Origin of the sequence: Dactylosporangium sp. NPDC050688 (assembly GCF_040654515.1) — a bacterium.
In the GTDB taxonomy this organism is placed as follows: Bacteria; Actinomycetota; Actinomycetes; order Mycobacteriales; family Micromonosporaceae; genus Dactylosporangium.
Genome location: NZ_JBFAIC010000010.1, coordinates 2,030 through 113,798, shown reverse-complemented (window position 1 = coordinate 113,798; position 111,769 = coordinate 2,030). Strand labels below are relative to the sequence as shown.

General features: G+C 73.9%; 114 protein-coding genes and 1 pseudogene (1 of these 115 only partly in view). 56 read left to right on the top strand and 59 right to left on the bottom strand.

What is annotated here, in order from left to right; all coding sequences use genetic code 11:
• The 3 genes from AB0H83_RS12670 to AB0H83_RS12660 form a co-directional block, all read left to right on the top strand.
• Positions 1-1,070, top strand: partial view of an FAD-dependent oxidoreductase gene (locus AB0H83_RS12670; protein WP_360091415.1) — the 3' portion only. 175 nt of this gene lie to the left of the window's left edge; the window shows 1,070 of its 1,245 coding nt (coding positions 176-1,245); its start codon lies off the left edge, out of view; it ends in the stop codon at positions 1,068-1,070.
• A gap of 105 nt (positions 1,071-1,175) precedes the next feature.
• Positions 1,176-1,331 (top strand): hypothetical protein, encoded by a 156-nt coding sequence (locus AB0H83_RS12665; RefSeq protein WP_360091412.1) that lies wholly within the window; start codon positions 1,176-1,178, stop codon positions 1,329-1,331.
• Between the two features lie 152 nt (positions 1,332-1,483).
• The gene (locus AB0H83_RS12660; protein WP_360091409.1) at positions 1,484-1,690 is read left to right on the top strand and encodes a S1 RNA-binding domain-containing protein; all 207 of its coding nucleotides are present in this window, start codon (positions 1,484-1,486) and stop codon (positions 1,688-1,690) included.
• A gap of 45 nt (positions 1,691-1,735) precedes the next feature.
• Here the strand turns inward: AB0H83_RS12660 and AB0H83_RS12655 are convergent, their stop codons facing one another.
• A complete protein-coding gene (locus AB0H83_RS12655; RefSeq protein ID WP_360091406.1) occupies positions 1,736-2,482 on the bottom strand; it encodes a hypothetical protein in 747 nt (248 codons plus the stop codon).
• 43 nt (positions 2,483-2,525) lie between these two features.
• On the opposite strand from AB0H83_RS12655, the gene AB0H83_RS12650 reads away from it, so the two are divergent.
• Positions 2,526-3,062: a winged helix-turn-helix domain-containing protein gene (locus AB0H83_RS12650; protein WP_360091403.1), complete on the top strand. Its 537-nt coding sequence runs from the start codon at positions 2,526-2,528 to the stop codon at positions 3,060-3,062.
• Positions 3,063-3,205: 143 nt separating this feature from the next.
• On the opposite strand, the gene AB0H83_RS12645 is transcribed toward AB0H83_RS12650, so the two are convergent.
• The 3 genes from AB0H83_RS12645 to AB0H83_RS12635 all read right to left on the bottom strand — a co-directional run bounded on the left by AB0H83_RS12645 (position 3,206) and on the right by AB0H83_RS12635 (position 5,556).
• The gene (locus AB0H83_RS12645; RefSeq protein ID WP_360091400.1) at positions 3,206-3,865 is read right to left on the bottom strand and encodes an HAD family hydrolase; all 660 of its coding nucleotides are present in this window, start codon (positions 3,863-3,865) and stop codon (positions 3,206-3,208) included.
• A gap of 69 nt (positions 3,866-3,934) precedes the next feature.
• Positions 3,935-4,237 carry an MTH1187 family thiamine-binding protein gene (locus AB0H83_RS12640; RefSeq protein ID WP_360091397.1) on the bottom strand — a complete coding sequence of 101 codons (303 nt, stop codon included), beginning with the start codon at positions 4,235-4,237 and terminating at the stop codon, positions 3,935-3,937.
• Positions 4,238-4,263: 26 nt separating this feature from the next.
• The gene (locus AB0H83_RS12635; protein WP_360091394.1) at positions 4,264-5,556 is read right to left on the bottom strand and encodes a M20/M25/M40 family metallo-hydrolase; all 1,293 of its coding nucleotides are present in this window, start codon (positions 5,554-5,556) and stop codon (positions 4,264-4,266) included.
• A gap of 23 nt (positions 5,557-5,579) precedes the next feature.
• Between AB0H83_RS12635 and AB0H83_RS12630 the strand changes: the two genes are divergently transcribed.
• From AB0H83_RS12630 to AB0H83_RS12615, 4 genes are all read left to right on the top strand, one after another.
• Positions 5,580-6,008, top strand: coding sequence for a zinc-binding dehydrogenase (locus tag AB0H83_RS12630; RefSeq protein ID WP_360091391.1), 429 nt, complete (start codon positions 5,580-5,582; stop codon positions 6,006-6,008).
• Positions 6,009-6,359: 351 nt separating this feature from the next.
• Complete coding sequence (locus AB0H83_RS12625) at positions 6,360-6,785, top strand: MarR family transcriptional regulator (RefSeq protein WP_360091388.1); 426 nt, start codon at positions 6,360-6,362, stop codon at positions 6,783-6,785.
• The gene (locus AB0H83_RS12620) at positions 6,782-8,005 is read left to right on the top strand and encodes an epoxide hydrolase (RefSeq protein ID WP_360091385.1); all 1,224 of its coding nucleotides are present in this window, start codon (positions 6,782-6,784) and stop codon (positions 8,003-8,005) included. The genes AB0H83_RS12625 and AB0H83_RS12620 overlap by 4 nt, the downstream gene beginning before the upstream one ends.
• Positions 8,006-8,052: 47 nt before the next feature.
• A complete protein-coding gene (locus tag AB0H83_RS12615) occupies positions 8,053-8,805 on the top strand; it encodes an SDR family NAD(P)-dependent oxidoreductase (protein WP_360091382.1) in 753 nt (250 codons plus the stop codon).
• On the opposite strand, the gene AB0H83_RS12610 is transcribed toward AB0H83_RS12615, so the two are convergent.
• From AB0H83_RS12610 to AB0H83_RS12600, 3 genes are all read right to left on the bottom strand, one after another.
• On the bottom strand, positions 8,795-9,640 hold the full coding sequence (locus AB0H83_RS12610; protein ID WP_360091379.1) for a DUF6745 domain-containing protein: 846 nt from the start codon (positions 9,638-9,640) through the stop codon (positions 8,795-8,797). The two genes, AB0H83_RS12615 and AB0H83_RS12610, sit on opposite strands and share 11 nt — an antisense overlap.
• An 89-nt stretch (positions 9,641-9,729) precedes the next feature.
• Positions 9,730-10,140 carry a GNAT family N-acetyltransferase gene (locus tag AB0H83_RS12605; protein WP_360091376.1) on the bottom strand — a complete coding sequence of 137 codons (411 nt, stop codon included), beginning with the start codon at positions 10,138-10,140 and terminating at the stop codon, positions 9,730-9,732.
• Between the two features lie 74 nt (positions 10,141-10,214).
• The gene (locus AB0H83_RS12600) at positions 10,215-11,345 is read right to left on the bottom strand and encodes a serine hydrolase domain-containing protein (RefSeq protein ID WP_360091373.1); all 1,131 of its coding nucleotides are present in this window, start codon (positions 11,343-11,345) and stop codon (positions 10,215-10,217) included.
• Between the two features lie 22 nt (positions 11,346-11,367).
• Here AB0H83_RS12600 and AB0H83_RS12595 point away from each other — a divergent pair, with 22 nt between their 5' ends.
• The 5 genes from AB0H83_RS12595 (at position 11,368) to AB0H83_RS12575 (ending at position 15,329) form a co-directional block, all read left to right on the top strand.
• A complete protein-coding gene (locus tag AB0H83_RS12595) occupies positions 11,368-12,642 on the top strand; it encodes a hypothetical protein (RefSeq protein ID WP_360091370.1) in 1,275 nt (424 codons plus the stop codon).
• Positions 12,643-12,651: 9 nt separating this feature from the next.
• A complete protein-coding gene (locus tag AB0H83_RS12590) occupies positions 12,652-13,560 on the top strand; it encodes an MBL fold metallo-hydrolase (protein WP_360091367.1) in 909 nt (302 codons plus the stop codon).
• A 68-nt stretch (positions 13,561-13,628) separates the two neighbouring features.
• Positions 13,629-14,225 (top strand): DedA family protein, encoded by a 597-nt coding sequence (locus AB0H83_RS12585; protein ID WP_360091364.1) that lies wholly within the window; start codon positions 13,629-13,631, stop codon positions 14,223-14,225.
• A 100-nt stretch (positions 14,226-14,325) separates the two neighbouring features.
• The gene (gene trxA, locus AB0H83_RS12580) at positions 14,326-14,748 is read left to right on the top strand and encodes a thioredoxin (protein WP_360091361.1); all 423 of its coding nucleotides are present in this window, start codon (positions 14,326-14,328) and stop codon (positions 14,746-14,748) included.
• Between the two features lie 119 nt (positions 14,749-14,867).
• Complete coding sequence (locus tag AB0H83_RS12575; protein ID WP_360091358.1) at positions 14,868-15,329, top strand: flagellar basal body-associated FliL family protein; 462 nt, start codon at positions 14,868-14,870, stop codon at positions 15,327-15,329.
• 89 nt (positions 15,330-15,418) lie between these two features.
• Here the strand turns inward: AB0H83_RS12575 and AB0H83_RS12570 are convergent, their stop codons facing one another.
• Positions 15,419-15,865, bottom strand: coding sequence for a GNAT family N-acetyltransferase (locus tag AB0H83_RS12570; protein WP_360091355.1), 447 nt, complete (start codon positions 15,863-15,865; stop codon positions 15,419-15,421).
• An 81-nt stretch (positions 15,866-15,946) separates the two neighbouring features.
• Entirely contained in the window at positions 15,947-16,222 is a 276-nt protein-coding gene (locus tag AB0H83_RS12565) for a GlsB/YeaQ/YmgE family stress response membrane protein (RefSeq protein WP_360091352.1), read from the bottom strand.
• 186 nt (positions 16,223-16,408) lie between these two features.
• On the opposite strand from AB0H83_RS12565, the gene AB0H83_RS12560 reads away from it, so the two are divergent.
• Positions 16,409-17,593, top strand: a complete 1,185-nt coding sequence (locus tag AB0H83_RS12560) for a hypothetical protein (RefSeq protein WP_360091349.1) — start codon at positions 16,409-16,411, stop codon at positions 17,591-17,593.
• Positions 17,594-17,667: 74 nt separating this feature from the next.
• Positions 17,668-17,811 (top strand): hypothetical protein, encoded by a 144-nt coding sequence (locus AB0H83_RS12555; protein ID WP_360091346.1) that lies wholly within the window; start codon positions 17,668-17,670, stop codon positions 17,809-17,811.
• Between the two features lies 1 nt (position 17,812).
• Here AB0H83_RS12555 and AB0H83_RS12550 read toward each other — a convergent pair whose 3' ends face one another.
• Positions 17,813-18,715 (bottom strand): MBL fold metallo-hydrolase, encoded by a 903-nt coding sequence (locus AB0H83_RS12550; protein WP_360091343.1) that lies wholly within the window; start codon positions 18,713-18,715, stop codon positions 17,813-17,815.
• Positions 18,716-18,783: 68 nt separating this feature from the next.
• On the opposite strand from AB0H83_RS12550, the gene AB0H83_RS12545 reads away from it, so the two are divergent.
• Positions 18,784-19,395: a DUF1707 domain-containing protein gene (locus AB0H83_RS12545; protein ID WP_360091340.1), complete on the top strand. Its 612-nt coding sequence runs from the start codon at positions 18,784-18,786 to the stop codon at positions 19,393-19,395.
• 54 nt (positions 19,396-19,449) lie between these two features.
• Here AB0H83_RS12545 and pepN read toward each other — a convergent pair whose 3' ends face one another.
• The 8 genes from pepN to AB0H83_RS12505 all read right to left on the bottom strand — a co-directional run bounded on the left by pepN (position 19,450) and on the right by AB0H83_RS12505 (position 28,378).
• A complete protein-coding gene (gene pepN / locus AB0H83_RS12540) occupies positions 19,450-21,888 on the bottom strand; it encodes an aminopeptidase N (RefSeq protein ID WP_360091337.1) in 2,439 nt (812 codons plus the stop codon).
• A gap of 132 nt (positions 21,889-22,020) precedes the next feature.
• A complete protein-coding gene (locus AB0H83_RS12535) occupies positions 22,021-22,632 on the bottom strand; it encodes a pyridoxamine 5'-phosphate oxidase family protein (RefSeq protein WP_360091334.1) in 612 nt (203 codons plus the stop codon).
• Positions 22,633-22,718: 86 nt separating this feature from the next.
• Positions 22,719-24,239, bottom strand: a complete 1,521-nt coding sequence (locus AB0H83_RS12530) for an RtcB family protein (RefSeq protein WP_360091331.1) — start codon at positions 24,237-24,239, stop codon at positions 22,719-22,721.
• 104 nt (positions 24,240-24,343) lie between these two features.
• A complete protein-coding gene (locus tag AB0H83_RS12525) occupies positions 24,344-24,949 on the bottom strand; it encodes a response regulator transcription factor (protein ID WP_360091328.1) in 606 nt (201 codons plus the stop codon).
• 34 nt (positions 24,950-24,983) lie between these two features.
• Complete coding sequence (locus AB0H83_RS12520) at positions 24,984-26,180, bottom strand: histidine kinase (RefSeq protein ID WP_360091325.1); 1,197 nt, start codon at positions 26,178-26,180, stop codon at positions 24,984-24,986.
• Positions 26,181-26,184: 4 nt separating this feature from the next.
• Positions 26,185-26,940, bottom strand: a complete 756-nt coding sequence (locus AB0H83_RS12515; RefSeq protein WP_360091322.1) for an ABC transporter permease — start codon at positions 26,938-26,940, stop codon at positions 26,185-26,187.
• Positions 26,937-27,917, bottom strand: a complete 981-nt coding sequence (locus tag AB0H83_RS12510; protein ID WP_360091319.1) for an ABC transporter ATP-binding protein — start codon at positions 27,915-27,917, stop codon at positions 26,937-26,939. Before AB0H83_RS12510 ends, AB0H83_RS12515 begins: the two co-directional genes overlap by 4 nt.
• On the bottom strand, positions 27,914-28,378 hold the full coding sequence (locus AB0H83_RS12505; protein WP_360091316.1) for a hypothetical protein: 465 nt from the start codon (positions 28,376-28,378) through the stop codon (positions 27,914-27,916). The genes AB0H83_RS12510 and AB0H83_RS12505 overlap by 4 nt, the downstream gene beginning before the upstream one ends.
• 323 nt (positions 28,379-28,701) lie before the next feature.
• Between AB0H83_RS12505 and AB0H83_RS12500 the strand changes: the two genes are divergently transcribed.
• Positions 28,702-30,924 carry an EAL domain-containing protein gene (locus AB0H83_RS12500; protein WP_360091313.1) on the top strand — a complete coding sequence of 741 codons (2,223 nt, stop codon included), beginning with the start codon at positions 28,702-28,704 and terminating at the stop codon, positions 30,922-30,924.
• On the opposite strand, the gene AB0H83_RS12495 is transcribed toward AB0H83_RS12500, so the two are convergent.
• The gene (locus AB0H83_RS12495) at positions 30,925-32,241 is read right to left on the bottom strand and encodes a chitosanase (RefSeq protein WP_360091310.1); all 1,317 of its coding nucleotides are present in this window, start codon (positions 32,239-32,241) and stop codon (positions 30,925-30,927) included.
• A 136-nt stretch (positions 32,242-32,377) separates the two neighbouring features.
• Between AB0H83_RS12495 and AB0H83_RS12490 the strand changes: the two genes are divergently transcribed.
• From AB0H83_RS12490 to AB0H83_RS12475, 4 genes are all read left to right on the top strand, one after another.
• Positions 32,378-32,746 carry a metalloregulator ArsR/SmtB family transcription factor gene (locus AB0H83_RS12490; RefSeq protein WP_360091307.1) on the top strand — a complete coding sequence of 123 codons (369 nt, stop codon included), beginning with the start codon at positions 32,378-32,380 and terminating at the stop codon, positions 32,744-32,746.
• Complete coding sequence (locus AB0H83_RS12485; RefSeq protein ID WP_360091304.1) at positions 32,743-33,234, top strand: SRPBCC family protein; 492 nt, start codon at positions 32,743-32,745, stop codon at positions 33,232-33,234. Before AB0H83_RS12490 ends, AB0H83_RS12485 begins: the two co-directional genes overlap by 4 nt.
• Positions 33,235-33,314: 80 nt before the next feature.
• On the top strand, positions 33,315-33,929 hold the full coding sequence (locus AB0H83_RS12480) for an RNA polymerase sigma factor (RefSeq protein ID WP_360091301.1): 615 nt from the start codon (positions 33,315-33,317) through the stop codon (positions 33,927-33,929).
• Complete coding sequence (locus tag AB0H83_RS12475) at positions 33,929-34,930, top strand: hypothetical protein (RefSeq protein ID WP_360091298.1); 1,002 nt, start codon at positions 33,929-33,931, stop codon at positions 34,928-34,930. The genes AB0H83_RS12480 and AB0H83_RS12475 overlap by 1 nt, the downstream gene beginning before the upstream one ends.
• Before the next feature lie 51 nt (positions 34,931-34,981).
• Here AB0H83_RS12475 and AB0H83_RS12470 read toward each other — a convergent pair whose 3' ends face one another.
• The 8 genes from AB0H83_RS12470 to AB0H83_RS12435 form a co-directional block, all read right to left on the bottom strand.
• Complete coding sequence (locus AB0H83_RS12470) at positions 34,982-37,066, bottom strand: glycoside hydrolase family 2 TIM barrel-domain containing protein (RefSeq protein WP_360091295.1); 2,085 nt, start codon at positions 37,064-37,066, stop codon at positions 34,982-34,984.
• Between the two features lie 102 nt (positions 37,067-37,168).
• Complete coding sequence (locus tag AB0H83_RS12465; RefSeq protein ID WP_360091693.1) at positions 37,169-38,503, bottom strand: mannitol dehydrogenase family protein; 1,335 nt, start codon at positions 38,501-38,503, stop codon at positions 37,169-37,171.
• Complete coding sequence (gene manD, locus AB0H83_RS12460; RefSeq protein ID WP_360091292.1) at positions 38,500-39,708, bottom strand: D-mannonate dehydratase ManD; 1,209 nt, start codon at positions 39,706-39,708, stop codon at positions 38,500-38,502. The genes AB0H83_RS12465 and manD overlap by 4 nt, the downstream gene beginning before the upstream one ends.
• Complete coding sequence (locus AB0H83_RS12455; RefSeq protein WP_360091289.1) at positions 39,705-40,523, bottom strand: ABC transporter permease subunit; 819 nt, start codon at positions 40,521-40,523, stop codon at positions 39,705-39,707. The genes manD and AB0H83_RS12455 overlap by 4 nt, the downstream gene beginning before the upstream one ends.
• Positions 40,520-41,413 carry an ABC transporter permease subunit gene (locus AB0H83_RS12450; protein WP_360091286.1) on the bottom strand — a complete coding sequence of 298 codons (894 nt, stop codon included), beginning with the start codon at positions 41,411-41,413 and terminating at the stop codon, positions 40,520-40,522. Before AB0H83_RS12450 ends, AB0H83_RS12455 begins: the two co-directional genes overlap by 4 nt.
• Positions 41,413-42,483 carry an ABC transporter ATP-binding protein gene (locus AB0H83_RS12445; RefSeq protein ID WP_360091283.1) on the bottom strand — a complete coding sequence of 357 codons (1,071 nt, stop codon included), beginning with the start codon at positions 42,481-42,483 and terminating at the stop codon, positions 41,413-41,415. The genes AB0H83_RS12450 and AB0H83_RS12445 overlap by 1 nt, the downstream gene beginning before the upstream one ends.
• The gene (locus tag AB0H83_RS12440; protein ID WP_360091280.1) at positions 42,480-43,685 is read right to left on the bottom strand and encodes an extracellular solute-binding protein; all 1,206 of its coding nucleotides are present in this window, start codon (positions 43,683-43,685) and stop codon (positions 42,480-42,482) included. Before AB0H83_RS12440 ends, AB0H83_RS12445 begins: the two co-directional genes overlap by 4 nt.
• Positions 43,686-43,707: 22 nt before the next feature.
• Positions 43,708-44,697: a LacI family DNA-binding transcriptional regulator gene (locus tag AB0H83_RS12435; RefSeq protein ID WP_360091278.1), complete on the bottom strand. Its 990-nt coding sequence runs from the start codon at positions 44,695-44,697 to the stop codon at positions 43,708-43,710.
• 158 nt (positions 44,698-44,855) lie between these two features.
• Between AB0H83_RS12435 and uxaC the strand changes: the two genes are divergently transcribed.
• Complete coding sequence (uxaC, locus tag AB0H83_RS12430) at positions 44,856-46,262, top strand: glucuronate isomerase (RefSeq protein ID WP_360091275.1); 1,407 nt, start codon at positions 44,856-44,858, stop codon at positions 46,260-46,262.
• Between the two features lie 27 nt (positions 46,263-46,289).
• Here uxaC and AB0H83_RS12425 read toward each other — a convergent pair whose 3' ends face one another.
• The 5 genes from AB0H83_RS12425 to AB0H83_RS12405 form a co-directional block, all read right to left on the bottom strand.
• Positions 46,290-47,402 carry a VWA domain-containing protein gene (locus AB0H83_RS12425; RefSeq protein WP_360091272.1) on the bottom strand — a complete coding sequence of 371 codons (1,113 nt, stop codon included), beginning with the start codon at positions 47,400-47,402 and terminating at the stop codon, positions 46,290-46,292.
• Positions 47,402-48,364, bottom strand: a complete 963-nt coding sequence (locus AB0H83_RS12420; RefSeq protein WP_360091269.1) for a VWA domain-containing protein — start codon at positions 48,362-48,364, stop codon at positions 47,402-47,404. Before AB0H83_RS12420 ends, AB0H83_RS12425 begins: the two co-directional genes overlap by 1 nt.
• Positions 48,365-48,538: 174 nt before the next feature.
• Positions 48,539-49,456: a DUF58 domain-containing protein gene (locus tag AB0H83_RS12415; RefSeq protein ID WP_360091266.1), complete on the bottom strand. Its 918-nt coding sequence runs from the start codon at positions 49,454-49,456 to the stop codon at positions 48,539-48,541.
• A 2-nt stretch (positions 49,457-49,458) separates the two neighbouring features.
• Positions 49,459-50,451: a MoxR family ATPase gene (locus AB0H83_RS12410; RefSeq protein ID WP_360091263.1), complete on the bottom strand. Its 993-nt coding sequence runs from the start codon at positions 50,449-50,451 to the stop codon at positions 49,459-49,461.
• 29 nt (positions 50,452-50,480) lie between these two features.
• Positions 50,481-51,377 (bottom strand): trypsin-like peptidase domain-containing protein, encoded by an 897-nt coding sequence (locus tag AB0H83_RS12405; RefSeq protein ID WP_360091260.1) that lies wholly within the window; start codon positions 51,375-51,377, stop codon positions 50,481-50,483.
• Between the two features lie 132 nt (positions 51,378-51,509).
• Between AB0H83_RS12405 and AB0H83_RS12400 the strand changes: the two genes are divergently transcribed.
• From AB0H83_RS12400 to AB0H83_RS12385, 4 genes are all read left to right on the top strand, one after another.
• Positions 51,510-51,857, top strand: coding sequence for a YciI family protein (locus tag AB0H83_RS12400; RefSeq protein WP_360091257.1), 348 nt, complete (start codon positions 51,510-51,512; stop codon positions 51,855-51,857).
• Positions 51,858-51,864: 7 nt separating this feature from the next.
• Positions 51,865-53,094, top strand: coding sequence for a sigma-70 family RNA polymerase sigma factor (locus AB0H83_RS12395; protein ID WP_360091254.1), 1,230 nt, complete (start codon positions 51,865-51,867; stop codon positions 53,092-53,094).
• A 138-nt stretch (positions 53,095-53,232) separates the two neighbouring features.
• A complete protein-coding gene (locus AB0H83_RS12390) occupies positions 53,233-53,772 on the top strand; it encodes an AAA family ATPase (protein WP_360091251.1) in 540 nt (179 codons plus the stop codon).
• Positions 53,773-53,914: 142 nt separating this feature from the next.
• Complete coding sequence (locus AB0H83_RS12385) at positions 53,915-54,418, top strand: hypothetical protein (protein ID WP_360091248.1); 504 nt, start codon at positions 53,915-53,917, stop codon at positions 54,416-54,418.
• A gap of 1 nt (position 54,419) precedes the next feature.
• On the opposite strand, the gene AB0H83_RS12380 is transcribed toward AB0H83_RS12385, so the two are convergent.
• The 3 genes from AB0H83_RS12380 to AB0H83_RS12370 all read right to left on the bottom strand — a co-directional run bounded on the left by AB0H83_RS12380 (position 54,420) and on the right by AB0H83_RS12370 (position 55,705).
• Positions 54,420-54,653, bottom strand: coding sequence for a hypothetical protein (locus tag AB0H83_RS12380; protein ID WP_360091245.1), 234 nt, complete (start codon positions 54,651-54,653; stop codon positions 54,420-54,422).
• Positions 54,654-54,740: 87 nt separating this feature from the next.
• Entirely contained in the window at positions 54,741-55,400 is a 660-nt protein-coding gene (locus AB0H83_RS12375; RefSeq protein ID WP_360091242.1) for a glycerophosphodiester phosphodiesterase, read from the bottom strand.
• A gap of 32 nt (positions 55,401-55,432) precedes the next feature.
• Complete coding sequence (locus tag AB0H83_RS12370; RefSeq protein WP_360091239.1) at positions 55,433-55,705, bottom strand: PH domain-containing protein; 273 nt, start codon at positions 55,703-55,705, stop codon at positions 55,433-55,435.
• 119 nt (positions 55,706-55,824) lie between these two features.
• Here AB0H83_RS12370 and AB0H83_RS12365 point away from each other — a divergent pair, with 119 nt between their 5' ends.
• Complete coding sequence (locus AB0H83_RS12365) at positions 55,825-56,169, top strand: hypothetical protein (protein WP_360091236.1); 345 nt, start codon at positions 55,825-55,827, stop codon at positions 56,167-56,169.
• Between the two features lie 15 nt (positions 56,170-56,184).
• Here AB0H83_RS12365 and AB0H83_RS12360 read toward each other — a convergent pair whose 3' ends face one another.
• The gene (locus AB0H83_RS12360; RefSeq protein WP_360091233.1) at positions 56,185-56,892 is read right to left on the bottom strand and encodes an ElyC/SanA/YdcF family protein; all 708 of its coding nucleotides are present in this window, start codon (positions 56,890-56,892) and stop codon (positions 56,185-56,187) included.
• 221 nt (positions 56,893-57,113) lie between these two features.
• Here AB0H83_RS12360 and AB0H83_RS12355 point away from each other — a divergent pair, with 221 nt between their 5' ends.
• Genes AB0H83_RS12355 through AB0H83_RS12345 form a run of 3 tightly spaced genes read left to right on the top strand, consistent with a single transcriptional unit; the run spans position 57,114 to position 60,204 of the window.
• Positions 57,114-57,929 carry a polyphosphate polymerase domain-containing protein gene (locus AB0H83_RS12355; RefSeq protein ID WP_360091230.1) on the top strand — a complete coding sequence of 272 codons (816 nt, stop codon included), beginning with the start codon at positions 57,114-57,116 and terminating at the stop codon, positions 57,927-57,929.
• 5 nt (positions 57,930-57,934) lie between these two features.
• A complete protein-coding gene (locus tag AB0H83_RS12350; protein WP_360091227.1) occupies positions 57,935-58,612 on the top strand; it encodes a DUF4956 domain-containing protein in 678 nt (225 codons plus the stop codon).
• Entirely contained in the window at positions 58,612-60,204 is a 1,593-nt protein-coding gene (locus tag AB0H83_RS12345; protein ID WP_360091224.1) for a CotH kinase family protein, read from the top strand. The genes AB0H83_RS12350 and AB0H83_RS12345 overlap by 1 nt, the downstream gene beginning before the upstream one ends.
• Before the next feature lie 52 nt (positions 60,205-60,256).
• Here the strand turns inward: AB0H83_RS12345 and AB0H83_RS12340 are convergent, their stop codons facing one another.
• The 6 genes from AB0H83_RS12340 to AB0H83_RS12315 form a co-directional block, all read right to left on the bottom strand.
• On the bottom strand, positions 60,257-60,844 hold the full coding sequence (locus AB0H83_RS12340; RefSeq protein WP_360091221.1) for a DUF4328 domain-containing protein: 588 nt from the start codon (positions 60,842-60,844) through the stop codon (positions 60,257-60,259).
• A 96-nt stretch (positions 60,845-60,940) separates the two neighbouring features.
• On the bottom strand, positions 60,941-62,350 hold the full coding sequence (locus AB0H83_RS12335; RefSeq protein ID WP_360091218.1) for an MFS transporter: 1,410 nt from the start codon (positions 62,348-62,350) through the stop codon (positions 60,941-60,943).
• Positions 62,347-63,711, bottom strand: coding sequence for an IS607 family element RNA-guided endonuclease TnpB (gene tnpB / locus AB0H83_RS12330; RefSeq protein WP_360091215.1), 1,365 nt, complete (start codon positions 63,709-63,711; stop codon positions 62,347-62,349). Before tnpB ends, AB0H83_RS12335 begins: the two co-directional genes overlap by 4 nt.
• Before the next feature lie 274 nt (positions 63,712-63,985).
• Positions 63,986-64,414 (bottom strand): hypothetical protein, encoded by a 429-nt coding sequence (locus AB0H83_RS12325; RefSeq protein WP_360091212.1) that lies wholly within the window; start codon positions 64,412-64,414, stop codon positions 63,986-63,988.
• Between the two features lie 10 nt (positions 64,415-64,424).
• Positions 64,425-65,588: a hypothetical protein gene (locus AB0H83_RS12320; RefSeq protein WP_360091209.1), complete on the bottom strand. Its 1,164-nt coding sequence runs from the start codon at positions 65,586-65,588 to the stop codon at positions 64,425-64,427.
• A gap of 90 nt (positions 65,589-65,678) precedes the next feature.
• Entirely contained in the window at positions 65,679-66,698 is a 1,020-nt protein-coding gene (locus AB0H83_RS12315) for a hypothetical protein (protein WP_360091206.1), read from the bottom strand.
• A gap of 128 nt (positions 66,699-66,826) precedes the next feature.
• On the opposite strand from AB0H83_RS12315, the gene AB0H83_RS12310 reads away from it, so the two are divergent.
• The gene (locus AB0H83_RS12310; RefSeq protein ID WP_360091203.1) at positions 66,827-67,123 is read left to right on the top strand and encodes a MarR family winged helix-turn-helix transcriptional regulator; all 297 of its coding nucleotides are present in this window, start codon (positions 66,827-66,829) and stop codon (positions 67,121-67,123) included.
• An 86-nt stretch (positions 67,124-67,209) separates the two neighbouring features.
• Here AB0H83_RS12310 and AB0H83_RS12305 read toward each other — a convergent pair whose 3' ends face one another.
• The 3 genes from AB0H83_RS12305 to AB0H83_RS12295 all read right to left on the bottom strand — a co-directional run bounded on the left by AB0H83_RS12305 (position 67,210) and on the right by AB0H83_RS12295 (position 69,711).
• Entirely contained in the window at positions 67,210-67,785 is a 576-nt protein-coding gene (locus AB0H83_RS12305; RefSeq protein WP_360091200.1) for a hypothetical protein, read from the bottom strand.
• Between the two features lie 64 nt (positions 67,786-67,849).
• The gene (locus AB0H83_RS12300) at positions 67,850-68,509 is read right to left on the bottom strand and encodes a response regulator transcription factor (RefSeq protein ID WP_360091197.1); all 660 of its coding nucleotides are present in this window, start codon (positions 68,507-68,509) and stop codon (positions 67,850-67,852) included.
• A 35-nt stretch (positions 68,510-68,544) separates the two neighbouring features.
• On the bottom strand, positions 68,545-69,711 hold the full coding sequence (locus AB0H83_RS12295; RefSeq protein ID WP_360091194.1) for a sensor histidine kinase: 1,167 nt from the start codon (positions 69,709-69,711) through the stop codon (positions 68,545-68,547).
• A 179-nt stretch (positions 69,712-69,890) separates the two neighbouring features.
• On the opposite strand from AB0H83_RS12295, the gene AB0H83_RS12290 reads away from it, so the two are divergent.
• Both AB0H83_RS12290 and AB0H83_RS12285 read left to right on the top strand, forming a co-directional pair.
• Positions 69,891-70,658: an ABC transporter ATP-binding protein gene (locus AB0H83_RS12290; protein WP_360091191.1), complete on the top strand. Its 768-nt coding sequence runs from the start codon at positions 69,891-69,893 to the stop codon at positions 70,656-70,658.
• Positions 70,652-73,201, top strand: coding sequence for an FtsX-like permease family protein (locus AB0H83_RS12285; RefSeq protein WP_360091188.1), 2,550 nt, complete (start codon positions 70,652-70,654; stop codon positions 73,199-73,201). Before AB0H83_RS12290 ends, AB0H83_RS12285 begins: the two co-directional genes overlap by 7 nt.
• A gap of 86 nt (positions 73,202-73,287) precedes the next feature.
• Here the strand turns inward: AB0H83_RS12285 and AB0H83_RS12280 are convergent, their stop codons facing one another.
• Positions 73,288-73,719 carry an HAD-IA family hydrolase gene (locus tag AB0H83_RS12280; RefSeq protein ID WP_360091185.1) on the bottom strand — a complete coding sequence of 144 codons (432 nt, stop codon included), beginning with the start codon at positions 73,717-73,719 and terminating at the stop codon, positions 73,288-73,290.
• Between AB0H83_RS12280 and AB0H83_RS12275 the strand changes: the two genes are divergently transcribed.
• The 4 genes from AB0H83_RS12275 to AB0H83_RS12260 all read left to right on the top strand — a co-directional run bounded on the left by AB0H83_RS12275 (position 73,682) and on the right by AB0H83_RS12260 (position 77,408).
• Entirely contained in the window at positions 73,682-74,620 is a 939-nt protein-coding gene (locus AB0H83_RS12275) for an ROK family protein (protein ID WP_360091182.1), read from the top strand. The two genes, AB0H83_RS12280 and AB0H83_RS12275, sit on opposite strands and share 38 nt — an antisense overlap.
• A gap of 123 nt (positions 74,621-74,743) precedes the next feature.
• On the top strand, positions 74,744-75,088 hold the full coding sequence (locus AB0H83_RS12270) for a winged helix-turn-helix domain-containing protein (RefSeq protein ID WP_360091179.1): 345 nt from the start codon (positions 74,744-74,746) through the stop codon (positions 75,086-75,088).
• Positions 75,088-75,369 (top strand): hypothetical protein, encoded by a 282-nt coding sequence (locus AB0H83_RS12265; RefSeq protein ID WP_360091176.1) that lies wholly within the window; start codon positions 75,088-75,090, stop codon positions 75,367-75,369. The genes AB0H83_RS12270 and AB0H83_RS12265 overlap by 1 nt, the downstream gene beginning before the upstream one ends.
• A complete protein-coding gene (locus AB0H83_RS12260; protein ID WP_360091173.1) occupies positions 75,366-77,408 on the top strand; it encodes an MMPL family transporter in 2,043 nt (680 codons plus the stop codon). The genes AB0H83_RS12265 and AB0H83_RS12260 overlap by 4 nt, the downstream gene beginning before the upstream one ends.
• 93 nt (positions 77,409-77,501) lie before the next feature.
• Here the strand turns inward: AB0H83_RS12260 and AB0H83_RS12255 are convergent, their stop codons facing one another.
• Positions 77,502-78,080, bottom strand: coding sequence for a TetR/AcrR family transcriptional regulator (locus AB0H83_RS12255; protein WP_360091170.1), 579 nt, complete (start codon positions 78,078-78,080; stop codon positions 77,502-77,504).
• Positions 78,081-78,101: 21 nt separating this feature from the next.
• Between AB0H83_RS12255 and AB0H83_RS12250 the strand changes: the two genes are divergently transcribed.
• The 6 genes from AB0H83_RS12250 to AB0H83_RS12225 all read left to right on the top strand — a co-directional run bounded on the left by AB0H83_RS12250 (position 78,102) and on the right by AB0H83_RS12225 (position 83,092).
• Positions 78,102-78,602 (top strand): DUF2306 domain-containing protein, encoded by a 501-nt coding sequence (locus AB0H83_RS12250; RefSeq protein ID WP_360091167.1) that lies wholly within the window; start codon positions 78,102-78,104, stop codon positions 78,600-78,602.
• A 624-nt stretch (positions 78,603-79,226) separates the two neighbouring features.
• Positions 79,227-80,261: a hypothetical protein gene (locus tag AB0H83_RS12245; protein ID WP_360091164.1), complete on the top strand. Its 1,035-nt coding sequence runs from the start codon at positions 79,227-79,229 to the stop codon at positions 80,259-80,261.
• A gap of 4 nt (positions 80,262-80,265) precedes the next feature.
• Positions 80,266-81,099 carry an alpha/beta hydrolase gene (locus AB0H83_RS12240; protein WP_360091161.1) on the top strand — a complete coding sequence of 278 codons (834 nt, stop codon included), beginning with the start codon at positions 80,266-80,268 and terminating at the stop codon, positions 81,097-81,099.
• Entirely contained in the window at positions 81,096-82,052 is a 957-nt protein-coding gene (locus AB0H83_RS12235; RefSeq protein WP_360091158.1) for a hypothetical protein, read from the top strand. The genes AB0H83_RS12240 and AB0H83_RS12235 overlap by 4 nt, the downstream gene beginning before the upstream one ends.
• The gene (locus AB0H83_RS12230) at positions 82,049-82,189 is read left to right on the top strand and encodes a hypothetical protein (RefSeq protein WP_360091155.1); all 141 of its coding nucleotides are present in this window, start codon (positions 82,049-82,051) and stop codon (positions 82,187-82,189) included. Before AB0H83_RS12235 ends, AB0H83_RS12230 begins: the two co-directional genes overlap by 4 nt.
• A 48-nt stretch (positions 82,190-82,237) precedes the next feature.
• Positions 82,238-83,092 (top strand): DMT family transporter, encoded by an 855-nt coding sequence (locus AB0H83_RS12225; protein WP_360091152.1) that lies wholly within the window; start codon positions 82,238-82,240, stop codon positions 83,090-83,092.
• Between the two features lie 50 nt (positions 83,093-83,142).
• Here the strand turns inward: AB0H83_RS12225 and AB0H83_RS12220 are convergent, their stop codons facing one another.
• The 4 genes from AB0H83_RS12220 to AB0H83_RS12205 form a co-directional block, all read right to left on the bottom strand.
• The gene (locus tag AB0H83_RS12220) at positions 83,143-83,733 is read right to left on the bottom strand and encodes a hypothetical protein (RefSeq protein WP_360091149.1); all 591 of its coding nucleotides are present in this window, start codon (positions 83,731-83,733) and stop codon (positions 83,143-83,145) included.
• 138 nt (positions 83,734-83,871) lie between these two features.
• Positions 83,872-85,158 carry an MFS transporter gene (locus AB0H83_RS12215; RefSeq protein WP_360091146.1) on the bottom strand — a complete coding sequence of 429 codons (1,287 nt, stop codon included), beginning with the start codon at positions 85,156-85,158 and terminating at the stop codon, positions 83,872-83,874.
• A 30-nt stretch (positions 85,159-85,188) separates the two neighbouring features.
• Positions 85,189-85,836, bottom strand: a complete 648-nt coding sequence (locus tag AB0H83_RS12210; RefSeq protein ID WP_360091143.1) for a hypothetical protein — start codon at positions 85,834-85,836, stop codon at positions 85,189-85,191.
• A gap of 143 nt (positions 85,837-85,979) precedes the next feature.
• Positions 85,980-86,726 (bottom strand): DUF2071 domain-containing protein, encoded by a 747-nt coding sequence (locus AB0H83_RS12205; protein ID WP_360091140.1) that lies wholly within the window; start codon positions 86,724-86,726, stop codon positions 85,980-85,982.
• Positions 86,727-86,813: 87 nt separating this feature from the next.
• Between AB0H83_RS12205 and AB0H83_RS12200 the strand changes: the two genes are divergently transcribed.
• On the top strand, positions 86,814-87,260 hold the full coding sequence (locus tag AB0H83_RS12200; RefSeq protein ID WP_360091137.1) for a GntR family transcriptional regulator: 447 nt from the start codon (positions 86,814-86,816) through the stop codon (positions 87,258-87,260).
• A 15-nt stretch (positions 87,261-87,275) separates the two neighbouring features.
• Here AB0H83_RS12200 and AB0H83_RS12195 read toward each other — a convergent pair whose 3' ends face one another.
• Complete coding sequence (locus tag AB0H83_RS12195) at positions 87,276-88,457, bottom strand: zinc-dependent alcohol dehydrogenase (RefSeq protein ID WP_360091134.1); 1,182 nt, start codon at positions 88,455-88,457, stop codon at positions 87,276-87,278.
• A gap of 402 nt (positions 88,458-88,859) precedes the next feature.
• Between AB0H83_RS12195 and AB0H83_RS12190 the strand changes: the two genes are divergently transcribed.
• A complete protein-coding gene (locus AB0H83_RS12190; protein WP_360091131.1) occupies positions 88,860-91,988 on the top strand; it encodes a GH92 family glycosyl hydrolase in 3,129 nt (1,042 codons plus the stop codon).
• 101 nt (positions 91,989-92,089) lie between these two features.
• Here AB0H83_RS12190 and AB0H83_RS12185 read toward each other — a convergent pair whose 3' ends face one another.
• Positions 92,090-92,647 (bottom strand): helix-turn-helix domain-containing protein, encoded by a 558-nt coding sequence (locus AB0H83_RS12185; protein ID WP_360091128.1) that lies wholly within the window; start codon positions 92,645-92,647, stop codon positions 92,090-92,092.
• A 94-nt stretch (positions 92,648-92,741) separates the two neighbouring features.
• On the opposite strand from AB0H83_RS12185, the gene AB0H83_RS12180 reads away from it, so the two are divergent.
• Positions 92,742-93,647, top strand: coding sequence for an NmrA/HSCARG family protein (locus tag AB0H83_RS12180; RefSeq protein ID WP_360091125.1), 906 nt, complete (start codon positions 92,742-92,744; stop codon positions 93,645-93,647).
• 106 nt (positions 93,648-93,753) lie between these two features.
• On the opposite strand, the gene AB0H83_RS12175 is transcribed toward AB0H83_RS12180, so the two are convergent.
• Complete coding sequence (locus AB0H83_RS12175; protein WP_360091122.1) at positions 93,754-94,977, bottom strand: cytochrome P450; 1,224 nt, start codon at positions 94,975-94,977, stop codon at positions 93,754-93,756.
• A gap of 85 nt (positions 94,978-95,062) precedes the next feature.
• Positions 95,063-98,302, bottom strand: a complete 3,240-nt coding sequence (locus tag AB0H83_RS12170) for a BTAD domain-containing putative transcriptional regulator (RefSeq protein ID WP_360091690.1) — start codon at positions 98,300-98,302, stop codon at positions 95,063-95,065.
• A gap of 129 nt (positions 98,303-98,431) precedes the next feature.
• Between AB0H83_RS12170 and AB0H83_RS12165 the strand changes: the two genes are divergently transcribed.
• Both AB0H83_RS12165 and gntF read left to right on the top strand, forming a co-directional pair.
• On the top strand, positions 98,432-99,997 hold the full coding sequence (locus AB0H83_RS12165) for an AMP-binding protein (RefSeq protein ID WP_360091119.1): 1,566 nt from the start codon (positions 98,432-98,434) through the stop codon (positions 99,995-99,997).
• Positions 99,994-101,238: a guanitoxin biosynthesis pre-guanitoxin forming N-methyltransferase GntF gene (gene gntF, locus AB0H83_RS12160; RefSeq protein WP_360091116.1), complete on the top strand. Its 1,245-nt coding sequence runs from the start codon at positions 99,994-99,996 to the stop codon at positions 101,236-101,238. Before AB0H83_RS12165 ends, gntF begins: the two co-directional genes overlap by 4 nt.
• 151 nt (positions 101,239-101,389) lie before the next feature.
• Here gntF and fabG read toward each other — a convergent pair whose 3' ends face one another.
• Positions 101,390-102,151, bottom strand: coding sequence for a 3-oxoacyl-ACP reductase FabG (gene fabG / locus AB0H83_RS12155; protein WP_360091113.1), 762 nt, complete (start codon positions 102,149-102,151; stop codon positions 101,390-101,392).
• A 96-nt stretch (positions 102,152-102,247) separates the two neighbouring features.
• Between fabG and AB0H83_RS12150 the strand changes: the two genes are divergently transcribed.
• Positions 102,248-102,805, top strand: a complete 558-nt coding sequence (locus tag AB0H83_RS12150; RefSeq protein WP_360091110.1) for a hypothetical protein — start codon at positions 102,248-102,250, stop codon at positions 102,803-102,805.
• Positions 102,806-102,813: 8 nt separating this feature from the next.
• Here AB0H83_RS12150 and AB0H83_RS12145 read toward each other — a convergent pair whose 3' ends face one another.
• On the bottom strand, positions 102,814-103,341 hold the full coding sequence (locus AB0H83_RS12145; protein ID WP_360091107.1) for an Hsp70 family protein: 528 nt from the start codon (positions 103,339-103,341) through the stop codon (positions 102,814-102,816).
• Positions 103,335-103,880, bottom strand: coding sequence for a hypothetical protein (locus AB0H83_RS12140; RefSeq protein ID WP_360091104.1), 546 nt, complete (start codon positions 103,878-103,880; stop codon positions 103,335-103,337). Before AB0H83_RS12140 ends, AB0H83_RS12145 begins: the two co-directional genes overlap by 7 nt.
• Before the next feature lie 134 nt (positions 103,881-104,014).
• Between AB0H83_RS12140 and AB0H83_RS12135 the strand changes: the two genes are divergently transcribed.
• The 6 genes from AB0H83_RS12135 (at position 104,015) to AB0H83_RS12110 (ending at position 110,350) form a co-directional block, all read left to right on the top strand.
• On the top strand, positions 104,015-104,671 hold the full coding sequence (locus tag AB0H83_RS12135) for a hypothetical protein (RefSeq protein ID WP_360091101.1): 657 nt from the start codon (positions 104,015-104,017) through the stop codon (positions 104,669-104,671).
• Positions 104,668-105,681, top strand: coding sequence for a hypothetical protein (locus AB0H83_RS12130; protein WP_360091098.1), 1,014 nt, complete (start codon positions 104,668-104,670; stop codon positions 105,679-105,681). Before AB0H83_RS12135 ends, AB0H83_RS12130 begins: the two co-directional genes overlap by 4 nt.
• 85 nt (positions 105,682-105,766) lie before the next feature.
• Positions 105,767-106,576 (top strand): hypothetical protein, encoded by an 810-nt coding sequence (locus AB0H83_RS12125; RefSeq protein ID WP_360091095.1) that lies wholly within the window; start codon positions 105,767-105,769, stop codon positions 106,574-106,576.
• A 10-nt stretch (positions 106,577-106,586) separates the two neighbouring features.
• Entirely contained in the window at positions 106,587-107,099 is a 513-nt protein-coding gene (locus AB0H83_RS12120; RefSeq protein ID WP_360091092.1) for a hypothetical protein, read from the top strand.
• 96 nt (positions 107,100-107,195) lie between these two features.
• On the top strand, positions 107,196-108,923 hold the full coding sequence (locus AB0H83_RS12115) for an asparagine synthase C-terminal domain-containing protein (RefSeq protein ID WP_360091089.1): 1,728 nt from the start codon (positions 107,196-107,198) through the stop codon (positions 108,921-108,923).
• A gap of 77 nt (positions 108,924-109,000) precedes the next feature.
• The gene (locus tag AB0H83_RS12110) at positions 109,001-110,350 is read left to right on the top strand and encodes an aldehyde dehydrogenase family protein (RefSeq protein WP_360091086.1); all 1,350 of its coding nucleotides are present in this window, start codon (positions 109,001-109,003) and stop codon (positions 110,348-110,350) included.
• Here AB0H83_RS12110 and AB0H83_RS12105 read toward each other — a convergent pair.
• Positions 110,331-111,173, bottom strand: a complete 843-nt coding sequence (locus AB0H83_RS12105) for a class I SAM-dependent methyltransferase (protein WP_360091083.1) — start codon at positions 111,171-111,173, stop codon at positions 110,331-110,333. The genes AB0H83_RS12110 and AB0H83_RS12105 overlap by 20 nt on opposite strands.
• A 36-nt stretch (positions 111,174-111,209) precedes the next feature.
• Between AB0H83_RS12105 and AB0H83_RS12100 the strand changes: the two are divergent.
• Positions 111,210-111,623: pseudogene (locus AB0H83_RS12100) on the top strand (helix-turn-helix transcriptional regulator); the annotation flags it as partial.
• Positions 111,624-111,769 lie beyond the last annotated feature (146 nt).

Below are 111,769 nucleotides of genomic sequence, written 5' to 3'. Positions count from 1 at the left end.
GGTTCGTCTCCGGTCCCGGGTACGCCCGCCGCCTGACCGCCGCCGCCCGCGCCGCCGGAGCCCGTCTGGAGACCGGGGCGATGGTCACCGGCTGGGCCTGCGAACGGTCGCTCGAGGTCACCTCGCCCCGCGGGCGGCGGGTCGTCCACGCCGGCGCGGTCGTGCTCGCCACCGGCGCCCGCGAACGGCCCCGCCCGGCCCGGCACATCCCCGGCGACCGGCCCGACGGCGTGTACACCACCGGGCAGCTGCAGCAGCTCGTCCACCTGCACCACCGCGACGTGGGCCGCCGGGCGGTCGTCGTCGGCGCCGAGCTGGTCAGCTGGTCGGCGGTGCGCACGCTGCGCGCCGCCGGCTGCCGGCCGGTGCTGATGACGACCGCGGACGCGCACGCGACGCTGCGGCGGGCGGGGCGGGTCGCGTTCGGCGTGCCGGTGCTGACCGGCACCCGGGTCGCCGCCGTCAACGGTCACGGGCGGGTCACCTCCGTCGACCTCGAGGACCTGCGCACCGGGCGGCGGCACCGGGTGCCGTGCGACACGGTCGTGCTCACCGGCGACTGGATCCCCGAGCACGAGCTGGCCCGCACGGGCGGGCTCGACCTGGACGCCGGCACCCGCGGCCCGCGCGTCGACACGGCCCTGGCGACCAGCCGCCCAGGCGTGTTCGCGGCCGGCAACCTGCTGCATCCCGTGGACACCGCGGACGCCGCCGCCCTCGACGGCCGGCACGTCGCCGGCGCGGTCCTCGCGTACCTCGCCGGCGGGGCGGCCGGTGGGGCGGACGGCGGGGCGGGCGGGGTCGAGCTGCGGTGCGCGGCGCCGCTGCGCTGGATCGCGCCGCAGCTGATCCGGCCGGGCGGTCCGGCACCGGTGCGCGGGCGGCTGCAGCTGTGGTGCGCCACCTACCGCGCCTTCCCGCGCGTCGTCGCGGTGCAGGACGGCCGCCGCGTCGGCGCCGCCCGCCTGCCGTGGCCGGCCGCGCCGGGCCGGGTGTTCCGGGTGCCGTTCACGCTCGTGGCGGGCGCCGACCCGGCGGGCGGCCCGGTGACCGTGACGCTGGACCGGTAGCCGCGGCCGGCTCAGGCCCCGGGCGCGGGGAGCCGGCCGGGTGCGGTCGGGGGTGTCGCCGCGGCCGAGGGTTCACGGCCGCGGCGCGCCTGCCGATGGTGGCGCGTGTCCCCGATCGCATGCCGCCTGTGCGTCGCCCTCGCCGTGCTGTCAGCGCCCGCGGCGGGGCTGACCGCGGGCCGCCCGCTCGGCGACACCGTCTACTTCGCCGCGACGCACCTCGGCCGGGGCCGCTGGGTCCTTGCCGGCCAGCCGGCGTGACGGTTAGGGTCCTGACGTGACTGCCGGGTCGGCCGTGTGCCGTGCACAGACAAGGCGTCCGGCAGTTCGTTGAGCTGCCGGCGGGCCCGTGGCCCGCCCCTCCTTCCGCACCGCCCGCATGAGCGGAGCCTGCCGAGGAAGGAGGTGATCGCATGTCCCGCTTCGAAGACTTCAGCATCGGCGACGTCGTCGTCGGTGAGGTGTCCGGCGTGGTGCCGTTCGGCACGTTCGTCCGGTTCGCCGACGGTGTCGACGGGCTGCTGCCCGGGGTGACCGGCCTGCAGCTCGGCGCCGCGGTGACGGTCCGCGTCCTGGACAAGGACAGCGAGCGCCGGCGCGCCAGCCTGGCCCTCGCCTGATCGACGGCGGGCACCCGGACCACTGCTCCGGGTGCCCGCCCCTGGTCACCGCGCCACGGCACCCGCGGCCTCCAGTACGGGCCGGCGGCGGGGAGCGACCCGGGCCACGAACAATGCGAGGGACACCAGCAGCGACCCGATCGCCAGGATGCCCATCGCGGTGCCCGGCGCCACGTACTGCGCGACCAGCCCGCCGAGCGTCGCGCCGACCGCCTGCATGGCGAGCAGCCCCGAGCCGAACAGCCCGAGCGCCTGGCCGTGCAGCGGCTCCGGCGTCGTGGCCAGCAGCCGGTCCTGCAGCAGCAGCGTCGCGCCGTACCCGATCGACGCCACCCCGGCCACAGCGGCCGCGACCGGCAGCGGCGGCTCGAGGAAGAACAGCAGGTACGGCGCGGCGAGCAGCCACCGCAGCGGGCCGCTGAGCCGGAACCGCAGCCGCGGCGGCACGAACCGGCCGGCGATCGCGTCACCGGCGAGCATGCCGATCGCGGCGGTCACGAACAGCACGCTGGCCGCGGCCGGCGAGTACGGCACGAACAGCGCCTCGCAGCCGACGATGAGCCCGTTCGGCACCCACATCGCGAGGTACACGCCCGGCTGCCACACCTGCCGGTTGCCGCGCCAGGTCGCCCGCACCGACGGGCGGTCCGACGCGCGCGGCGCCCTTTTGGTTAGCCCGAACCGGGCCACGAGCGCCGACAGCACCTGCAGCGCCGCCCCGACGAGCAGCGCCCCGCGCGGCGACACGGCCACGACGAGCGCGCCGCCGACGGCGAAACCGCCGATCTGCATCGCGCCGACCGCCGACCTCGTCGACTGGGTCTGGTCCCACCTGGTGCGCCCCGGCTGGCCGCGGCTGCGCCGGGTCTTCGAGGCCGACATCGTCTCGCGCACCGACCGGCTCAGCACCGGCGGCTGGGCCGCGGTCCTGGACGGCATGCGCCCCGGCATGCGCTGGCTCGGCGACGGCCGGCTGCAGATCAACACGTACGACTACGCCCCGCTGGACATCACCGGCGCCGAGCTGCTGTTCATCCCCACGACCGCCGCGCGCGGCTGGGTCGGCTGGGAGGAGCCGCCCAGGTCGTACTCCATCATCTACCCGTGCACGGGCTGGCTCGCCTCGACCGGCGGCACCGCACCACCCGACGCCCTCGCCCGCCTGCTCGGCCCGCTGCGGGCCACCATCCTGACCCTGCTCGCCACGCCGCTCAGCACGACGCAGCTGGTCGCGCTGACCGGCGCCGGCCTCGGCTCGGTCGGCGGCCACCTGCGGGTCCTGCTCGACGCGGGGCTCATCGCCCGCCGCCGCTCGGGCCGCTCGGTGCTGTACTACCACACACCCACCGGCGAGGCCGTCTGCGGCGGCTAGCACGCTGATCACGGACGTTCACGGCCGCGGCCGGCTCACTGGTGATCTTGCCCGCTTGATCGAAGTCGCGCCGTGGTCGTCCAGGCGGCCGGGGCGCGACTTCGGTCACCGCGGTGGTCCGGCTGACGCGACGACGAGCCCGGTCACGTGGGGCTGTGCTCGAGGTCGCGCAGGGCCTGGATGACCGGCCCCGGCCAGGTGGGATCGGTGTCCTTGTGCTCGACGGTGCGCACCACCCGCATGCCGACCGCCGCGGCGCCGGCCAGCTCGCCGTCCGCGCCGTCGCCGACGTACACGCAGTCGCCCGGGGCGGCGCCGAGCGCCTCGGCCGCGGCGAGGTAGATGCGCGGATCCGGCTTGCCCACGCCGATGACGCTGGAGAACACCGCGACGTCGAACCGCGACGCCAGCCGGCACGCCAGCCACGCCTCGGCCGCCTCCGCGGTCGCGTTGCTCACCAGCGCGAGCCGCGCGCCACCGGCCCGCAACGCGTCCAGCGCCTCGATCGTCCCCGGCGCCACCTGGTCCAGGACGCGACGGGCCTGGGCCCGCCGGTGCGCGGCGGCGCGCGCGACGGCCTCGTCGGAGGGGACCACGCCCAGCCGGCCGGTCAGAATCCTGATCGTCTCCTCGACGCTCCAGTGCTTGAGCCGTTCGTCCCAGGTGTCGCGGTACGCCCGCCGAAACGCGTCCGGATCGACCCCCACCATCCCGGCCATCTCACCGACGACCCGGTCCCGCTCGCCGTCGGCACCGTCGACCAGCGTGTGGAACAGGTCGAAGACCAGGAACCTCGGCGGCATGCCTGGCACGCTAACAGCCGCCGCCGGCGGACGAGGACGGCGCCTACCGCGGCTTCGGGGAGTGAGCGGTCAGTCAGCGAGGTAGCGCTCGACGCTGGTGACCTTCGCGTCCAGGGCGCCGGTGACGCCGTCGCGCCAGTCGATCTTGATGAGGGTGGAGGTGCGGGGGGACTTGGCGTGCACGGCCTCGACGGCGGCGCGGACGACGGCCATCGCCTCGTCCCAGGTTTCGCCCTCGACGGTGGTAAACATGGCGTCGGTGCGGTTGGGCAGGCCGGAGGCCCGCACGACCCGCACCGCCTCGGCGACCAGGGCACCGACCTCCGGGCCCTCGCCGATCGGGGTGACACTGAATGCGACCAGCACCGACATGCGAGCCACCCTACCCACGAACCGGGTCAGCACACGCGCAGGAAGCGGTCCAGGACGCGGGTGCCGAAGAGCAGCCCGTCGACGGGGACGCGCTCGTCGACGCCGTGGAACAGGGCGGTGTAGTCGAGGTCCGGGGGCAGGCGCAGCGGGGCGAAGCCGAGGTGGCGGATGCCGAGGTGCTGGAAGGCCTTCGCGTCGGTGCCGGCCGACAGCATGTACGGCAGCAGCCGCGCGTCTGGATCCTCGGCGGTGATGGCGGCGGTCATCGCGTCCACGAGGGTGCCGTCGAAGCTGGTGCTGACCGAGGGCATGCTCTTCCACTCGCGGCTGACGGACGGCCCGACGACGGCGTCGACCTCGCGCAGGAACGCCTCCTCGCGGCCGGGCAGCAGCCGGCAGTCGAAGATGGCGGAGGCGGTCGACGGGACCACGTTGTCCTTGTACCCGGCCGAGAACATGGTGACGTTCGCGGTGTCGCGCAGGGTCGCGCCGATCATGCGGGCGACGGCGCCGAGGCGGCCGAGGACGGCGGCCGGGTCGTCCTCGTCGAAGGTGACGCCGGTGAGGTCGCTGACGCCGGCCAGGAAGTCGCGCACCGGCGGGGTGAGCACGAGCGGGAACTCGTGCGCGTCGAGCCGGGCGACTGCGGCGGCGAGCTTGGCCACGGCGTTGTCGGTGTGCAGCAGCGAGCCGTGCCCGGCCGTGCCGCGGGTGGACAGCCGCAGCCAGCCGACGCCCTTCTCGGCGGTCTCGACGAGGTACGCGCGCACCCCGTCGCGGACGGTGAGGGAGAAGCCGCCGACCTCGCTGATCGCCTCGGTGACCCCGTCGAACAGCTCGGGCCGGTGCCGGACCAGCCAGCCTGCGCCGTTGACCCCGCCGGCCTCCTCGTCGGCGAGGTACGCGAACACCAGGTCCCGCGGCGGGACGACCCCGTCGCGGCGGAACCGGCGGGCGACGGCGAGGCTCATCGCGGCCAGGTGCTTCATGTCGACGGCGCCGCGGCCCCACACGTAGCCGCCGGAGACCTCGCCGGAGAACGGGTGCACCGACCACTCCGACGTCTCGGCGGGCACGACGTCGAGGTGGCTGTGCACCATGAGCGCGCCGCGTGACGGGTCGGCGCCGGCGAGGCGGGCGATGACGTTGCCGCGGCCGGGCGCGCCCGACTCGACGTACGTGGTCTCGTAGCCGGCCTCCTCCAGCCGGGCCGCGACGTACTCGGCGGCGAGCCGCTCGCCGCGGGTGCCGGACGGCTCGCCGGTGTTGGTGGTGTCGATCCGGATCAGTTCACTCGCCAGGGTCACGACCTCGTCCACGCCGGAGACGGTAGCTGGCCGGCATGGGCACGTTTTCCGGCATGCCTGCTGTCGCTATCCAGTGCGGCGGTATCTGCCGGGGGCGATCCCGTACTGGCGTCGACTACACGGCCACGCCCCTTGCCGATGCGCTCGACCGGCCGGTCGACGCGATCCTCAACTTCGTCGTGGTCAGCGCGCGGCACGCCGCGTCGCTGATGTCGCTGGTGCGGCCAGGCGGTGTTGTCGTGTCCGCCACCGTTGCGGTAGAGCAACCTGCCGGGTCCCCTGTGACGGCAGTGCACTTCGTGGCCCGCAACGACACCAGCCAGCTCGCCGCCCTGGTCAAGCTCGTCGACGCCGGCGCCGTCCGGGTCGACATCGCCGCGTCGCGTCCGCTCATCGACCTGGCCCCGGTGCACCGCGATGCCGAGTCCGGCCGCATCCGCGGCAAGACGATCCTGGTTCCGTAAGGGAGTTTCCCGTCCGGCGAGCGCACCGGGTGGAGCACACGTGGTCCGGCGATGGCTGGTCCGGTACCGCCTGGACCTGGCCGCGGTGCAGGCTGGCGTACTGGCCGAGCACGGCGGCCGCGGCGCACACCCAGAACACGACGTCCCAGTGCTGGAACAGCGCCACCATGGCGGCGCCGAACAGCACCGGCGGGACCAGCGTCAGGGCGCGGTCCACGGCCTTCGCGCCGCGGACCGCGCCACCTGCCCACCACCGCGCCATCCCCACGAATCATACCGACACGATAGGCAAAAGGAGCGATCCGAAATTGCATTGATTTTTTATATAGATCCTCGATACAGTCGGCCCTTGTGCAGAGAGCTCAGGTCGATGCGCTGACGACGCTCATCGAGGACTTCAACACCCTGTTCATCCGGCTGCCGATGGTGCAGCGACTCGGGTTCAGCGCCCTGTCCGTCGTGCACACCCTGTCGCGGCGCGGGCCGATGCGGCTCACCGCGCTGACCACGACCGAGCAGCTCACCCAGCCCGCCATCACCAGCCTCGTGCAGCGGCTCGAGGAGGACGGCCTCGTGCAGCGACGCCCCGACCCCAGCGACGGCCGGGCGGTCCTGGTGTCGCTCACCGCCGCCGGCGCCGACGTCGTGCGGTCCCGGCACGCCAACCGGGTGGACCGGCTCGCCGAGCTGATCGCCGGGCTGGACGCCGGCGAGCAGGCCACGATCGCCGCGGCCATGCCGGCGCTGGCCCGCATCACCGAGCTGGGGGCGGCATGAACACCATCCCGCTGGAGCAGCAGCCGATCCACGTGCCCGACGAGGTCCTCGACGACCTCAGAGCCCGGCTGGAGGCGACCCGCTGGCCCCGCGACACCGGCAACGACGACGGCTTCTACGGCGTGCCGCCCGCGCAGCTGCGGGCCCTCGTGGAGCACTGGGCGCACCGGTACGACTGGCGCGCGGCCGAACGCGCCATCAACGCCTACGAGCACTACCGCGCCGACGTCGGCGGGGTGCCCGTGCACTTCATGCGCCGGCCCGGCGCCGGGCCCTCACCCACCCCGCTGATCCTGTCGCACGGCTGGCCGTGGACGTTCTGGCACTGGTCGAAGGTCGTCGACGCGCTCGCCGACCCGGCCGCGCACGGCGGCGACCCCGCCGACGCGTTCGACGTCATCGTGCCGTCGCTGCCCGGCTTCGGGTTCTCCACCCCGCTGCCCGCGCACCCCGACATGAACTTCTGGAAGATCGCCGACGTCTTCCACGAGCTGATGACCGGCGTGCTGGGCCACGACCGGTACGCCGCGGCCGGCTGCGACGTCGGCGCGCTCATCACCGGCCAGCTCGGGCACAAGTACGCCCGGCACCTGCACGGCATCCACATCGGCTCGGCGCAGAAGCTGACCATGTTCAACGGTGACCGGGCCTGGGACCTGTCCGGCGGCAACCCCCTGCCAGACGACCTGCCACCGCACCTCCGCGCGCGGATCGTGGCCCTGGAGCGGCGCTTCGCCGTGCACCTCGCCGCGCACGTGCTGGACCCCGAGACGCTCGGCTACGGGCTGAGCGACTCCCCCGCCGGCATGCTCGCCTGGGTGCTGCGCCGCTGGACCACCTGGTCGGACAGCCACGGCGACGTCGAGACCGTCTTCAGCAAGGACGAGCTGCTCACCCACGCCACCATCATCTGGGCGGGCACGTCGATCACGAGCTCGATCAGGACGTACGCCAACAACAACCGCTACCCCTGGCAACCCTCCCACGACCGCCGGCCCGTCGTGGAGGCCCCGACCGGCATCACCTTCGTCGGCCACGAGAACCCACCCGGCGTCACCACCGGCGAGCAGCGGATCCAGCACTTCCTGGCCAGTGACCGCGCCGAGTGGTACCACCACGTGAACATCACCGCCCACGAGCACGGCGGCCACTTCATCCCGTGGGAGCTGCCCGGCGAATGGGTCGACGACCTGCGCCGCACGTTCCGCGGCCGCCGGTAGGCCCCAACGGCGCCCGGAGCCGGGCGGGGGCCCTCTACGATGCTGGCATGGCACGGGTACTGGTGACGGGTTCGACCGACGGGATCGGGCTGGAGACCGCGGCGCAGCTGCTGCGGCTGGGGCACGACGTGGTGCTGCACGCGCGGGACGAGGCGCGGGCGGCCGCGGCGGGGCTGCCGGGGGTGCCCGTGGTGGTCGGGGACCTGGCCTCCCTCGCCGAGACCAAGGCCCTGGCCGAGGGCGCCGGCGCGTTCGACGTGGTGGTCCACAACGCGGGCATCGGCGGGCAGGACGAGCGGCGGGTCACCGTCGACGGGCTGGAGCGCACGTTCCAGGTCAACACGCTCGCGCCGTACGTGCTGACGGCCCTCATGCCGCGCCCGGCCCGGCTGGTCTACCTGACCTCCGGGCTGGAGTCGGTCGGGGTGGCCGACCTGGCCGACCTGCAGTACGAGCGCAAACCGTGGCACGGCATGCAGGCGTACAGCGACTCGAAGCTGCTCGACGTGGCGCTCGCGTTCGCGGTGGCCCGGCGGTGGCCGCAGGTGCGCAGCAACGCCGTCGACCCCGGCTGGATCCGCACCAAGCTGGGCGGCCCCAACGCCACCGACGACCTGCCGGAGGGCGCCGAGACGCAGGTGTGGCTGGCGACCGCCGACGACCCGGCGGCGGCGGTCACCGGCCGCTACTTCAAGCGCCGCACCGACCTGAAGGCCAACCCGGCCGCGTACGACCGGGCGGTCCAGGACGGGCTGCTCGCCGCGTGCGAGGCGCTGTCCGGGGTGCGGATCACCACGTGACGGTGGTCCCGTCGCGGTAGCCGACCCGGCGGGCACCGACCAGCGCCGGCCGCTCGACGAGCACGCACACGTCCTCGCCCGGCCACCACCAGCCGGCGGCGCGGGCGAGCGCGGCCCAGCCGTCGAGCTCGTCGGCGTCCCGCGGCCCGTACCGGGCCAGGCCCAGCTTGCGGATGATGTCGTACAGGCCGATCCAGGTGGCGTCCTGCTGGCCGTACCAGCACACCGGCAACGTGCCCTGGGGGCCGATGGCGGACCTGACGGGCCAGGTCAGGCCGGCCGCGATCGGGGTGTGCAGCGACTGGCGCAGCACCTCCCGCAGCGGCACCCCGGCCTCGATCGCCCGCTCCGGCGGCAGGACCGGCCACGGCTTGTGCCGGTCCTCCTTCTCGGGCGGCTTCGCCGCGACGGTCAGGTCGGGGTGGGCGGCCGCGTCGTCGAGGGCGCCGCGCAGCCGGGCGAGCGCGGTCGCGATGTCGCCGGCGACCGGCGGGGTCCCCCGCGGGCGCCTGGCCAGCACCCAGGACTGCAGGTCGCGGTGTGTGGGCATGCCGGTGAGCAGCGGCAACGCCTGCCGCGGCGACTGCACCCAGCGGAACACGGGTGCCCGCCGGCGCAGCCGGTGGTAGACGCCGGCGATGAGCTGCTCGGTGCCGGCCCGGTCGACGGGCCCGGTGGAGAGTCCCACGGCGAGCCACTCGTCGCGGATCGGCTCCGCGCGATGCCACAGCTCGATGAGGCGTGCCGTCGGACGGACGGCGGGGGGACGGTTGCCCGGACGTTCGGGCGAGCGGAACACAGGGGCAGCGGCGGTGCGCCGCGCCGTGGCGGTCAACGCGCGAGGGCGGACGCGCCCTTCCGGTGAGTACGGATCATGTCGACCATTCTGCGGGCCGCCGCCCGCCGGCCGCAACCCCGTTCCGCTCAGCGCAGCCGCACGAGCCCCGCGCCGGTGCCGGTGAAGCCGCACGACGACAGGTAGAACTCGCGCAGGTGGTCCTCGAAGTCTACGTGCAGCCACTCGCAGCCGCCGGCCCGCGCGCCCTCGACGGCCGCGGCGACGAGACCCGTACCGACGCCGCGGCGCCGCGCCGAGGACGCCACGACGGTGTCGAGCACGAACGCGTGCGTGGCGCCGTCCCACGCGACGTTCACGAACCCGGCGAGCGTGCCGCCGTCGCGGGCGCAGACCCAGCCGAGGCTGTGCCGGTTGACCCGCGCCCACCAGCCGCCCGCGGCGGCCGGTGGGTGGCCGAACCCCTCCGCGTGCAGCGCCTCCACCTCGGCGTCGTCGAACGCGCCCCGCCACGTGTAGCCCACCCCGGTCACCGGCACGGACGGCAGCGTACCCGCCGCCGGGGTGCCTGGACTCCGTCCGCCCGCCGCCCGTCACCCGGCGGCGGCCGCGCTCAGCGGTGCACCGCCACGCGGTGGAACTCCTGCAGGGTCCCGTCGAACAGCACGTCGGACACCTGGGTCAGCAGCACCCGCACGGTGCCGTCCGCCGGGCTGTTGCGCCAGCTGGTGCCGTAGCCACCGTCCCAGCCGTACGTGCCGTCGTCCTGCACCGTCATGCCGTAGCCCCAGCCGTGGCCGCCGAGCAGCATGGCGCCGCCCTCGGCCTGCTCCGGGGTGAGCCGGTCGGTGGTCATCGCCCGCACCGCCCGCTCCGGCAGCAGCGACCCTCCACCGTGGAGCAGGAACCGCCCGAACGCCACCACGTCGTCCACAGTGGACATCAGCCCGGCGGCGCCGTCGGGGAACGCGGGCTCGCGGCTCCAGTCCTGCGCCGTCGCCACGTCCGTCTGCCGCTGGCCGCCGAAGTAGAGCGCCGGCAGCCGCTCGGCCCGCGCCGCCGTGGTCGAGAAGCCGGTGGAGGTCATGCCGAGCGGGTCGAACAGCCGCCGCCGCAGCACCTCGCCGAGCGCCGCGCCGGCCGCGCGCGCCACCAGCACCCCGAGGATGAGGCCGCCGGTGTTGTACGCCCACCGCTCGCCGGGCTGGAACAGCAGCGGCAGCGTGCCGAACCGGCGCATCCACCCGTCCACGCCGTGCGGGGTGCGGGGGTCGGGGCGGCCCAGGGTCAGCCGCAGCGCCTCGGCGGCCCGCACCACCGGGTACGGCGGGTTGACCGGCGGGTCCGCGGCCGGGTCCAGCAGCAGCCCGTGCCCCATCCGGTAGGTGAGCACGTCCTCGACGGTGATCGCCCGCCGCGCCGGCACCGTGTCGTCCAGCTCCGCGTCCAGCCGCCGCAGCACCCGTGGCGCGGCGAGCTCCGGCAGCAGCCGGTCGACGGGCTCGTCGAGGGCCAGCAGCCCGTCCTCGACCAGCATCATGGCGACCGCGGCGACCATCGGCTTCGTCATCGACGTCAGCCGGAACGGGGTGTCACGGCGCATCGGCGGGGCGCCGTCGCCGAACGCCGCCGCGCCCAGCACCTCGACGCGGACCGGTCCACCGGCGCCGGCGACCGCCGCGACCAGGCCCGGCACCTTGCCCCCGTCGACCAGCGCGGTCAGGCTCCGGTTCAGCTCATCCATAGGATCACCTTATGGTGGTCCGGTGGAGACGTCCCTGACCGCAGCGGTCGACGCGTTGCGCCGGTCCGGCCTGGAGCCCGTCGTCCGCCAGGCGCCGCGCCAGTGGTCGGCGAGCCCGGTGGAGCCGGGCGCCTGGGTGCGGATGCCGGGCGACGAGGCGTACGCGGTCGTGACCGTCGCCGACATCCGCCCCGGCGACCGGGTCGGCGACTGGGAGCCGGTGCAGGCGCTGCCGGATCCGACCGCGGTCCTCGGGTTCGCCGCCGCGTTCTACGAGCGCCGCCCGGACGCCGACACGCAGTCGCTGGAGCACGGCGACCCGGTCGCGGTGCCGTCCGGGCAGTTCCACTCGGTGTTCCCCGAGGACGTCGTCGCCGCGGTCGAGGACTGGGCGCAGTGGGAGACGACGTGGTCGGTCATCCCGGCGGGCGAGCCCGAGGGGCGCCGCCGCGCCCGGCTGCAGCGCCTGGCGACGTCGAAACTGGCCGGCGAGGCGGTGCCCGTCGACGTCGCCCTGGACCCGGCGCTGCTGGCGCTGCTGTCCGACCGGCAGGCCGAGGACCTCGACGAGACCATCGCCGGGCTGTTCCTGCCCGGGATCCGCTGGTGGTTCCCCCGGGACCGGACCGGTGGCCGGCTCGCCGGCCGGGTGCAGGTGCTGCTGCGCGAGGTCGTGCCGCCGGCGACCACGGCCGGCAAGGGCATCTGGCTCGTGGTCGGCACCGCCCCCGGCGGCGGGCTGCGGGCCGGGCTGGCCAGGGTGGCGGGCAAGTCCGCCTACCACCGCTGGGACCGGATGCCGCAGTACTGGCAGTCCCCCGCCGGCAGCGTCGAGGAGCTCTGGGGCATCGACGGGCGCCACCCCGCGGGCGTCGTCGCCGCCGCCGTCGACGCGCTGGTCACCGGCCGGGCCCTGGACGCCCTGGAGCTGTGCGGGGTGACCACCGACCGGGCCACCGCGCGAGTGCTGCAGGGGCTGCCGGAGAGCTTCCGGCTGCGGGAATGGACCGACAAGTGGACCACCAACGCGACCGGCCTCATGGCCAACGCGGCGCCATGGCGGTGGGCCGCGGCGCCGCCCGGCGGCCGGCGCCGCCTGGAGACGCTCGGCGGCTTCGGCGCCAGCCGCCGCCCCGGGCTGTTCCTCGGCGCCGCCGGCGACACGCCGCACCTGACGTTCGCGCAGAGCGGCAGCCCGGTCGTGGCCCCGCGCGTCGAGTGGGAGCGCGACCTGGACTACGACCTGGTCGGCCTGGGCCTCATCACCCCCGGCCAGATCCCGGTGCGCCGGCGGTAGGCTGCTGGCATGTCGTTGCACGAGGTCGTGCCCGGGGTGCACGCGTGGGTCCAGCCGGACGGCACGTGGTGGCTCAACAACGCCGGGGTCGTCACCGACGGCGGCCAGGTCCTCCTCGTCGACACCTGCGCCACCGAGACCCGGACCCGGCGGTTCCTCGCCGCAGTCGAGCAGGCGACCGGCGGCGGCACCGTCCGGCTCGCCGTCAACACCCACCAGCACGGCGACCACAGCTACGGCAACAGCCTCCTGCCGGCCGCCACCGTCATCGTCGGCCACGAGCACATGCGCGAAGGGCTGCGCGTCGACCCGGTGATCGACGGCTGTCCCCCGCTCTGGCAGCCCGTCCCCGACTGGGGCGCGGTCACCCGCCGGCTGCCCGACGTCACCGTCCGGGACCGGCTCACCATCCACATCGGACAGCGCCGGGTCGACGTCATGCACCCCGGCGGCCCCGCCCACACCACCGGCGACCTCGTCGCGTGGCTGCCGCAGGAGCGCGTCCTCTTCGCCGGCGACCTCGTCTTCAACGGCCTCACCCCGCTGGTCTTCATGGGCTCCGTCGCCGGCGCCGCGGCCGCCCTGGACTGGCTCGCCGCGTTCGAGCCGGCGCACCTCGTGCCGGGGCACGGCCCGCTGCTCACCGCCGCCGAGATCACCCCGGTGTTCGACGGGATCCGGCGGTACCTGCGACTGGTGCGCGACACCGCCGAGGCAGGGCTGCGGGCCGGGCTGACCCCGCTGGAGGCCGCCCGCGCGTGCGACCTCGGTGAGTTCGCCGGCTGGGCCGACGCGGAGCGGATCGTGCCCAACCTGCACCGGGCGTATGCGGACGCCCTCGGCACCGACGTCGACGTGGTCGCCGCCCTCACCGACGCGGTCACCTGGCGCGGCGCCCCCATGGCCACCAAGGTCTGACCGGCGCGGCGGCCAGGCTCGGATTGCTTGCGCTGCCGGGGTGAGCCGGTGGCGGTATCATGGCGATGATGACGGACTGGATCTTCGACGTCATCGACACGCTCGGGCCCATCGGGGTGGGGCTGCTCATCGCGCTCGAGACGCTGGTGCCGCCGATCCCGTCGGAGCTGATCCTGCCGCTGGCGGGGTTCCGGTCGCGCGCCGGGGCGATGCACCCGGTGCTCGTGTGGTGCTGCGCGACCGCCGGCGCCGTGGCCGGGTCGCTGGTGCTCTACTGGGTGGGGGCGCGGCTCGGGTACGAGCGCCTGCACCGGCTCGCAGGGCGGCGCTGGTTCCTGCTCACCGGCCAGCGCGACCTGGAGCGGGGGCGGCGGCTCTTCCAGCGGCACGGCTCGTGGTTCGTGGCGCTGTCGCGGTGCGTGCCGATCCTGCGCAGCCTGGTGTCGATCCCGGCCGGGATCGAGCGGATGCGGCTGCCGAAGTTCATGCTGCTGACCACCGCCGGCTCCGGGGTGTGGAACGCGCTGTTCATCGGCGCCGGCTGGATGCTCGCCGAGCGGTGGCAGCACGTCGAGCGCTACAGCGGGCCCGCCGGCACGGCGGTCGGGGTGCTGCTGGGCGCCGGCCTGGTGGTCCTCGCCGTACGCAAGCTGCGCTCCGCCTGACCGCTCCGCCCGACCGTTCCGTCCGGCCTCGGTGTCACCCGGGAATTTCGCGGGTACGGGCGTTGTCGACACCAGTGACGACGAGCATGAGGAGCGACAGGTGGCGAGCAACATCGTGGCGTGCCCGGCGTGCGGCAAGCGCAACCGCGTCCCGGCCGCGGCGACGGGGACCCCGGTGTGCGGCAGCTGCGGCGCCCGGGTGCCGTGGATCGTCGACGCCGGGGACGACACGTTCGCCGAGGTCGCCGAGCGGTCCGGCACGCCCGTGCTGGTCGACCTGTGGGCGCCGTGGTGCGGCCCGTGCCGGGCGGTGAGCCCCGCCCTCGAGCAGGTCGCGACCCAGCTCGCCGGGCAGGTCAAGCTGGTGAAGGTCGACGTGGACACCGCGCCGGGCCTGTCGCGCCGGTTCGACGTGCGGGCCGTGCCGACGCTGATGATCATCAAGGACGGCAAGGTCGTCGCCCGTCAGGCCGGTGCCGCGCCGGCCGCGACGCTGCGCCGCTGGGTCGAGCAGTCGCTCTGACCAGCACCGCCCCGGCTCCGTGGCGCTACCGCACCGCACCTGCCCGCAACTCACGTGTCGGGCGAACGGTCCGATGTCAGTGAACGTCGGAGGTCAGCGCAGCGGGCACAAAGGGGAACATGATGGCGAAGGACGACAAGGACAAGGCGGCCGAGGAGGCCCCGAAGGGCGCCAGGAAGAAGCTGGTCATGATCCTTGCGATCGTCCTCGTCGCGCTCGCCGGCGGCGGCGCCGGTGGGTACTTCATGTTCGCGCCGAAGCCGGCCGAGGCCGAGGAGAAGCTGGTCGCGGGGATCGTCGTGCCGCTGGACGCGGTCACGATCAACCTGGCCGACGGGCACTACCTGAAGCTGAAGATGACGCTGCAGGCGACCGACAAGGCCGCCGAGGCCCCGGACGGCAGCAAGGCGCTGGACGCCGCGATCAGCCTCTTCAGCAACATGGACGCCAAGGAACTGCTGACCAACGAGGGCCGCGAGAAGTACAAGCAGCAGCTCAAGGAGAAGGTCGTCGAGGCCTACACCGTCGACAAGGAGAAGGAGATCATGGACGTGTACTACACCACGTTCGTGATCCAGTAGCGCGCTGCGCCGCTCCGACGTGGTGGCATTGCGACCGGTGGGGCCCGTGATGATCACGGCCCCACCGTCGTGTCTCGGTCAGGGCCCGGTCAGGCGGCCTCGCGACGCAGGGTGAGGTAGGCGACCGCGCCCGGCTCGGGCACGTACCGGTCGACCTCGACGAAGCCGCGGGCCTTGGCGAAGCGGACCCCGCCCTCGTTCGCCTCCCACACGACCGTCTCGACGGCGGGCACGCCGTGGCGGGCGGCCTGGGCCATCGCGCGGCCATACAGGGCGGCACCGATCCCCCGGCCGCGCCACCGCGGCAGCACCCGGACGATCACCGTGGCCGCCGTGGCGTCGCCCTCCGGCGGGCGGACGGTGGTGCAGCCGACGAGGTCGCCGCCGTCGTACACGACCTCCAGCAGGTACCTGCCGAGGCGTTCGCGGGCCTCGTCCAGCGACATCGCGGCGTCGGGCACGACGGTGTTGTGCACGAAGCGCCAGTCCTCGAGCGTGGCGTCGTCCTCAGGGGTGGTGATGCGCAGACCCGGCACAGCCCCGGACCATACCGGCCCGCGCACGACAACGGCGCCCGACCTGCAACGGTCGGGCGCCGTTCGTCCGTTTTATGGTGGTTACAGCGCGCGGCGACGGCCGGAGACGCCGGCGACCAGCGCCACACCGGCGGCGGCAAGCAGCACCTGGACGAGCAGCTCGCCCCAGTCGACGCCCGGCGTGTCGGTGGCGATGCCGATGGCGTTGGCCAGGACGGTGCCCAGCAGCGCGGCGACGACACCGATGGCCATGGTGACCCAGATCGACATGCCCTGCCGGCCCGGGACCACGAGCCGCCCGAGCGCACCCACGATCAGACCGACGATCAGCGCGGTGATGATCCCAGTGACGGTCATTGCTCCTCCTGATCTCGACGTTGCGGCCTGGTCCAGTGATGCCCGTGGGTTCGCCGGGCGAAACCCGCCGCACCCGGGTGACACCCGTGACCCCGGTGACACCCGGGCCAGCGACCGCGACACGGGCGGGACCGCCGGCACCGATACAGCTATCGTGGGACATCTATATGTATTGGGGGTTTTGCCATGAGAGCCATCGCTGTCGTCGCCGCCGGGGTCACCGCCGCCGCGACGCTGCTCACCGCCACCACCAGCGCGTCCGCCGCGGCGGCGCCGGCCACGCTGCCGGCCGGCCAGTACACGCTGTCGGCGGACTACCACCAGTTCGACGCGCTCAACACGGCGCTGGTGTCCACCTTGGGCACGGCGGCCGTGCACACCGTCATGGACAACGCCAACCACGACCGCACCGCCATCACCGACTCGCTCGGGATCAGCTACGAGACCGGGTTCTCGTTCGACTCCGGCGACGACAACGACTGCACCAACTTCCCGCAGGGCATCACCACCAGCCGCGACGCGGTCGGCACCGCCAACAGCGGCAACTACGACGGCCACCAGCTGATCCTGGTCAGCTGGTACACCAAGGACGGCTGCGACGGGGCGTCCTCGCGCAGCCGGATCACGCTGGTCGACTGGGACGCCACGTACCCGAACAAGTACCGCAAGATCCTGCTGGTCGAGCCGACCGGCACCACGGCGGCGCCGGACTTCAAGGACATCAAGGTGCACGCCGGCGGCGTGTCGTGGTCCGGCGACTACCTGTACGTCGCCGACACCGGCCGCGGCATGCGGGTGTTCGACATGCGCAAGATCCTCAAGACGAACACGGGCGGGACCGCCGCGCAGATCGGCCGGCAGAACGCGACCACGTACTACGCGCACAACTACGCGTACGTGCTGCCGCAGATCGGCACGGTCACCGCGGCGACCACGTCGGGCACGAACCTGGTCTGGTCGACGATCTCGCTGGACCGGGTCAGCCGGTCGATCGTGATGACCGAGTACACGTGCTCCTCCGGCTGCACCGACTACCCGAACCGGGCGCCGCGCGCGGTGCGCTTCCCGTTCGCCTCGGGCGCCACCACGTTCGCCGCGAGCACCACGGCGTCCCAGGCGCTGCAGCTGCCCTGGTACAAGCTCAACGGCGTGGCGTCGCACAACGGGCGCTGGTGGTTCAACTCGTCGGGCTCGAAGCAGCTGTACTACTGGACCCCGTCGGCGGGCCCGCACACGTACGCGTGGGTCAGCGGCGGCGAGAGCATCAGCTACTGGGAGGACGCCACCGAGGCGGACCTGCTGTGGTCGCTGCAGGAGCAGGTCGGGCACCGCAACGTGTTCGCGGTGAAACAGGCCGACTACGACGGCTGACGCCGCGTTGCTTCGCTGGTCCTCGCCGAGCGCAGGCGGCGCTCGGCGAGGGCGTCGGCGGCGACGACTTCCTCGTGCACGTGGCGGTGCCGAGCGTCGACAGCCTGCACGCGCTGCTCATGGACAAGTTCACGAAGCGGCGGGAGATCGTCGGGTTCCGCAGCTCCATCATCTACCAGCACGCCCGCAACCAGGTGGTGCAGCCGCTGGACCTGTGACCTACTGGTACGACTCCGGCAGCCGGCTCGCCGGGTGCGCCCAGGCGACGACGTTGGGCAGGCCCTGCCGGTCGAAGAACGCGGCGATCTCCGGGTCGGCGTGGCGCAGGCTGAAGTGGGTGAGTACGAACGTCGTGGCGGGGTTGGCCTCGACGATCGGACGCAGCTCGCTCCACACGGTGTGGCCGATGCGCCGGGCGCGCTCGAGCTGGTCGTCGTCCAGGAACGTGCACTCGGTGACGACGACCGGGTAGTCCAGCAGCCACGGCGAGCGGGTGAAGACGTCCGGGCGGGTGTCGCCGAGGAACGCGAACAGCGGCGTGACCACCTCGTGGTCGATCTCGACGCCCTCGCGCCGCTTCGCGGCCAGCTGGCGGCCGTCGGCCTTCAGCGCCTCGAACTCCGGTCTGATCGCCCGCTTCACCGACGAGAACGCGAAACCGACGCACGGCACCTTGTGCTCGCAGTCGACCACCCGGACCCGGTACGCGCCGCGCCTGCCGATCGGGAACTCGTCGCCGCCGCGCACCCCGTGCAGCCGTGCCGCGGGGGCGAGCGCCGGGTCGTATCCGGCGTTGTGGTTGAGCTCGCTGGTCGCCCGGATGTAGCCCTGCGCGTAGGGCAGCGCCGCGGCGGGCAGGTAGATGTCGACGCCGGTCTCCTTGACCGCGACGTAGTCGAGGTCCTTGCTGTGGTCCATGTGGGTGTGGGTCAGGAACACCAGGTCGGGCTGCCAGCCCTCGACGAGCCCGCAGTCGATGCCGGCGCGCAGCTGCGGCAGGTGGAAGAACGTCTTGTCGTTGGACCGGGAGTAGCCGCTCATCGTCACCCCGGCACCGGGGATCGTCCACGACTTCCACTGCCGGAACGGGTGCCCGTCCTCGAGCAGGTCGGCGTGTGCCATGACGGTCCCTTCCGGTTCGTGTCCATTGTCGACGGTACCGGCGGCGGCAAGTCGTTTAGGCTGGCGCCATGGCCGACCTTCCGGAGCGGGTGGATCACCGGCACCTGCGCGCCTCCGACGCCGACCGGGAGCGGGTCGCGGAGGTCCTGCGCACCAGCGCCGCCGAGGGGCGGCTGGGGCTCGACGAGCTCGACGAGCGGCTGCGCGCGGTGTACGCGGCCCGCACGTACGCGGACCTGGAGCCGCTGCTGGCGGACCTGCCGGCGCCGTCGACGGCGGTGAGCCTCGAGGGGGTCCCGCCCCGGCCGGGCGAGACCCCCGAGAAGAGCGGCGCGGTCGCCGTGATGAGCGGGTTCAGCCGCCGGGGCGCGTGGGTGCCGCCGCGGCTGTTCTCATGCCTGGCGTTCTGGGGCGGCGGCACGATCGACCTGCGCGACGCCCGGTTCCGCTACGGGGAGCTGAAGATCCGGGCGGTCGCGGTGATGGGCGGCGTCGAGGTGATCGTCCCCGACGACGCGGAGGTCCACGTCACCGGCACCGGCGTCATGGGCGGCTTCGACCACGGCGCCACGTCGGTGGGCCGCCCCGGCGCGCCCCGGATCGTCGTGACCGGGCTCGCGTTCTGGGGCGGCGTCACCGTGCGGCGCAAGGCCCGCCGCGCCAAGGACCTCGACGACTGACGCCCCGGCGCGCCTGCGGCGGTCGCAGCCCCCGGCGCTCGGCCCGCGGCGGTCTCAACCTCTGGCGCGCAGCATGCGGCGGACCACGTCGATGCGTTCGGTCATGTACTTGCCGACGACGGGTGCCGCGCCGGCGGCCACCGTCTCCGCGCGGGCCAGGTATGCCTCGTCCACGCCGTAGACGGGGAACAGCCGGTTGGCGAACACCATCGCCGGGGTCATCCCGCCCCGGTGCAGCTGCGGCGCCAGCTCCAGGTAGCGCCCGGCGTACGGGGCGAGCACCGCGTCCTGCCCGGGCCGCCAGAACAGCGCCGTGACGTGCTTGACGTCGCCGATCGGCACGGACCGCTCGACGGTCAGCGTGTCCCACACGGCCCGCTTGGTCGCCGGGTCCGGCGACGCGGCCCGCACGGAGGTGGCGCGGACCCACGCGTCGGGGTCAGGGTCGGCGGCGAGCAGCGCGGCGATCTCAGCGTCGACGGCGCCGCCGAGCTCCGCCTTGCGGGCCAGGGCCCGCCACTGCAGGTCGACGTCGTCGCCGGCCTGCGCCTGCAGCCACGCGACCTCGTCGAGGTCGGCGGCGGTGCGGGCGAGGGTCCGCAGCACCACCTGCCGGCGGTCGGTGTCCTCGGCGAGCTTGCGGCAGGTCGCGGCGACCGCGGCGAGCAGCTCCGGGCGCTGCGCATCGGGTGACCACAGCTCGGCGGCGTCGGCGGCGAGGGTGAGGTACGGCTCGATCACCGAACCCGACGTCTCGACGGCGAGGACACCGGTGAGGCAGCGCACCGCCTCCGCCGCGCCGGCCTCGCCGGCCAGCAGCATGTCCCACACGGTGGCCACGGCGACGCCCCGCGCGATCGCGGTCGGCAGCGCCGCGGCGGTCGCGGCCAGGGTGTCGCGGGCCTCGGGCCGGGTCGTGGCGAACGTGAGGTCCTCGTCGTTGACCAGGTACACCTCGGCGCCCGCGGGCAGGTCGACGGGGGTGACCGGCCCGGCGAGCTCGACCTGCACGAGGTCGAGGCGGTGCAGCCGGTCGCCGTCGCGGACGTAGGCGCCGACGGCGAGGACCTGCGGCCGCGGCGGGCCGTCCGGGCCACGCGCGTCCAGGACCAGGCCGTCGCCGTCGCGGCGCAGCGTGATCCGGTCGGTCCCGGCGGTCTCCAGCCACCCGGCCCGCCAGCCGTCCAGGTCCCGGCCGCTGCCCGCGGCGAGCACGTCGATGAGGTCCTGCAGGGTGGTGTTGCCCCAGGCGTATCGCTGGAAGTAGGTGGCCATGCCGGCGGCGAACTCCGCCTCGCCGACGTACCGCATCAGCTGATGCAGCACGGAGGCGCCCTTCGGGTACGTGATCGCGTCGAAGATCGACATGGCCTGGGCGACGTCGTGGATCGGCTGGCGGATCGGGTGCGTCGCCGGGCCCTGGTCGGCCAGGTATGCGGCGAGCTTGCCGCTGGCGAGGTGCCCCGCCCACGCGTCGGTGAAGACGGTGGCCCGCTCCGCCGCCCAGTTGCAGGCGAACTCGGCGAACGCCTCGTTCAGCCACAGGTCGTCCCACCAGCGCATCGTGACGATGTTGCCGAACCACATGTGCGCCATCTCGTGCAGCAGGATCTTCGCGCGCAGCTCCCGCTCGGCCGGGGTCGGGGTCGCCCGGTACAGCACGGTGTCGGACCAGGTGACGCAGCCGTAGTTCTCCATCGCGCCGCCGAACTCGGGGACGAAGACCTGGTCGTACCGGCGCTGCGGGAACGGCATCCGGAACACCTCGCCGAAGAAGGCGAGCCCCTGCCGGGTCAGCGTGAACAGCTCCTCGGCGTCGCGGTCCAGCACCGCGGCGAGGGACCGGCGGGTCAGCAGGCCCAGGTCGTGGCCGTCGGCGTCGCGGCGGACCTCGTGGAACGGCCCGGCGTTGACGACCGTGTTGTAGACCGACAGCGGCGGCGTCGCCGGGAACACCCAGCGCCGGGCCGCGCCGGCCGCCCCGTCCACTGGGGAGACGACGGGGTCGCCGCTGTTGCTCACGACCGTCCAGTGCGCGGGCGCGAGCACCGTGAACGCGTGCGGGCCCTTGAGGTCCGGCTGGTCGAAGCAGGCCCACACGAAGTGCGCCTCGTCCGGCTCGAAGGACGTCCACACGTACACCTCGCCGTCGGCGGGGTCGACGGCCTTGTGCACGCCCTCGCCGTCGCGGGTCTCCGCCTGGACGGTCACCACCCGCAGCTCGTTGCTCGCCAGCAGGCCCGGCAGCGGAATCCGGCCGTCCCGTGCGGGCGGCAGGTCGGCACCGTTGAGCACGGCGCTGACCACCTCGGCGGCACAGTCGACGAAGCTGTCCGCGCCGGGCTCGCGGCACGTGAACGTCACCGTCGACACGCACCGCACCTGTGGGCCGGTCGGCAGATCGGTGAGATCGATGTCGATGGCGTAGTGCTCGACGGCCAGCAGTGCGGCCCGGTGCTCGGCTTCGACCTGGGTCAGACTCCGGTTGATCATCAGGCGATCCTAGACGTGGACAGGGTCGCGGCAGGCCCGTCCGCGACCTGCGCACGGCTGGACGAGCCGCCACCCCCCGGCAACGTCCGAAGTGGACACACCGGCACCGGGGACGAAGGAGACCCTGCGATGTCACGCTGAGGCGGCGCGGAAGAAGTCGCCGCCCTTGCGCTGCAGGTCGTCGGTGCCCCAGGCGCGCTCCTCGGCGGTGACCTTCCGCAGCCGCGGGATGTGTTTGGCGCAGTGGATGTACGCCTCCTCGACGTGCACGTTGACCCACCGCTCCGCCCGGCGGCCGGGGACCGTCTCCACCGGCAGATCCGGGAACGCGCGGCGCATCTCGGCGTCCGGCACGATCGTGGCGTGGCCGTTGACGTGCAGGCCGATCACGTCGCGGAGGAAGTCCACGAAGATCAGCCCGACGTTCGGGTTCTCCAGGATGTTGCCGAGGCTCGCCATGACGCCGTTGCCGCGGTACTCCGGCCACGCGACCCGGCCCGCCGACAGCACCCGCACGAAGCCCGGCGGCCCGGCCCGGAACGTGCAGTCGCAGTGGCCGAGCGCGCTTGCCGTGGCGACGAACATCATCTCCTGCCGGGCGACGAACGCGGTCATGTCGGCGTTGAGCTCGGGCAGGACCTGCTGCCGGTAGAACCGGTCGGCCCGCTCGACCGTGCCGAAGCGCTGCTGCAGCAGGTGCTCGCCTGCGGTCCCGGGCATGCTCGTGCCTGCGAATGCGTTCACCACTGCCTCCGACGCCGACGCCACGAGCCAGCAGTCTCGCGTCGTCGGGAACCGGCGCGTCGCACCCGATGTGCGACGGGGCGACCTCAGCCCTTCACGGTGAGCAACGGGCGGAGCTCGGCGACCGGCATCGCCACGCCGGCCGACTCGAGGCTCTGCACGACCGCCCCGACCTCCTTGTACGCCCACGGCGCCTCCTGCTTGAGGTCGCGCCGCCAGGCCTCGATGATGTCGCGGCGCCCGGCGACCGCCGGGTCGCGATGGTTGAGCGGGGTGACGACCCGGAACTCCTCCAGGAACGCGTCGAGCTCCGCGTCGCTGCCGCGCGCCGCCGACCCCCGCGGGACGCTGCGGCCGGCGCCGTGGCAGGCGCTGTGCAGCGCGCGGGCGTTGCCGAGGCCGCGCAGCAGGTGGCTCGGCGCGCCCATCGAACCCGGCACGATGACCGGCTCGCCGAACGGTGTGGCCGCGTCCGGTGGGCCGGCCGGGGTGGCGCCCTTGCGGTGCACGACGGTGCCGTCGCCGGCGGGCCAGAGCAGGTTGTGCGGCGACTCGTACACCAGCCGGGCGTCGACCTCACCGGCCACGGCGGCCAGCCCCGCCCGCATCATGAGCGCCAGGAAGAAGCGGTTGCCGATGGCGAAGTTCGCCGCGTTGGCGAACGCCGTCAGGTACTTCTCCCGGCGGGCCGCGCCGGCCTCGTCGAGCAGCATCGGCAGGATCCGGTTGCGCGGCGCCGGCACCCCCTTCGGCCACAGCGCCCTCGCCTGGTCCTGGCCGGTCGCGTTGGCCTGGTGGCCCAGCGACAGCGACCCCGTGTGCACCATGGTCACCACCCGTCCCGGGACGAGCCCCCAGGCGTAGGCGGCGGCGCCGTCGTGCACCCGCGACACGTACTGCAGCTCAGCGAAGTGGTTGCCACCGCCGACGCTGCCGATGATGCTGTCGTAGCTGGTGCCACCGCCGCCGGCGCCGCCGCTGGTGATCCAGTCGCGGAATCCCTCGGCTGACGCGGCGGGGTGGCCGGCGGCGTGCAGCACAGCGCCGTCGAGGTCGGCGGCGGTCACCTGCGCCCACGCGCCCTGCGACCCGGTGGGCACGCCCGCGTCGAGCAGGCCGGGCAGCCCTTCCCGCAGTAGCCCTTCGCGGTGCGCCGGGGTGAGCCCGATGCGCCGGCCGCCCTCGAAGAACAGGTGCCGCAGGTGCCCCTCGAGCCGGTCGAGGTGCGGGCGGACCTGCTCGACGGTCAGCGATGTGGCCTCGACCCGCATCCCGCAGTTGATGTCGTTGCCGACCGCCTGCGGGATCAGCGCCCCGGCGGTGCGCAGCACCGTGCCGATCGGGATGCCGGCGCCCTTGTGGAAGTCGGGAGTGCACACGACCCGGTCGATGCGCGGCTCGACGTCCAGCCCGGGCGTCGCGGCCGCGAGGGTCCGCAGTGTCTGCTCGGTCTCCAGCACGGTGAGCAGCTCGTCGACGGCCGCGGACTCAATCGGCACATCAGGCCCGGCACACAGCTCGACGGGCACGCCGTGCGGGTTGGGCAGGGTGAGCCAGGAGTCGTCGGTGCGGATCAGGCGCGGATCGGGCCGTTTGGTCGTCGACATGATGCACCGAGGGTAGGGACGGTCCCTCCCGCCGTCGATCGAATTGCGCCGGCGGGCCCAGGGCCTGTAAAGCCACGAGACGCGGTTCGTGTACCGCAGCGAGGTCAGATCCAGCCGCGGGAGCGGGCGATGCGGGCGGCCTCGTGGCGGTTGGCGGCGCCGGTCTTGCCGACGGCCGAGGAGAGGTAGTTGCGCACGGTGCCCGGGGACAGGGCGGCGCGGCGGGCGATCTCCTCCACCGGGGCGCCGTCGCCGGCGAGGGCGAGGACGTCGGCCTCGCGGGTGGTCAGCGGGCTGTCGCCGGCGCTGATCGCCTCGGCGGCGAGCTGGGGGTCGACGTAGCGGCCGCCGGCGTGGACGGTGCGCACGACGGTGGCGAGGACCTCGGCGGAGACCGTCTTGGCGAGGAAGCCGCGCACGCCGCCGGTGAGGGCGCGTTTGAGGTGGCCGGGCAGGCCGTGGCTGGTGACGATCATCGTGCGGCAGCTGGGCAGCTCGGCGTGCAGGGTGGTGGCGACCGCGACGCCGTCGAGGTCTGGCAGTTGCAGGTCGAGGACGGCGACGTCGGGGCGCAGGGCGCGGGCGAGGCTGAGGGCCTCGGCGCCGGTGGCGGCCTGGGCGACGACCTCGAGGTCCTCCTCCAGGCCGAGGAGCGCGGCGATGGCGCCGCGGATGAGGTGCTCGTCGTCGGCGAGCAGGATGCGGATCACCGCGCCACCGCCGGCGCGAGCCCGGCACAGCACTTCATGTGGCCACCGCCGGCACCGGCAGCGGCAGCGGCAGCACCACGGACAGCTCGAAGCCGTCCGGCGGGGTCCGGGTCGCGGTCACCGTGCCGCCGAGCGCGGCGACGCGTTCGGTCAGCCCGAGCAGCCCGCCGCCGAAGGCCACCTTGCCGGACGCGGCCGGCGCCACGCCGTTGTTCGCCATCGTCAGCGTCACGCCCGACGGCGCCGTGCGCAGCGTGACGACGCAGCTGCGGGCCTCGCTGTGGCGCAGCAGGTTGGTGGCGCCCTCGCGGACCACCCAGCCGAGGGTGCCCTGCAGCTGGGCGGGCAGCCCGCCGCCGTCGCCGATGACGCGGCACTGGATGCCGGCGGAGGTGAGCAGGGCGCGGGCGCCGGCGAGCTCCACGTCGAGGTCCGCCGCGCGGTAACCGCCGGCGACGGCGCGCAGCTCGGTGAGCGAGTCCTGGGCGATGCGGCGCACCTCCAGCATCTCCTCCACCGCCTCCTCCCGGCCGCGGCGGGCCAGCTGCGCGGCGAGCTCGGCCTTCAGCGCGACCACCGACAGCGTGCGGCCGGCGACGTCGTGCAGGTCGCGGGCGAAGCGGAGGCGCTCCTCGGCGACGGCGAGACCGGCCTGGACGTGCCGGGCGCGGTCGAGCTCGCGGACCACGCCGAGCATCCACAGCGACAGCCGGTACGCGGCGACGACCGTCACCAGCAGACCGCCGAGCGCGATCACGGCCCCGGCGGTGCCGGCCACGGCGCCCACCGCGCAGCCGGCGACCGCGACGGCGAAGGTGACCCGGGGGCGGACGGCGGCGCACAGGGCGGACACGTAGGTGACGGCCAGCACGATCAGTATCGCGGTGCCCGGGCCGTCCGGCCGCCCCGGCGTCGGGCCGGGGTAGGCGGCGAAGCCGGCCGCCACGCCGGCGGCGGTGAGCGCGCCGCCGGCGAGGATCAGGGCGGTCGGGCGGGGTCGCAGGCCGAGGTACGCCTGGATGCCCGCGTGCACGAGCAGCAGGCACACGACGGTGTGCACGATGAACCCGGCGACGAGCACGGCGAGCGCGGTGCGGGACACCTCCAGCTGCACGAGCGCCGCCACGAGCAGCGGCGACAGCGCGATCTGGCTGTAGAACGAGCCCCTGATGTACCACTCGACCCGGGTCGCCTGCCCGCGCCGCCGCCACCAGCCGGTCACCGTGCGCACCCCTTCACCGTCGTGGCTCCCAGCGGAACCAGCGTCGCACGGCCACCCACCCGAGCACCGTCCACGCCAGCAGCAGTCCCGCCGGCCGGGCCGCCTCGGCCAGGACGCCGGCGACGCCCTTGCCGGGACTGCCGAGCCAGCCGAGCCGGACCAGGTCGAGCACCGGTGCCAGCGGCAGCCACCGTAGCGCCCCGGCGACCGCGGACGGCAGGGCGTCCAGCGGGACCGCGACACCCGCACCGGCGAAGCAGAGCAGCAGCACGGGCAGGGTGGTGACCTGCGCCAGCTCCACGGTGCGGGTGAACGCGGCGCTGACCGCGGCGAGCAGCATGAACACGGCCACCCCGCCGAGGACGCCGGCGAGCATGACGGGAGCGTTCACCGGTACGGGCAGCCCGACGAGCACCGCACCGGTGCCGACGAACAGCAGCATCTGCCCGAGCGCGACGGCCGCCGCGGGGCCGGCGGTGCCGATGAGGATCTCGGGGTCGGTGAGGGTGCCGACCCGCAGCCGCTTGAGCACCAGGTCCTCGCGGCGGGCGACGTACGTGCTCACCAGCGTGTAGTACAGCACGCTGAGCAGCACGAAGCCGAGCACGCCGGTGACGACGCGGGCGGTGCCGGCCGGGTCGGCGCCCTCGCCGCCGGCGGCGAGGAACCCGGCGATCAGCAGCGGCACCAGCACGGCGTTGAACATGGCGGTGCGGTTGCGGGCGAGCAGCAGCAGCTCGGCCCGCCCGACCGCGGCGAGGCGCCTCACGAGGCACCCCCGAGCGGCGCCGCGCCGGCCGGCGCGCCCCCGGGCGGCGTGGGCCCGGGCGGCGCCGCGCCCGGCGGTGCGGCAGCCGCGATCGACAGGAACGCCTCGTCCAGGGTCGCCGACCGGGCATCCAGGCCGCCGAGCGTGACCTCGTGCGAGGCGGCCCAGCCCAGCAGCGTGGTCAGCGACGCCTGCAGCGCCGTGGTGTGCACGGTGACCCGCCCGCCGGCCTCGTCGTAGGCGCCGACGACGTCCGGCAGCGCGTCGAGGCTCAGCCCCGGCGGCAGGTCGAAGCCGATCCTCGCCGGGAACGCGGCGACGACCTCGGCGACGGAGCCGGTCGCCACGACGGTGCCGCCGTGCAGGATCGCGACGCGGTCCGCGAGCTCCTGCGCCTCCTGCAGGTAGTGGGTGCTGAGCAGGATGGTGACGCCGTCGCCGAGCAGGCCGCGCAGCAGCCGCCAGGTGTCGTGCCAGCTCTGCGGGTCCAGCCCGGTGGTCGGCTCGTCCAGCACGAGCAGTTCGGGCCGGCCGATGACGGCGGCGGCGAGGTCGAGGCGGCGCCGTTCGCCGCCGGACAGCTGCCGGATCCGCACCCCGGCGCGGTGGGCGAGGTCCACGAGGTCGAGGGTCTCGGCGACCGTCCGGGTCGCGCCGGCGGGCAGCGTCCCGGCCCACATACGCAGCGCCTCGGCCGGGGTCAGGTCGGGCGGGAAGCCGCCCTCCTGCAGCATCACCCCGGTGCGGGGCCGCACCCGCGCCCGGTCGCGGACGGGGTCGTGGCCGAGGACCCGCACGGTGCCGGCGGTCGGCCGGTCCAGGCCCTCGACGAGCTCGAGGGTGGAGGTCTTGCCGGCGCCGTTCGTGCCGAGCAGCGCGAACAGCTCGCCGCGCGCGACGTCGAACGACACGCCCCGCACCGCCTCGAACGTGCCGTAGCGGCGGCGCAGCCGGTACACCTCGATCGCGGCCGTCACGGCAGGAACCGCATCTCGGGGTACCCCGCGGACGGGCCGGACAGCAGCGTGCCGCCGCGACCGCCGAGGTACCGGTCGGCGAACGCGAGCAGGTACGCGCGCTGCACCCGCACCGACCGGCCACCGTCGATCGTGCCGAGGGCGGGTTCGAGGTCGGCGGGCGCGGCCCCGGTCTGCGGCAGCAGCACCTGGTAGTCGGTGAAGGACAGGTGCCCGAAACCGGGCGAGTAGAGCACGACCGGGCGGCGGCCGGCGGCGGGCGCGCCGGTGTGCGCATGGGTGACGGGCAGCTCGAAACCGGAGCCGGGCGGGTTGAGCAGCGCCGCGAGCGCCGGCCCCACCCAGGGCGCGCGCGGGGACCGGCGCACGTCCCGGGCCGGGTACCAGAGCTGGATCATCAGCTCCCGGGCGGACTGCGCGGGCACCCAGGGGTCGGGCCGGGAACGGTCGACGAGGTGCACCGATACGGTGCGGACCGGTCGGCTCGGGCAGCACGAGCCGCACGCCGCCCGGCGTTCGCGGTGGGCGGGCGACGGCGGCGCCGGGCAGCGCCAGCGCCGTGGCCACCGTCACCAGCAGGACGAGGACGTGTCTCATATGGACAGTCTTCGTGGCCCGGGCGCCGTGCCGTAGTGCCGTCGCGCACCGGTTGCGGTGCGCCGTCGCACCCCCGGTCGGTGACAAATGTCAGGCCCCAGGACCTGTTTCACTCCCGAGCCGCACCCGTGCCGGGGGCGGATCGCCTCAGGTGGCCACCGGCGGCACCGATCAACGGACCATGTCGGTGAACGCGCTGGAACAGCATGAGGGCGATTACCACGCCCGCCAGATCAGGCTGGGCACGTCGATCGGCGTCGCGGTCATCCTGATCGGCGCGGTCCGGGTCCAGCTGGACTGGCAGGGCGGGCCGCTGCTGGTCGCCGGCATCACGGCGGTCGGGCTGGTGCAGGCCGGGCTGGCGCTGCTGCCGTGGCGCCGGCTGGCGTTCCGGCCGTGGCTGCCTGGGGTGCTGACCGCCTGGTGGGCGGCGAACCTGGCCGTGCTGCTGGCGTTCACCGCGTACGACGCCGCCGCCCTGGCGATCTACCCCGCCGGGGTGACCCTGATCCTCGCCTCCACGGCGGCGCTCTCCTCGGCGCGGGCCGTCATCGGCATCGGCGTCGCGTCGCTGGCCGGGTACGTGTCGCTGGTCCTCACCCGGGACCGGCCGGTGACGGGCACCCTCGCGACGCTGACGCTGGCGCTCATGGTGGGCGTGATGTGGTTCTGCGCGCAGACCGCCAGCAACCGGCGGCGCCTGGACACCGCGCGGCTGAGCGCGGAGCGGCGCGTCGAGGCGCTGCTGGAGAACTCCTCCGACGCGGTCATCGCGGTGCTGCCCGGCGGCGGCGTCACGTACAGCAGCCCGTCGGTGCGCACGGTGCTCGGGTACGACCAGGCCTTCGTGACCAGCGAGCTGCTGATGGACATCACCCACCCCGACTTCCTGCCGACGGTGATGGAATGGTGGTTGAGCGTCGCCAACGGCGCGCCCGGCTCCTCGGCGCGGGTCGAGTCACGCATCCGCCGCGCCGACGGCAGCTGGATCTACGCCGACGTCATCGGCACCAACCGGCTCGACGACCCCTCGCTGCACGCGGCCGTCATCAGCATCAGGGACATCACCGAGCGCAAGGTGCTCGAGGAGGAGCTGACCCGGCAGGCGTTCGCGGACTCGCTGACGGGGATGCCGAACCGGGCGCTGTTCCGGGACCGGCTGGAGCACGCGATCGCCCGCAACCGCCGCTGCGGCGGGCGGATCACGCTGCTGCTGGTCGACCTCGACGACTTCAAGCTGGTCAACGACAGCCTCGGCCACTCCGCCGGCGACCAGCTCATCGCGACCACCGCGCTGCGGCTGCACCAGCAGCTGCGGGCCGCGGACACCCTCGCGCGGCTCGGCGGCGACGAGTTCGCGATCCTGGTGGAGGACGTCAGCGAGGTCGAGGCGATGGACCTCGGTGACCGGCTGCTGGCCGCGATCCGCCGCCCGCTGCGCCTGGGCAACCGCGAGGTGGTCTGCTCGGCGAGCATCGGCGTGGCGACCGCGAAGGCCGGCGACGGCGAGGACGGCCCGGACCCCGGCGAGCTGCTGCGCAACGCGGACCTGGCGATGTACGCGGCGAAGGCCGCCGGGCGGGACCGCTACGCGCTGTTCGACCCGGCGATGTACGCCGACATCCTGCGCGAGGCCGACGACCGCGCCGAGCTGGAGCGGGCCCTCGCCGCGGAGGAGTTCGTGGTGTACTACCAGCCGATCGTGGACCTGCCGACCAGCCGGCTCATCGGCGTGGAGGCGCTGGTGCGCTGGGACCACCCGCTGCGCGGGCTGGTCGGGCCCAACGCGTTCATCCCGCTGGCGGAGTCGACGGGGCTGATCGTGCCGCTGGGCCGGTGGGTGCTGCGGCAGGCGTGCCAGCAGCTGGCGCAGTGGTGCGCCGACTACCCCAACGCCGAGCGGATCCGCATGAGCGTGAACCTGTCGGCGCGGCAGTTCCAGCACGAGGGCCTGGTCGAGGAGGTCGGGCAGATCCTCGCCGACACCGGCGTCAGCCCGCACCAGGTGGTCCTGGAGATCACCGAGTCGCTGCTGATGCAGGACACCGACTCGACGATCGGGACCCTCGGCCGGCTCAAGGAGCTGGGCGTCCGGCTCGCCATCGACGACTTCGGCACCGGGTACTCATCGCTGTCGTACCTGAAGCGGTTCCCGGTCGACATCCTCAAGATCGACCGGTCGTTCGTCGACGGCATCGACACCGAGCACGGCGACGCGACCCTGGCCGAGGCCGTGGTGCAGCTCGGCCGGGCCCTGCAGCTGCAGACCGTCGCGGAGGGCATCGAGACCCAGGAGCAGTGGTCGACGCTGCAGGACCTCGGCTGCGAGTACGGGCAGGGGTACCTGTTCGCGAAGCCGGGCGCCGCCGAGGCGATCTCGTCGATCCTCGGCGGCGCCGAGCCCGCATGACTACGCGGGGATGCTGAACGGGTCCCCGTACACCTTCCAGCTCAGCGGCGGGTTGAGGTCGAAGTTGCGGTTGTTGAGGAACACCCGCTGCGCCGTGTCGACCCGGCTGGTGTCGCTGTGCGCCTCCTCGGTCTTCATCGCCGCGACCCGCGCGTCGAGGAAGGCGTTGAGGTAGGTGAACTCGTCGCCGCCCTGAGCGGGGGTGCGGGCCTTCGCCATCGCCGTGCGGCGGATGCCGCCGAAGCTGACCGCGTCGTTGCCGGGGCCGTGCATGACGATCGCGTCGTAGTAGATGAACTGGCCGAGCGCCCGCAGCCCGTCGGCCTTCGCCTGCTGCACGGACGGGTTGAAGTAGACCCGGTCGCGTTCGTCGTTCTGCGCGGCCTGGAACGCCGGGTCGGCGGCCGCGGTCTTCCAGTCGCGGGTGAAGTTCGGGTCGAGCCCGGCGTGCGAGGCGCTGCCGTTGACGTTACGCAGCGCCGGCAGGTACTTGGCCAGGACGTTGCCCGGGACCCGCTGGGCGTAGAGCTCGACGAGCTCGAGCATGTCGCCGGTGCCGGAACAGAAGCCGATGATGCCGGCGGTGTAGCCGCGGCCGTCGCCGATGTCCTCGATGTACTTGTACTGCGCCTTCCAGTCCAGCGACGAGTTCTCCGCGCTGGACACCAGCTGCATGGCGATGTCCTTCTTGCGCGGGTCGGTGAGGTCCTTGCCGGCGCTGGGGCTGCTGCTCGGGCTGCCGCTCGGGCTCTTGGACGGCGACGGGCTGGTCGAGGGGGTCGTCGACGGCGTCGGGCTGGCGGTCGCGCTCGGTTGGGTGCCCGGTGTGGTGCCGTACACCTTGAGCTCCCACAGCGAGTAGCCGTAGGGCGTGCCACGGGCGGTGCCCAGGACCCGCACGTAGCGTCCGGTGCCGTTGAGGCCGGTGAGGTCGTCCGTGGCCCCGTTGCCGGTGGTCGTGCTGTAGATGCTGGTCCAGGCGGAGCCGTCCGCCGAGGTCTGGATCTGGTACGACCGTGCGTACGCCGCCTCCCAGTTGAGGTTGACGTGCGTGATGGTCTTGGTGGCACCGAGGTCGACCCGGATCCACTGCGGGTCGACGCCCTCGGCGCTGGCCCAGCGGGTGCCGGTGTTGCCGTCGACGGCGTTGCCGGGGCCGAGCGAGGACAGCTCGTTGGACGACGACGTGGCCGGCCTGCCCTGCGACAGCAGGCTTTCCGTGGCCGCGTCCGCACCGTAGGTGGTGGCGGCGACGGTCACCCCGCCGACGAGCAGGGCCGCGGCACCGATGCCGACCAGCCTGCCGGGAATCTTCACGAGCGCCTCCGGGACAGATAGGTAAGTTGCCTGTCAGATGCTGCGATTTGGATACGTCGATGTCAAGGCGTCTAAGCAAGACTTCAGGAGCCGTTACGCTTGGCGAACGTGTAACCTGCGGGTTACGCTTCCGGGCGTGGACGACGTGGCCGAGGCGATCGCGGACGCGGCCCGCCGGCAGATCCTCGAGCTGCTGCGCACCGGGCCCCAGCCGGCCGGGCACATCGCGGCGGTGATCGGCGAGCGGTTCCGCATCAGCCGGCCCGCAGTGAGCCGCCACCTGCGGGTGCTGCGCGAGTGCGGGCTGGTCCGCGACACCCTCGACGGCCGGCACCGCCACTACCACCTGGACGCCACCCGGCTCGGGGAGCTGACCGGCTGGCTGGCCAGGTTCACCACGCCCCCGATCTGGCAGCAACGCATGGACGCCCTGGAGACCGAGGTCCACCGGGCCCGCCGCGACCGCCGGGCCGCCCCCGTCGAGCAGGAGGAACGCAGCGCATGAGCACCCTACCCACCGGCCGCTGGATCCCGACCGCAACAGGGGGTGACCTGGTCATCATCCGCACCTTCCAGGCGCCCGCCGAGGACGTGTGGGCCAGCGTCACCGAGCCCGAGCGGACCGCCCGCTGGTTCGGCCCGTGGAAGGGCGACGGCCGGCCGGGCGGCACGATCGAGTTCCAGATGGTCCAGGAGGAGGGCGCCCCCTGGTTCGACGCGGTGATCGAGGCGTGCGAGCCGCCCCACCGGCTGGCCCTGACCAGCTCGACGGCCCACCTGGAGCTGGTGCTGACGCCCGTGGCCGCCGGCACCGAGCTGTGCCTGGTGCACCACCTGAGCGGCCCTGAGGGCGTCGCCGACTTCGGCCCCGGCTGGGAGTTCTACCTCGATGCCCTCGTCGCCTCCCGCGACGGCATCCCCATGCCGAGGTTCGAGGACTACGACCCCTCCATGCGCCCGTACTTCACGGCGCTGACGACGCAGCCGGGGTGACGCTGCCGGGGTGACGCCGCCGCCGCAGTCCGTCGCGAACACTTTGTGCGCCACCGGCGAACAACAGGTGTGATGCAACTGTGGACGACTGGAGGACGGCGGACGTGGTCGTGGTGACGCAACCAGGCACGGCCCGGGGACCGGACACCGACGCCGATCTCATCGAGCAGGCGAAGCGGGCACCCGAGCGGTTCACTGTCGTGTTCGACCGGCACTACCGGCAGATCTACGCGTACGCGGCCCGCCGGCTCGGGCCGGACCTGGCCGAGGACGTCGCGTCGGAGACGTTCCTGATCGCGTTCGACCGGCGCGGCAGCTACAACAGCGCCCGCGCCGAGGTCCGGCCGTGGCTGTACGGCATCGCGTCGAACCTCATCGCCCGCCACGCGCGGGCCGAGACGCGCCGGTACAAGGCCCTGGCCAGGGCGTTCGGCGCGCCCGACGAGGACGACCATGCCGAGGAGGTCGCCGTACGGCTCGACGCGATGGCCGTGCGCGGCCGGCTCGCCGAGGCGTTGCGGCGGCTGCCCGAGCCCGTACGGGCGGTGCTGCTGCTCGTGGCGTGGGCGGGGCTCAACCAGCAGGAGGCCGCGGCGGCGCTGGACATCCCGCCCGGCACGGCCAGGTCCCGGCTGCACCGGGCACGGCAGGAGATGCGGCAGGCGCTCGGCGCCGAGATCGAGGTGAGCGAGTGATGGACGTGGACGAGATCGACGTGCTGCGTGAGGCGTTCGGCCCCGACGAGGTGCCCAGCCAGGCAGCCCAGAACCAGGCCCGCGCGGCCCTGCGGCAGCGGATGTCGTCGAAGGAGCAGCGCGTGACCAGCAGGCCGATGTTCCGCCGGCGCCAGTTCGTGCTCACCGCCGGGATCGCCGTGGCGGCGGCCGCCGCCGTGGTCACCGGTGTCGCCGTCGTGGCGACGCGTGGTGAGGACCGGGGGCCGGCGCCGAAGGCGCAGCCCGTGCCCAGCACACCGGCGAAGGGCGTGCTGCCGTACCTGCGCCCGGCCAGCGCCGCGGAGTACCTGGAGAACGCCGCCTGGACGGCCGAGCGCCGGCCGTGGCAGGACCCGCGGCCCGACCAGTTCATGTACATCGAGACGCTGCAGCTGCGCAACAAGCCGGCCTACGAGCGGGAGCACCCGAACGACGCGATCCGGCCCGAGCTGAGCGAGAACCGCAAGGTCCAGGAGTGGTGGAGCGTCGACGGGCAGACCCGGGCGAGCTACGAGAACGGCCGGCTCGTGGTGGCCAAGGTGGGGCAGGGCGAGTACTGGACCCGCGTCGAATGGTCGACGATCACGGCGATGACCAGCCCGGAGAAGGTCCCGGACGCGGTGCGAGGGCCCGGCTCGCTGGGCGTCGACCTGGACGCGTTCATCGGCCAGTACGTGGTGCCGCCGAACGTGCAGGCGGCGATCTTCCGGCACCTCGCGCAATCGCCCGGGATGACGCTCAACCCCGACGCGGTGAACATCGACGGCCGCCCGGCGGTCGGGCTCGGCCGGACCCTCAAGGGCTACCTGTCGCAGGAGCTGCTGTTCGACAAGGAGACCTACCAGTTCATCGGTGAGCGGCTGGTCGCGATCAAGGACCACGTGACCCACGGCGACCTGGTCAGCCGCCGTGGCGACGTCTTCCGCCAGGCCATCTACGCGAAGCTGATCATCGTCGACAAGCCCGGCGACACCCAGTAGCGCCACGCGCCGCGGTGCCGCGCCCGGTGACGGGCGCGGCACCGCGGCGGCTCAGCTCAGCGTCCAGGTCACCGTGTCGGTGATCTGGCTGCCGCCGATCGTCGCCGTCACCTGCACGGTGTTGGCGCCCGGGCGCAGCGTCACGCCGGTCCACCTGAAGATGTGGTCGGTGCTGGTCCGGGCGCCGAGGGAGGCGCCGTTGAGGGTGGCGGTGACGGTGCCGGCGTTGGAGTACACCTTCAGCTCCGTCGCCGCCGCCGTGCGCTGCGTCCAGCGCCGGCTGGTGATGTACAGCGTCGGGGTGGACGCCCAGGACGCCTTGTAGAAGTAGAAGGCGTCCTTGCGGGTGAGCCGGTCCCGGGTGACCAGGCCCTTGTCGTTGATGCCCGGCTGGCCGCCCTCGTTGCGGCCGTCGGCGGCGAAGTCGAACATGTTCCACACGTAGCTGCCCCAGATGTACGGCCGGGCGTCGAGCTGCTTCCACGACGCCTCGTGCAGCAGCGCCTGGTACTCCTCCGGGTGGTACTGGCCGCCGGGGCTGGGCGCGCCCGGGTTCAGGGCGTGCTGGGTGGTGTTCGCGCCGGCGCCGTACTCGGACAGGGCGATGCGCCGCGACGGGTTCGCCGCGTGCAGGCTGTCGAGGTTTCCGCCCAGGTCGTTGTAGGAGCCGTTGTACCAGCCGAAGTACTTGTTGTAACCGCTGGCCTCGGCGTGGTTGTTGACCGCGCCCGTGTCGCTGACGCAGCAACTGGCGTAGACCGAGATCCGGTCCGGGTCCTCGGTGTCGACGAGCCCGGCGAGCTGGTCCAGCAGCGCGTTGGTGGCGGCGTTGTCGGCGCGCTGCTCGTTGCCGATGCCCCAGAACACGATCGACGGGTGGTTGGAGTTCTGCCGGATGAGCTCGGTGAGCTGCTGGCGGGCATTGGCGGTGAACGCCGCGGAGCTGGTCGTGTCGTTGACCAGCGGGATCTCCGCCCAGACGACGAGGCCGCGCTCGTCGGCGAGGTTGTAGTCCTTCTGGTCGTGCTGGTAGTGCGCCATCCGTACGGTGCTCGCCCCGATCTCCCGGATGAGGTCGAAGTCCTGCGTGTGCTGCGCGTCGTCGACGGCCCAGCCGACCCCGGCGCGGTCCTGGTGCAGGTTGACGCCGTGCAGGTCGTACGGGTGCCCGTTGAGGGTGAAGCCGTTGTTCGCGTCGACGCCGAAGGTGCGCAGCCCGAGGGGTTCGGTGACCACGTCGGTGACCTGGCCCGAGGATCGGATCTCGACGTTCGCCTTGTACAGGTACGGGTCGGCGAGCCCGTCCCACCGGTGCGGGTCGGCGATGGTGACGGTCTGCACGACGTCCACGCCGGCGTTCGCCGCCACGGTCCGGGCCGGCAGGGACGCGTCGGCGACGACCGTGCCGGTGGCGTCGGTGATGACCGTACGCACCACGACCGACCGGCTAGAGGTGTTGTTGTTGAACAGTTTCGTGGTCACGTCGACGGTCGCCGAGGCGGCGGTGACGGACCGCTGCCGCAGGTAGACGCCGGGCCCGGCGGAGTCCAGCATCCGCACCGCGAGCGGGTCGACGACCTGCAGGCTGACGTTGCGGTAGATGCCGCCGTAGAAGGTGTAGTCGGCCGACAGCGGCGGGATGTCGGCGTTGCCGGCGTTGGTCACCTTGACCGCGATGACGTTGTCCTGCCCGACCTTGAGCGCCGACGTGGCGCCGAAGCGGAAGCGGGAGTAGCCGCCGGCGTGCCGGCCGAGGTAGGTGCCGTTGACCCACACCTCGGCGACCTGGTTGGCGCCCGCGAATTGCAGGAACAGCATCTTGCCGGCGAAGGACGCCGGGACCGTGTAGTGCCGGCGGTACCAGCCGACGCCCCGGTAGTAGTTGTTGCCGCCGTCGGCGCCGTCGGCGGCGTTCCAGGTGTGCGGCACGGACAGTTGCTGCCACCCGCTGTCGTTGAACGCGGGGGCCTCGGCGCCGGCGACGTCGCCCTTGACGAAGCGCCAGCCGCTGTTGAGGTCGACCCGCTGCCGCAGCGCGGGCGGGGTGTACGTGGCCGCGGACGCGCTGGGCGCCGCGACCACGTTGGCCGCCACGACCATGACGGCCGCGACGAGCCACGCGAGTGTTCTGGGCATTGTCACTCCCTAATTCGGGACGTATGGCGGTACGCGCCGCCCGGCCTGGGCGGCGGTGAGGTGCCGTGTTCAGATGTCGGGTCCAGGTGTCGGGTTCAGGTGTCAGGTTCGGGTGTCGTGCAGCAGGCGCGCGGTGTGCGCGACGAGCAGGTCGCGCCAGACCGGGTACGGCACCGGGGGCAGGAGGTCCAGCAGCGGGTCGACGAGCGAGGCGGGGGTGGTGAAGCCGGCGGTGGCGGCGGCGAGCTTGCCGGCGAGGGGGTCATCGACGGGCCGGCGGGTGGCGACGTACACCATCCACGCGGCGACGGCGAGCGCCGTCCACTGTGGAGTCGCGCCGGCGGCGAGCCGGTCGCGGGCGGTGCCGAGCAGGCGGATCGGCAGTTTGAGGGAGCCGTCGGCGGCGACCTGGGCGGTGCGGTGGCCCAGCGCCGGGTCGGCGAAGCGGCGCAGGATCGCGTCCTGGTAGCCGGCGAGGTCGAAGCCGTCCGGCAGGGTGAGGGTCGGCGCGGCGTCCTCGGTCATGAGCCGGTGCGCCGCCTCGGCGAGCGCGGGGTCGGTCATCGCGGCGGCGATCGTCTCGTGTCCGGCGAGGGCGCCGGTGTAGGCCAGCAGCGAGTGGGTCGCGTTGAGCAGCCGCAGCTTCGCCGCCTCGTAGGGTGCGACGTCGGTGGTGTACGTGGCGTCCCAAGCGGGTCGTCCGGCGGCGAACGAGTCCTCGATGACCCACTGGCTGAAGGGTTCAGCGACGACGGCGCCCTCGTCGCGGACGCCGATCGCGGCGGCGACGGCGTCCCTGTCGGCGGCGGTCGTCGCCGGCACGATCCGGTCCACGACGCACGACGGGAACGCCACCGACTCGGTGATCCAGTCGAGGAGGCGGTCCGCGTCAGGCGACCCCGCGCAGTGGCGGGCGACGAGCATGCGCAGGGTCGGGCCGTTGGCGGTCAGGTTGTCGCAGGACAGGACACTGATCGGCCCGGCGTCGGCGCGGCGGCGTGCCGCCAGGCCGGCGACGAGGTGACCCACCGTGGGGGCGCCGGGCCGGTAGCCCTTCTCCGTGACGGTGAGCGTGACCAGGCGCACGCGCGGATCGGCGATCCGCGCCGCGGGCCCGCCGTCCTCATCAGGGGTCCGGATCTCCCGCAGCGCCCCGATCACCCGCGGCGGTGCGGCGCCGGCGCCGCGCTCCAGGACGGTGTAGAGGCCGTCCTGCGGCGCGAGCTGGTCCCGGACGGTCGCCGACCGCTGGGTGAACCCGCTGATGCCCCAGGTCGGATCCGCGGCGAGCACGGTGTCGGTGTAGACCGCCTGGTGCGCCCGGTGGAACGCGCCGACCCCGAGGTGCACGATGCCGACCTGGACACCGGCCGGGTCGTAGGCGGGCCTGCGGACGCCGTCCAACGAGGACAGCGCCGGCAGGCCGAGGCGGGTCACCAACTGTGCATCGTCCCGTCCTCGAGGCGGTTCACCGGCAGCGACGCCGGCCGGTACGGGTACTGCGCGGCGAGCTCCTCGTCGATGTCGACGCCGAGCCCGGGCGCCTCGGACGGGTGCAGGTAGCCGCCGTCGAAGTGGTACCCGTGCGGGAACACCGCGTCGGTGGCCTCGGTGTGCCGCATGTACTCCTGCAGCCCGAAGTTGGGGATGGCCAGGTCGACGTGCAGCGCGGCGGCCATGCACACCGGGGACAGGTCGGTGGCGCCGTGCGAGCCGGACCGCACGTGGTGCAGCGCGGCGAGGTCGAAGATGCGCCGCAGGTGGGTGATGCCGCCGGCGTGCACGACGGTGGCGCGGATGTAGTCGATGAGCTGCTCGCGGATGAGCTGCTCGCAGTCCCAGACCGTGTTGAACACCTCGCCGACGGCGATGGGGGTGGTGGTGTGCTGCCGGATGAGCCGGAAGCCCTCCTGCAGCTCGGCCGGGACGGGGTCCTCCAGCCAGGTGAGCGCGTACGGTTCGAGGGCCTTGCCGAGCCGGGCGGCCTCGATCGGGGTGAGCCGGTGGTGCACGTCGTGCAGCAGCTTCAGCCCGGGCCCGAACTCGTCGCGGACCCGGGCGAACACCGACGGGACGTGATGCAGGTAGCGTTCGGTGGACCACACGTTCTCGGTGGGCAGGGCGGCGTCGGCGGGCTCGTAGTACATCTTGTCGCCGGAGACGCCGTAGGTGCTGGCGAGGCCGGGCACGCCGGTCTGCACCCGCACCGCGCGGTAGCCGAGGTCCACGTACCGGGCGACCTCGGCGACCGCCTCGTCCACGGCGGCGCCGTTGGCGTGGCCGTACACGGTGACGCCCTCGCGGGAGCGGCCGCCGATGAGCTTGTACACGGGCAGCCCGGCGAGCTTGCCGAGGATGTCCCACAGGGCGGTGTCGACGGCGGCGATGGCGGTCATCGTGACCGGGCCGCGCCGCCAGTAGGCGCCCTTGTACAGGTACTGCCAGGTGTCCTCGATGCGGGTCGGGTCGCGGCCGATGAGCTGCGGCACGACGTGGTCGGTGAGGTAGCTGGCGACGGCGAGCTCGCGGCCGTTGAGGGTGGCGTCGCCGACGCCGGTGACCCCCTCGTCGGTGACGACCTTCAGGGTGACGAAGTTGCGGTCCGGGCAGGTGACGATGACCCGGGCCTCACTGATCCTCATGTGACGTCCTCCTCCTTGACCCGCGCGACGAGCTGGGTCGGGTTGACCAGGCGCAGCGCCACGACGAGCAGCACCAGCATGGTGCCGGTGTAGATGACGGCCATGGCGTCCACCGACTGCTGCGCGCGGATCCCGGCGGCGGACATCGAGTTGTACAGCGCGACGACGAGGGTCTGCGAGTCCGGCCCGGCGGTGAGGAACGTCAGCTCGAACATGCCGACGGTGCGCACCAGCACCAGGATCGACGCGGCGAGCATGCCGGGGACGAGCAGCGGCGCGAGGATGCGCACGAAGACCTGGCGGGTGCCGGCGCCGCACATGCGGGCGGCGCGTTCGATCGCCGGGTCGATCTGCTCGATGAACGGGGTCATGGTGAGGATGACGAACGGCACCGACGGCACCAGGTTCGCCAGGACGACCCCGGTGAGGTGCCCGGCGAACCCGTACTTGTACAGCACGGTCGCCAGGGGGATGCCGTAAGTGATCGGCGGCATCAGGATCGGCAGCAGGAACAGCAGGTACAGGGCGCGCCGGCCGGGGAACGCGCGGCGGGCCAGCACGTAGGAGGCGGGCACGCCGATGAGCACGGAGATGCCGACGACGAGCGCGGACACCTCCAGGGTGGTGATGAGCACGGGCAGCAGCCCGAAGTCGCGCCACGCCTCGCCGTACCACTGGCCGGTGGCGCCCTGCGGCAGCCACGTGTCGAACCAGCTGGTGCCGAACGAGCTGACCACGACCGAGCCGACGACACCGAGGAGGTTGACGAAGAAGAACGCCACCACCCCCCACACCACGAGGGCGCCTGTCTTCATCCTTTGCCTCCGGTGGATCCGGTGTACAGCAGCGACCGCCAGCCGAGGACCGCGGCGATGACGGCGAGCTCGACGAGGCCCATGACGACCGCGATCGCGGACGCCTTCGGGTAGTCGTACTGCTCGTAGCCGGCGTGCCAGGCGGCGATCGAGATCACCCTGGTCTCCCCCGCGGGGTCGCCGACGAGGACCGCGGACGGGAACACGCTGAACGCGAGCACGAACGTCAGGCAGAACGTGGTGGCGAGCCCGGGCGCGAGCAGCGGCAGGGTGATGCGCCGGAAGCGCTGCGCCCAGCCGGCGCCGAGGGTCGCGGCGGCCTTCTCCAGGGTCGGGTCGATCCCCGACAGGTAGGACAGCACCAGCAGGAACGCGAACGGGAACCCGGTGATGACGAGGGAGAAGAACACGCCCCAGTAGTTGTGGGTGAGCCGGACCGGCTCGTCGGTCAGGCCGGCGGACATCAGCGTGCGGTTGAACCAGCCGGTCGGGCCGAGGAAGTTCAGCAGCCCCTGCGCGGTGAGCACGGTGCCGAGCGTGATCGGCACGACCAGCAGCGTGGTGAGCAGCCGCTTGCCGCGGAACCGGCCCCGCATCCGGTAGGCGATCGGCACGGAGGCGCCGACGTTGAGCAGCGCCACCGGCAGCGACAGGCCGAGCGTGGTGGTGAGGGTGCCGCGCTCGTACGCGTCGCTGAAGAACGACCGGTACGCGGCGAGCGGGCCGCCCTGTTCGGGTTGGAACGACAGCCCGATGCCGTAGAAGAACGGGTAGATGAACAGGGTGACGACGAACAGCAGCGCCGGGCCGAGCAGCAGCAGCTGCCGGTCGATGCCGCGTTCGGCGAGCCGGTGCCGCAGCGCGACCCGGCCCTGCGTGACGGCGGCCATCACGCGTCCTGACCGGCGGGGAACACCAGCAGCGCGGCGGGGTCGACGGCGAGGCGGACCTGGTCGCCGGGGGCCGGCCGGTCGGCGGTGCGCAGGTGCAGCCGCTGACCGGTCTCCGTGACGACCTCGACGGCGACCTCGCGCCCCTGGTACTCCACGACCTCGACGGTGGCCGGGAAGCCGTCCTCGGCAAGGCGCAGCGACTCCGGCCGTACCCCGGCGACCACGGCGTCACCGTCGCGCACGGCGCCGATGGGGGTGCCGGTCAGCGCCAGCCCGCCGCCCTCGACCCGCACCGACTCCCCCGTCCGGGCGGCGACCGTCATCGGCAGCAGGTTGCGGAAGCCCATGAAGTCCGCGACGTGCCGGTTCGCCGGCTGCGTGTGCAGCTGCTCGGGGGTGCCGACCTGCTGGACGCGCCCGTTGCGCAGCACGACGAGGCGGTCGGCCATGGACAGCGCCTCCTCCTGGTCGTGCGTCACGTACACGGTGGTGAGGCCGAGCGCCTGGTGCAGCCGCCGGATCTCGGTGCGCATCTCCAGCCGCAGCTTGGCGTCCAGATTGGACAGTGGCTCGTCCATGAGCACCAGCGACGGCTCGAGCACCACGGCGCGGGCGATCGCGACCCGCTGCTGCTGCCCGCCGGACAGCTGCCCGGGCAGCTTGCGGGCCTGCTCCTCCAGGTGCACCAGGGCGATCGCCTCGTCGGTGCGGCGGCGGATCTCGGCGCCGGGCAGCCGGCGCATCTGCAGCCCGAACGCGATGTTCTTGGCCACCGTCAGGTGCGGGAACAGTGCATAGTTCTGGAACACCATGCCGAAGCCGCGCTTCTCCGGCAGCAGCGTGTCCAGGCGGGTGTCGTCCTGCCAGATGCGGCCGGCGGTGAGCGGCAGCAGCCCGGCGAGGCAGTTGAGCGCGGTCGACTTGCCGCAGCCGGACGGGCCGAGCAGGGCGATGAACTCGCCCTGCTCGATCGTCAGGTCGAGGTCCACGAGGGCGTCGTGGCCGCCGAAGCGGCGGGTGACGCCCTCCAGCCGCAGCTGCCGGAACCTGGTGGTCACCTGGTTCACTTCTTCACCTTCGCGCCGCCCACCTCGCGGTCCCACTTGTCGAACGCGGCGACGAGAGCCTTCGCGTCCAGTGGTACCTCCAGCGGGTTGCCGGCGATGAGCTGCTCGTACTCGGGCCGGCCGTAGTCGGTGATGGCCTTCTGGCTGTCGGCGGGCGCCATCGACAGCGGCACGTCCTTGACCGCCGGGCCGGGGTAGAAATACCCCTTGTCGTAGGCCTTCGCCTGCTGCTGCGGGGTGAGCATGTGCTGCAGCAGCAACAGGATCGCGGCCTGCTTGTCGGCGGAGACGCCCTTGGGCACGACGGCGTAGTGGGCGTCGGTGACCCAGTGGAAGCCGTTGAGGGAGCCGATCTTCGCCTCCTTCGGCACCTGGCCGAGGACGCGCGGGTTGATGTCCCAGCCGGTCGTCGTCGCGATGATCTTCGCCGAGCCGTTGGCGAGGGACTTCATCGTCTCGCTGGTCGAGGACGGGTACAGCTCCACGTATTTGTTGAGCTCGGTCAGGTACGCCCAGGTCTTCTCCCAGCCGTTGACCGGGTCCTTCGGGTCCTTGTCGCCGAGCAGGTACGGCAGGCCCATGAGGAACGTGCGGCCGGGGCCGGAGTTGGCCGGCCGGGCGTACTGCACCGCGCCGGGGTTGGCCTTGGCGTACGCGAGGAGCTCGTCGGCGCTCTTCGGCGGGTTCGGCACCTTGTCCGGCAGGTACTCGATGAGCGGGCCGGACGGGTAGTAGGTGACGGTGACGCCGAAGTCCCCGGCGAGCTTCTGCATGGCCGCGGCGCCCGGCAGGTAGCTGTTCATGCCGGGCAGGCGCGAGGCGTACGCCGGCAGCAGCGGCTGCCAGAGCCCCTGGTCGACGCCGGCGGCGAGCCCGTCGACGCCGGTGAGGACCAGGTCGATGTCGACGCGGCCGGCGTTCTGCTGCGCCTTGACCTTCGGCGCGAGCTCCGGCGCGGTCGCCTTGGAGTAGGTGACCTTGCTGATGGTGTCAGCGTGCGCGGCCACGAAGTCGTCGATCATGCCCTGGGTGAGCTGCAGGTTGCCGGCGACGTCCAGGATGTTCAGCGTCACCGCCGAGGCGGGCTTCAGCGGCAGGTCGCCGCTGGTGGCGGGGGCCGGGGTGGACTTGGTCGGCGCGCCGCAGCCGGCGACGAGGGTGAGCACGAGTAATGAGGTGAAATGTCTGCGGGAGAGGGACATGGCGGTTCCCTTCTAAACACGCTCAGGTGGTGGGGGCGTGGCCCGTGGAGTGGCGGACCATGAGCTGTGAGGGGAGCTCGCGCCGCGCGACGGCCGCGCGGTCGGGGTCTTCGAGGAGCTGCAGCAGCATGTCGACGCCGGCCCGGCCGATCGGCTCCTGCGGTTGGGCGACGGTGGTCAGCGAGGGGCTGACCATCTGGGACAGCACGATGTCGTCGAAGCCCATGACGCTGATGGCCTCGGGCACCTTGACACCGCGGGTGGCGAACCAGTTGAGCAGGCCGAGCGCGACGAGGTCGTTGTAGGCGACGACCGCGGTGACGCCGGCGGCGAGCACCTGGTCGGCGGCGGCGACCCCGCCGGCGAACTGGGGAGCGAAGTTGCCGATCTCGACCAGGTCGATCCCGCTGCCGGCGGTCACCGACCGCAGCGCCCGGGCGCGTTCGCGGTTGGACCACGACAGCCGGGGGCCGGCGACGTAGGCGATGCGCCGGTGACCGAGGGCGGCGAGGTGCGCGACGGCCTGCCGGATGCCGTCGACGTTGTCGATGGTGATCGCCGGGATCTGGCCGACCCGGCGGTTGAGCATGACGATCGGGGTCTCACCGGCGACGGCGCGCAGGTCCTCCTCGGTCATGCGGGGTGAGCAGAGCACGATCCCGTCGACCTGCTTGCTCAGCGCCCGCACGAGGCCGGCCTCCGCCGTCGGGTCCTCGTCGGTGTCGGCGAGGAAGACGGAGAAGTCCGACTCGCGGGCGCGGCTCTGCACGCCCTTGACGACGCCGGGGAAGAACGGGTTGGTCAGGTCGGGCACGATCAGGCCGATGTTGCCGGTGCGGCCCGTGATCAGGCCGCGGGCCGCCCGGTTGGGCTGGTAGCCCAGCTCGGCGGCCGCCCGCTCGACCCTGAGCCTGGTCTCGGCCTGGACGAGGGCGGGCGTGGTCAGGGCGCGGCTCACCGTCGACGGCGAGACGCCCGCCGCACGGGCGACGTCCTTGATCGTCACCGGCATCGAGCACGCTCCCTGGGTCTGCGAGGTGATGCGAGCCAGTCTGAAATCGTTTGCACGATGATGTCAAGAGATTCCTCGATCGCGCTCTTGACGGGCGGGAATCGTCGGCACACAGTGATGAGAACGTTTGTGGGATCGACCGCAGAGGAGCCTTCACGGTGCCGCAGCTCCACCTCGACCCCGACCGGACCTTCCCGCCGGACCCCGTCACCCGGCAGCTCGCCCGCACCGTGTACGCCGCGACCAGGGACCTGCCGCTGGTCTGCATGCACGGCCACGTCGACGCCGCGCTGCTCGCCGACGACCCGCCGTTCGGCGACCCGGCCGCCCTGCTGATCACCCCGGACCACTACGTGACCCGGCTGGTGCACTCGGCGGGCGTGCCGCTGGAGGAACTGGGCATCGGCGCGGGCGCGGCGGCCTCCCGGGCGATCTGGCGGACGTTCTGCGCCAACTGGCGGCTGTTCCGGGGCACCCCGTCGCGGTACTGGCTGACCCACGAGCTCGTCGAGGTCTTCGGCGTCGACACCGTCCCGTCCGCGCAGACCGCCGACCGGCTCTACGACGAGCTGTCCGCCCGGCTCGCCCGGCCGGAGTTCCGGCCGCGGGCGCTGTTCGAGCGGTTCGGCATCGAGGTCCTCGCCACCACCGACTCGCCCCTGGACGACCTCGGCGCGCACGCCCGCCTCGCCGCCGACGGCTGGGGCGAGCGGGTCATCCCCACGTTCCGCCCCGACGCGCTCGTGCACGTCGCCCGGCCGTCCTGGACCGCCGACGTGGCCGCGCTCGCCAAACGCGCCGACGTCCCCACCGACGACTACGACGGCTACCTCGAGGCGCTGCGGGCCAGGCGGCGGGCGTTCATCGCGGCGGGCGCCCTGGCCACCGACCACGGCCACGAGTCCGCCGACACCACCCCGCTCGGCGACGCCGACGCCCGCCGCATCTACGCCGCCGCGCTCGCCGGCCGGGTCACGCCGCCGGAGGCGGCCGCGTTCGCCGGGCACATGCTGTACCAGATGGCGGCGATGTCCTGCGAGGACGGGCTGGTCATGCAGCTGCACCCCGGCGTCCTGCGCGACCACCACGACGGGGCGCACCGGCTGTACGGCCCCGACCGCGGCTTCGACATCCCGGTCGCCGCGGAGTTCACCCGGTCGCTGCGCCCGCTGCTGCAGGCGTTCGGCCGCCACCCCGCGCTGCGGCTCATCCTCTTCACCGTCGACGAGACCGTCTACAGCCGCGAGCTGGCGCCCCTCGCTGGGGTCTACCCCGCCGTGCGCCTCGGCGCGCCCTGGTGGTTCCTGGACAGCCCCGAGGGCCTGCGCCGGTTCCGGGCCGCGGTCACCGAGACGGCCGGTTTCTACAACACCGCCGGCTTCGTCGACGACACCCGCGCCTTCGCCTCCATCCCGGCCCGCCACGACCTCGCCCGCCGCATCGACGCCGGCCACCTCGCGGACCTCGTCGCCCGCCACCACCTGGACCTCGACGAGGCGGTCGAGACCGCGGTCGACCTCGCCTACACGATCCCGAAGCAGGTCTACGCCCGCCCCGCCCCCTGAGTCGCCGGGCACCCCCGGGGACTGCCGCTACGGACCTGGCGCGCCCGGACGTTGCGCCGGCGGCCGGGCGACCGGGATGCGGGTCCGGTTCCACCACTGGGACAGGCCGACCGCCAGCAGCACCAGCACCGCGCCCACCAGCGCGAACCACGACGTCAGCTCGGTCTTCTTGCGCTGCAGGGTCACCTGGCTGGGCAGGTCGCGCAGCACGTCGCCGAGGGACTCGGCGTCCTCGGCCTTGAAGTACTTGCCGCCGGTGGTCTCGGCGACCTTCGTCAGGGTGCCCTCATCCATGTCCTGGAACCGGCCGCGGCCGCCGAACTGGCCGCCGAACTGACCGTTGGGGCCGCCGGGGCCGCCGCGGAACTGGGTGCCGCCGCTGATCTGGTCGCTGGAGCAGACCATCGGCGACGGGACGGCGGTGCCGAAGCCGATCGTGTACACCCGCAGGCGCCGGGCCTCCGCGGCGGCCGCGGCCGTCATCGGGTCGACGCCGTCGGTGTTGCGCCCGTCGGTGAGCACGACGATCGTGTCGGGCTCGTACTCGCCGGTGGCGGTGCCGTCGTCGGGGACCTCGACCCCGGTCGGCGGGACGTCGGGGTTGATCTCCGCGATGGCGTCGATGGACGCGAGGATGGCCAGGCCGATCGCGGTGCCGCGGGACGTGCGCAGGCCATCGATCGCGTCCAGCAGCTGCTTGGTGTCGGTCGTCGGCGGCACGATCAGCCCGGCGATGCCGGAGAACGCGACCAGGCCGATCTTCTGGTTGCCGTCGTGGTCCTCGATGAACTCGCGGGCCGCCTTCTGCGCGGCGGTGAGCCGGTTCGGCGACACGTCGGTGGAGCACATCGAGCCGGACACGTCCATCGCCAGGATGATCGTGGCGGCGCTGTCGGGCACGACGACCGACGCCTCGGGCCGGGCCGCGGCGGTGCCGGTGACGAGCAGGCCGGCCGCGAAGAGCCACAGCGGGACCCGCCGCTTCCACGAGGTACGGCCGGGCAGCGCCGCGCGGATGAGGGCGACGCTGGGCAGCTGGACCGCCGCGCGGCGGCGACGGCGGCGCGTCCACCAGCGCACGGCGAGCAGCAACGGGAACGCCAGCAGCGCGACGAGGGCCCACGGCCAGTGCAGCGACATCAGAGGATCCGTCCGAACCAGGTGGTCATCAGTACTCCCCCGATGGTGAGCAGCAGCACGGCGGTCAGCGCGGCGGCGCCGGTCAGCTCGATCGGCTTCACCTTGGTGGTGAGCCGCAGGTCGAGCGACTCGTACACGTCGTGCAACGCCTCGGCGTTCTCGGCGCGGTGGTAGGAGCCGGTGGTGGTCTTCGCGACCTCGGTCAGCAGCTCCTCGTCCAGCGACGTCGCCACCTGGAAGCCGTCGACCTCGACGGTGGCGCCGTCGACGGTGCCGACGCCGACGGTCTCGATGTGCACGCCGGCGGTCGCGGCGAGCTGGGCGGCGGCGACGGCGTCGGGCCCGCCGGTGTCCTCACCGTCGGACAGCAGCACGATCGTGGCGTTGCCCCAGTACCCGAGGTCCTCGGCGGGCTGGCCGTCCTGCGGCAGCACGGCCGGCTTGCCGGCGATGACGGTGAGCGAGGCGAGGATGGCCTGGCCGATGGAGGTGCCGCCGTTGATCTGGAGCCGTTTGATCGCGGCGACCGTCGCGGCGCGGTCCTCGGACGGCTGCTGGGTGGTGAGCGCGCCCTCGTCGAAGGCGACCACGCCGATGCTGACGCTGTCGGGCTGGGCCTCGGCGAACTCGACGGCGGCGGCCTGCGCGGCGGCGAGCCTGGACGGCGCGACATCCTCGGCGGCCATGCTGTTGGACACGTCGAAGGCGAGGATGACGGTGCCGGCGGCCCTGGCGACCGGCAGGTCGGCCTGCGGCCGGGCGACGGACAGCAGCAGCAGGGTCAGCGCGGCCAGGAACAGCACCGGCGGCAGGTGCCGGCGCAGCCGGTCCTTGCTGGTGGTGGCCAACCCTGCCGTGGCCAGGGCCCGCGCGCGTTGCCGCTGCAGCCACCAGTACCCGACGGCGACCGCCACCGCGACCAGCCCACCGACAACCAGCAAAAACGGATGCTGAACGCTCATGCCGTCACCTCCGCTGCGCTCCGGCGCCGGCCTGAGCCCCACCCTGAGCCGACGGTTCGCAGCCCTCCGCTGCGCTCCGGGCTACTCATGCCGTCACCTCCGCTGCGCTCCGGCGCCGGCCTGAGCCCCACCCTGAGCCGATGGTTCGCAGCCCTCCGCTGCGCTCCGGGCCGCTCACGCGCGCCGCCGTTTCGACCAGCGGACCATCTCGACCAGGGCGAGCAGCGGGTCCTCGTCGGTGGAGACGCGGTGCGCCGCCACCCTGGAGCGGCGCATCGCGCCGGCGACGGCGGCCTCGCGGCCGTCGACCTCCTCGCGCAGCCGCTGCTGGAACAGCGGGTCGCTGGTGTCCACGAGCACCTGCTCGCCGGTCTCGGCGTCCTCGACGAGGACCAGGCCCAGGTCCGGCAGGTCCAGCTCCATCGGGTCGACGATCCGGATCGCGACGACCTCGTGCCGGTGGGTGAGCCGCAGCAGCGAGTCCTCCCAGTTCACCGTGTCGCCGCTGAGGAAGTCGGAGATCACGAAGATCAGGCCGCGCCGGCGGGCCTGGGCGGCGGCCAGCCGCAGCATCCCGTCCACGTCGGTGGCGGCGCCGCCCGGCTTGCCCCGCAGCGCCGCCGCGGCCTCGGTCGCCTTGCCGATCTCGTGGGCGAGGCGCAGCACATGGGTGCGGCCGGTGCGCGGCGGCACGACCCGCTGCAGGCCGTTGTCGTACAGCACCGCGCCGATCCGGTTGCCGCCCTGCGTGAAGAGCCGGGCCAGGCACACGGCCAGCTCGGTGAGCAGGCCGTCCTTGCCCCGGCCGGTCTGCCCGGCGCCGAAGCGCATCGACGCCGACAGGTCCAGCACCAGCCACGCGGTGAGCTCGCGGTCCTCGGTGTACTGCCGCACATACGGCTCGTCCAGGCGTGCCGTCACGTTCCAGTCGATGTGCCGCACGTCGTCCTCGTGCGTGTACTCGCGCAGGTCGGCGAAGTCGATGCCGGCGCCGCGGAACACGGTGCGGTAGGCGCCCTGCAGCTGCCCGTCGAGGCGGCGGAGCACCTGCCACTCCAGGCGGCGCAGCAGGCGGTCGGGTGCGCTCGCCACGGTCAGAGGCTTCCGCTGCGCACCGGCGCCGGCACCGGCAGCGCCGCCAGGACCCGGGTGAGGACCGTGTCGGCGGTGACGTCGTCGGACAGCGCCTCGTAGGACAGCACCAGGCGGTGCCGGAAGACGTCGAGGGCCAGTTCGGTGAGGTCCCGCGGGATGACGTAGTCGCGGCCGCGGATGAACGCGAGGGCCCGCGCGGCGAGCACCAGGTTGATCGACGCGCGGGGGCTGGCGCCGAAGCTGATGTACCGGGCCAGGTCGCCCTGCCCGACCTCCTCCGGCCGGCGGGTCGCGTTGGCGAGCCGGACCGAGTACTCGATGAGCGCCGGGTCGACGTAGACCTGCTCCACCTGGCCCTGCATCTGGATGAGCCGCTCCGGGTCGACGATCGCCTGCAGCAGCGGCAACGGGGTGATCGCCCGCTCCACGATGACGTACTCCTCCGTCGGGCTCGGGTACCCGACGAGCACCTTCATCATGAACCGGTCGACCTGCGCCTCGGGCAGCGGATAGGTGCCCTCGGACTCGATCGGGTTCTGGGTCGCCATGACCAGGAACGGCCGCGGGATGTGGTGCGTCTCCCGGCCGATCGTCACCTGCTGCTCCTGCATGACCTCCAGCAGCGCGCTCTGCACCTTCGCCGGGGCGCGGTTGATCTCGTCGGCGAGCAGCAGGTTGGTGAAGACGGGGCCGAGCGACACCTGGAACTCGCCGCTGCTCTGGTGGTAGACGCGGGTGCCGACGATGTCGGCCGGCACCAGGTCGGGCGTGAACTGCACGCGGTGGAACTGCCCGCCGATCGCCGCGGCGAGGGCCTTCACCGCCAGGGTCTTGGCCAGGCCCGGGACGCCCTCGACGAGGATGTGCCCGCGGGACAGCAGCGCGACCATGAGCCGCTCCAGCAGCGCGTCCTGCCCGACGATGGTCTTCTTCACCTCGTACAGGACCTGCTCGACGGCGCCGGTGATGCCACTTTCGGATGGTGTGTCCACGTAACGTCCTTACGTCTGCGAGCGGGTGCTTACTGCTGCGGTGCCTGGTCGCCGCCGCCGAGGGCGGCCCCGATCGGCACGGCGAAGCCGACGCCGACGAACGTGCCGGCGGAGGTCGGGTTGGCCAGGGCCACGACGATCGCGATCGTCTCGCCCTTGGCGTTGAGCAGCGGCCCGCCGGAGCTGCCCGGGTTGACCGCCGCGTCGAACTGGATGAGGCCGGTGAGCTTGCTGCCGTCGGGGTTCGTCGCGGTGCGGTCCAGCCCCGACACGACCCCGGCGGTCGCGCTGCTGGTCAGGCCGAGCTGGTTGCCGACGGCGATCACGGTGTTGCCGACGGCGAGCCGGTCGGAGTTGCCGATGACGGCGGGCACCAGCACGTCGGGCAGGCCCTGCGGGGCGAGCGCGGCGATGTCCAGCTCAGGGTCGGACTGGGCGACCTTCGCCGCGGCCTGCGTGCCGTCGGCGAACACGACCCGGACGCCGGCGGCGCCGCGCACCACGTGGAACGCGGTCAGGATCACCCCTTGCGCGTTGGCGACGACGCCGGTGCCGGTCGCGGTGACCTTGTCACCGTCGAGGGCCTGGATCGTGACGACCGACGGCGCCACGGCCGCGTAGATCTGCGCGATCGTCGGCGGACCGGACGCGGACGGCGACGGCGACGCCGACGGGCGCGCGGTCGCCGGCCGCGAGCCGCTGCCGGCGCGGAAGGCGACGAACGCGGTCAGCACCAGGGCCAGCACGACGGCGATGCCGAGCAGCAGGTTGCGCCGCGGCGGCGACCACTGCGACGGGCCCTGCGGCAGCCGCGGCCACTGCCGGGGCGGGCGTTGCGGATCACCCTGGGCGAGCACGTCGCCCTGGGGCTCGAATTCGACCTGCAGGTCGCGTGGTGCCTCCGGGGGCCTCCCGTTCGGGCGCATGACCTCAACGTAACCGTGATTCCTGGGAATCACCTTCGAACTTTCTGCCAGTGCTGCGCCGATGTCCTTTCGGCGGCCCGCCGTTCGTTCCAGGATTGAGGGACCATCCTGGTTCCCGGAAGGAGCCGTCCGATGCCGCAGTACCTCGCTCTCACCTACACCGCCGACGTCGACTGGTGGGCCCCCGAGCACGCCGACGAGCTGGCCGAGTACCGCCGGTTCGGGCAGGAGCACGCCGGCAGCCTGCGGGCCAGCGCCGTGCTGCACCCCACCGCCACCGCCACCGTGGTCCGGGTCGAGGGCGCCCGCGGCGGCACCGTGGTCACCACCGACGGGCCGTACGCGGAGACCAAGGAGGCGCTCACCGGGTACTACCTGATCGAGGCCGCCGACCTGGACGAGGCGGTCGCGATCGCGGCGCAGATCCCGGCGGCGTGGGGCGGCGCCGTCGAGGTCCGCCCGGTCATCGCGGCCAGGTAAGCGGGCGTTGCGCACCGCACACGACACGGTCGCCGAGACGGTCCGGGTCGAGGGCGCGCGGATCCTCGCGACCCTCATCCGGACCGTCGGCGACGTGCAGACCGCGCAGGACGCCGTGCAGGAAGCGGTCATCGCGGCGCTGGCCACGTGGCCGGTCAGCGGGGTGCCGCCGCAGCCGCGCGCCTGGCTCACCGTCACCGCCCGCCGCAAGGCCATCGACATCCTGCGCCGCGAGCGGGTCCGCCCCGGCAAGGAGGAGGAGGGCACCAGGATGCTCGACCTCGCCCGCACCGACCTGCCCTCCGACGAGGTCGTCCACGACGACCTGCTGCGGCTGGTCTTCACCTGCTGCCACCCGGCGCTGTCCCCGCCGACCCAGGTCGCGCTCGCCCTGCGCACCCTGTGCGGCCTGTCCCCCGCCCAGATCGCCGGCGTCCTGCTCACCACCGAGGCCGCCACCGAGAAGCGGCTCACCAGGGCCCGGCGGAAGATCGCCGCGGCGCGCATCCCGTACCGCGTGCCGCCGCCGCACGAGCTGCCCGACCGGCTGCCCGCCGTCTGCGGCGTCATCCACAGTCTCTACACCGCCGGCCATGCCCCCGTCGGCGGCGCCGCCGCCTACGACGTCGACGCGTGCACCGAGGCGGTCCGGCTCGCCACGCTGCTGCACACCCTGCTGCCCGACCAGCCGGCCCCGGCCGCCGTCCTGGCGCTGCTGCTGCTCACCGAGGCCCGCCGCCCCGCCCGCCTGGACGCCGCCGGGGCCGTGGTCACCCTCGACCGCCAGGACCGCGGCCGCTGGGACGCCGCGCTCATCGCCCGCGGCATCACCCTGCTCAACGCGTCGCTGCTCGCCTCGTCCCGCCGCGCCGACGCGTACCAGCTGCAGGCCGCCATCGCCGCCGAGCACGCCCGCGCCGCCTCCTACGACACCACCGACTGGCCGGAGATCCTGCGCCTGTACGACCTGCTCATGTCCGTCGCGCCGAGCCCCGCCGCGGGCCTGGCCAGGGCGGTCGCGGCCGCCGAGGCGGCGGGCGCCGGGGCCGGCCTGACCCTGCTCGCCGACCTGCCCCCGACCCCGCGCTGGCACGCGGTCCGCGCCGAGCTGCTCGCCCGCGCGGGCCGCCACGCCGAGGCGGTCCAGGCGCTCACCGCGTCCCTGGTGGGCCCGGCCACCGACGCCGAGCGCCGCCACCGCGCCGCCCGGCTCGCCGAGCTGCGGGCGCTGCTGTGACAATCGTCGACACGGTGCCCGCCCCTGCACCCGGCCGATGCGCGAACGGGTCCGGGTGCCCGCGGAGGACTGCCTCGACCTGGTCCTGGAGGCCCGGGCGTTCGTCACGGCGCCACCATCCTCGGGAGGGACTTCGCCATGCGGCGGTACATCATCACGGGCGCGCCGGGTGCCGGCAAGACGACGATCCTGGCGGCGCTGCGGGACCGCGGGTACGCCGTGGTCGACGAGGCCGCGACCGACGTCAACCTCCGCCTGCAGGCCCTGGGCCGCGACGAGGCGTGGCGCGATCCCGGGTTCATCGACGCGATCACGCTGCTGCAGCGCGAGCGCGAGGAGCGGCCCGTGCCGCCGGGCACCGCGGTCCAGGTCCTGGACCGGTCACCGATCTGCACGCTCGCGCTGGCCCGCTACCTCGGCGTGCCGGTGACGCCGGCGCTGGCGGGCGAGGTGAACCGGGTGACCACGGACACGGCGTACCAGCGCCAGGTGTTCTTCGTGCGGCTGCTCGGCTTCGTCACGCCGACGGCGGTGCGCCGCATCAGTTTCGAGCAGTCGGCCGCGTTCGAACGGTTCCACGAGCAGGCGTACCGCGATTGCGGGTTCGAGCTGCTCGACGTACCGGCCGGGACCGTCGCGGAACGGGTCGACCTCATCGACGCCGCCATCCGCTCCTGAGCCCATCCGGCCGGCGGACTTCGGGATCTTGCGGGGTGGCGGCTGAGCGGTCAGCATGGCAGTCGTGGGTCGAGTCGTCCGTGCCGTACGCCGGGCGGGGCAGGACCGCCGGTGGACCGCGTTGGCGCGCACGCTGGCCGACGTGGGATTCTGGCGCGACCTGCCGCCGGCCGCGGCGCGGGACCAGCAGCGGGAGGTGGCGGCCGGAGGGTACCCGTTCACCTGCGCCGTCCTGGACGACGTCATGTTCGACGCCGACGGGGAGGAACTCGCGGAGGGCTCCGTCGAGGACCTGCTCCGCGAGATGGCTCCGGCGCTGCGGCGCCTCGGTGTCACGTTGCGGGTGCGGACGGTGTCCGCCGACGAGGACAGCTACGTCGTCGACATCAACGGCCGGCGGTGCCTGGTGCTGGACGCCGACGACTGGCGGTACAACGCGCCGTGGTTCGAGGCGACCGTGCGGCCCCTCGCCGTCGTGAACGACCTGCTCGCGGCGGCGGGTACACCGGTGCGGGTCTTCACGCTCTACACCGGTGGCAACGAGGGCAAGGCCCTGCTGCTCGACCCGGCCGTCGTCGACGCCGTGCGGGCCAGCGGCCTGGCCGGCGACGCCGAACTGCCCGAGCTGCCGCTGGACGACCGCTGACCTACCCGCGCGGCACGTCCCGCATGAGCAACCGGACGATCCCGGTGAGCCGGGCCCGCAGGTCGTCGGAGCTCCACGCCCGCTTGGAGGTGGCGTGGAAGCGCAGCTCGACGTAGTCCATGCCGCGGTGGGCGTGCCGGCCGAGGTTGTACACGCCCGGCGCGTAGTCACGCAGGTCCGGCGGCGCCGCGACGAACGCCAGCAGGCCGCCCACCTCCGGCACCCAGTGCAACACCGGCACTCCGGGCGGACAACGCATTTACCCGTGCCGCAAAGCGGCTGGTTCATGAACGCCCGGCGGGCCACGACAGGCGGGCGGCGGCTACTGCGCCGGGGCCAGGCCCCGCAGCAGCGGCAGGTTCTTGCTGATGATGCCGGACACGCCGAGCGCCTGCGCCCGGGCCAGCGCGTCCTCGGTGTCCACGGACCAGACCATGACGAGGCCGGTGTGCTCGTGCAGCTCGGCGACGACGTCCGGGGTGAGCAGGTCCAGGCGGATGGACAGGCCGTGCACCGGCTGCCGGCGGACCAGCTGCCGCACCTGGTCGAGCTGGCGTCGGCTGCCGGCCGAGTAGACCCGCCGGACGTGCGGCAGGTCGTCGAACGCGGCGAACATCGACCAGTCGCGGGTGCACACGGTGACCGGCGCCTCCGGCGCCGTCTCCCGCAGCACTGCCGCGGTCAGGGGCGCGACCGCCCGGAACGGTCCCTTGAGGTCCAGCATGAGCCGGGAGTCACCGGCCGCGGTGGTGAGCACGTCGGCCAGCAGCGGCACCGGGATGTCGCGCCGCCGGTTGAGGTCGCGCCACGGCTCCCACAGCAGCCGCCGGCCGATCGCCCGGGCGTGGCGCATCTCCAGGGTGCCGCGGTGCAGCCGGACGTCGGCCTCGACGAGGTCGACCCCGGCGTCCAGGGCGGCCCGCAGGTCCGCCAGTGCGTTGCCGGCGCGGTGCGCGACCAGGGTCAGCCGCCGAGAGATCACCCGGCCAGACTAGCGTGCCGCGGCCGGTGCGCTCACCGCACCGCGGCGCTGATCCGTTGCGCGGTCCGCGCCGGGTCGGGCACGAACCGGATCCGTGACCAGGTCAGGTCCCGGTCGGACACCGCGATCACGAGCGTCCCGTACGACAGCGACCGCCCCAGCGGTGTCTGCGTGTGGTGCACCTGGAGGACGCGCCGCAGCGACACCGCGGACAGGCGGGCGGCGCGGATCCCGGTCATGAGGATGAGCCGCCGGCTGGTCCGCACGAAGTCGGGCCGGTGCTCCAGCCCGCCACTGCCCGGCATCGTGCGACCGGACATTCACGACGGTGCCGGGCGCTGTGCTAGTCTCGACCGGCGTTCGAACATATGTACGAACACCTTCGGCGGGTGTAGATCGTTGAAGCCGGGGAAGGGTGGTGCCGATGCCTCGCGAAGCTCTCCGCGACCTGGTCCGCACGCTGCTGCGACGCCCCGCCCGCGGGGACGGCTTCGCCGTGCGGCTCGACTGGCCCGGTTACGGGCCGGTGCTGGTCTGCCACGACCTCACCCAGTTCACCCCGAGCCTGCAGCGCGCCAGGCGGCGGGCGGTCAAGACCGAGCAGTACTGGTCCCGTGGGCCGCTGCGCCCGCTCGCCGTCACGGTCGTGCCGGTCGCTCACGCGACGTTCCGCGGCCACCCGCGCGAGTGCGCGTCCACGGCCTGCCCGACGACCGCCGCGCTGCTCGGCACGGACGCGGCCGGCCGCAACCTGACCCGCAGCCCCTGACGCCCGGCCCGGCGCTCAGGCCGTGCGCAGCGCGTCCTCGACCCCGGTCTCGTGGTTGCCGAGGTACACCGGGTCGCGGCGGGACATGACGTCGTAGACGGCCTTGACGCTGGCGCCGTACTCGCGGCGGGCGTTGCTGCGCCACACCGTCGCGTAGCGGCTGACGCTGTCGTCGCCGACGCCGGCCGCGTCCAGGCCCACCCGGCGGCAGATGGTGACGGCGCGCGGCAGGTGGAAGCTCTGCGTCACCACGGTCACCCGGGTGACGCCGAAGACGCGCTTGGCGCGGGTGCACGAGTCGTAGGTGTCGAAGCCCGCATAGTCGCGCACGATCTTCCGGTCGGGCACGCCGTGGGCCAGCAGCCAGGCCCGCATCGCGGTCGGCTCGTCGTACTCGAAGCGCATGTTGTCGCCGGAGACCAGCAGCACCTTCACCTTGCCCGTCTCCAGGAGGCGCCGGGCCAGGTCCAGCCGGGCCTCCAGGAACGGTGAGGGCGTGCCGTCGGCGTACACCTGCGCGCCGAGGACCAACGCGACCGGCGTCTGCGGCACCGTCTGCTCGGTGAACAGGTGACCGCCGGCGCCGGAGCTGACCCAGAGCACGCTGCCGGTCACCAGCTGGACCACGCCGAGGACGCCGGCGGCCGCGAACAGCACCGTCCGGCGCACCCAGCGCCGCCGCCACCACCGGCGCCCGCGGGCCACGGGCTTCGCATCGGGCATGCCGCCAGCCTGGCACGGGCCGTCAACCCCGTTCACGCCCCGTTCATGTGCGGTTGGGATGCGGTTCACAGGTTGCTTTGAGGTTCAGCTGCTTGTGTCACCTTTCGTCCCCGGCAGCTCCACGATTGGCGACGACTATGCGATGGCCGTTCCGACGACGACCAGCCGTGCCGCCGGCGCCCTCGGCAGGCGGTGAGCACCCCTCCGGGGCGCCGGCGGAGGTGGGCAACGACGACCACGCCGGTCACGCCCTGCGGGCGCCGAGCAGGTTGCACGCGTTCAACCGGTACGAGATCAAGTACCTGATGCCCGGCACCGCCCTGCCGGCGCTGCTCGCGGAGCTGGACCGCCGGCTGGACCGGGACAGCCATGGCACCGACGGCGGCTACGGCGTGTGGAGCACCTACTACGACACCCGGGACCTGCGCTTCTACTGGGAGAAGATCGAGGGGCTGAAGTTCCGCCGCAAGCTGCGCATCCGGCACTACGGCGACCGGTTCGCCGTCGGCGACGACACGACGGTGTTCGTCGAGATCAAGCAGCGGGTCAACCGGGTCACGCAGAAGCGGCGGGTGGCGCTGCCGTACCGGCAGGCGCTGCGGCTGTGCGACGGCCGGGAGATGGTCGAGCACGAGCCGGGCCAGGCGGCGTTCCTGGAGGAGGTCCTGGGCCTGGTCAGCCGCCTCGACCTGCGGCCGGTGGCGATGACCGGCTACCAGCGGGAGGCGTTCGTCGGCCGTGGCGCCGAGGCCGGCCTGCGGGTCACCGTGGACCAGCGGCTGCGCGGCCGGGACCGGGACTTCCACCTCGGCGCCGACGCCGAGAACCGGCTCATCATCCCCGCCCGGCTCGCCGTCGTGGAGTTCAAGGCCAACGAACGCGTGCCCTACTGGCTGACCGACCTCGCCGCCGAGCTCAACCTGTCGGTCGCCCGGATCTCGAAGTACTGCCAGAGCGTCGAGGCGTACGGCCGTGCCCCGCGCTCGATCTTCCACGTCCCCGACACCGACCCCGCTCCCGCCCGAAGTGAGGCCTGATCCCCATGCCGTTCGACGTCCAGGACCTGTCCGGCACGTTCAGTGTCGGTGACATCGCCATCGCGCTGTCGCTGTCGTTCGTGCTCAGCGCGATGATCGGCTGGGTGTACCGGTTCACCCACCGCAACGTGTCCTACAGCCAGTCCTACGTGCAGACCCTCGTCATCCTCGGCATGCTGATCGCGCTCATCATGCTCGTCGTCGGGTCCAACATCGCCCGGGCGTTCGCGCTCGTCGGCGCCCTGTCGGTGGTCCGGTTCCGCAACGCGATCAAGGAGACCCGCGACGTCGGGTTCATCTTCCTGGTGATGGGCGTCGGCATGGCCGCCGGCACCCGGTTCTACACCCTGGCCGTCGTCGCCGCCGTCGCGATCAGCCTCATCATCGTCGTCATGTACCGCTTCAACTGGTTCGCCGCCAGCGTCCAGCGGCAGGTCGTCAAGGTCCAGGTCCCGCCGGACGGCGCGTACACCGAGTCCATCCAGGACGTCCTGATCGCCCACACCAGCGAGTTCGAGCTGGTCAGCATGGAGTCGATCCGCGGTGGCGCGCTGACCGAGCTGATGTACACCGTCCGGCTCAAGAAGGGCCACGAGCCGGGCCGGCTCATCAGCGCGCTGAGCGAGCGCACCAGCGGGCAGCGTGTCACGGTCCTGACCGGCTACGACCAGACGGACCTGTGATGCGCCGCCGGTTGCTGCACCGGATCCCGGTACGGATACGGCACTACTGGAAGCTGCTCGTGCTGTGCGCCGCGTTCCTGGTGGCGTGCGCGGTGGTGTTCAGCACGGTGCGGGTCGCGCCGCTGGTCACCAGCGCCAGCGACGCCGGCGGCGACCAGGTCACCCAGGACATCGCCGGCACCACCGACCTGTTCGACGCGACCAGGGCGCACCAGATCACGCTGACCTTCCGCGACGCCGACTACCAGCGGCTGCTCGACGAGTTCTGGCAGGAGGGCGAGAAGGAGTTCCTCGAGGCCGACCTCACCGTCGACGGCACCCGCGTCGACAGCGTCGGCATCCGGCTCAAGGGCAACTCCACCCTCGCCGGGCTGACCCGCAACGGCCAGTCCCGGCCGGGCGGGTTCGCCGGCGGCGGCCAGCGCGGGCAGCAGCCGCCACGCGACGGCGGCGGTTTCCAGGGTGGTGGTTTCCCGGGCGGTGGGTTCCCGGGCGGTGGGTTCCCGGGCGGTGGGTTCGGCCGGGCCTCGCTCAAGGCGGAGGAGCCGGAGACCCTGCCGTGGCTGATCCGCTTCGACGAGTTCGTCGACGGCCGCCGGTACCAGGGCCACCGCGAGATCGCCGTGCGCGTGGCCGGCATGGGCGGCGGCTCCACGGTGCTCAACGAGGCCGTCTCGCTCGACGTCCTCGCCGCCGCCGGGCAGAACGCCCAGCGGTACGCGTACACCAGCTTCACCGTCAACGACCGCCCGACCACCGCGAGGCTCCTCGTCGAGCACCCCGACGAGGACTTCGCCGGCACCCTCGGCGGCTCCGGCGTGCTGTACAAGAGCCTGGCCGGCAGCCAGTTCACCGACCAGGGCGACGACCCGACCGACTACGCCGACGACTTCAAGCAGATCACCAAGAAGGGCAGCCAGGACCTCCAGCCCGTCATCGACCTCATCCGGTGGGTCAACAGCGCCGGCGACGCCGACTTCGACAGGCACCTCGCCGACCACGTCGACGTCCAGGCGTTCGCCCGCTACGTCGCGGCCCAGAACCTGCTGCTCAACTTCGACGACATGGCCGGCCCCGGGCGCAACTACTACCTCTGGTACGACCTGAGGACCAAACGGTTCAGCGTCGTCGGCTGGGACTACAACCTGGCCTTCTCCGGCGTCGCCACCACCGGCCCGCACGACAGCACGTCCATGGGCGGCGGCCGCTTCGGCGGTGGCAACGGCGGGGCGATGCCGCAGGACCTCCAGGCGCCGGCCGGCGTGCAACCGCCCGGCGGGATGCAGCCACCGGGCGGGATGCAGCCCGGCGGGGCCGGTGGCCGGGGCGGCTTCGGCGGCCACAAGCTCAAGGAACGCTTCCTGGCCAGCGCCGCCTTCACGACGGTGTACCACGATGCCTACCGGGAGCTGTACCGCAAGATCTACGCCGGCGCGGGCGCTCTGAACATCCTCGACGGCATCACCAAGGTGCTCGCCACCGTCGAGGGCAGCAACGCCGGCAGGACCGCCTCCGACGCCGAACAGCTGCGCAACCTCATCGTCCAGCGCACCGAGCACCTCGCCACCGACAGCGTCATCACCGGCGGGTGACCGGCGGGAACGACGGCAGGACCACGGGGGCGGTCCTGCCGTCGGCGAGGGATCAGGCGTCGGCCTGGCCGTCCTGCCAGGCCGAGACGCGCCGCACGATGATGATGCCGAGGACCGCGGCGACGATGCCGGCCACGCCGGTGACCACCGCGAGGAACGCCGGGGTGTACACGGTGGTCTCGGTCGCGCCGGCGCCGGTCGCGTACTCGGTGGTCTCGGTGTAGCTGACGAAGGTCACCAGCAGCGCGACCCACCACAGGCTGACGAGCTGGACGGAGGACCACGCCTTCTCGGGGAAGCTGCGCGTGTAGACCTCCTTGACCACCTGGCTGGGGATGAACAGGTTCGCCACGGGGATGAACCACCCGAGGATCACCCAGATCTTGCGCCACTCCAGTGGGTTGTTGCGGCGGCGGAAGTTGTCGTGGGCCAGGTAGAGCCAGACGACGAACGCGATCAGGGCAAGGACCCGGCCGGCGGTGACGACCTGCAGGCCGAGCTCGCCCTCGACGGACCAGCCGAAGCTGAACTTGGCCCGTTGCGCGACCACGTCACCGGCGACGTCACCGGGGCCCTGCAGGTTGCGGACGATGAAGAACACATGGGCCAGCCCGGCGACCGCGAGGGCGGCGACGGCCACCCAACCGGTCGTCTGCAGCCTATGGGGGGTGGCTACGCGAGTAACGCTCATGCCTCGGGAAGCTTAGGTTCACTCCGCAGTCGCTCCACGTCATGGTCAACTTTCGGACTGCGACGGATCATGTACCGCCACCGGCACCGACTCCTCGCCGGCCGTCACCACCGGCGCCGGGACGGTCATGAAGTGGTGGCTCAGCCGGCGGTACGGCCCGCTGCGCAGCGCGATCAGGCTGGCGGCCAGGCCGACGAGGCCGGTGACGACGAACACGAGCGCGAGCCCGCGGTCGGCGCCGGTGCCGAACCAGCCGCCGATCGTGCGGGCGCCGAGGCCGTCGGTCATCAGCGGGATGCAGACGAACTGGGCGACCGGCGCGATCAGGAACGCGGTCAGCGGCGAGGCGGCCTGCTCGACGCTCTGCGCGAAGCCGAACACGCGGCCCTGCCGCTCGTACGGCACCACCTTCTGCAGGATGGTCTGCTCGGCGGCCTCGGCGTACGGCACCAGCAGCATGTAGACGAGCATGCCGGCGCCGAGCAACACGATCGAGGAGCGGACCGGGAACAGCACGGTGACGGTCCACAGCACGACGTTGACGAGCAGCAGCAGCCGCACCGGGTTGCTGCCCAGGCCGGTGCGCGCGACGCACAGCCCGCCGACGATGAGCCCGGCGCTCAGCACGCCCCACAGCAGCCCCCACGTCCGCACGTCGACCAGCGACAGCCCGTAGGCGTCCATGAGCGCCATGTAGACGCCGCCGAGGAAGTTGTTGAACGTGGAGAACAGGATCAGCGCGGTCAGCCCCGGCACCTCGCCCACGACCCGGATCGTGCCGCGCAGGTCGACGGTGCGGCGCTGCGGTACACCTTCCGCCGCGGAGACCGCAGTAGCGGCCGGGACCACGCGGACGGAGGACAGGTGCACCACGGCGGCCGCCAGCACCGCAAGCGCCATGACGAGGACCCAGAACATGCCGCCGAGCGCCACGAGGATGCCGCTGATCACCGACGTGACCAGGAACGACACCCCGGAGGTGGTGCCGACCAGGCCGTTGGCCCTGTCCCTGCTGTCCTCCTCGATGAGGGCGGTCACCAGGGTCGGCAGGGCGATCGTGCGGATGTTGCCGACGATGACGCCGAACATGAGCAGCACGATCAGCGCCCACAGCGGCACGCTCGCCGGGTCCTTGAACTCCTCCCGCGGCGCCGTCTGGTAGACCCCGAACGCGGCGGCGTACAACAGCAGCGACGCGACCGCCGACACCTGCATCATCGTGGTCTTGGCATGGTGGTCCACGAGGCTGCCGAACCAGATGCCGGTGACGGCGGTCAGCACCAGGAAGATCCCGGACACGACCCCGGTCGCGAACACCGACCTGGTCTCCAGATACACGTAGAACGTGATCGCGAACCAGACCGTGTAGTTGACGACCGACACCAGCAACGTGTTGATCAGCAGCTGGTAGAAGGTCCTACGATCCGTTGCCGTTGAGTGCTTGTCGGCGCTCATGCGGCTGCCGCTCCTTGCGGGGCGGCGGTCCCGGTCTTGCCCGCGGCGGTTGCCATGGTGCCGGGTTGACGCTTCTTCGCCTCCTGCCCACCGGGGTGGGGCTTCTGGCTGGCTCCACGTCCTGCCACCGGTCCACTCCCGGCGGTGATCGCCTCGACCGCGACGGCGGCGAGGTTGCGTGCGGCGTTCACGTCCCGATCCAGGACAAGGCCGCAGATGGTGCAACAGTAGACACGTTCGCGAAGGGGAAGCTTGGCTTTCACAGCCCCACACCCGGAGCACGTCTTGCTCGATGGATACCACCGGCCGGCCACGACCAGCCGCCCGCCGTTCCACGTCGTCTTGTACGCCAGTTGGCGGCGGATCTCGCCGAACCCCGCATCGGCGACGTGCCGCGCGAGCCGCCGGTTGGTCAGCATCCCAGCCACGTGCAGATCCTCGACCACGATCGTGCCGTGCGTGGCGGCGAGGCGGGTGGTGAGTTTGTGCAACCCGTCCCGGCGCTGGTTCGCCACCCGGGCGTGCGCACCGCCGAGCCGGGCAGCGGCACGCCGCCACCGCTCCGACGGCGGCTGCCCCGTGCGCCGGTCCGGGCCCTGCTTGCGGGACAACGCCCTGCCCAACGCCCGCAGCCGGACCCGCGCCACGTCCAGATGCCGCGGGTTCGGCACGAGTTCGCCGGTGGACAACACAGCAAGATGGGCGATGCCGACATCCACACCGACCACCGACGCCGGCCGGGCAGGAGCATGGACGGTTCGTTCGACTTCGACGGTGAACGCCACGAACCAGCGCCCGCCGTCGCGGCGCACGGTCGCGGACATGATCCGGGCCGTGCCATTATCGAGACGCCGGGCAAGCTTGCGCGCCGACTCGTGCAGCTTCAACCGGCCCAACCTCGGCAGCACCACATGCATGCGGTCCGGCTCGACCCGGATCGCGCCCGTGGTGAACCGCACCGACGGGGTGGTGCGGTGCTTCGACTTGAACCGCGGGAACCCCATCCGCCGCCCAGCCCGCTCACCCTTGCCAGACGCGGACCAGTTCCTCAACGCGCGGGCGAGGGCATCCAGGCCGGTGTTGAACGCTTCCTTCGACACCTCCGGCCACCACGGCGCCACCGCGCGCTTGGCCGCGTTCCACTCCCGGCGCAACGCCGGCAACGACCAACCCGACGACGGTGTGAGCAGTCCCTCGGGCACACCGTACGAACGCTCCGCCGTGCGCTGGTCCAGCACCGCCTTCACCCGCACCAACGACCAGTTGTACGCCATCCGCGCCGCACCCGCATGCGCGAGCAACACCCGCTCCTGCCCAGGATTGAGGTCGAGGGCGAAACGGTACGCCTGCACCGACTTCACACCCCCACCACCCCTGCACGCCCAACCCCGACGACCAGTATGAGCGACGGGTACGACACATCCGGACACCCGAAACCAGCAGCCTTCACCAAAGCGCGTCCGAAGCACCATAGAACACGCAAACGCCAGCAGTTGACGCCCCGCCGCATGACGGCCATGCAGGTGATCGTACGACCTCAACCACGCTCGAGGTCGAGTTCACGGCCCTGCCGCCGGATCACCACCCAGTCGTTGCCGGGTCGGCCCCGCCCGGGTCCCTGGACGATGCCGCCGGTCAGGTCCGCCACCTGCGCAGCAGCGCGCGCATCCGGCCGCGGATGCGGCGGTCCGGCTCGACCCGTGCCGCCGCGTCGAGCGCCGCCACGGCCTCGGCGGTCGGTGCGGGCCAGGCGTCCAGGGCCTGCACGGCCATGTTGCGGTTGCGGATCGTCGCGTTCGCCAGCGCCGCCTCGATCAGCGGCCAGCCCTTGCCGGGGTACCGGTCGAGGCGGCTGACGACGATGTCCAGGACGTGCTCGGGCCGGCCGCTGCCGAGCCCGAGGTCGAGCGCGGGCCCGGTGGCAAGGTCGGCCAGCGGCAGGATCTCGGCCGCGAAGGCGAGCATGCCGTCGACGTCGGCGGTGCCGTCGACGAGGCTGAACCAGAGGTTGGCGTCGTACGGGTCGCGGCGCAGGTGGGCGCGCAGCAGGTCGTCGAGCGGCACGTGCAGCTCCTCAGCGGCCCACACCGCCCGCCGGAAGTCGCCGGGATCGTCGCTGTGCAGCGCACGGTGGACGTGGTCGCGCCAGTCCGTCCTGGCGGTCAGGGCGTCGCAGACGGCGCCGAGCCTGGCCCGCTCCGCCGCTGACCAGGGGCATCGCGTCGGCCCGGGGCCCGGCTCCGGACCAGACGGTCTCGCCGGCGATGAACCGCCGCAGCGTGCCGACGACCCCGACTCGGCCGAGGTTCGGCGGGTGGTTTCCGGCGTGGACGAGGTACCGGTCGATGACGTGCGGGCCGTCGCCGTAGTGGGTGATGTCCGCCGACGGCCCGCCGGTGCACAACGCGAGCAGGATGCCGCCGGCACCGGCCAGCAGCGGCTCGTCGATCGAGCCGGGTGCCAGCGCGGCGCGCAGGTCGCCGGTGGTGGCCGCGAGGTGCGCGAGGTACTCGTCCATGACCGTGTTGCGGTACCCCTCGCGCAGCAGCCAGCCGCGGATCTCGGGGTCGGTGGTGCCGCGGAGGTGGTGCACGGCGTCGATGCGGCCCCAGCCCTCGACGCGCCGCGCGAGGTCGTACACGGCCCGGTCCGGGTCTGGCTGGCTGCGGTGCAGCGCCCCGGCCGCCACCAGCGTCAGGTCCTCAAGGGTGCCCAGCAGCAGCAACAGCTCGCGGTCGCGCCGGTCGCCGCCGATGCCGAGCAGGGCGATGCCGGTGGCAACCTCCTGCCTGCGGGTGCCGTGCCCGGCGAGGCGGACGGCGACCTCGCGCAGCCGGTCGGCGGGCAGGTCCCGGCCCCGCAGCCGCCGCGCGAGGGTGTCGGCGGGATGCCGGGGCTGCGCGGCGGCGTCGCGCAGCCGGCGGAACTCCTCCGCCGACGGAGGGACCCGCAGGACGTGCTCGAGGAGATCGGGCAGGACGGTCGGGGCGGGCGCATCACCGGCGGCCAGGTGGTGGGTGCGGATGCCGTCCATGACCGTGTCAGAGATCAGCGGCGCGGGGTCCGGTCGCCGGTCCTTCGCGTGCGGCCTGCTCCTGGAGGACGAGGTGCCCGGTACCGGGGCGCCGCCGTCAGGCCACGGGCCGGGTCCGTGCAGGGCCGCGAGCGCGAGCGCGTGGGCGGCGATGGTGGGCCGGTCGTCGTCGAGCGGTGGCAGCTGCCACCGGTGCGGGCTCATCGAGCCGGGCGGAGGCCGCCCTTCCGGTTGATCATGTGGCCATGATGCTGGATCGTCGACCGGCGTGCAACTGCGGCATCGGCAGGGGCGTCAGCAGGGGCGGCCGTAGTCGTACGGGAGGGCCTGCAGGCGCTCGACGGGGATGTCGCCGAGGATGAGGTACTTCTCGACGCCGTCGGGGACGACGTCGTCGGGGTCCATGAGGGCGAAGTACGGGTCGACGCCGCCGTTGGCCGCCATGTACGGGCGCGGGTCCTCGGCGTAGGTGACGAGGGCGCCGGCCTTGTCGGTCATGATGAGGCCGTACTCCTGCATGGCGCGGGCGATCGTGCGGGCGGCGGGGCTGCGCACCGTGCTGATGTTGAACGCCGGGTCGAGGCGGAACCGCTGGCCCTCGCAGGGGATGTCGGCGCCCTCGGTGTTGCCGTCGTTGCGGGTCGCCGGCCACGAGTTGCAGTCCTTGCGGGTGCGTACGGTGGCGATGTTGACGGCGTGGTCGATGCGGCCGCGGCGCAGCTCGTCGATGCGGATGGTGAACGCGCCCATCGGCAGGCCGGTCGCGGTGGCGCCGAGCGGGTTGGCGAAGATGCCGGGGTTGCGCGAGTAGTGCTCGATCTTGCCGCCCCAGCACGCCGACCAGTGCCCGGCGGCGTCCTGCTCGGCACGCCAGAAGTCCCAGTACGTGTCCGTCGACGGCTGGTAGATGGTGACGGCGGCGTCGGTGCCCTTGGACACGATGAGGTCCGCGGGTGTCGGCACCGCGGCGAGGCTGGCGGCGATGACCGGGGCGAGGTGCGGCAGGTTCAGGCAGTCGGAGAACGTCCACCGCTGCGTCGGGGTGTCCCGGCCGACGGTGAAGATCGGCGTGGAGTACTCGTCGGTGTTCACCGCCCACGAGCCGTAGTTGTTCACCTTGTCGAGGCGGATGTTCTCCACGACGGCGGCGGAGTTGGCCGCGAGCGGCACGTGCCGGGGCAGCTTCGTGTTCCACGGGCCGTGTTTGGCGAATCCGTTGGTCGGCCGCGCACCGTGCCCTGCGGCCTGCGCCGGTGCCGCGATGAGGACCGCCGCCGGCACGAGGGCCAGCATCACCAGTACCCGGGAGAACATGGACGGCAGCGTAGAGTGACGGGCCGGGATGTCACCGTCACGGGCGCCGCGGCACCGCCCCACCTGGCGCGCCCGGTGAAACTTCCACCCGCAGCCGGTCCCGGAGCCAGCCGAGCCCGAGGCGCAGCTTGGCGGCCGGGGCGGTCGCGGTGGAGCTGGGCCTGGACCGGTCCAACGCCAGCCGGATGATCGCCGCCACGGTCGCCGCGGGCCTGGTGACGAAGACGGTGTCGGCGCAGGACGCGCGGCGCACCGAGCTCGACCTTACCCCGGCCGGCGAGGAGCGCCTCGCCGCCGCGCGGGCGTGGCAGGAGGAGACGTTCGCCCGCATGGTCGCGGACTGGCCCGCCCGCGACGCCCGCCGGTTCGCCGCCTACCTCGTGCGGCTGGCCGCCGCCGGCACCCACCAGGGAGATGCGACATGACGATCGTGCTCAACCACACCATCGTGCCGGTCGGCGACCGGGTCCGCGGCGCGGCTGCTGCTGGGCCGTAGCCCCCGTCGCGGGCGTCAGCTCTGGGGTGCCTGCGCCGTCGGGTGAGGGCTGCGGAAGTACGCGTTGGACGCCGGCAGGGCGAGCAGCACCGCGGCCAGCACGATGCCGAGCATCGACACGCCCGCCAGGAGGACGGTGACCGGGACGTACCAGCCGGGCGTCAGCTCGCTGATCCTGGCCGTGAGCTCGCTCGACGAGACGCCGGTGCTGAGGCCCCTGGGCGAGCTCACCGAGCTGCCGCCGAGCACCCCCGGGGTCAGGCAGCACACGCCGGCCGGCGCCAACACCCAGACCACGATCCGCACCCAGTTGCGCGGCCCGCCGAGCAGCAGCGCCGGCACCGCGCACACCACCAGGACCACCGTGCCGGCGAGGACACCGGCGATCACCGCCCCGGTCGCCTCGTCGCCGCCGCGCATCCCGCCGTACGCGGCGATGGACGCCCTGCGCAGCTCGTCGAGCACCAGCAGCCCGAGCAGCGCGCTGAGCAACGGCAGCACCGCCGCGAGCCCGAGCAGCGAGCGAGCGGCGGTGACCGTCGAAGGTCTGGGCGTCACGGTGGCCTCCCGGATGTCGTCGGCCCCGAGCATTGTCGGCACCCGCCACGCCGCGCCGCATCGGGTCGCATTGCCGACAGGCTCCGTGGTACGGGCGTCAGGCGACCGTGACGAGTCCCGTCTCGTACGCCACGATCACCAGCTGGGCCCGGTCCCGTACGTCGAGCTTGGCCAGCAGCCGGCTGACGTGCGTCTTGACGGTGGCCAGGCTCAGGTTCAACTGCCCGGCGATCTCCACATTGGACTGTCCACGTGCGATCAGCGTCAGCACCTCCCGCTCCCGGCCGGTGATCCCGTCCAGCCGCCGGTGCGGCGGCGCCACGGTCACCGGCCGCCGCGCGAACTCCCCGATCAGCCGCCGCGTCACCGACGGCGCCAGCAGCCCGTCGCCGGCGGCGACGACCCGGATCGCCGCCAGCAGCTGCGCCGGCGGCGTGTCCTTGAGCAGGAACCCGCTCGCCCCGGCCCGCAGCGCCCCGTAGACGTACTCGTCGAGGTCGAACGTGGTGAGGATCAGCACCCGCGTCGCGGCCGTCGCCGGGTCCGCGCAGATGCGCCGGGTGGCCTCGATCCCGTCGAGCAGCGGCATCCGTACGTCCATCAGCACCACGTCGGGCATGTGCTGCTTGACGAGCGCGACCGCCTCGGCACCGTCGCCGGCCTCGGCGACCGTGGTGCAGTCCTCGCTCAGGTCGATCAGCACCCGGAAGCTGCCCCGCAGCAGCGCCTGGTCGTCGGCGACGAGCACCCGGATCACGCCACCACCTCCACCATCGCACCCCAGCACCCGGCTCACGCGGCGACCTCCACCGGTGCGTAGGGCAGGCGGGCCGACACCGCGAACCCGCCGCCGGCGCGCGGGCCTGCGCTGAACTCGCCGCCGTGCAAGGCGGCCCGCTCGCGCATCCCGATCAGCCCGTGCCCGGCGCCCTGCCCGCGGACCGGCCGGCGGCCGTCGTCGGTGACGTCGACGCGCACGTCGGCGGGGCCGACGGTGACGGCGACCCGGCATGTGGCGGGCGCGGCGTGCTTCACCACGTTGGTCAGTGCCTCCTGCACAATGCGGTACGCCGCCAGCCCCACCGACTCGGGCACCGCCTCCGGCGGCGCCGGGCCGGTCACCTCCAGCCGCACCTGCACGTCCCCGTAGCTCGCCTGCCCGGCGAGGGTCTCCAGGTCGGCGAGGCCCGGCGCGGGCGCATACGGCGTCTCGTCGCGCAGTATGCCCAGCGCCCGGCGCATCTCCAGCAGCGCGCCGCGGCCGGTCGCCTCGATCACCCGCAGCGCCTCTCTGGCCTCCTGCGGGCTCGCCTCGGCGACGTGGTTGCCGACGGCCGCCTTCACCACGATCAGGCTCATCGTGTGGGCGACGATGTCGTGCAGCTCGCGGGCGATGCGCAGCCGCTCGTCGGCGACCGCCTGCCGGGTCGCCTGCTCGCTCTGCCGCGCGGCGAGGGCGCGCCGCTCCCGCACCGTCCATCCGATCAGCCAGCCCGGGGCGGTCATCACCGTCCCGTACACCACGGCGCCGGAAGCGGACCACAGATCCCCACCGGTCGCCGCGAGCGCCGCGACGACGGCGGCGAGGCAGGCGGCCGCGATGGGCAGTGACCGCCGCAGCGGGGTCGCGACCGCCAGCATGTAGAAGGTCAGGGCGAGCGACACCGACGGCCCGGCCGCCGCGTAGTTGGGGATCACCTTGGTCGCCAGCGCGGCCGTCGCGGCGATGCTGACCGTGACCGCTGCCCCGACGGGGAACCGGCGCCGCACCGCGACCGGCAGCCCGATCACGGCGGCGGTCAGCCCCGTCACCCACCCCGGCTCGACCGTGCTGCCGTCCAGCGGTGACTCCTGCGCCGCGAAGCCGCACAACGCGACCCCGAACACGAGCGCGAGGACGGTGTCGATCGCGTAGAGGTCCATCGGCCGCAGCCGTCTGGTCAGCACGAGCACGTTCACGCCGTCGAACTTAGCCGCAGGCCGGGCCGGGTCGCGTCATTCGTAGGTCGGCCCGGCCGGGTCATCCTCGAGGAGGACGGATCGGGTCCGGGGCGCTGGGCGTACACCTCAAGGAGGACCGGATCGAGCGACCCGGGTCCGACGCGGGCGGCCCACGGCAGGCGGCAATGTCTGTGGCCATGACGACACCGACGGTGCTTCTCGACGACGTACGGGCCGTGTACGGCTCCGGCCCACGACAGGTGACGGCCCTCGCGGGTGTGACGGTGGGGTTCGACCGCGGCACGTTCACGGCGGTGATGGGGCCTTCCGGGTCGGGCAAGTCGACGCTGCTGCACTGCGCGGCGGGCCTGGACCGGCCCGCCTCCGGCGCGGTCACGGTCGACGGCATCCGCCTCGACGACCTGGACGAGGACGCGCTGACCCGGCTGCGCCGCGATCGGATCGGCTTCGTGTTCCAGGCGTTCAACCTGGTCTCGACGCTCACCGCCGCGCAGAACGTGGCGCTGCCGCAGCGGCTCGCCGGGCGGCGACCGGCCGACGACGACGTGACGGCGGCACTGGCCGCGGTCGGCCTGGCGGGCCGGGCCGCGCACCGGCCGAGCGAGCTGTCCGGCGGCGAGCAGCAGCGGGTCGCGCTGGCCCGCGCGCTGATCAGCCGGCCGGCGGTCGTGTTCGCCGACGAGCCGACCGGCGCGCTGGACAGCGCCACGTCCCGGCAGGTGCTGTCGTTGCTGCGGGCGCTGGTCGACGAGCACGCACAGACGGTGGTGATGGTGACCCACGACCCGGTCGCGGCGGCGTGGGCGGACCGCGTCGTCATCCTCGCCGACGGGCGGATCGTCGACGAGCTCGGCGGCGGGCAGCCGGTGACGGCCGAGCTGGTGGCCGCCCGGACCGCCGCCGTCGAGGCGGGCAGCGCCGGGACGGCGGCCGCGTCATGCTGAGGGTGGGGCAGGGCCGGCGGAGCGCGCCGCTGCGCACGGCGCGGCGGTTCGGGGGCGCGTTCGTCGCCGTCGCGGTCGGGATCGCGCTGCTCACGGCGGCCACGCTGCTGTTCGCGTCGGGGCGGGCGCTCGTGCCGGACCGGCTGGCCGGCGCCGCCGTCATCGTCCGCAGCCCGGCGGCGACGTCACCGGCGGACCCGTTCACGCCACCGGTGCCGTGGTCGTCGCGGGCGGCGGCGGACCTCGCCGCCCGCATCGCGGCGCTGCCCGGGGTGACGGCCGCCGTGCCCGACCGCACCTTCTACGTCCAGGCGGTCATCGACGGCCGCCCGTTCCCGGCCGGCGGCGAGCGGCAGGACGCCCGCGAGGGCCACGGCTGGTCCAGCGCCCGCCTCGGCGGGCTGCGCCTGGCCGCGGGTGCCGCGCCGCGCGGTCCGGGTGAGGTCGTCGTCGACCGTGCGCTGGGCCTGTCGCCCGGAGACCCGGTCACGTTGCTGACCGGTGCGGGGCCCGCGTCGTACACGGTGAGCGGCACCGTCGACGCGCCCGGCTTCCACGTCACCGACGAGGCGGCCGAGGCGCTCGCGCCGGGGGTCGACACCATCGGCGTGCTGCTCGACCCGGGCGCGGACCGCGGGGCCGTCGCCGCCGCGGTGCAGGCGGTCGCCGGCGGCGGGCGGGTCCTGACCGGCGACGCGCGGTCCGCGCTGGAGCCGCGCGACGACGCCCGCACCCGCTGGATCGGCATGCAGGTGCTGACCGCGGTCGCGGCGCTCGCGGGGTTTGTGACGGTGTTCGTGGTCGCGTCGACGTTCGCGTTCGCGGTCGCGCAGCGGCGGCGGGAGTTCGGGCTGCTGCGCGCCGTCGGCGCCACCCCGCGCCAGGTCCGGCGGATGGTGCAGGGCGAGGCGCTGGCGGTCGGCGCCGCCGGCTCGGTCGCCGGCCTGCTCGCCGGCGCCGCGTGCGCGCCGCCGCTGGGGTGGGCGCTGGTCGACGCCGGGTTCGAGCCGTCGACGTTCAGGGTGCGGTTCGTGCTGTGGCCGGTCGTCGCGGCGCTCACCGCCGGGCCGCTCGTCGCCCTGGCCGGGGCCTGGTCGGCGGCGCGCCGCGCGGCCCGGGTGCGTCCCGTCGAGGCGTTGCGGGAGGCGGCGGTGGAGCAGCGGCCGATGGGCCGGGCCCGCTGGATCGCCGGCCTGGCGCTGGTCGCCGCCGGGGTCGCGCTGGCCGTCGGGACGGCGACGTCCGGCAGTGCCCAGGACTCGGCGTCGTTCGCGCTGTACGGCGCCATGGCCCTCGTCACGGGGGTCACGGCGCTGGCGCCGGTGGTCGTGCGCCCGCTGGTCTGGCTGCTGCGGTCGCCGCTGCGGTCCCGGGGCGGCGCGATCGGCATGCTGGTGCGGGGCAGCGCGCTGACCGCGGCCCGGCGCACCGCGTCGACGGCGGCGCCGGTGCTGTTGACGGTCACGTTCGCGGTGCTGGTGTCCGGCACGGTCCGCACGTCGACGGGCGCTTACGCGGTGGGCCGGTCCGCTCGGGTCGACGCGGGCTGGGTCGTCGCGCCGGACCGGGCGCCCGGCCTGTCGGACGCGGCGACGGTGGCGCTGCCGGGCGCGGCGGTCCTGCCGACGACGGTGTTCACCGCGGCGGGCGGCGCTGTGCCCGGCAACGCGGTGGGCGGCGGGGGTGCGCCGCGGGCGTGGGTCGGGCTCGGTGTGGAGGTGGACGCGTTCGTCGCCGTGAGCCGGCGCCTCGAGGTGCGCAGCGGCGCGGTGACCGGGCTGCGCGGCGACGACACGGTGGTGCTGACCGAGTCCACGGCGGCCGCGGCCCGGGCGGCGGCGCCCGTCGTGTCCCCTGCGTCCCCCAACGTGTCCCCCGGTGTGTCCCCTGCGGTGTCCCCCGCCGTGTTCCCCGTGGTGTTCGCCGACGGGACGGTGGCGGCGTTGCGGGTCGTGGCCGTCGTCGCTGACGCCTCTGTCCCCGGTGACCTCGTCCTGCCCAGGGGCGTGGTGCGCGCCCACGACCCGTCGGCGTTGACGTCGGCGGTGTTCGTCCGGGACCGGGTCGACGTGCCGGCGGGGGCGGGCGCGCGGGTCGTCGACGTCGCCACGTGGGCCGCCGAGCAGGACAGCGCCGAGGACAGGCTGGTGTGGCTGTTCACGGTGCTGCTGATCGCGGTGTCGGCCGGGTACGGGGCCATCGCCGTCGCCAACACCCTGCTGATGGCGGCCGGTGGGCGGGTGGTGGACCTGCGGGCGGTGCGGCTGGCCGGTGCGACGCGGCGGCAGGTGCTGCGGCTCGTCACGGCGGAGTCGGCGCTGGTCGTGCTGATCGGTGCGGTCCTCGGTGGCGTGGTCGCGCTGGCGGCGCTGCTCAGCATCCGGGCCGGGCTCAGCGAGCAGGTCGGCGCGCCGGTCGAGCTGGTCGTGCCGTGGCCGGTCGCGGCCGGGGTGGTCGGGCTGTGCCTGCTGCTCGCGGTGACGGCGAGCGCGGTGCCTGCGGCACGGTTCCTGCGCGCCGCCCCGCCCCACGAACCCGGCTGACGCGATGCCGTGCAGCGGGATTCGCCGGCCGGTCCGGGTGCCCGCTCCCCGCGCGTCGCCGGCCGGACAGCTCCAGGACCCGGGAATCAGCCGGCGAACTGGTCGGCGAGGTCGTCCAGGTCGCGGATCGGCACGTCTCCCGTCAGCCCCCGCAGCGCGGCGACGCGCATGCCCGCGGCCCGGGCCGCGTCCACCCCTGGCTGCGCGTCCTCGACCACCAGGCAGTCCTTCGGGTCGACCCCGAGCAGCGCGGCCCCCGCCAGGTACGGCGCGGGGTCGGGCTTGCCGTGCAGCGTGTCCTCGACGGTGACCAGATGGCGGGCGGGGAGCCCGGCGGCGTGCAGGCGGACGGTGGCGAGACGGCGGTCGGCGCTGGTCACGACCGCCCACGGCAGACCGAGCTCGTCCAGGGTGCGCAGCAGCCGCGCCGCGCCGGGGAGGGCGGCGATGTCGGTGAGGTCGTCGTACTGCAGCTCCAGGTTGCGCTGGGCGGGGCCGCTGGTCGCCGTCGTCGACATCAGCCACGCGACCTGGACGGTGACGACGGCGGCGGTCGGGGGGACGCTGGACCCCGCGCCGGTCCACCGGCACCTGGGGTTGCCCGCGGAGGCGGTGCTTCCGGCGGTACGCGATGCGCTGCGGGACCTGCACGGGCCGCGGTTACGGGCGGTCGGGGTGGCGATCCCCGGCACGGTGCACGGGCACACCGTCGTGGAGGCGACCAACCTGCGCTGGCGCGGCGTCGACCTGCGCGGCCTGACGGACCTGCCGCTCGCGGTGGGCAACGACGCGTCCCTGGCCGGGGTCGCCGAGGCGCTGCGGGGCGCGGCCCGCGACGCGAGCGTGGCGCTGCACCTGACGGTCGAGGTGGGCGTCGGCGGCGTGCTGATCGTCGAGGGCCGGCCGGTGCTCGGCGCGGCGGGCGCCGGCGGCGAGTTCGGCCACCTGCCGTTCGGTGACCCGGCGCGGCACTGCCCGTGCGGGGCCTGGGGCTGCTGGGACCTCGAGGTCGACGGGCGGGCGATGGCCCGGCACGCGGGGCGGCGCGCCCCGAGGGACCCGCGGGCGTACGCCGAACGCACCCTCACCGCCGCCCGGGTCGGCGACCCTGCCGCGGCGCGGGCCTGCGGGGCGACCGCGGCGGCGCTCGGCCGCGGGATCGGGGCGCTGCTCAACGCGGTCGACCCGGCCGTGGTCACGCTCGGCGGGCTCGGCGCGGACCTCCTGGCCGTGGCGGGCCCGGCGCTGCACGACGGCGTCCGCCGCGGCGCGATGGCGTGGCGCCGCGACGACCTGCCCCCGGTCCTGCCGGCGGCGCTCGGCTCGACCGGACCTGCGATCGGTGCCGCGGAGAGCGCGATGGCCCTCGTCCTCACCGAGCAGCTGCTCACCCCGGCGCCCGCCTCCCGCGACCGCTGACGGAACCGCCGCCGCGACCCCGGCACCCCTCGGGGCCGGCTCAGGGAAATCCCTGACGCGACGCGTCGATGCCGAGTGCTAGCGTTACACGTGTAAGAAAGTTCTTACACATGAAGGAGCATCATGACGGCGAGTCCGCCCACCGGCGACGACCTGGTCGAGATGCTGGCGGCCCTGTCCAACCCGCTGCGACTGCGCATCGTCGCGAAGCTTGCCGGCGGCCGTGACTACGTGAGCCGACTCGCCCGGGAGATCGGCGTCAGCCGGCCCCTGCTGCACATGCACCTCCAGCGCCTGGAGGCCGCCGGCCTGATCGTCGGCAGCCTGGAGCTCTCCGAGGACGGCAAGGCGATGAAGTACTACGAGGTCGCGGACTTCGACCTGCACCTGACCGCCGCGACCCTCGCCGCGGCGGCCGAAACCCTCTCCGACCCTGACCAGGGTCCTCGAAGCAAGGAGCGATCCTGATGTATCTGAGCGCGGAAGAGATCACCTGGCCGGAGATCACGGCCTTCCTGGGCCTGCTGGTGGCCGTGCTGTTCCTGTTCGGATTCACCGTCGCGAGCTGGCTGGAGTACCGCAAGCTGAAGGTCGCCGGGCAGCAGCAGGAGGATCTGCGGCAGCTGGTGCGCCGCTACGAGCAGCTGGCGGAGAACTCGATGGACGCCCAGCAGCGCATCGCCACCGACGTCGCGGACCTGCGCACCCGTACCGCGTCGATCGAGACGATCCTGCGGACCGTCGAATGAGACGGGCGGTCGCGGTCCTCGGGCTGTGGCTCGTCGCCGGCTTCCTGCTACTGCCCCTGGCCGGCAAGATCGATGACGTCACGTCCAGCGATCCGGCGCTGGTCCTGCCGCAGGACGCGGAGGCGACCCGGGCGCTGCTGCGGGCCAGGGAGGCGTTCCCGGGCGTCGACACGCCGGTGGCGGTCGTCGTGTACGTACGCGACGGCGGGCTCACCGACGCCGACCGCTCCACAGTGGACGCCGACCGGGCGGTGTTCGAAGGGCTCGCCACCGGCCACGCGGTCGGGCCGGCCACGGCGAGCCGGGACGGGCAGGCGCTGCTGCTGTCGTTCCCGGTCGCGGACAAGGCCGTCGTCAAGCAGGTCAAGGCCGCCCTGACCGACTCGCCCGCCGGGCTGCGCGCCGAGGTCACCGGGTCGGCCGGGGCCCTGTCCGACTTCGACGACGCCGGCCAGGGCGCCGACGCCACCCTGTTCATCGCCGCCGCCGGGATCGTCGCGGTGCTGTTGCTGCTCACGTACCGCAGCCCGGTGCTGTGGGTGGTGCCGCTGCTCGCGGCGGTCGTGGCGAGCCAGCTGTCCTCCGCGCTGGTCTACCTCATGGGCCGGCACCTGGACGTGACGGTGACCGCCGACCTCACCACGATGATGACCGTGCTGGTGTTCGGCGCCGGCACCGACTACGCGCTGCTGCTCATCGCGCGGTACCGCGAGGAGCTGCACCTGCACCCGGACCGCACGACGGCGATGGCGGTCGCGGTGCGCCGCTCGTTCCCGGCGATCCTCGCCTCCGCGGCGACCGTCAGCGTCGGGGTGCTGTGCCTGCTGGCGGCGCGGATGAACGACATGCGCAGCTTCGCCCCGGTCGCCGCGACCGGCATTCTGGTGTCCTTCGCGGTGATGACGACGCTGCTGCCGGCGCTGCTGGTGCTGCTCGGCCGCTGGCTGTTCTGGCCGTTCGTGCCGCGCTTCGGCGACGCGCCGGTCGTCCGCCGGACGCTCTGGCACCGGGTCGCGGACCTGGTCGGGCGCCGCCCGAGGCTGCTGTGGACGCTCACCGCGCTGGTGCTGGTCGGGCTCGGGCTCGGCGTGTCCGGGCTGCGGCTCGGGCAGAGCACGTCACAGATGTACACCACCGAGGTCGGCTCCGTCGCCGGCCAGCACCTCATCGACCGGCACTCCGCCGCCGGCGTGTCGTCCCCGGCGCTGATCGTCGCCGCGGCGTCCACTGTGGACGGTGTGGTGGCCGCGGCCAAGGGCACCGGCGGCGTGGCGGACGCGACGGCGACGGGCCGCTCCACCGACGGCCGCTGGGTGAGCGTCGCCGCGACCCTCGCCGACCCGCCGGACTCCCCCGCGGCCAGAGCCACGATCGACCGGCTGCGGGCCGCGGTGCACGCGGTGCCGGGCGCCGGCGCGCTGGTCGGCGGCGAGACCGCGACCGCCGTCGACGTCGGGCGGGCCTCGGAGCGCGACAACCTGGTCGTGGTGCCGCTGATCCTCGCCGTGGTCCTCGGGGTGCTGATCCTGCTGCTGCGGGCCCTGGTCGCGCCGCTGCTGCTGGCCGCGAGCGTGGCGGTGTCGTACGTGGCCGCGATGGGCCTGTGCGGGCTGGTCTTCCAGGCGCTCGGGTACCCGAACATCGTGCACGGCATGCCCCTGTACGCCTGGCTGTTCCTGGTCACGCTCGGCGTGGACTACACGATCTTCCTCATGACCAGGGCGCGCGAGGAGGTGGCGACCCGCGGCAACCGCGACGGGATGCTCACCGCGCTCACCGCCACCGGCGGCGTCATCACCAGCGCCGGGCTGGTCCTGGCGGGGACGTTCGGGGTGCTCGTGCTGCTGCCGTTCGTCGCGGCGGTGCAGATGGGGCTGATCGTCGCACTCGGCGTGCTGCTGGACACGTTCGTGGTGCGCACGCTGCTGGTGCCGGCCCTCGCGATCGACGTCGGGCCGCGGCTGTGGTGGCCGAGCCGGCACGCCGCGCAGCCGGCCGCACCACCACCCACGAGGGTGACCGCCGGGATATCCGGCTGAGGACCCGTGTCGCGGCGCCGGACCCCCGGGTGCCGCGACACGGCCGTCTGCCCCTGTGTTGGGCCGTCCGCCCCCCGTGTCGCGCCGTCTGCCCTACTTCGTGGCGGCGAACGGCAGGCCCGCGTGGGCGAGCGCCTCGAGGTACAGCTCCTCGACCGGCCCGAGCTCCGGCAGCTGCCCGTTGAGCTCCAGGTTCACCATCCCGTGCGCGACCGCCCACAGGTGCAGCGCGACGCGCCGCGGGTCACCGGGGCGGAAGACCCCGGCCTCCTGGCAGCGGGCCACGCCGTCCACCAGCGGCTGGTACGTGGCGTCCGCCGCCTCCCGGTCCGCCACCGACGGCTGGAACTGCGGGACGGTCCGGCCGAACATCAGCCCGTACAGGTGCGGGCTGGACAGCGCCGCCTGCCGGTACGCCAGCCCCAGCGCGACCAGGTCCGCGAGGGCGTCGGCGGTCCGCGGCACCGCGCCGAGTGCGGCGCCGAGGCGGCGGAACCCCTCCCTGTGCATGGCCGCGAGCAGGCCCTCCTTGTCACCGAACAGCGTGTAGACCGGCATCGTGGAGACTCCCGCGGCGGCCGCCACCTTGCGCAGCGACAGCCCGGCGGGCCCGTGCTCGCCCAGCAGCCGGGCCGCCTCGTCCACCAGCCGGACCTCGTTGACGGATGCCATACCGCCGACTATAACAATGTTATGAGCGATAACAACGTTATCGACGTGCTGATCCCACTGCACGCGAGCGGCGCCACCGTCGCCATGCTCCTGGGCGCCTGGAACCTGCGCCGCAACCCGAAAGGCGACCGCCCGCACCGCCTGGCCGGCCGGGTCTGGGTCGTCGCCATGTACTGGACGATCCTCAGCTCGTTCTTCATCAAGGAGCTGACCCCGGGGCACTTCAGCTGGATCCACGGGCTGTCCGCGTTCACGTTCGTCACGCTGTCGATCGGCCTGTGGGCCGCGGTGACCCACCGCGTCGAGACGCACCGCCGGTTCATGACCGGGTCGTACTTCGGCCTGCTCGGCGCGTTCGCCGGCGCCGTGGCCGTGCCGTCGCGCGACATCCCGCAGTGGCTGGTGCACGAGCCGCTGCGCCTCACCCTGGCGGCGGCCGCCTGCCTGCTGGTCGCAGCCGCCGTCGTCGTCACCGTCCGGCACCGCCGCGCGGCGAAGCCCGCCGCCCCGGCCGACTCCTGAGGCAGCCTGCCGCCCTCGAACACGGCGATCCAGCCGCACGCCGAGGTGTCGCGGCCAGCCACACGCCGCCCTCCCATGCCAGCCGCCGGCCCACCCCATGATCCAAGGACCACCCTGGCCACCCCAGCGACCACCCCGCTCCTTCGATCAACGCCCACATGATCCAAGTCGCTCCGCGGCCGCCCCCATACCCGCTCGTCGATGCCCGGCACAGCCCGGCACCCCGGAACCGGACCTCACCAGCACCCAAACCACGATCACCCCGCCACCCGTCCCCCCACCCCATGATCCAAGGACCACCCTGGCCACCCCAGCGACCACTCCACTCCTTCGATCAACGCCCACATGATCCAAGTCGTCCCGCGGCCGTCCCCATGCATCCTCGGCGATGCCCGGCACAGCCCCACGTCCTGACGGGCGGCCCGGGGTGTCGTGCGTCTGCGCGACGCCGGCGCCGGCGCGTTCCTCCGGGTGGCCGGCGGGCACCCGGGCACCGGTATCGTGCACCGTGCGGGGCCGGCTCCGGGCGTGCTTCCTTCTCCTGTCGTAGCCGGTCCGCCGGCACGGTGCCTTTGCAGCGCGCCCGCTTCCCGGCCCCGCACACATCACGAGGGGGCCCGGAGCTTGTCCACGACCGTTCCGGCGCGGGCGCGCGCCACGCCCGCGCAGCTGCTGCTGCGGCGCCGCTCCACGGTCGTGCTGTCCACATCGGACGCAACACCGCGGCTGGACGGGTGCACCGCACCGGATATTTCGGAAATGTCCGACGGGCCGGGCGGTGTGGCCGGAGTCGAGGTGCTGGAGGGCCGCCTCGCGGAGCGCGGCTGGCAGCTGTCGCCGGCGCTGCGGGCGGCACTGCTGTGCCTGGGCACCGCGGACCTCGCGGCCACAGCAGCGCGTCTGCTCGCCGACTGCGACCAGCTCGCCGCCACCGGGCCACGCCCGCCCACCGGCCATGACGAGGCCGCCACCACCGGGCCACGGCCACCCGCGGGCCACAACGACCCCGCCGTGACCGGGTCGCACCCGCGCCCCGGCCGCGGTGAGGTTCCCGGTCGGTTGCGGGTGCTGCGGCTGTCCAGCGATCCCGCCGCCGAGCTGACCGCGGAGCTGCGTGCGCTGCTCGGCCGGCCCGGTCTCCTGCCCCCAGGCGACGCCGCCGACCTGCTCGTACTGCTGGCCGCGCATCCCCGGCACGACCTGTCGTGGCTGCCGGAGCGCATCCCCGCCCGGGAGACCAAGGCGCTGGTGCTCGCCTGGCTGCTCGAGCAGCCCGACGAGACGGCCGTGGCGCGGGTGGCGGCCGGCGTGGACACCGCGACCGACGTGCTGCGGATCCTCGTCGTGCGGTCCGGCGGCACCGGGTCCCTCGCCCACCGGCCGCGGCTGGCGACGGTCCCCCGGCCGTTGCGCCGTACCCTGCTGTCGGTGCTGGACCGGCTGCCGGTCGAAGGGCTCGTCGACGACATGCTCCGGCACCGCCGGGCCTGGGTCGCCGCCGGGGAGAAGCTGCACCCGGCCACGTACGCCGGCCGCTACCCCAACGCCGCCCAGGCATTCGCCATCGTCCGCGCCACCACCGCCCCGCACACCACCGCCGGGCCGGACGAGGTTCAGGTCAGCCTGCCGCGCGCCGCCGGAGCAGACCGCATACGTTGACCGTATGACCGAGACGATGCTGCACGTCAACGGGGTCGAGCTGGGTGCGGAGACGTTCGGCGACCCGGCCGACCCGGCGGTCCTGCTCATCGACGGCGCGGCCGCGTCGATGCTGTGGTGGGACGCCGGGCTGTGCGAGCGGATCGCGGCCGGCGGCCGGTTCGTGATCCGCTACGACCAGCGCGACACCGGCCGCTCCACCGCCTGCCCGCCCGGCGAACCCGACTACAGCAGCACCGACCTGGCCCGTGACGCGCTCGGCGTCCTCGACGCGTTCGGCGTGGACCGCGCTCACGTCGTGTGCCGGTCGATGTCCGGCGGGATCGGGCTCATCCTCGGCGTGGACCACCCGGAGCGGGTGGCGACGCTGACGTTCGTGAGCACCTCGACCGGCGAGGGCGGGTTGCCGCCGTCGACGGTGCGGCACCCGGAGCCGACCGGTGACCCGGTCGCCGACACGGTGGCCGTGGTGCGCGCGTACGCCGGCGGCTCCCCGTACTTCGATGAGGCCGCCACCCGTGACCTCGCCCGCCGCGACGCCGCCCGGGCCAGGGACATCGCCACCGCGGCCAACCACTACGCGATGCGGTTCGACCCGCCCGCCGGCGGCGGGTTCGGCGAGCTGAGGGTGCCGGCGCTGGTCGTACACGGGGACTTGGACCCGCTGCTGCCGCTGCCGCACGGCGCCGCGGTGCGTGACGCGGTCCCCGGGGCCCGCCTGGTCGTGCTGCCCGGCGCGGGGCACGACCTGCCGCCGCAGCTGTGGGACCTCTTCACCGCCGAACTGCTGCGGCACACCGGGAACCACCCCGCCGGCCGCGACGTCCGACCATCATGACGAACGATGGACGCGCGCGCTGGCCGGTGGTCGTCGCGGCGGGGGCCGGCACCCTTGTCGCATTGGTCGCGGTGGTACTGGTGGTGAACCGCCCGCCGGACACCCCGCAGGAGGAGGCCGCGCCACCGGTCGCGTCCGGCGCGGCGGACCCGGTGGCAATGGTCGTCGACGACGGCGACACGGTCGAGGCGAGCGGGCAGGTGATCGCCGCGCCAGGGAAACCGGCCAGGTTCTGCGCGCCGGCGCCGGTCCCGGCGATCGGCCGGATCGACGACGCGCCGCCGGCGTGCTCGCCCGGCATCGACGTCACCGGCGTCGACCCGGCGAAACTCACCGGTGCCACGGTCGTCAAGGGCGTCACCGTCGGCCAGGCGAGGCTGCGCGGCACCTGGCGGGCCGGCGTGCTGCAGGTGACCGACCAGGGCCCGCCGGTGTCGCCCACGGCGGCCGAGTTCGACGACACCGTGCCGTGCCCCACGCCGAAGGGCGGCTGGAAGCCCGGCGGCGGCGCCGACCACAACGCCATGCACCAGTACATCTACGAGCAGCACCCCGACCGGTTCCGGCCGCTGCGGGTCGCGCACCCCGACGGCCCGCCGACCGGGGTCACGACCGGCCCGCAGCCGACGGAGGTGACGGTCGTCGAGGTCGTCACGGGTGACCCGGCGAAGGAGGAGCAGCAGCTGCGCAAGCTCTTCGACGGCAACCTGTGCGTGGTCGCGGCGCCGGGCCGCCCCAGCATCGCCCGGCAGGAGCAGCTGCGCGAGCAGGTCACCGCCGGCCTCGACCCGCTGATGTCCGACCCGGTCAACGGCATCTGGTCCGTCGGCGGCGACGACGAGTTCACCGTCGGGCTGATGATGCTCACCCCGAAGCTGTACGACCAGCTGCGCGTCATCGGCTTCGACCTGCTGCGCCCGGAACCGTGGCTGCGCCCGACCACGCAGCGGTGAGCACGCCGCGGATCCGCGGGCGGACGCCGGCGTCCGAGGGCACCGCCCGCGGGTACGTGCCGGCGCGCATCGGGTGGCCCGCGGGCCGGCTGCTCCGCAGTACCAGCGACGGCATCGGCATCGCCGTCACCCTTTGACCCGAACGTCCCGCACCGGCGCGCCACCCGTGGCACCGTGGTGCGGGGGTGGGCGGATTGCTGATGGTGGCGCTGCCGTGCGCGGTGCTGGCCGCCTGCGCGTACGGGGCCGCCACCGCCGTGGAGCACCGGGCCGCCAGCGCCGGCGCCGCCGAGCGCGGCCCCCGGCGGGTGCTGCGGCTGGCCCGCGACCGGCGCTGGCTGGCCGGGCTCGCCCTGGACACGACCGCGGTCGCCCTGCACGTGACGGCCCTCGCGACCGGCCCCGTCGTGCTCGTCCAGCCGTGCCTGGTGCTGGCGCTGCCGGTCGCGCTGCTCGTCGCGTGGCGGCTCGGCGGCCCCCGGCCGGGCGGCCGGCAGCTGCGCTCCTGCGCCTGGATCATCGCCGGCCTCGCGGTCTTCTTCGCCGTCGTCGGCGACCCCGGCGACGCCGACCGCCTCAGCGCCGGGCACGTGCTCGCCGCCGGCACCGCCGTCGCCGCCGCCGGAGCGGGCGCGCTCGCCGCCACCACCGGGCGCGGCCCGAGGACGACCGCGACCGTGTACGGGCTCGTCGCCGGCGCCTGCGCCGGGCTGGCCGCGGTCCTGTTCGACGCAATCGGCGCCGCCTGGCAGGCGCTGGGCGCCCGGGCGCTGCTGCACCCGGACGCCCTGGTCGCCGTCGCCGTCATGGTGCCGGCCGCCGTGGCCGGGGTCGCGCTGGTGCAGGTCGCGTTCCAGCACGACACGATCGGCGCCGGGTACCCCGCGGACCTGACCGCCAACCCGATCACCGCCGTCGTGCTCGGGGCGCTGCTGCTGCACGAGGACATCCCGCACTCGCGGTGGGACCTGGCGCTGTTCGCGGTGTCCCTGGCCGTGGTCGCCGCCGGCGCGTTCCGCCTCGGCACGCCACCGTCGTGACCGCCCCGCGGCCGGCTGGGACCGCGGGGCATTCACGACCGGCCGGGGCGCTAGCCCTTGATGACCGCCGCGCGCCGGATCGCCGCCGCCGCGATCGTGTTCGCGGTCGTGGGATCGCCGCCGCCGGTCACAGGGTCGGTGACCATGACGACGACCACGTACCGTCCGACGGCCGCGGCGACGTACGCCACCCACCGGTCACCCTCGTCGTACGTGCCGAGGAACAGCACCGTGTCCGGCCCGATGTGGTCCTCGGCGAGCCCGACGTAGCCCTCCTCGTCACCGCCGGCCCGGCACCGCACCAGTTGCTCCTTCAACGCCGCCAGGTACGCCTGCGCGCCGCCCGGCCGGTACCGGGCCACGTGCTCGTACACCCGGTGCCGCCCCGAGGTGCCGTAGTCGGCGGCGAGACTGCGCCCCGCCACCGGCTGCGGGACGGGCGTGTCCGCACACGGCTGCGGCAGCAGCGAGTGGGGCAGCCCCGGCTCCACCGGCCCGGTCACCGCCCCGCCGAGATCCTCCGGCTGCAGCATCACCCGGTCCGGGATGCCCCGCACCCGCGCGTCCGCCGCAGCCGCCGTACCGCTCACCATCGCGCCCCCGAGCACCGCGACGGCCATCACCATCAAGAGTTTCCGCATGCCGACGATCCTGCCCATCGGCGAACGGCAATGGACCCCGCGAACTACCCATCCCGGGTGAGTAGAAGTACTCACCCGGGAAGCTCGCAGGGTGGGTATAACCGGTATTTGCGAACTCCCGGTGGCGCTGGGCTGGAGTTAGGCAGACTCCGGCAGGACCTCGTTGTCTGCTGTTCGAGTTCCGTCGGGTTGCGGTCGCGGTGCGCGGTTCATGTGTCGCATGGCGGGCAGCATGAGCGGTGCGGCGGTGGCGACCAGGAAGATCATCGCGAATGTGCAAAGGGTGGTGCGTAGGCTGGTGGCTTCGATGAGGCTGCCGGCCAGGAGCGGGCCGATCGGGGTGCCGATCCAGGCGCTGGCTTTGAGGGCGCCGAGCGTGCGGGCGCGCAGTTGTGGCGGGATGCGTTCATAGAGCACGGCGTTGAGGATCGGGTTGAGCCCTCCGGTGGCGAGCCCGGCGACGAACGCGGCGGTGAGCGCGGGTGGCAGTGTGCCGGTCAAGGCGAGGACGAGTGACAACGGGGCACCGGAGATGAGCGTCCCGATCGTGAAGACGACCCGTCTTGGCAGCTTCGGACCCAGCCAGGCGGCGGTGAGTGCCCCGATGAGGGCTCCAGCCCCGAGTACGCCGGCGACGAGGCCGAGGGCCCATGGCTGGTGCAGGTGCTCGCGGATCCAGACGGGCACGAGCACGGCGTTGATGCCCTGGTCGAGCAGGTTGGTCACGGCGATCATGGCGACCAGCAGGAGCAGCAACCGGTCGGTGCGGATGAACCGCACGCCCTCGGCAAGGTCCGCCGCGTACTGCCGTGTGCTCAGTCGCCGCTCCGAACGCTGCGGCTGAGCGGCTGTCGGGACGAGCATGGCGACGAGCGCGGCGGCGAGCGCGAAGGTGATGCCGTCAACGAGCACGACCGCTGGAGCTCCGAGCGCCGAGACCATGACGCCGGCCGCTGCGGCGCCCACGAACAGGCCGGTCTGGTTTGCGCTGCCGTGCAGACCAGCGGCGCGTTCCAGTGGCACTGCTCCCAGATCTGCCGCTCCTGGCACCAGGACTTGACCTGCGCAGTCGGCCATGCCCCGAACCGCGCCGGCGGCGGCCACCAAGCCGGCAAGAGCCCCCAACGGTAGAAGGTCGATGGCGTAGAGGGCGGGAATGGCGCACACCGCGACCGCTGCTGCGGCGTTGCCCAGCACAGAGATCCGCCGGGCGCCGATTCGGTCGACCAGCGGTCCACCGAGCGCCTGCATCGCGACATACGGTGCCAGCTCAGCGAAGGCGATCAGGCCCGTGCGGGTGGCGCTGCCGGTCGAGGTGAGCACCAACCAAGGGATTGCCAGGGCCGACATCGACGTGCCGAGCACCGAGACGAGTTGGGCAACCAACAGTCCGGTCAACGGCCGCCGTGACAGGTTCTCCGTCATGGGGGCCAACGTCTCCGGGGGGTCACAGCACTAGGCGTACTTGTCGATGCTGCCGGTGACGACCACCCGGCCTGCGGCGTCGGTGCCTTCAAAGCGGAGCATGCCCAGGTTCTGGTCGCCGGTGTACAGCGTCACGGCGTAGAAGTGGAACGGGGCGGCGGCGCCGAGGTCGGCTGTCCTCACCCTCGTGGTCACCGGGCGGCCGGTCCCGCTGACGGCGGTGACCGAGGTGACCTCCGGCGGGACAATGCCGAAGCACCAGAAGAAGTTCCCGATGCCGGCGGACATCACATGGTCCAGTTGCCCGGGAGGGGTCAGGTCGACGAAGTTGTCCTTCGTGCAGAAGCTTGAGCGTTGGGTGACGTCGTCGTACGCCCCGCAGAGCCGGCCGGTCGTGGAGTACCAGACCACGAACGTGACCCGTAGCCGTTGCGGCACGTGGTGCTGGGTCGACGGGTCGGCGAGGAGGATGACGTCGCCGGCCGGCGGCTGCCTCGGGTAGAAGGAGGTCGTGGCCGCGATGGCGAGCGGATCGACGGCCGGACGCGCTGCCTGGTCCCCGGTCACCGCGGCGGTGACCGCGACGGCGAGCGCCACCGCGGCGAACCCGCGCCCGATCCGGCGGCCCAGCGCCGGCCGGGGCACCGCATCGGTGACGAACTGTTCCCCCGAAGTCATGCATTGAGGCTATACGATGCATACCACGGCCGACCTGCGAAAAGCCGCGGGCCGTCATGAACGATGCGCAACGCCGCGAACCAACGCACCAGCAGGCCATGCCCATCTCGGTGAACCGGTGGATGACCTGCCGGACGGAGTCCTCATCGGCCTGGACCAGCCACGCTGTTCGGCGGGCCGAAGCGGACCGGGACGCCGGGTGAGTACAGGACGCTGGCCGGGGGGCCGGTGGGTGCGGGCAGGCCGGCGGCGGTGACCAGGGTGTCGTCGAGGGAGAGCAGTTCGGCGCGGTGCAGCGGCCAGCGGGGGTGCTCGTTGGGCAGGTGCAGGGTGCGGCCCCAGGCGCGGGTGTGCAGCCCCCAGCGGGCGGTGACGAAGTGCTCCAGGGGTGTCGGCTCGGCGATCGCGGCGCCGACCCGGACCGACATGGCGTTCGTGGCGGGGCGGGGGCCCGGCCAGCGGCGGCGGCTGGTGTACCACAGCACGTCGCCGTCGCGGGACAGCCGCATCCGCGCCCACTTGTACGGCAGGCTCAGCGACACGTGCGCGGTGATGACCGGCAGCAGCCGCTCGGCCTCCAGTGACAGGAACACCACGGCGCGGCGGCCCTCGCCGTCGACGCTGTACAGCCGCACGTTCGTCTCGCAGAAGGTGCCGAGGTACGGCAGGCCGGGGCCGCTGAACAAACCGAGGCGCACCATCCGGAAGCCGATCAGGCCGACGTAGGTGACCCCGTCGAGGGTGTCGGGGACGGTGCCGGCGGGCAGGAACGGCGCGACCGTGTCCGGGGGCACCGCCCAGTGCAGGAACGCGAGATCGTGCCAGCGCTGCACGAGCACGGAGCGGCGCACCGGGCGCAGCGTCTCCGGGGTCACGTCCTCGACTCGCATCCCACCATGATGCGGCACGGGCCGCGCGCGCAGCATGGACCGCTGCCACCTGTCGCCATATGGCCATAATCAGGTACAGTGTCCGGCGTGAATGTGCAGCGACACGTACCGGCCGTGTACCACCAGATCGCGGACTTCCTGCGCGCGGAGATCGTCCGCGGCACCTACCCGGCCGGGCAGCCCCTGCCCAGCGAGCGTGAGCTCTGCGAGCGGTACACCGTCAGCCTCACCACCGTCCGGCGGGCCGTCGGGATCCTGCGCGAGGAGGGCATCGTCACCACCCGCCGCGGCGCACCCTCGACGGTGCGGGAACGCCCCGCCCGGTCCACCGTGGTGATGGGCCGCGGCAGCAAGCTCACCTGCCGCATGCCCACCACCACCGAACGCTTCGCCATGGGCATCGAGCGGGGCGTGCCGCTCGTCGAGGTCCGCGACAAATCCGGCCGCGTCGAGGTGTTCCTCGCCGACCGGGTCGAGATCCTCAACCCGGAAGGGCTCGCCGGCGCCGCGACCAGAATCATGGACGTCGCCTGACCGGCCGGGCGCCCGCTACGGCTGCAGCAGGACCTTCACCACGCCCTCCTTCTTCTCCTGGAAGCGCTGGTACGCCCCGGGCGCCGCCTCCAGCGGCAGGCGGTGCGTGGCGAACGACTCGACCCCGAGCGGGTCCGCGTCACCGGTGAGCAGCGGCAGGATCTGCGGCACCCACCGCTTCACGTTCGCCTGCCCCATCCGCAGTTGGATCTGCTTGTCGAACAGCACCATCATCGGCAGCGGATCCGCGGTGCCGCCGTAGACGCCCGACAGCGAGATGGTGCCGCCACGCCGGACCGCGTCGATCGCCAGGTGCAGCGCCGCGAGCCGGTCCACGCCCGCCTTCTCGATGAGCTTCGTCGCGACCACGTCCGGCAGGAACCCGGTGACCGTCTGCGCCAGCTTCCCCACCGGCGAGCCGTGCGCCTCCATGCCCACCGCGTCGATCACCGAGTCGGCGCCGCGGCCGTCGGTCAGGTCCCGGATCGCGTCGGCGACGTCGTCGACCTGCGTCAGGTCGATCACCTCGACCCCGTTGGCGCGGGCCCGCTCCAGGCGCTCCGGCACCAGGTCGACCCCGATCACCCGCATCCCGCGGTGCCGGGCGATCCTGGTGGCCATGTCACCGATCGGCCCGAGCCCGAGCACGGCGAGGGTCCCGCCGTCGGGCACGGCCGCGTACTCGAGGGCCTGCCACGCCGTCGGCAGCACGTCCGACAGGTACACGAACCGGTCGTCGGACGGCCCGTCCGGCACCTTGATCGGCCCGAACTGGGCCTGCGGCACCCGCAGGTACTCCGCCTGCCCGCCGGGGATCTGCCCGTACAGCTTCGTGTAGCCGAACAGCGCCGCGCCCTTGCCCTCCGCGCGCACCTGCGTCGTCTCGCACTGCGTCATGAGCCCCTGCGCGCACATCAGGCAGTGCCCGCACGAGATGTTGAACGGGATCACCACCCGGTCCCCGCTGCGCAGGTGCGTGATGTCCGCGCCGACCTCCTCCACGACGCCCATCGGCTCGTGCCCGAGGATGTCACCTTCGCTCATGAACGGCCCGAGCACCTCGTACAGGTGCAGGTCGGAGCCGCAGATGCCGCTGGACGTGACCCGGATGACGATGTCGTTGGGCTCCTGGACGACCGGGTCGGGGACCGTGTCGACCCGGACATCACGCTTCCCGTGCCACACCACTGCCTTCACAAGTTCCTCCTCTGTCCTGCGTCGCTCCTTCCGCCTACCCCCAGCCGCCCCCCGGAAACGACCAGCCCCGCCACGGCGACCAGCGCGACGGGCAGTGGCGGGGCCAGAGACGGCGAGACATGAGCCGGAGCGGCGGGGCGCGAGCACGCGCGGACAGCAACCACGGTGATGGCGCGCGCATGCGCAGGAAGCTGCCGCGCGCAGCGCAGGCAGTGCGAGCGCAGCGAGCATGGGGGCTCCGGGGTGGGAACCCCCCGGCCGGCCGCGGCGGCAGCCGCCCGAAGCCAGAAACTGCCCGAAGGAAAACCTAGTTCTGCTAAATCTTGACCGAACGTGCATCAGCCAGTATGAATGCATCGAGAGCGCTCTCCCGTCCTCACCGCCACGAACGGGAGACCACCCATGTCCCGATCACGCACGGTCCGACTGCTGGCCGGCGCGGGCGCAGCCCTGCTGGGCAGCGCCTTCGTCGCGCTCGCACAGGCACCACCGGCCCACGCCGCCGATCTCAACCTGACCCAATACGTCAACCCGCTGATCGGCACCGACGACAGCAACTCCCCCAACCCCGTCGGCGGCGGCGCCGGTGGCAGCACGTTCCCCGGCGCCACCGTGCCGTTCGGCATGACCCAGTTCAGCCCCGACACCCCGACCGCGTCGCCGTCCGGGTACCGCGACCGCGACCGCACCATCGAGGAGTTCAGCCTCACCCACTTCAACGGCGCCGGCTGCCCCAACAACGAGGACCTCGGCCTGCTGCCCGTCACCGGTGCGCTCGGCTCCTCCCCCGGCACCGCCTGGACCAGCTACGCCTCGGCGTACACCAAGACCAACGAGGCCGCGTCCGCCGGCTATTACAAGAACCGCCTCGACAAGTACGGCGTCGACACCGAACTGTCCGCGACCACCCGCACCGGCGCGCTGCGCCTCACCTACCCCAGCACCACCACCGCCCGGTTGCTCATCAACACCAGCCGGTCCGCCACCGGCAACCGCAGCGGCTCGGTGAGCATCTCCGGCAGCAACGTCACCGGCAGCGTCACCGCCGGCGGGTTCTGCGGCTCGTCCAAGACCTACCAGATCTACTACTCGATCCGCTTCGACCGGGCACCCTCGTCCGTCGGCACCTGGAACGGCGGCACGATCAGCAACGGCTCCACCAGTACCAGCGGCGTCAACACCGGCGCGATCATCACCTGGGACACGAGCAGCAACCGCACCGTCAACGCGACCGTCGCGCTGTCCTTCGTCAGCGTCGCCAACGCCACCGCCAACCTCAACGCGGAAACCGCCGCCTTCGACACCGTGCGCGCCAACGCCGACAGCGCCTGGAACACCGCCCTCAACCGGGTCCAGGCGACCGGCGGCAGCGCCACCGAGCTGCAGAAGTTCTACACCGCGCTCTACCACGTGATGCAGAACCCGAACGTCGCCAGCGACGTCAACGGCCAGTACCGCGGCTTCGACAACGCCGTGCACACCGCCGCCCACCCCGTGTACCAGAACTACTCCGGCTGGGACATCTACCGCTCGTGGGCCGCGCTCATCGCGTTCATCGCCCCCGACGTCGCCAGCGACATCATGAAGTCGATGGTCCTCGACGGCCAGCAGGGCGGCCTGCTACCCAAGTGGTCGCAGCAGATCAACGAGGACTTCGTCATGACCGGCGACCCCGGCCCGATCATCGTGTCCAGCGCCTACGCGTTCGGCGCCCGCAACTTCGACACCGCCGCCGCGCTGCAACTGATGAAGAACGCCATCGCCGGCGGCACCATGCAGGGCTCACCGATCCGCGGCCGGCAGTCGGAGTACGCGTCCAAGACGTACATCCCCGGCGCACCCTCGGACTCGATGGAGTACTCGGCCTCGGACTTCGCCGTCGCCCAGTTCGCCCGGGCCACCGGCGACACCGCCACCTACACCTCGGCGATGACCCGCGCCCAGTACTGGCGCAACACCTTCAACAGCGAGTCCGGCTACATCCACCCGCGCAACAGCGACGGCAGCTGGCCATGGCCGCTCAACCCCGCGCAGGAGAGCCCTTACACCGAGGGCAACGCCTCCCAGTACACCTGGATGGTCCCCTACAACCTGGGCGGGCTCATCAACCTCATGGGCGGGCCGCAGACCGCGGTGCAGCGCCTCGACCACCACTTCACCGAGCTCAACGGCGGGCTGTCGCGGCCGTACTTCTACATCGGCAACGAACCCGAGCACAACGTGCCGTGGGCGTACCACTTCGCGCAGCGCCCCGGCAAGACCTCCGCCGCCGTGCGGCGCGTCATGAACGAGTCGTTCACCACCGGCGCCGGCGGCCTGCCCGGCAACGACGACCTCGGCGCCACCTCCGCCTGGTACGTCTGGTCCGCGATGGGCATGTACCCGGTCACCCCCGGCGCCGACACCCTCGCCGTCCACGGCCCGACGTTCCCGTCGGTGCTCATCCAGCGCGCCGCCGGCAACATCCAGATCAACGGCGGCAGCCCGTCCAGCCAGTACGTGCAGAGCCTCACCCTCAACGGCTCCGCCGTGGCGAACAACTACCTGCGCTACCCGGACCTCGCCGCCGGCGGCACCCTGCAGTACACGATGGGCGGCAGCGAATCGAGCTGGGGCACCGGCGCGGGCAACGTCCCACCGTCCTTCACCGACGGCGCCACCCAGCCCCCGGCCGCGCCGAACCTCGGCCCCAACCTGGCGCTGAACAAGACCGCGACCGGCTCCGCCGCCTGCGCGAGCGCCGAGTCCGCGGCCAAGGCCGTCGACGGCAGCCTCGCCGGCAACAGCAAGTTCTGCACCGGCAGCGCCCCGCGCTTCCTGCAGGTCGACCTCGGCTCCAGCCAGACCGTCAGCTCGTTCGTGCTCAAGCACGCGGGCCTCGGCGGCGAGTCGACCGGCTGGAACACGGGCGCCTTCACCATCTCCACCTCCACCGACGGCACCACCTGGACCCAGGCCGTGTCCGTCACCGGCAACCGCGCCAGCCGCACCCTGCACCAGGTCTCGCCGCGCACCGCCCGCTACGTCAAGGTGGACATCGGTACCCCCGCCAACGACGGCAACACGGCCGCGCGCATCTACGAGTTCGAGGTGTACGGTGGCGGCGCCCCGACGGGCAACCTCGCCCTCGGCCGCCCCGCCACCGCCGACTCCTCCTGCGCCGCGACCGAAGGCCCCGACAAGGCGGTCAACGGCAGCGTCACCGGCGGCAACGCCGACAAGTGGTGCTCGCTCGGCGCGACCAAGTTCCTGCAGGTCGACCTCGGCAGCACCGTCCACATCGGATCCCTGGTGGTCCGCCACGCCGGTGCCGGCGGCGAGGACGCGGCCTGGAACACCCGCGACTACGACCTGCTGACCTCCCCCGACGGCAGCACGTGGACCACGGCCGCCCAGGTCCGCGCCAACACCGCCAGCGTCACCACCACCACGACGAACGTCAACGCCCGCTACATCCGGCTCAACGTCATCACCCCGACGCAGAACACGAACACCGCCGCGCGCATCTACGAGTTCGAGGCGTACGGCTGACCCACCGGCGGCCGTCACCGCACGCCCCGCGGTGACGGCCGCCGCCAGCTCACGAGCCCGCCGTGAGCCCCTGACCCCGCCGCCAGCTCACGAGCCCGCCGTCAGCTCCTGAGCCCGCCGGCGGCGATCGACAGCAGGTGGCGCACCATGTCCGCCGGGTCCGCCGACTGCTCCCCCGCCCACGCCAGTCCCGCCGCCAGCGCCAGCAGCTGCGCCGCGGTCACGTCGGCCCTCACCTCCCCGGCCTCCTGTGCCCGCCGCAGCAGCAGGCCGCCCGCGGCCCGCATGCCGGCGCACGACGCGTGCAGCCGCGACTGTTCGTCGCGCAGGGCGGCCATCACCGACTCCGGCAACCCCCGGTAGGTCACCGACCCGGCGGCCAGCTCGCCAAGCCACTCCAGCAGCGCGTCCCCCGGCGCGGCGGCCGCCGACAGCTGCTCGGCCCGCTGCCGCAGCGCGTCGAACCGGCTCGCCAGCAGCGCCTCCAGCAGCGCCTCCCGGGTCGGGAAGTGCCGGTACAGCGTGCCGATCCCCACCCCCGCCTGCCGGGCGATGTCGCGCAGCGAGGCGTCGGTGCCGCGCGCCGCGAACGCCTCACGGGCGGCGGTGAGGAGCAAGTCGTGGTTGCGGCGCGCGTCGGCACGGACCGTCTCAGCCATGTGGCTCCCCTCGGCATTGACAATTCGGAGCACCGCTCCGTATTTTCGGAGCAGCGCTCCGGAACGTCCGGGGCGAGCATACCAAGGGGGAACCATGCCCGAACGCACCATCGTCGTGACCGGCGCGACCGGACTGCAGGGCGGCGCCACCGCCCGCCAACTGCTCGCCTCCGGCGAGGGCTGGCACGTGCGGGCGCTGGTCCGCGACCAGGGCACGCCCGCCGCCCGCGCCCTGGTCGAGGCCGGCGCCGAGCTGGTCACCGGCGACATGGGCGACCGCGCCTCGCTCGACGCCGCCTTCGCCGGCGCCCACGGCGTGTTCAGCGTCCAGCCCGCGTACGACGCGCCGCACTTCGAAATCGACGAAGTCCGGCTCGGGGTGAACGTCGCAGACGCCGCGCACGCCGCCGGGGTCCGGCACCTGGTCTACACCTCCGTCGGCGGCGTCGAACGCGGCAGCGGCATCACCCACTGGGACACCAAGTGGCAGATCGAGCAGCACATCAGGGCCCTCGGCGTGCCCGCCACGTTCCTGCGGCCCGTGATGTTCATGGAGAACCACGCCTCCGCCAAGTACGGGGTGACCAGCCCGACCGCCCTGATCCGGATGATCGCCCCCGGCGCCCGGGTGCAGCTCATCGCCGTCGACGACATCGGCGCGTTCGCCGCCCTCGCCTTCGCCGACCCGGCGACCTACCTCAGCCTCGCCCTGGAGCTCGCCGGTGACGAGGTGACCCGCGAGGAGCTCGCTTCGTCCATCACCCGGGCCACCGGGATCGAGATCCCCGCCGCGCCCGTGCCGGCGGAGGTGCTCGCCGGCCAGGGCATCGACATCGACAACGTCCAGCGCGCCGGCTCCTTCGGCGGGTGGCAGGCCGACATCCACGCGCTGCGGCGGCTACACCCGGGCCTGATGGACCTGCGGACCTGGCTCACGAGGGTCGGCGCCGGGCTGTTCGCGCGGCTCGTAGTCCCCGCCACACCCGGTACGGCATCCTAGGAGGCTAGCCAAGCAGCCTTTCGGGCGAAACGGGCACCAGGTCCCGCGCGGGGTGAGATGAGCACCACCAGCGCGGACCCGTTGCCCGGCACTGTCCATCGCCGAGTCAGCGGCCGGTGCGTACCCGCAGGCTGGTGTACCCCTTCAGGCTCAGGCTGTCGCGCCGCTGCGCGTCGCCGGTGAGCGCCAGCGACGGGAAGCGCCGGGCCAGGGCGGGCAGCGCGATCTGCGCCTCCAGCCGGGCGAGCGGCGCGCCCAGGCAGTAGTGGATGCCGCCGCCGAAGGACAGCGGCGCGTTGTCGGCGCGGTCCAGGCGCAGCACGCCCGGGTCGGCGAAGCGGGCCGGGTCGTGGTTGCCGGCGCCGAGGTACGCCACGACCCGTTCCCCCTCCTGCACGGTCACCCCGCCGAGCTCCAGCGGCGCGGTGACCACCCGGCTGCTGAGCTGCACCGGGCTGTCGAAGCGCAGCAGCTCCTCCACCGCCGGCTGGGCGAGCGCGGGGTCCCGGCCGAGCAGCGCGTACTGCTCGGGGTGGCCGAGCAGGGCGGCGACGCCGTTGGCGAGCAGGTTGGTGGTCGTCTCGAAGCCGGCCGCGAACAGCAGCGCGGCGTTGCTGAGGACCTCCTCGTCGGTGAGCCGGTCGTCGGCCGCCTGCGCCTGCACCAGCGCGCTGAGCAGGTCGTCGGCGGGCCGCCGGCGGCGCTGCTCGACGAGCCCGGCGAGGTGGTCGCGGATGGCGGCGGCGGCCGGGTCGGCCCGGGTGAGCACGTCGGGGGTGATCACCTCGAGGACCTGGGTCCAGTCGCGCACGAGGGTCTGGAAGCCGGCGCGCTCCGGCTCCGGCACGCCGAGCAGCTCACCGATCACGTTGACCGGCAGCGGGAACGCGAACGCCTCGACGAAGTCCGCCTCGCCGGCGCCCTCCATGGCGTCGAGCAGGTCCTGCACCATCCGCTCGATCGCCGGGCGCAGCGCCTCGACCCGCCGCGGGGTGAACGCGGAGCTCACCAGCCGCCGCAGCCGCGTGTGGTCCGGCGGGTTGAGCGTCAGCATGCTGGTGAACAGCTGGTGCAGCGCCGGGTGCTCGCGCCAGTCGGGGAAGCCGACGAAGGCCAGCATGTCGGCGGGCAGGTGCTGCAGGCGCGGGTCGCGCACGACCGTCGCGCAGTCGCCGTAGCCGGTCACCACCAGGGCGCCGTCCTCGGCGCGCACGACCGGCGAGATCTCCCGCAGGCGGGCGTAGCGCGGGTACGGGTCGGCACGCCCCGGCATCCGGGTCAGCTCGGCGAGCAGGGCCAGCACTTCCGGGTTCTGCACGATGTCGGGCATTCGTCCACTTTATGCGGGCGGCACGGCCGCTTCGGGCGGGCGTCAGGGCCGCTTCGGGTGGGCGTCACGGCGCTTCGGGTAGGCGTCAGGGCCGCGCCGGTCCGTGCAGCTCGGCGGCGGCCCTGGCCGCCTCCGGTGGCATCCGCAGCCGGTCGGCGTCCCGCGCGGCGCGGGCCCAGGCCCGCCGGGCGGCCCCGGTCCGGCCGCGCAGCGCGAGGTGCCGGCCCAGCACGAGCAGCGCCCGCGGGCGGGCCATCGGATACGTGCGGGCGTACCGGCGCAACCGCCGCACCGCGGTGGCCTCGACCGCGCGCAGGCCGGCGGGCACGTCACCACCGCCGCCGAGCAGGGCCTGGCACACCTCGGCGACCCCGGCGTGGGCGTCCAGGCCGTACTGCGCCCGCGCCGGTCGCGGGCCGAGGAGCCGGTCGGCGGTGCGCACCGCCTGCCACGCCTGCGCCCTGCGGCCGGCGGCCAGGTGCGCCCGGGCGGCGGCCGTGTGGAAACGGGCGGCGTCGACCGTGGCCGCGTGCGGCAGCAGCTCGGACGCCTCCAGCAGCCACCCGTCGAGCGCGGGGTCGGCCGGGTCGGCGCGCAGGGTCGCCTCGATGAGCAGCAGCAGGCCCCACAGGTGCACGACCGGGTCGCGGCGCTCGCGCCCGGACGCCACGCACTCGGCCGCGGCGGCGACCGCCTCGGCGTGCCGGCCGGTGAGGTGCTGGGCCACGCCGGCGACCAGGCGGACGTCGTCGGCCCAGCGGTGCAGCGGCGCGGCGGGCCGCGCCAGGGCCCGGGCGGCGGCGGCGTCGACCGCGGCCCAGTCGGCGACCCCGGTCCAGTGCAGGCCGCCGACGATGCCGACCCAGCAGGCGACGAGGGGTTCGCCGTGCCGCTCGACGGCCGCGACGGCCAGGGCGAGGTGGCGGCGGGCGAGGCGGCGCAGCCCGAGGCTGCCGGCGATCATGCCGAAGCCGGCGCGGGTCAGCGCGGTCAGGTCCGCGTCGCCGGACCGTTCCACGTCGTTGAGCCCCAGCAGCGAGACGGGCAGCATCAGCCGGTGCTCGTCGAGGACCCAGTACACCTCGTTGATCGCGAAACACGTGGCGGCGCGCTCCTGGTGGACCTCGCGGCGGCGCCCGCCGGCCGGGGCGGGGATGCCGGGGCGCAGGCGGCGGGCGAGCTGCACCGCGAGCATCGCGAGCAGGCCCGCGCCCGAGCCGGGGACCGGGGCGCCGAGCACGGCCAGCGCCCGTTCGAGCTCCTGCCGGGCCGCGGCGGCCGCACCGAGCTGCTGGTGGGCCTCGCCGAGCAGCCGGTGCCAGCGGCCGCGGTACAGGCCGGGCACGCCGGACCGGCGCAGCGCGGCCCCGATGACCGCCTGGGCCTCGCGGAACCAGCCGGCCCGCCGGTACACGGTCCACACCCGCCGAAGGTGGGCGTCGAGCGCGGCGGGGTCGGCGGTGGCGGTGAACCACTCGCCGGCGGCGCGCAGGTTCGCCGCGTCCAGCGCGGGCACGCCGGCCGGCTCGGCGGTGAGCAGCGCGTCGTAGTGCACGGCGTGGCGGCGGCGGGTCTCCGCCTCCTCGGCGGGGTCCTCGGCGAGCCGTCCGGCGGCGTACTGGCGCAGCAGCTCATGCATCGCGTACCGCCCGTCGGGCCCGGCGGTGATCAGTGACTGGTCGATGAGGCCGGCGAGCAGCGGCAGGCCGGCGTCCGCCACGGCCTCGGCGGCGGCCAGGTCGAAGCCGTGCTGCACCGACAGCCGGCGCAGGGCGCGGCGCTCCTCGTCGGTGAGCAGCCGCATGGACGCGTCGATCACCGAGCGGATGCTGCGGTGCCGGGGCTCCACGTCGGGTGCGCCGGTCTCCAGCAGTTCGAGGCCCTGGGCGAGCCGGTCGGCGATGACGCCCGGGGCGGCGGAGCGGACCCAGCGGGCGGCCAGCTCGATCGCCAGGGGCAGGCCGGCGACCAGGCGGCAGATCCGGGCGATGCCCTCGACGTCGGCCTCGACGCCCGGGCGCAGCAGCCGCGCCCGCTCCTGGAACAGCTGCACGGCCGCGTAGCCGGCCGCCGCGTCGCCCGCGCCGGCCGGCGGGTACGGCAGGCCGGGTACCTCGACGAGCCACTCCACGCCGAGGCCGAGCGGGCGGCGCGAGGTCGCCAGCAGCTGCACGCCCGGCGCCCCGCGCAGCAGCGCCGCGATCGGGGCGGCGGCGCCGGGCAGGTGCTCCAGGTTGTCCAGCACGAGCAGCAGCTCCCGCCCGCGGACGTGCTCGACGAGCAGGTCCAGGGGGTCGCGCGGCACGGTGAGGCCGACGCCGAACGCGGCGGCGAGGCCGGCGACCACGACGTCGGCGTCGGTGCCGGGACCGGTGCCGGCGAACGACACGAACACCACGCCGTGCCGGCGGCGGTCCCGCCGGGCGTCGGCGAGCTCGACGGCGAGGCGGGTCTTGCCGACACCGCCCGGCCCGATCAGCGTCGCCAGGCGGCACGCGGGGTCGTCGAGGAGCCGGTGCAGCCGGGTCAGCTCGGCGGCCCGGCCGATGAGGGCGGTCAGCGGCCGCGGCGGCGCGGGAGCCGGCGGTTGCGGGGGCACCGGCGGCGGGGCCTCGGCGGCACCGGCGATCTCGTCGCGCAGGGCGGTCGTCGCCGCCGACGGCTCGACCCCGAGCTCCTCACCGAGCAGGTACCGGCAGGTCTCGTACTGGGCGAGGGCGGCGGCGCGCTGCCCACCGGCGGCGAGGAACCACATGAGGGTGCGGTGCGCCTCCTCGTGCAGCCGGTCGACGTCGAGCATGCGGCGGGCGGCGTCGACGCCGGCGGCCGGGTCGGCCCGGTCGCGGGCCCACTGGACGGCGCGGTCCAGCAGCGCGAGCATGTCGGTGCGGGCCGCGGCCCGCCGCGCGGCCACCCAGTCGTCGAACAGCGCGGCGCCCGGCACGTCGAAGCCGTGCAGGAACTCGCCCCGGCACAGCCGCACGGCGGCGGCGTCGACATCGGGGGCGGTGACCGCGCGGGCGACCTCGACCGCGTCGACCCACACGGCGGTGACCGCGACGTGCTGCCTGGTCACCTGGAGGTGGTCGGGCACGACCCGGCGCAGTTTGGTCAGCACCAGGCGCAGGTTGGCCCGGGCGGTCGCCTCCGGCAGGTCGCTCCACAGCAGCCCGGCGAGGGCCGAGCGGGGGTGGGCGGTGCCGGTCACGGACAGGTAGATCAGCAGCGCCGCCGCCTTGACCGAGGCGAGGTCCGTCAATGGGTGCCCGCCCAGGGCAAGGTCGGCGCGGCCGAGCACATGCAGCGTGAGCCGCTGGTCCGTCATCGCCACCCGCCGTCGTCGGACAGCACCATATCGCGCGCGACGCCCCGCACACGACCGGAAAACGCTCCGCACACGCTCCCGCGCCTACGGTCCCGGCACGTACCGGGGACCCGAGTCGAAGGAGCCACCATGCCAGCCATCCCTGCCGTACCCGCCGGACTGCCCGAGGTGGAGGTCGGCGGCGCCGCCGTGCACCAGCTCGTCCTGCGGCACGCGGCCCGTCTCGGCGGCAAGCCGGCGCTGCTGGACGCCGCGACCGGCGACGTCATCACCTACGCCGCGCTCGCCCGCGGGGTCGGGCGGGTCGCCGCCGCGCTGGCCGCGCGCGGCTTCGGCCCGGGTGACGTCCTGGCCGTGCACAGCACGAACCGGCCCGACTACGCGCTGGCCGTGTACGGCGCGATGGCCGCCGGCGGCACCGTCACCGGCGCCGACCCGTCGCTGACCGCCGCGGAACTGGCCGCGCAGCTCGCCGACGCCGGCGCGCGGCTGCTGGTCACCGAGGCGCCGCTGCTGGAGCGGGCCGCCGAGGCGGCGCGGCGCGCGGGCGTCGAGGAGGTCCTGGTGTTCGGCGGCACGTTCGGCGCCCTGGTCGAGCACGACCACCCGCCGGCGACCGCCGTCGCCGACCCGGACGCCGACCTCGACCGCGCCGTCGCCGCGCTGCCGTACTCCAGCGGCACCAGCGGCCTGCCGAAGGGGGTCGAGCTCACCCACGCCGCCGTGGTCACCAACGTGCGGCAGGCCTTGGCGGTGCTCGACTTCACCGAGGACGACGTCGTGCTCGCGGTCGCGCCGTTCTGCCACGTCATCGGCCTCACCCTGCTGATGACGGGTGGTCTGGCGGCCGGGGCGACCGTGGTGACCCTGCCCCGCTTCGACCTCGAGGCGTTCCTGCGCGCGATCCAGGACCGGCGGGTGACGCTGACGATCGTGGTGCCGCCGGTGGTCCGGGCGCTGGCCGGGCACCCCCTCGTCGACCGTTTCAACCTGTCGTCGCTGCGCAACGTCGGGGTCGGCGCCGCACCGCTGGACGCGGCCACCGAGCAGCGCTGCGCGCAACGGCTCGGGTGCGGCGTCAGCCAGGGGCTGGGCATGACGGAGACCGCCGCCCTCATCGCCGTCGGCGACCCGCGGGCACCGCGGCGCGGATCGGTCGGCCGGCCGCTGCCCGGCACCGAGATCCGCGTCGTCGACCCGGGCAACGGCGCCGACCTCGGCGCCGGGCGGGCCGGTGAGCTGTGGGTCCGCGGTCCGCAGCTGATGCGCGGCTACCGCGGCCGGCCGCAGGAGACCGCGGCGACCCTCGACGCCGACGGCTGGCTGCACACCGGCGACCTGTGCCACGTCGACGACGACGGCAACGTCTACGTCGTCGACCGGCTCAAGGAGCTGATCAAGTACCGGGGCCACCAGGTGCCGCCGGTCGAGCTGGAGCAGCTGCTGTGCACGCACCCGGCGGTCGCCGACGCCGTCGTGGTGCCCCGGCCCGACCCGGACGCCGGGCAGGTGCCGGTCGCCCACGTGGTGCTGCGCTCGCCGGTGAGCGCCGAGGAGCTGCTGCGGTACGTGGCGGAGCGGGTCGCCCCGTTCAAGCGCCTCGCCGCGGTCGCCTTCATCCCGGCGGTCCCCCGCTCGCCGACGGGCAAGCCGCTGCGCCGGCTGCTCGCCGCGGCCGAACGGGCCCCCCGGTGACCGGCGCCGGGGCACGCGCCTGGGTGGTCAGCCTCGCCGCGACGGCGGTGTCGGCGTACGCGCTGGACGCCACCGCGACGACCGCCGGGGTGGCGCTGGTCGCCTCCGGCGTCCTCGGCGACCTCGGCCACCGGTGGGCGGTGGCGGTGCTCGTGGCCAGCTACGCGGTCTGGGCCTGGGGCCTGCGGGCGAACCTGCGCGCCAACCAGGCGCTGCTGGCGGCGACCGGGACCAGCACGAACGTGCTGTCGAAGGCGGCGCACGACCTCGCGCGCCGCTACGGCACCGGCCCGCGGGCGGCGCGGGTCGCGGCCGCCGCCGGGTACACCGCGACCGAGGTCGCCAAGGAGGTGCCCTACTACGCGGGTGCCTTCGGCGCGGCCGTGCTCACCGACCCGGTCACCGCGACCGGGGCCGTGCTGTTCCTGGCCGGGGCGAACCTCGGCGCCGCCGGCTACGAGTACGGCCTCGCCCGCCTCACCCGGACGTTCCTGCGGCGGCGCCGGTACGCGTCGTTCGACACGGACTGGGACCCGGCGGCGTACCTGGACGGCTACTACCGCACGGTCGAGCCGGACGAGGTCGCGACCATCGCGTTCCTGGTCGAGGCGCTGCGCGGCGCCGAACCCGACCGGCCGGTGCTGTTCTTCGGGGTCGGGCCGACCCTGCACCACGTGTTCGCGGCCGCCGAGACCGCCTCCGAGCTGCACCTCGGCGACTACCTGCCGGACAACCTGGCGCAGATCCGGCGGTGGCTGGACCGGGACCCGCGGGCCCACGACTGGCGGCCGTTCGTCCGGTACACCCTGCGCTGCGAGGGCAACGCCGAGCCCACCGACGACGAGGTCGCCGCGCGGGAGGAGCTCACCCGCAAGAAGATCACCGACCTGGTCGAGGTCGACGCGGGACGGCCCCGTCCGCTGCCGGACCGGTACGCGACCGTGGTCAGCGCCTACTGCGCCGACTCCGCGACCGCCGACCGCGCGACCTGGGCGCGGTTCATGCGGCACATCGGCGGGCTGGTCGAGCCCGGCGGGCTGTTCGTGACGGCGGCGCTGCGCCGCTGCCGCGGCTACACCGTCGCCGGCCGGTCGTTCCCGAGCGCCGACATCGACGAGCACGACCTGCGGGCGGTCCTGCGGCCGGACTTCACGCCGCCGGCGATCGAGGTCCGGCAGGTGCCACAGCAGGCGGCGCACGGCTACGGCGGCATCATCCTGTGCCACGCACGCCGCCGCTGACGCTCCGCACCGGCCCGCGGCCGCCGCCGGCTCAGCGCGGAGCGGCGCCCCCGGCTCAGCGCGGAGCGGCGCCGCCGGCTCAGCGCGGAGCGGCGCCCCCGGCTCAGCGCGGAGCGGCGCCCCCGGCTCAGCGCGGAGCGGCGCCCCCGGCTCAGCGCGGAGCGGCGCCGCCGTCGATGTCCAGGGTGGTGCCGGTGACGAACGCCGCCTCCGCCGAGGCCAGGTACACGGCGGCGGCGGCGACCTCGGCGGAGGTGCCGCCCCGGCCGGCCGGCAGCGCCGCCACGGTCGCCTCCCGGCGGGCCGGGGTGCTGAAGGTCGCGTGGAAGTCGGTGTCGCCGATGAACCCCGGGGCGAGCGCGTTGACGGTGATCCGGTCCGCGGCCAGCTCCTTCGCCAGGCCCTTGGTGAGGCCGATGATGCCGGCCTTCGCGGCGGCGTACGCGACCGCGCCGGTACTGCCGCCGGTGTGCGCGGCCAGCGACGCCATCGTGATGATCCGCCCCGAGCCGGCGGCGCGCAGGGCGGGCAGCGCCGCGCGGACGGTGCGGAACGTGGCCGTGAGGTTCACGTCGGTGACCCGCGCGAAGTGCTCGTCGCTCATCTCCCCCACGGCGACCCGGCCGACCAGGTGCCCGGCGTTGCAGACCAGGATGTCCAGGCCGCCGAGGTGCCCGGCCGTCTCGGCGAGGAGCCGGTCGACCTGCGCGGTGTCGGTCACGTCGGCCCGCACGGCGACCGCCCGGCGGCCCAGCGCGGCGATACGGTCCACCACGGCGGCGGCCCGGTCCGCCGAGCGCCCGTAGTGGACGACGACGTCCGCGCCGTGCTCGGCCAGTGCCACCGCGATCGCCGCGCCGATGCCGTGCCCGGCGCCGGTGACCAGCGCCCGCCGGCCCGTCAGGTCGAACATGCCGCCGTCCTTTCCTCGTCCCGTCCGGCCGGCGGGGAACCGGCCGGCGCTGGTGTGATTCTCCACGGTACGCACACCGCAGGGAGGTCACGGTCGATGCCCGTACTGCCACGCACGGCGCCGCTGGCCGGCGCGCTGCTGCTCGCCGCGTGCACCGCCACCGCGCCGGCGCCCGGCGCCACCGGCCCCGCCACCGCACCCGCCACGTCCCGGGCGGGGCGGGTGGCCGATCGTGACTGCGCCGGCCTGGTCAGCGTCGGGCTCGGCGACGACGCGTGGCGCGCGGCGCCGTCGGCCGGGCCGGCCGTGTTCGCCCCGCTCGACTACGCGTGGGGCGACCGGGCCGGCTTCACGGCCAGGGCCGCCGACGCGCAGGGCTGGCGCCGGTTCAAGGTCGCGATGCGGCTGCGCCCCGGTACCCCCGCCACCGTCACGGTCCCCGCGGCGCAGCGTGGGGTCGCCGCGCTCACGTACCGCAACGGCCTCGACGACACGGTCACCTTCGCCGCCTGCGGCGACACCGCGGACCCGCCCCCGGCGGCCGAGTTCGCCGGCGGTTTCGCCCTGCGCGAGGCCGCCTGCCTCGCCGTCGACGTCACCTGGCCGGGCGGCACCGCCCGGGTCGTGCTCGACTTCGGCAAGGGCGGCTGCTGAACCGCACCTCAACCGGCGTGCAGTGCCGCGCCCTCAGCGACCGCGGTCTCGGGCTGCTCCAGCGTCGTGGGGGCGACGCCGGTCACCCGGTGCAGGACGGTGGCGGCGAGCGGGATGCGGCTGGAGCCGCCGACGAGCAGGATCGCGGACGGCGCCGCCCCGCCGGCCGCCGCCTGCGCCGCCCGGGCCGCGGCCACCGTGCGGTCGATGACCGGGCGGGCCAGCACCTCGAACTGGTCCCGGGTGAGCACCGTGTCCCGGTCGTACAGCGGCACGTGGATGCTCGTCGAGCTCGACCGCGACAGCATCTCCTTCGCCGTGCGGATGTCCTCCCACAGCGTCCACCGCGCCCGGCGGTCGGTGGCGTCGACCGGATGCTGCAGCCGCTGCCACCGCTGCGGGTCCAGCACGGCGTACGCGGCGCCGACGTGCGCGACGAGCGCCGCGTCGACGTCCAGCCCGCCGGCGTCGGGCAGCCCTTCCGTCGAGGTGACGGTGAACCCGGCGGACGTCCCGTTCGATGCTCGGGTCAGCACGGTCGCATCGAAGGTGCCGCCGCCGAAGTCGTACACGAGGGACGGTGCCGCCGGCGGGCACGTCGACCGGGTGCACCCCGGTGAGGAACCCGGCGGCTGCGACGAGCTCGGCGACCACCGTCAGCGACGTCAGACCGGCCCGGACGGCGGCGGCGACGAGCAGTTCGCGCCGGCGCGGCCCCCCATGAGGCCGGGTGGGTGAGGGTGGCGGCCGGGGTCGCCCCGTCCAGGATGCGGCGGCTCTCGGCCACCACCCGGGTCAGCACCGCGGCGATGAGGTCGACGACGGGGTGCTCGACGCCGCCCAGCAGCACGGTCTGGTCGTCGATGCACCGCTTCGGCGAGGGCTCGAAGCGGTCGGGCGCGGTCTTGGCGAGGTGCAGCGCGTCCCGCCCGACGGCGAACGTGCCGTCCTCGGCCGCGAACACCGCCGACGGCAGCAGCGGCCGGCGAGCCATCGGCCGCCCGGCCCTGCGCCGCCGCACCATGGTCGCCCGGCCGGCGCCGGACGGGCGGGGTGTGGCCAGCAGCGCGGCCACGTCCTCGCGGCTGGCGGCCCGGCGAGGGGTGGGCAGCTCCGCGACACCCCGTGTTCACCGGCTGTTCAGCCGCGACAGGCAACCGGCCGATGAGTTGGTGCGCAAGGGTGTGCGCGTTTCGTACAGTGCCCAGTGTGAGGGGTACCGAGGCATCCGCGGCACTGCCGGACGGCGTCGAGCTGTACTCGCTGACGGCGGACGGCACGGCGCTGCTGACGTCCCGGACCGGCCGCGGCGACCTGCTCGACCCCGCGGCGCTGCTGCCGTTCATCGACAGCGGGCAGCACGCCCGGTACCTCGTCGGTGACGCGCTGACGTCGCCGGAGCGGCCGAGCAACGCCACGTACAAGCTCGGGCTGATGCGCGGGCACAGCGCGTTCACCCCGCACGCGCACGGCGGCGAGCACTTCGTGCTGAGCCTCGGCTACGCGGCGTGCGGCCTGTACGACGAGCAGCGGCAGGAGGCGGTGACGGTCCGCCTCACCCCCGGCGTCATGATCCGCATCCCGGCGCTGCTGCCGCACTCGTTCGCCAACCGGGGCGCGGGCCGGCTGCTGATCCTCGCCGCCAACACCGGCTTCGGCATCGACCACGAGGACTACGCGATCACCGCCGAGGAGGCCGAGCGGCGGGCGGCGGGCGAGCCCGCAGGCGCCGAGCTGGACTACCCGGCGCTGGCCAAGGCGTTGCACGCGGTCGGCTCGGCGCCGTCACCGGGCGGGATGACCTGGCGGGAGCGGGTGGCGCAGGCCGCCCGCCGGCTCGCCGTGAGCCTGGAGGGACCGGCATGATCTGCCCGCACTGCACCGCGAACCTCAAACGCAAGGAGCGCACCGGCTCGCGGTGCGGCACGTGCAAGAAGCCGTTCGTGTTCGAGCCGAAGGACAACCCGCTCGCCCTGCACGACGTCAAGGTCCGCCGCCTCACCGCGAAGCTGTCCGAGGGCGGGCACTGGTACACCACGACGCAGCTGTGGTACGCGGCCGCCCGCAAGACGAACAAGGCCGCCAGCAACGGCACCGCCGGGTGCGGGATCGTGGTGCCGATCCTCATCGGCGGGGTGCTGCTCGCCGTCGGCCTGTTCGGCGACGTCACAGCGCTCGCCGTGGTCGGCGTCGTGCTGCTGCTCATCAGTGCGACCGTCATCGCGCTGCGGCTGGCCGGCGTCATCAAGCGCGAGGTCGCCGTGAAGATGCCGCTGCAGCAGTTCCGCAAGGAGATCCTCGGCGGCTGGAGCAGGGTCTACGGCCAACCGCCCGGCGGCATCGTCGACGAGCCCAACGTGCGGCCCGGCCCGCCGCCGGCCCAGCCGGCGTTCGCGATCCTCTGCCCCGACCCGGCGGTGCTCGCGTGCCTGCGGATCAACGAGGTCGAGCGCCGGTTCAACGCGGCCCTCGCCGCGAACGTCGCCGGGCTGCCGCCCGCGACCCCGGTCGCGGTGCTGCGCGACGCCAGCGTCGACGGCGAGATCTTCCTGGCCACCGCCCGGCACGAGCTGTCCGGCCGGCGGGTCGTGGACCTGGGCCTGCGCCCCCGCACGGTGCTCGCCGCGAAGGACCCGTTCAAGCTGCGCACCAAGGCCCGCGACCCGCAGCGGGTCGCCTGGCTCAAGAGCCACACCGACCTCAGCCCGCGGGAGCTGGAGTGGCTCGGGGACGGCTGGTCCTCCCCCGTCGCGGCGCTGCGCCCCGCGCAACTGCTCACCCGCGTGCAGAAGGTCGCCACCCACTTCGGCGGCGCCGGCGACCCCGCCCGCCGCGCCGCGGCCGCGATCGGCTTCATGACCTGGCCCGCGGCATGAGCGGCCCGCAGCGCAGCGGAGGGCTGCGAATCAGCAGCTCAGGGTGGAGCTCAGGCCGACGCTGGAGCGCAGCGGAGGCGGCGGCATGACCATTCTGGACCGGGCGGTGGCGGCGGCGGTCGTACGGGCCGGGGCGCCGGGGCGGATCCGGTTCACCCGGCGGCAGCTGTACTACGAGGTGTGCCGCGGGCTGCTGCCGGTACACCGGCTGCCGCGCAATCTCAGGTTCACGCTGCCGGCACCGGTCGGCCACGCACGGTTCCTCGCCGCCCTGGAGCGGCACGGCCCGGTGCCCGGCCTGCTGGCGGAGCCTGCTGAGGGCCCCGCCGAGCGGCGCACCGCGCCCCGGGACGACGTGCCCGACCTGTACGACTACGGGCTGCCCCGGCTGCTCGTCTGCCAGGACCCGGCGATCACCGGGATGCTGCTGGCCAACGAGCTGCACATGGAGTCGGCGTGCCCGGTGTTCGCGCTGCGTGACCTGCCGCTCGACCCGCGGCTGACCGAGGCGCTGCGGCGCACCGGCGACGCCGTCGTGTACGTGCTGCACGACGCCTCCCGGTCCGGGTACGCGGCCGTCGAGGACGTCCGCGCGTGGGCCGGCGACCTGCGCGTGCACCCGCTGGGGCTGCGCCCGGTGCACGCCGCCGCGCTGCACCTGACCACCGGTCCCCGCGACCGGTCCACCGCCGCCGGGACGGCGCCGGCCGGGCTGGAACCGTGGGAGCTGCGGTGGCTGCGGGCCGGTCGCGGCGTCGAGGTCGCCGCGGTCAACCCGGCCCGGCTGCTGCGCACCGTGCACCGCCTGGTCCGCGGCCAGACCCGGCACCGCCGCAGGACCGCCCGCCTGCGCCAGCTGCAGGCCACCGGGTTCATGACTTGGCCGGCCGCATGACAGGAGTGCTGTGAGCCAGTACCGCGAAGTCCAGTACACCGATCAGCTGCTCAGCGACCGCAGCGTCCACCGCCGCTTCGCCGACGGCCGTGAGGAGTGGCGGCGCCGCTCCGGTGACCGGCACGTGCAGTGGCAGGACAACTCGGGGCGCAGCGGCGTCGACGAGGTCCTCGGCAACCGCATCATCAAGCGCACGTACACCACCGGGCAGGTCGTGTACGGCCGCGACCAGGGCTACGGCCGCACCGCGTGGGGCGACGGGACGCTGACGGTGAACCGGACGTCGTTCGGCGGCCGCACCGGCGCGATCCTCGCCGCGGTCGGCGCCGGGGCGCTGCTCGGCGCGATCGTCGCGCCGCCGCTGATGCTGTCGGAGTTCGAGGAGGAGGAGCTGCGCCGGCAGGCCCAGCAGCAACAGCAGTCCAGCAGCGACGGCGGTGGCGACGACGGCGGTGGCGACGACGACGGCAGCTGGTCCGACGACAGCGACGGCGACGGCGGCTCCGACGACGACTTCGGCTGAGCCCTCTGCCCACCGGAGCCCTCTCATGATCCCGAATGGTTCCGGTAGCCAGGGCGACCGCAACCGTTCGGGATCATGAGATCAGGAGGAGGAGTCGTGCCACGCATCGCAGCGACGCTGGGCGGCGGCCCGCAGGCCCTGACCGGCCTCGGCGCCCGGCCCGTGGCGCAGGTCGGCGCCGCCGCCCTCGGCGTCGTCGACGGCGAGCCCGGCTTCGCCGAAGGCCCGTTCACCGCCGGTGACCTGCGCGCCGCCGGTGAGGTCGTGCTGCACAACCGGGCCGAGCTGCTCGCCGCCCTCGCCCGGGCCGGCGACCCGGCGCCACCTGACGTCCCCGACGGTGCGCTGCTGCTGCGGCTGTACGCCCGCCTCGGCGCCGACGGGATCCGCGCCGCCGACGGGATGTTCGTGCTGGCCGTCGCCGACGGCGCGGACCTGGTCCTGATCCGTGACCACGTCGGCGCCCGCACCGTCTTCCACGCCCGGTCGGGCACCGGCGGCGGCTGGGCGGCGTCGACGTCGCTGCGGGCGCTGCGGCACTGGCCGGCGCTGGACACCGGGCTGAACCTCGCCGCGGTCCGTTCCTTCCTCACGTTCGCGTACCTGCCCGGCGACGAGACGCTGCTGCGCGGCGTGCACGAGGTGCTGCCCGGCAGGATCGTGCGGCTGCGCGCCGACGGCACCGTCGAGGAGCAGGTGTTCTGGGAGGCGACCGAGGCCGTCGACGACACCGCCGACGCCGCGTCGCACGCCGCGGCCCTGCGGGCGCTGCTGGAGCGGGCGACGAGCCTGCGGCTGCCGGCCGCCGAGCCTGCCGCGGTGCTGCTGTCCGGCGGCGTCGACAGCAGCCTGGTCACCGCGCTCGCGGCGAAGCTGCACGACCAGGAGGTCCGCACGTACTCCATCAGCTTCGGCCACGACCTGCCCAACGAGCTGGCGTACTCGGGGCTGGTCGCGACCCACTGCAACACCCGTCACCAGGTGCTCAACGTCTCCGGCGAGCAGGTCGCGGCGCGGCTCGCGGACACCGTCGCGCTGCTGGACAGCCCTGTCGGCGACCCGCTCACGGTGCCGAACCTCATGCTCGCCGAGGCCGTCGCCGGCGACGGGATGCGGGTCGTGCTCAACGGCGAGGGCGGCGACCCCGTGTTCGGCGGGCCGAAGAACCTGCCGATGCTGCTGTACGAGCTGCACCGCGACGACCCGTCCCCGGACGCCCGGGCGCTGGCGTACCTGCGCTCCTACCGCAAGTGCTACGCGGACCTGCCGGCGCTGCTGACCGCGGACACCCTGCGCGCCCTGCACGACGCGCCGGGCCCGGAGCGGTTCGTCGCGCCGTACCTGTCGCCCGGCACGATGCGGTCGCACCTGAACCGGCTGCTGCACTGCAACCTGCGCACCAAGGGCGCGCACCACATCCTGACGAAGGTGGAGCGGCTCACCGCGGCGCGCGGGCTGCAGGGCCGGGCCCCGCTGTTCGACCGGCAGGTCATCGACCACGCGTTCACCGTCCCGCCGCGGCTGAAGCTGGCCGGCACCGACGAGAAATGGATCCTCAAGGAGGCGGTGCGCGACCTGCTGCCGGCGACCATCATCGACCGGCCGAAGAGCGGCATGCGGGTGCCGGTGCAGCAGTGGCTGAGCGGGCCGCTGCGGGAGCTCGCCGACGACGTGCTGCTCGGCAGCCGCACCAGCGGCCTGTTCGACCCGGCGACGATCCGGGCCTGGCTGCGCGGCGAGGGCGCGCTGCTGCCCCGGCAGGGCGGCAAGGTGTGGCTGGTGCTGACGCTCGAGCTGTGGCTGCGTGCCTACGATGTGGCGTGAGCGGCCAGCGGAGCGGCTCGGGCCGCGAACCAGGGGCTCAGCTGGAGCCGGCGCCGGAGCGCAGCGGAGGAGACGGCGTGAGTACCTATCTTGAGCTGACCGACCCGCGCACCGGCCTGGTCCGCACCCGGCTGCGGCCCGGCGGCCCCGCCGAGGTGGCGGCCGCGGTCGGCGCCGCCCGTTCGGCGCTGCCCGGCTGGGCCGGCCTGACCGCCAAGGAGCGGTCGCACCGCCTGCTCGCGCTCGTCGCACTCATCGAGCAGCAGCTGGAGGTGTACGTCCAGCGCGAGGTCGCCGGCACCGGAAAGTCCACAGTGGACGCCCGGGCGGAGGTGCTGAACTCCGCCGACGTGCTGCGCTTCTACGCCGGGGCAGTCCGCGCCGACCTCACCCCCGCCGCCGGGCACCGGCTGCCGGGCCGGGAGAGCTGGGTGCGGTGGGAGCCGCTCGGGGTGGTGGCGGCGATCGTACCGTGGAACTATCCGCTGCTCATGGCGGCGTGGCGGCTCGGACCGGCGCTCGCCGCCGGCAACACGGTCGTGCTCAAGCCCGCCGAAACCACCCCGGACACCGCGCAGCTGCTCGCCGGGCACGCCGCGGACACGCTCGGCCCCGGCGTGCTGGTGGCGCTGCCCGGCGACCGCGACACCGGGCGGCTGCTCGTCGGCGCCGAGGTCGACGCGGTCGCGTTCACCGGCAGCCAGGCCGGCGGCCTCGACGTCGCCGCCCGGGCCGGGCTGCGCCGGGTCAGCCTGGAGCTCGGCGGCAACTGCGCCGCGGTCGTGCTGCCCGACGCGCCCGAGGACACCTACGACGCGCTCGTCGGGGCGTGCACGTACAACGCCGGGCAGTCCTGCGCGGCGCCGGCCCGGGTCATCACCCTGCGCTCCCACGTGGACGAGACCGTCGAGCGGCTCGCCGCGGCGATGGCGGCCCGCCGCGCCGGCCCCGACTTCGGCCCGCTGAACAACGCCGACCAGGTCGCCCGGTTCGACGCGATCGTGGCCGGCTCCCGCGCCGGAGTCCGCCGCAGCGGCGACGTGGCCGTCGGCGACGGCGAGGCCGGCGGGTTCTGGCGGGCCGGGCTGATCCTCGCCGACCTGCCGCCGGACGACCCGGCGGTGACCCGGGAGATGTTCGGCCCGGCGCTCACCGTCCAGGCCGCCGACGACCTCGACGGGGTGGTCGCCCTGGCCAACTCGGTGCCGCAGGCGCTCGCCGCGAGCGTGTGGGGCACCGCCGTCGGCACGTCGCTGCGCGTCGCCGGGCAGCTCGACTGCGGCGAGGTCTGGGTCAACTGCCACCTGGAGCAGACCGCCGAGCTGCCGCACGGTGGCCGCCGCGGCTCCGGGCACGGCACCGACCTCAGCGTCCTGGCGCTCACCGAGTACCAGCGCCCGAAGACAGTCACGGTCCGCCTGGACTGACCTTCCGGGCGAGGAACACGTACTCCAGGCCCGGCCGGTCCGGAGCGTCGCGGACCTCCTCGACGGCGAAGCCGGCGGCGGCGAAGGACCGTTCGAGCTCCGGGCGGTCCCGGAAGCGCAGCGTCGAGTCCGAGCGCAGCCGGGTTCCGTCGTCGAAGGTGTACGTGTACCGGAACGACACGAACGGCAGCGCCACCTCGGTCACCTCCCGGCGCCGCTCGACGACCCCGGCACCGGGCACGTCGCGCACCACCGGGCCGGTGTCGGCGGCCCACTCCTCCCAGGCGCGGCGGTGCGGGCGGCGGGTCTCGAACACGAAGACGCCGCCGTCGCGCAGCGCGCCGTGGATGCCGCGCAGCGTGGCGGCCCAGTCCTCGCCGGTGAGGAACACCTGCGCGACGTTGCCGGTCATGGTCGCCAGGTCCGGCGAGCCGGGCTTGGCGGGCGGGCCGGGCAGGATCGGCGGGCCGGGCAGGATCGGCGGGCCGGGCAGGATCGGCGGGCCGGGCAGGATCGGCGGGCCGGGCAGGATCGCCAGGTCCGGCAGGGTCGTGGCGTCGCCGTGGATCCAGGTGACGCGGTCGGCGCCGGGCTTGGCGCGGGCCACGTCCAGCGACGCGGCGGCGGGGTCGACGCCGGTCACCCGCAGGCCCGACCCGGCCAGCCGGACGGCGAGGCACCCGGTGCCGCAGCCGACGTCGAGCACGTGCCCGGCACGGAACTCCTCGGCGATGCCGGCGTACAGGTCCAGGTCGCCGCGCTCACCGTCGAACGCGTCGTAGACCGCCGCGAGCCGCGGATGGTCGAAGATCGCGTCGGGCACGGTGACACGGTACCGGGATGTGGCACGATCGGCCGTATGACCAGCCAGCCCGCCACCGCGCAGCACCTGCGTGACCTGGCCCGGCTGCGCCGCGTCCGGGACCGCATCGACCGGGACCACGCGCAGCCGCTCGACGTCGAGGAGCTCGCCCGGGGCGTGCACATGTCCGCCGGGCACTTCAGCCGGGCGTTCCGGGCCGCGTACGGGGAGTCGCCGTACCAGTACCTGATGACCCGCCGCATCGAGCGGGCCATGACGTTGCTGCGCCGCGGCGACCTCACCGTCACCGAGGTGTGCTTCGCCGTCGGCTGCTCGTCGCTGGGCACCTTCAGCACCCGCTTCACCGAGCTCGTCGGGATGCCGCCCAGCGCGTACCGGGCCCGCGCGGCGGACGCGACGGCCGGCCTGCCGCCGTGCGTCGCCAAACGGGTCACCAGGCCGGTCAGGACGCCGGTCGCCGCTGCGGTCACGACGCCGGTCGCCGCTTCGGTCGCCGCTTTGGTCACGACGCCGGTCGCCGCTTCGGTCGCCGCTTTGGTCACGACGCCGGTCGCCGCTTCGGTCGCCGCTTTGGTCACGACGCCGGTCGCCGCTTC

Excerpts from the sequence above, each read along its gene's own strand:
- AB0H83_RS12590 (WP_360091367.1), top strand. The coding sequence starts at position 12,652 with ATGTCGTTGCACGAGGTCGTGCCCGGGGTGCACGCGTGGGTCCAGCCG.
- AB0H83_RS12575 (WP_360091358.1), top strand. The coding sequence starts at position 14,868 with ATGATGGCGAAGGACGACAAGGACAAGGCGGCCGAGGAGGCCCCGAAG.
- AB0H83_RS12350 (WP_360091227.1), top strand. The coding sequence starts at position 57,935 with ATGCCGTTCGACGTCCAGGACCTGTCCGGCACGTTCAGTGTCGGTGAC.
- AB0H83_RS12260 (WP_360091173.1), top strand. The coding sequence starts at position 75,366 with ATGAGACGGGCGGTCGCGGTCCTCGGGCTGTGGCTCGTCGCCGGCTTC.
- AB0H83_RS12565 (WP_360091352.1), bottom strand. The coding sequence starts at position 16,222 with ATGACCGTCACTGGGATCATCACCGCGCTGATCGTCGGTCTGATCGTG.
- AB0H83_RS12170 (WP_360091690.1), bottom strand. The coding sequence starts at position 98,302 with ATGACGGACCAGCGGCTCACGCTGCATGTGCTCGGCCGCGCCGACCTT.
- AB0H83_RS12285 (WP_360091188.1), top strand. The coding sequence starts at position 70,652 with ATGCTGAGGGTGGGGCAGGGCCGGCGGAGCGCGCCGCTGCGCACGGCG.
- AB0H83_RS12345 (WP_360091224.1), top strand. The coding sequence starts at position 58,612 with ATGCGCCGCCGGTTGCTGCACCGGATCCCGGTACGGATACGGCACTAC.
- AB0H83_RS12185 (WP_360091128.1), bottom strand. The coding sequence starts at position 92,647 with ATGGCTGAGACGGTCCGTGCCGACGCGCGCCGCAACCACGACTTGCTC.
- fabG (WP_360091113.1), bottom strand. The coding sequence starts at position 102,151 with ATGTTCGACCTGACGGGCCGGCGGGCGCTGGTCACCGGCGCCGGGCAC.
- AB0H83_RS12335 (WP_360091218.1), bottom strand. The coding sequence starts at position 62,350 with ATGAGCGCCGACAAGCACTCAACGGCAACGGATCGTAGGACCTTCTAC.
- AB0H83_RS12255 (WP_360091170.1), bottom strand. The coding sequence starts at position 78,080 with ATGGCATCCGTCAACGAGGTCCGGCTGGTGGACGAGGCGGCCCGGCTG.
- AB0H83_RS12405 (WP_360091260.1), bottom strand. The coding sequence starts at position 51,377 with ATGCGCCCGAACGGGAGGCCCCCGGAGGCACCACGCGACCTGCAGGTC.
- AB0H83_RS12220 (WP_360091149.1), bottom strand. The coding sequence starts at position 83,733 with ATGCGGAAACTCTTGATGGTGATGGCCGTCGCGGTGCTCGGGGGCGCG.
- AB0H83_RS12250 (WP_360091167.1), top strand. The coding sequence starts at position 78,102 with ATGAGCGATAACAACGTTATCGACGTGCTGATCCCACTGCACGCGAGC.
- AB0H83_RS12210 (WP_360091143.1), bottom strand. The coding sequence starts at position 85,836 with ATGACTTCGGGGGAACAGTTCGTCACCGATGCGGTGCCCCGGCCGGCG.
- AB0H83_RS12560 (WP_360091349.1), top strand. The coding sequence starts at position 16,409 with ATGAGAGCCATCGCTGTCGTCGCCGCCGGGGTCACCGCCGCCGCGACG.
- AB0H83_RS12645 (WP_360091400.1), bottom strand. The coding sequence starts at position 3,865 with ATGCCGCCGAGGTTCCTGGTCTTCGACCTGTTCCACACGCTGGTCGAC.
- AB0H83_RS12660 (WP_360091409.1), top strand. The coding sequence starts at position 1,484 with ATGTCCCGCTTCGAAGACTTCAGCATCGGCGACGTCGTCGTCGGTGAG.
- AB0H83_RS12615 (WP_360091382.1), top strand. The coding sequence starts at position 8,053 with ATGGCACGGGTACTGGTGACGGGTTCGACCGACGGGATCGGGCTGGAG.
- AB0H83_RS12455 (WP_360091289.1), bottom strand. The coding sequence starts at position 40,523 with ATGAAGACAGGCGCCCTCGTGGTGTGGGGGGTGGTGGCGTTCTTCTTC.
- AB0H83_RS12585 (WP_360091364.1), top strand. The coding sequence starts at position 13,629 with ATGACGGACTGGATCTTCGACGTCATCGACACGCTCGGGCCCATCGGG.
- AB0H83_RS12425 (WP_360091272.1), bottom strand. The coding sequence starts at position 47,402 with ATGTCGCTGCACTGGCCGTGGGCCCTCGTCGCGCTGCTGGCGTTCCCG.
- AB0H83_RS12620 (WP_360091385.1), top strand. The coding sequence starts at position 6,782 with ATGAACACCATCCCGCTGGAGCAGCAGCCGATCCACGTGCCCGACGAG.
- AB0H83_RS12390 (WP_360091251.1), top strand. The coding sequence starts at position 53,233 with ATGCGGCGGTACATCATCACGGGCGCGCCGGGTGCCGGCAAGACGACG.
- AB0H83_RS12265 (WP_360091176.1), top strand. The coding sequence starts at position 75,088 with ATGTATCTGAGCGCGGAAGAGATCACCTGGCCGGAGATCACGGCCTTC.
- AB0H83_RS12365 (WP_360091236.1), top strand. The coding sequence starts at position 55,825 with ATGCCTCGCGAAGCTCTCCGCGACCTGGTCCGCACGCTGCTGCGACGC.
- AB0H83_RS12190 (WP_360091131.1), top strand. The coding sequence starts at position 88,860 with ATGTCCCGATCACGCACGGTCCGACTGCTGGCCGGCGCGGGCGCAGCC.
- AB0H83_RS12215 (WP_360091146.1), bottom strand. The coding sequence starts at position 85,158 with ATGACGGAGAACCTGTCACGGCGGCCGTTGACCGGACTGTTGGTTGCC.
- AB0H83_RS12600 (WP_360091373.1), bottom strand. The coding sequence starts at position 11,345 with ATGGATGAGCTGAACCGGAGCCTGACCGCGCTGGTCGACGGGGGCAAG.
- AB0H83_RS12235 (WP_360091158.1), top strand. The coding sequence starts at position 81,096 with ATGACGAACGATGGACGCGCGCGCTGGCCGGTGGTCGTCGCGGCGGGG.
- AB0H83_RS12485 (WP_360091304.1), top strand. The coding sequence starts at position 32,743 with ATGAGCACCCTACCCACCGGCCGCTGGATCCCGACCGCAACAGGGGGT.
- AB0H83_RS12400 (WP_360091257.1), top strand. The coding sequence starts at position 51,510 with ATGCCGCAGTACCTCGCTCTCACCTACACCGCCGACGTCGACTGGTGG.
- AB0H83_RS12175 (WP_360091122.1), bottom strand. The coding sequence starts at position 94,977 with ATGCCCGACATCGTGCAGAACCCGGAAGTGCTGGCCCTGCTCGCCGAG.
- AB0H83_RS12305 (WP_360091200.1), bottom strand. The coding sequence starts at position 67,785 with ATGCTCGGGGCCGACGACATCCGGGAGGCCACCGTGACGCCCAGACCT.
- AB0H83_RS12205 (WP_360091140.1), bottom strand. The coding sequence starts at position 86,726 with ATGCGAGTCGAGGACGTGACCCCGGAGACGCTGCGCCCGGTGCGCCGC.
- AB0H83_RS12640 (WP_360091397.1), bottom strand. The coding sequence starts at position 4,237 with ATGTCGGTGCTGGTCGCATTCAGTGTCACCCCGATCGGCGAGGGCCCG.
- AB0H83_RS12655 (WP_360091406.1), bottom strand. The coding sequence starts at position 2,482 with ATGCAGATCGGCGGTTTCGCCGTCGGCGGCGCGCTCGTCGTGGCCGTG.
- AB0H83_RS12320 (WP_360091209.1), bottom strand. The coding sequence starts at position 65,588 with ATGAGCCCGCACCGGTGGCAGCTGCCACCGCTCGACGACGACCGGCCC.
- AB0H83_RS12545 (WP_360091340.1), top strand. The coding sequence starts at position 18,784 with ATGGCCGACCTTCCGGAGCGGGTGGATCACCGGCACCTGCGCGCCTCC.
- AB0H83_RS12440 (WP_360091280.1), bottom strand. The coding sequence starts at position 43,685 with ATGTCCCTCTCCCGCAGACATTTCACCTCATTACTCGTGCTCACCCTC.
- AB0H83_RS12435 (WP_360091278.1), bottom strand. The coding sequence starts at position 44,697 with ATGCCGGTGACGATCAAGGACGTCGCCCGTGCGGCGGGCGTCTCGCCG.
- AB0H83_RS12240 (WP_360091161.1), top strand. The coding sequence starts at position 80,266 with ATGACCGAGACGATGCTGCACGTCAACGGGGTCGAGCTGGGTGCGGAG.
- pepN (WP_360091337.1), bottom strand. The coding sequence starts at position 21,888 with ATGATCAACCGGAGTCTGACCCAGGTCGAAGCCGAGCACCGGGCCGCA.
- manD (WP_360091292.1), bottom strand. The coding sequence starts at position 39,708 with ATGAGGATCAGTGAGGCCCGGGTCATCGTCACCTGCCCGGACCGCAAC.
- AB0H83_RS12420 (WP_360091269.1), bottom strand. The coding sequence starts at position 48,364 with ATGAGCGTTCAGCATCCGTTTTTGCTGGTTGTCGGTGGGCTGGTCGCG.
- AB0H83_RS12470 (WP_360091295.1), bottom strand. The coding sequence starts at position 37,066 with ATGCCCAGAACACTCGCGTGGCTCGTCGCGGCCGTCATGGTCGTGGCG.
- AB0H83_RS12270 (WP_360091179.1), top strand. The coding sequence starts at position 74,744 with ATGACGGCGAGTCCGCCCACCGGCGACGACCTGGTCGAGATGCTGGCG.
- AB0H83_RS12315 (WP_360091206.1), bottom strand. The coding sequence starts at position 66,698 with ATGTTCTCCCGGGTACTGGTGATGCTGGCCCTCGTGCCGGCGGCGGTC.
- AB0H83_RS12370 (WP_360091239.1), bottom strand. The coding sequence starts at position 55,705 with ATGCCGGGCAGTGGCGGGCTGGAGCACCGGCCCGACTTCGTGCGGACC.
- AB0H83_RS12130 (WP_360091098.1), top strand. The coding sequence starts at position 104,668 with ATGATCTGCCCGCACTGCACCGCGAACCTCAAACGCAAGGAGCGCACC.
- AB0H83_RS12165 (WP_360091119.1), top strand. The coding sequence starts at position 98,432 with ATGCCAGCCATCCCTGCCGTACCCGCCGGACTGCCCGAGGTGGAGGTC.
- AB0H83_RS12290 (WP_360091191.1), top strand. The coding sequence starts at position 69,891 with ATGACGACACCGACGGTGCTTCTCGACGACGTACGGGCCGTGTACGGC.
- AB0H83_RS12280 (WP_360091185.1), bottom strand. The coding sequence starts at position 73,719 with ATGTCGACGACGGCGACCAGCGGCCCCGCCCAGCGCAACCTGGAGCTG.
- AB0H83_RS12630 (WP_360091391.1), top strand. The coding sequence starts at position 5,580 with ATGGGCACGTTTTCCGGCATGCCTGCTGTCGCTATCCAGTGCGGCGGT.
- AB0H83_RS12125 (WP_360091095.1), top strand. The coding sequence starts at position 105,767 with ATGACCATTCTGGACCGGGCGGTGGCGGCGGCGGTCGTACGGGCCGGG.
- AB0H83_RS12360 (WP_360091233.1), bottom strand. The coding sequence starts at position 56,892 with ATGCCCGATGCGAAGCCCGTGGCCCGCGGGCGCCGGTGGTGGCGGCGG.
- AB0H83_RS12150 (WP_360091110.1), top strand. The coding sequence starts at position 102,248 with ATGCCCGTACTGCCACGCACGGCGCCGCTGGCCGGCGCGCTGCTGCTC.
- AB0H83_RS12475 (WP_360091298.1), top strand. The coding sequence starts at position 33,929 with ATGGACGTGGACGAGATCGACGTGCTGCGTGAGGCGTTCGGCCCCGAC.
- AB0H83_RS12550 (WP_360091343.1), bottom strand. The coding sequence starts at position 18,715 with ATGGCACACGCCGACCTGCTCGAGGACGGGCACCCGTTCCGGCAGTGG.
- AB0H83_RS12530 (WP_360091331.1), bottom strand. The coding sequence starts at position 24,239 with ATGTCGACGACCAAACGGCCCGATCCGCGCCTGATCCGCACCGACGAC.
- AB0H83_RS12180 (WP_360091125.1), top strand. The coding sequence starts at position 92,742 with ATGCCCGAACGCACCATCGTCGTGACCGGCGCGACCGGACTGCAGGGC.
- AB0H83_RS12450 (WP_360091286.1), bottom strand. The coding sequence starts at position 41,413 with ATGGCCGCCGTCACGCAGGGCCGGGTCGCGCTGCGGCACCGGCTCGCC.